Genomic DNA, 111,283 nt, shown 5'->3' on the forward strand with positions numbered 1-111,283 from the left:
CCGAACGACTGGCAGGTCGGCCAGACCGGCAAGGTGGTCGCGCCCGACCTCTACATCGCCGTCGGCATTTCCGGCGCCATCCAGCATCTGGCCGGCATGAAGGATTCGAAGGTCATCGTCGCCATCAACAAGGACGAGGAAGCTCCGATTTTCCAGGTTGCCGACTATGGCCTGGTCGGCGATCTCTTCGTCATCCTGCCGGAGCTGCAAAAGGCGCTTTGACGCCGTCCGCTCTGGCATATTAAAATCCGAAGGGTGGGGTGGACGAAGTCGCCCCGCCCTTTTAGTTTGCACTGCACAAAAAGCGGGTCATCAAGGCCTGAAAGCTGTTCCGGCGGTTTTGCATCCGGATGGCGGAAAATAAACAGACAGGAGCAATCTTCCCGCTTCAAGGAAGCGGAAACGCTCCAGACGGGATCGGGGTAATGAGCAAGATCGAGACGATCGGCATTGTCGGCGCGGGTCAAATGGGTGGCGGTATCGCCCATGTCTCGGCGCTGGGCGGCTACAAGGTCCTGATCCATGATGTGTCGCCCGACCGGATCGAGAAGGGCATCGCCACCATCAGCGGCAACATGGCCCGCCAGGTCGGCTCCGGCAAGCTCGAGGAAAAGGCGCGCAACGATGCGATGGCGCGCATCTCCGCCGCCCCGGCCATGGCCGATCTCGCCGCCGCCGACCTGGTGATCGAAGCGGCGACCGAGGACGAGACGGTCAAGCGCAAGATCTATGCGCAGCTTTGCCCGCAGCTCAATCCGGAAGCGATCCTCGCCACCAACACCTCGTCGATCTCGATCACCCGGCTCGCCGCGCAGACCGACCGCCCCGAGCGCTTCATCGGCATACATTTCATGAACCCGGTGCCGGTGATGAAGCTGGTCGAGCTGGTGCGCGGCATCGCCACCGAGGACCAGACCTTCGAGGCCGCCAAGAATTATGTGAAGCACCTCGACAAGACGATCACCGTCTCGGAGGATTTCCCGGCCTTCATCGTCAACCGCATCCTTTTGCCGATGATCAACGAGGCCATTTACACGCTCTATGAGGGCGTCGGCACGGTCGATGCCATCGACACCGCCATGCGGCTCGGCGCCAACCATCCGATGGGGCCGCTACAGCTCGCCGACTTCATCGGCCTCGACACCTGCCTGTCGATCATGCAGGTGTTGCATGAGGGCCTGTCGGACTCGAAATACCGCCCCTGCCCGCTGCTGGTGAAATATGTCGAGGCCGGTTGGCTCGGCCGCAAGACCGGGCGCGGCTTCTACGACTATCGCGGCGACCATCCGGTGCCGACGCGCTGAGCCAGGATTGAAGGCTTTGTATCTCGGCTGACCGCTCACGATGCCGCGGCAAACGGCGTCGGCCCTGTCTCGTCCCTGACATCTTCATCCGGCGCGGCGGAAACGCAGCCGCGGCCCGCCGCCTTGGCGGCGTAGCACGCGGCGTCGGCGCGGGCGATGATCTCGTCCACCTCGCCGCAACCGGCGCGGATCGGCGCAAGCCCGATGCTGGCGCCGATCGAATGCGGGCGCCCGTCCCAGCTGAAGTTGAGGTTGCGGATAGCATCGATGATCGAGCGCGCCGCGACCGGTCCGCGCGCCGCGGCGCCCGATTTGAGGATGACGGCGAACTCGTCGCCGCCGAGCCGCGCGACGATGTCTTCAGGACCCAGCACATTGCGCAGGGTGTCGGCCACGCGTTTGAGCAACGCGTCGCCAGCGGCATGGCCGCCGGTGTCGTTGACAGCCTTGAAGTGATCGAGGTCGACAAACATGAACTGGTGCTCGCCGCCATTGAGGCGGCATTGGTCGACCAGTTCCTCCATGGTGCGGATGAAGCTCGAGCGATTGGCGAGACCGGTCAGCGCGTCATGGGCGGCGGCGTAGGCCAGCTGGCGCTGCAGGGCGCGCGCGTCGGTGAAATCCTGGAAGACGATGACCAGGCCGCAGAACTCGTCGCGATCGTTCATGATCGGCGACACCACCTGGCGGATGCTGCAGCGCGTATCGTCGCGCCGCACCAGCACCGCGCGCGTGTTCTGGTCGCAGGAAGGCCGCTCGCTCGCCGAAGGGCGCGTCAGGCCGATCCGCTGCCCGCTTTCCTCGTCGACCGCCCAGTAGACATGGCCGAGAACCTTTCCCAGAGCCTCACCGACCGCAATGCCGGTCAGCTTTTCGGCGACCGGGTTCATGAAGGTGATGCGGTTGGCGGCATCGGTGCAGATCACCGCGTCGCCGATCGACTGCAGCGTTACCCTGAGACGCTCCTTCTCGTCGGCCAGCATCGCCGCCGAAACCATCAGCCGCGCCTCGGCCTCCTTGCGCTCGGTGATATCGGTCAGGCTGCCGATGGCCCGGACCAGCCGGCCCTCGGCGTCGCGCTCGATCGTCTTGCCGCGGTCGAGGATCCAGACCCAGTGGCCGTCCTTGTGCCGCATCCGGAACTCGGCTTCGAAAAAGGGCGTCTCGCCGGCAAGATGCGCGCGATCCGCCTCGGCGACGCGACCCCGATCGTCGGGATGGATCATGGTCAGCCAGCGGTCGGGGTCGCCGTCGAGCTCGCCGTCGGCATAGCCCAGCATCTTCACCCAGGTTTCGGAATAGGTGGTGCCGCCCTTGCGCATATCGAGGCTCCAGACACCTTGTCCGGTGCTGGTGAGCGCGAAATTCCAGCGGGTCTCTGCCTCGGCGATGCGCGCCTCCGCTTGCTTGCGCGCGTCGATGTCCTCGATCTGCGATACCAGATAGAGCGGCTTGCCGGTGTTCTCGTCGCAGATGACCGACCCGGCGAGCTGCGCCCAGACCGGGGTCCCATCCTTCCTGAGGTAGCGCTTTTCGAAATGGTAGGAACTGATCCTGCCTTCCTTCACGTTCAGCATCGTCTCGCGGCCGATCAGAAGGTCGTCCGGATGCGTGATCTGCGGGAAAGTCAGCGCCTCGATCTCGGCGCGGCTGTAGCCCAGCATGGCGGCAAAGGCGGGGTTGGCCTGCTGGATGCGCCCATCGAGGCCGACAATGGCGACGCCGATCGCCGAATCCTCCATGGCGCGGCGGAAGCGCTGCTCGCTCTCGGCGATCTGCCGGCGGTCATCGACGATGCGGTGAATGAACAGCGCCGACAGGAACAGTGTCGCGGCCGTGATGGCGACGGAAATCTGCAGGCAGAGCTTCAGCGCGTCCGCGCCAAAGTCAAAACGCGGCAACAGGATCGATGCGAGGGTGGCAACGATCCCGACCGCCAGCAGAGCCTGCGCAGCGTGCCTGTCGGCACGAAGCCCTTTCCAGTTCAACCACGACACAATGCGATCCCACCCAATGCGCAACTGCACGTTGCCACAACCCTCGCGGATCGATTTTAAGGAATGGTTGCGTAGGCGGGTGCGATCCGTCCGCTAACCGGCAAACAATTGCCGGCATGATTAAGGGACTGTTTCGAAAATCGCTCCGGCGGCTACCAGCGCACGAAAAGCCGCCCGCCAATGGCCCCGAGCAGGGTCAGAAAGGCGATCGCGATCGTATACCAGGTGGCGACGAAGAGCGGCGAATCGTCGAAGCAGTGCGCGGCATAGAAGGTTGCCGAAAGCCCGCCCGCGAGCAGGCCGGCGACCGCGCCGGCGAGCACCGGCCGCGTCGGCGCGCCATAGCGCAGCATGCCGAGGAAGACCGCCAGCGGGCCGATGCCGATCAGCGGGATGAAGCTCATGCAGATCATCATGTTCGAGCCGACGAGCCGCTTGCCCCAATCGGCCTGGGGCACGGCGAAAAGCTCCAGAACCACCGCCAGCACCACCAGCGCGGGCGCGGTGATCATCCAGGCCATCGCCCGCCTTGTCGAAGCACCCGGTATCGAAAGCGCGCGGATCAGCGCGAAGGCGCTGGCCACGAGCGCCAGCGTGAACACGAATTTCGACATGAAGCGCATCGTGTGCATGGCCGGCATGATGTCGGGGCGCGGACCGATGGTAACAAAGAAGACCGCCGCCGCGATCGCCACGGCCATGCCGACGGCCAGCCACCAGGCCTTGCCGAGCGGCATCGCCTTGTCGCGGGCATCGGCGTCGAGCGCCTTGATGAGATCCTCGGTCCTCATGTCACTGTCGTCCGAATCTTTTGGCGATCGCGGCGAGGCCGCGATGCAACGACACGCGCACCGCCGTCTCGCTGACACCGAGCTTGGCGGCCGTCTCGCCGATCGAATGGCCGTCGACCGAGATCGACGAGACCACAGAGCGCTGCGTCGGCGGCAGCCCCTCGAGCGCCCGGTTGATGTCGCGCTCGCTGACCGTTTCCGCCGCCGGCTCGGCGAAGGTTTCGGCGATCTCGTCGATTTCGACCTCGATGCGGCGCCCGCGCCGGCGAAACGCGTCGATCAGCTTGAAGCGGGCGATCGCATAGACCCAGGGCAACACCGGCGCATCCGGCCGCCAGGTATGACGTTTGACGTGAATGGCCAGCAAGGTTTCCTGCACGACATCCTCGGGGTCGACCCCGCCCTGAACGATCTTGCGCCGGGCAAAACCGCGGACGAGGGCGGCGACCCGGTGCAGAAAGTCGGCATAAGCCCTTTCGTCTCCCGCGATCGCGGCCCTGAGCAGCCCGGAGAGCTCTGCCTCGTCCTTGCCGGTCACAAGAGTTTACCCCCGAAGTTCGCGTCTCGGCCTTGGTTTGTTACGTGGCCGGCGAAATAATGTCCAAGCCAAACTACCGCAAAATCACGAAAGTTTGCGGCCCGGCGACCGATTGAAGCAGGGTCACAATGTTGACTACAATAATCAGGTATTGATAGGTGCAGCCGTGCCCGAAACCCTGTCTCCAGATTTGAGGACAATGCCTATGAAATCCGCCCTTTCCACGTTCGCCGGCGCCGCTTTGGCGCTCGGCCTGATTGCCGGCCCGGCCATGGCCGAGGATCAAGGCATCGTCGTCTACAATGCCCAGCATGAGAGCCTCGCCAAGGAATGGGCGAAAGGCTTCACCAAGGAAACCGGCATCAAGGTCACGTTGCGCAACGGCGGTGACAGCGACTTCTCCAACCAGATCGTCGCCGAGGGCGCGGCCTCGCCCGCCGACGTCTTCCTGACCGAGAATTCGCCAGCCATGGCGCTGGTCGAGGCGGCCGGCCTTTTCGCGCCGGTCGATGCCGACACGCAGGCCCAGGTGCCGCAGGAATACCAGCCGTCGAGCGGCAAGTGGGTCGGCGTCGCCGCCCGCAGCACCGTGTTTGCCTACAACAAGGACAAGCTCAAGGAAGACCAGCTGCCGAAGTCGCTGCTCGATCTCGCCGATCCGAGCTGGAAGGGCCGCTGGGCCGCCTCGCCGTCCGGCGCCGACTTCCAGGCCATCGTCAGCGCAATGCTTCAGTTGAAGGGCGAAGCCGCCACCGCCGACTGGCTGAAGGCGATGAAGGCGAATTTCACCGCCTACAAGGGTAACTCAACCGTGATGAAGGCGGTCAATGCCGGCGAGATCGAAGGCGGCGTGATCTACCACTATTACTGGTTCGGCGATCAGGCCAAGACCGGCGAAAACAGCAAGAACGTTGCGCTCCACTATTTCAAGAACCAGGATCCGGGCGCCTTCGTTTCGGTCTCCGGCGGCGGCGTGCTGGCTTCCAGCAAGCATCCGAAGGAAGCCCAGGCATTCCTGAAGTGGGTGACCGGCAAGGGCGGCCAGGAGGTGCTGAAGACCGGAACCTCCTATGAATACGCGATCGGCAAGGATGCCCAGTCCAACCCGAAGCTGGTGCCGCTGGCCGACCTGCAGGCGCCGAAAGTCGACCCGGCGACGCTGAACTCCAAGAAGGTCATCGACCTGATGACGCAAGCCGGCTTGCTTTAGTTCGCGTTCGTCCTAAAAGGGCGAACGACCGTGCTCCCGCGGCAATTCGCCTTCCGCGGGAGCGTTTTATTTGGAGATCGCCTCGTCGATGACGATCGACTGCGCATCGAGCCGTTCCCCCGGCCTATCAGATCGCTTCCGCCACGCGGCGTCGGCGACATGGTGGCGCGCCTGATGCAGTCGGCGATCGACATGGCGCCCGCAAGACTGCCGGCAGCCGGGATGAAGAAGCGCCGGCCCACGTCGTGGATCACGCTCGTCGCCGCCCTGATCTCGCTGGTCGCGCTGCTGCCGCTGGCCTTCATCGTCTGGGTCGCGATCCAGACCGGCTGGGATACCGTGGTGGCGCTGATCTTCCGCCCGCGCGTCGGCGAATTGCTGGTCAACACCGTGCTCCTCGTCATTGTCGCCGTGCCGATCGCCACCCTGCTCTCGGTGGCGCTGGCCTGGCTGACCGAGCGCAGCGACCTGCCGGGCAATCGGCTGTGGTCGTGGCTGTCGGTCGCGCCGCTCGCCATCCCCGCTTTCGTGCACTCCTATGCCTGGATCAGCATCATGCCGGGCCTGCACGGGCTGTGGGCCGGCGTGCTGGTCTCCGTCATCGCCTATTTCCCGTTCCTCTATCTGCCGATCGCCGCCGCGCTGCGCCGGCTCGATCCGGCGCTGGAGGATGCCGCCGCGGCGCTTGGCCTCGGGCCCTGGCGAGTTTTCGCGCGCGTCGTGCTGCCGCAGCTCAGGCTCGCCATCTGCGGCGGCTCGCTGCTGGTCGGCCTGCATCTGCTCTCCGAATACGGCCTCTATGTCTTCATCCGTTTCGATACCTTCACCACCGCGATCGTCGACCAGTTCCAGTCGACCTTCAACGGACCGGCCGCCAACATGCTGGCCGCGGTGCTTGTGGCCTGCTGCCTCTTCCTGCTCGCGCTCGAGGTGATCGTCCGCGGCGAGGAACGCTATGCCCGCGTCGGTTCCGGCGCCGCGCGCAAGCAGCAACGCGCCCGCCTCGGCCGCGCTACCTTGCCTTGCCTGCTGTTGCCGGCGGGCGTCGCGCTGCTGTCGCTGGGCGTCCCCTTCGTCACGGTCAGCCGCTGGCTGCTCGCCGGCGGCGCCGATGTCTGGCGTTGGGACGAGATCGGCCTGGCGCTCGGCCAGACGCTCCTCCTCGCCATCGCCGGAGCGGTGCTTGCAACGATTGCCGCAATGCCGATGGCCTGGATCTCGATCCGCGCGCCGGGTCGGCTGCAACGTCTGCTCGAGAGCTGCAACTATATCGTCGGCGCATTGCCGGGCGTCGTCATCGCGCTGGCGCTGGTGACGATCACCGTGCGTGTCGCGCTGCCGCTCTACCAGACGCTGTTCACCATCCTGTTCGGCTATGCGCTGATGTTTTTGCCGCGCGCGCTGGTCAGCCTGCGCGCCTCGATCGCGCAGGCCCCGGTGGAGCTGGAACGCGCCGCTTCCAGCCTTGGCCGGGCGCCGGTCAAGGCGCTGTGGTCGACGACCATCCGCCTGTCGGCGCCGGGCGCCGCGGCCGGCATGGCGATGGTCGCGCTCGGCATCACCAACGAGCTCACCGCCACCCAGATGCTGGCGCCCAACGGCACCCGCACGCTGGCCATGGCCTTCTGGTCCTACAGCGGCGAGATCGACTACGCCTCGGCCGCGCCTTACGCGCTGATCATGGTGGCGATGTCGTTGCCGATGACGTGGTGGCTTTACGTCCAGTCGAAGCGGATGGCCGGACGATGAGCTTTCTCGAACTCAGCGGCGTGGCGAAGAACTACGGCCCGGTGGCGGCGCTCGCGGGCGTCGATCTGCAGGTGGAAAGCGGCAGCCGCACCGCGATCGTCGGGCCATCCGGCTGCGGCAAGACCACCTTGCTCAGGCTGATCGCCGGCTTCGAGGCGCCGGACCGCGGCCGCATCGCGCTCGACGGCAAGGTGCTCGCCAATGGCGGCGCCGCCGTGCCGGCGCATCGCCGCGGCATCGGCGTGGTGGCGCAGGACGGCGCCCTGTTTCCGCATCTCAGCATCGCCGACAATATCGGCTTCGGCATCGCGCGGAACGCCGACAGACGAGCCGAACATATCGTCGAGCTCGCCTATATCGTCGGACTGGACAAGGCGATCCTGAAACGCCGGCCGCACGAGCTCTCCGGCGGCCAGCAGCAGCGCGTGGCGCTTGCCCGCGCCATGGCGATGAAGCCGAGGCTGATGCTGCTCGACGAGCCTTTCTCGGCGCTCGACACTGGGCTTCGCGCCTCGATGCGCAAGGCCGTTGCCGAGCTTCTGGAAGAGGCGGGCATCACCACCATCCTGGTCACGCATGACCAGGCCGAGGCACTGTCCTTCGCCAGCCAGGTGGCGGTGATGCGCGACGGCTTGTTCTCGCAGGTCGGCACGCCGCGCGAGCTCTATTTCCAGCCCAGGGACAGGATGGTCGCCGAATTCCTCGGCGATGCCATCATCGTGCCGGCCAGGATCGCCGAGGGCTTTGCCGTATCGCGGCTCGGCCGCATCGCCGTCGACACCAAGGAACGGCGCGACGTGGCGCGCATCATGCTGCGGCCCGAGCAGGTCGTGCTCAAGCGGACCTCGCGCGAAGGCATGTCGGGCACGCCGGACATGCTGTTTGGCGAAGTCACGGACTGCGAGTTCGCCGGCTCGATCTGCACCGTCGCGGTGCGGCTGTTGAACAGTCCGGATCCGCCCGATGCGGCCGCGATCGGCAACACGCCGCTCATCCTGCGCAGGACCGGCATGGACGCGCCGGCCGTAGGCGAGATCGTGCGCCTCACCGTCACCGGCAAGGCGCATGTCTTTGCTTAAGGGCTTCGTGCTTAGAGCCTTTCATGCTTTGCGAGAATCGCTGACGGCAGGTGCAATCAATCTCCGCCCTTGAAAATAATGCAGTTCTGCATTATTTTTGGACGCTCGGAGGCCACGCCATGACGACATTGACAGTTACAGCACGGGGCCAGGTCACGTTCCGGAAGGACGTGCTCAAGCACCTCGGCATCCAGCCCGGCGACAGGATCAGGCTTGATCTTCTACCTGGTGGGCGGGCGGAGCTGAAAGCCGACCAGGGCAAGGGCTCCTGGCAAGAGCTAAGCGGGATGCTCAAGGGCAAAACGAACGGCGCACGGCTTTCGATCGAGGAAATCAACGATGCGATCGCCGACGCCGGCGCTTCGAGCGGGATGCGCGGAATCGGGCGCAAGTGAAGATCAGCCTCGACACCAACGTGCTGTTGCGCCTTGTCGTCGGGGACGACGAAGCGCAGCAAAGGACAGCAACTGAGACCCTGGAAGGGGCCGAGTTGGTCGCGATCAGCGTTCAAGCGCTCTGCGAGTTTGTTTGGGTGCTGGATAGAAGTTACCGGGTTGCGCGGCCTGATATATCCGCCTCGATCCGCCGCATCCTCGACATGCGCAACGTCGTCGCCAACCGACCGACGATCGAAGCGGGACTGGCCGTGCTCGACGCCGGTGGCGATTTCGCGGATGGAGTGATCGCGTTCGACGGTCAGTGGCTCGGAGGCGAAACCTTCGTGTCCTTCGACAGGAAAGCGGCAAAGCTGGTCGAAGCGCAGGGAACGCCCACACTGTTGCTCGGGTGATCTATTTAGTCTACCGCACGCGCTCGCCCGTCGCCGGCGACCAGAGCGGCCATTGCTCGAGGAAGTCGCAGCTGTGGACGACGACGCGCTGGCCGTCGATCAGGATGATCGAATAGGCGGGCGGCGCCTGCTCGACCACCTCGTCGCCGACAAGGTCGAGCATGAAGCGGGCATGCAGGCCGCGCTGCACCGAGAACGGAATGCCGGCGACCGTGCCGGCGATGTCGCGGTGGACATGGCCGAAGAAGATGTAGCGGACATTGCCGTGACGGGTCAGCACATCGATAAGCCGCTGCGGCTGTTCGAGGCCGAGCGGGTCGAGCAGCGTGAGCCCGAGTTCGACCGGCGGGTGGTGCAGGAAGACATAGGCCGCCTTGCCTGCCTCGGCGAGCCGCGCATCGAGCCAGGCGAGCCGGTCGTCGCACAGCTCGCCGGTGACGCGGCCTTCCGCCAGGCTGTCGAGGAAAACCAGGCGCCCTTCCGGCGTGTCGAAAACCGACTGCACGAAGCCGTTGCCGTCCGTCCCGTTTTCCGGGAAGGCGGCGATGAGATTGGCGCGCCGGTCGTGGTTTCCGGGCAGCAGCCGGTAAGGCACGGTCAGGCGGATCAGAGCCGCCTTCAGGTCGGCATAGCTCTCGGCCTCGCCGTCATCGGCCAGGTCGCCGGTGAAGATGCAAAGCGTGGCATCGCCATGGCGGGCATTGATATGGTCGATGCAGCGATCGAACCGCTCATTCAGGTTCGCGCCATAGCGGATTGTGCGCCGCCGATCGAGATGGACATCGGTGACCTGGACGATCTTCATTGCATGAGCCTCAAATTCACAAAGTCGCCGGCGCCGGTTCCGGCACCGAAGCCTTGAACACGTCGAGCCTGGCGCCGGTTTCCGAGGAGAAGAAATGCAGGTCCGATTCGGCGAATTGCAGTCCGACCGCGCTGCCCGGCTCGGGATGGACAATCTCGGATGTGACCACCGAGAACGGCGCGCCGTCAAGATCGACATAGATGACGCGGCCGGCGCCGAGTTCTTCCACGAGATCGACCGTCGCCGCGAGCGCGCCGGGCGTGCCGGGCGTCGCCATGCGCACCGCCTCCGGCCGGATGCCGACCGCAACTTTCGAACCCACGGCAAGACCGGTGCGCGAAACATTGAGCTTGCGGCTGTCGCCGAGCAGTGAAATGCCGTCCAGCGTGACTTCCCCCTCCAGCATGTTCATCGCCGGCGCGCCGACGAAGGTCGCAACGAAGCGGCTTGCCGGCCGGCTGTAGACTTCCGCCGGCGTGCCGACCTGCTCGACACGGCCGCCATTCATCACCACCAGCCGGTCGGCCAGCGTCATCGCCTCGACCTGGTCATGGGTGACGAAGACCGACGTGGCGCTGAGGCGTCGGTGCAGCTTGCGGATCTCGGAGCGCATCTGCACGCGCAGCTTGGCGTCGAGGTTGGAGAGCGGCTCGTCGAAAAGGAACACCTTCGGCTCGCGGATCATGGCGCGGCCCATGGCGACGCGCTGGCGCTGCCCGCCGGACAGCGCCATCGGCTTGCGGTCGAGCAGGTGCTCCAGTTCCAGGACGCGCGCCACCGCCTGGATGCGCTGGGTGCGCTCGGCCGAGGGAACGCCGGCCACCTTCAGCGAATAGCCGATGTTCTGCGCCACGCTCATATGCGGGTAGAGCGCGTAGTTCTGGAACACCATGGCGCAGCCGCGCTCGCGCGGCTCGAGCTTGTTGACCACCGTGTTGTCGATCGCGATCGTGCCGTCCGAGATCTCCTCCAGCCCGGCGATCATCCTGAGCAGCGTGGACTTGCCGCAGCCCGACGGCCCCAGGATGACGACGAATTCGCCCGAGGCGAAATCGAGGTCGACGCCGTGCACGACCTGCGTCTTGGCGTAGTTCTTCTTGACGCCGCGAATGGTGATGGAGGCCATCTTTGTCTCCCGTTATTTCTCGGTGGCGATCAGGCCGCGTACGAACCAGCGTTGCATCAGCACCACGACGATCAGCGGCGGCAGCATGACGATCAGCGTGCCGGCCATGGCGATATGCCATTCCGGCGCGCCGCCTACATTGGGGATGAGCTGCTTCAGCTCGGTCACCGCGGTCGCATGCGACTGATCCGTGGTGATCAACAACGGCCATAGATACTGGTTCCAGGCCCACAGGAACATGATGGTGCCGAGCGCCGCCATGTTGTTGCGCGACAGCGGCAGCAAAATATCGATGAAAAAGCGCAGTGGCCCGGCGGCGTCCATACGCGCGGCCTCGGTCAATTCGTCCGGAACCGTCAGGAAGAACTGTCGGTAGAGGAAGGTGCCGGTGGCGGTGGCGATCAACGGCAGGATCAGGCCGGGATAGGAATTGAGCATCCCCAGGTTGAGCGCGACATGCACGCCCGAAACCTTCTCGATCAACCAGGAGAGGCCGGTCACATCCATGATCGTCTGGTAGGGTTCGAGAACGTTGGCAACGACCGCATAGGTCGGCACGATGCGCACTTCGAGCGGCAGCATCAATGTGATGAAGATCAGCCAGAAGATCAGCGTGCGGCCGGGATAGCGGAAGTAGACGATCGAGAAGGCGGTGAGCGCCGAGATGATGACTTTGCCGGCGGCGACGCCGGCCGCCATGATGAAGGAATTGAGCAGCTTCGGGCCGAGATCGGCTGTCGTCCACGCCGTCTTGATGTTGACCCAGAAATCGCTGCCCGGCAGCAGCGACATCGGCACATCGTTGACGTCCTTCAGATTGTGCGAGGCCGCGATCGCCACGATCACGAAGGGCGCAACGCAAAATACGAAGCCGGCGAACAGGATTATATGGGTGAAGAAGTTCAGGAACGGGGTGCGCTCTACCATGCCCGCCTCACCTGTAGTGCACGCGCCGCTCGATGAAGCGGAATTGGAAGATGGTCAGCACGATGATCAGCAGCATCAGGATGATGCTCTGCGCGGCAGCACCTGAATAATCGAGCCCTTTGAAGCCGTCGGAATAGATCTTGTAGACCATCAGATTGGTGGCATTGGCCGGGCCGCCCGAGGTCATGATGTCGACGATGCCGAAGGAATCCTGAAAGCTTTCGGTGATGTTGATCACCAGAAGGAAGAAGATCGTCGGTGTGATCAGCGGGAACTGGATGTCCCAGAAGCGCCGGATGACCCCGGAGCCGTCCATCGCCGCCGCCTCGATCTGCGAGCGTGGTATGGCCTGGAATGCGGCGAGGAAGAAGATGAAATTGTAGCCGACATATTTCCAGGAGAAAGCGATGATGATCGAGGCCATCGCATCGGCGCCGTCGAGGCCGGGGTCCCAGAAGCCCGGCCAGAACTGGTTGACGACGGCCATGAAGCCGGCTTCCGGGGCCAGGATGAAGCGGAAGGCCAGCGCAAGTGCCGGTGCGGCGATGCCGTAAGGCCAGATCAGCACCACGCGGTAGAGGCGCGAGCCGGCAAGCTGGCGATCGGTGAGCGCGGCAAGCACCAGCGCTATGAACATCGCGAGCCCTGTGCTGATGCCGGCGAAGATCAGGCTGGCGGTGATCGAGTTCCAATAGTCGGCGTTGGACAGGATCGAGCGGAAATTGTCGAGCCCGACCCAGATGTTGCCGCCGCCCCATGGCTGCTGCAGCGTCAGCGACCAGTAAACCGCCTGTCCGGCCGGCCAGTAGAAGAAGGTGAAGATCAGAAAAAGCTGCGGCACCGCGAACAGGATGCCGATCGTCCATTTGCTGAAAGTGACGCGTTTTTCCATCGATCCGCCTAGAGCGTTTCACCGTTTCACGGAAACGGCGAACCACTCTATCTCTTTGTTTTGACGCAATTCCTGGCGGAAAACCGCCCACACTTTTCCTGGAATTGCTCTAGGCCGGATATGCAACGGCCGCCCGTCGAGTTTCGGCGGGCGGCCTCGGAATGTCCACTGCTTACGGCAGCGTCTTGTTCGGATAGGTCTGCTGGAAGCGGTCGAGGATAGCGTCGCCGTTCTTCACCAGCGTGTCGATGCCGTCCTGGACGCTTTCCTTGTTGGCGAAGATCGCCTGCATCTGCGTGCCGAATTCGGCGCGGATCTGGGTGAAGTTGCCGAGGCGGATGCCGCGGGTGATGTCGGTCGGCTCCGAAGCGGTCAGGCTGGCGATCGCCACTTCACGCCCCTTGTAGGGCGCCTTGTCGTAGAAGCCGCTGGACTTCATGTATTCGAAGCCGGACTTCGTCACCGGAATATAGCCGGTGTTGGTCGACCAGAACAAAGCCGTCTTGGGGTCGTGGATGAAGTTGAGGAAGGCGGCAGCGCCCTTGTATTCGGCGTCGGACTTGCCGGACAGAACCCACAGCGAAGCGCCGCCGACCAGCGAGTTCTTGCGCTCGGTGCCGGCATAGACCGGCAGCTCGGCGACGTCCCAGTTCATGCCTTCCTTCTGCGTTTTGCCGACCGTGCCGTGATCGCCGACCGAGGTCATGATGACCTGGCAGGTGCCGGTGGCGAAGGCCTGCACCATATCCTGGCCGAGGTCCTTCGACTTGATCTTGATCAGGCCGGCGTCATACCACTTCTTCAGGTCGGTGACGTACTGGACGAACTTGGTCTTGTTCATCTCCAGGCGAGCGTCGAGACCATCATAACCGTTGTTCTTGCTGGCGATCGGCTGGTCGTGAATGGCCGAGAACTGCTCCATGATCTGCCAGCTCTCGTTGCCGGAGATGTTGATCGCCATCGGGCAATCGTAGCCGGCGTCCTTGAGCGCCTTGAGGTCGGCGCCGACATCTTCCCAGGTCTTCGGCGCCTCGGTCTTGCCAATCTTGGCGAAGGCGTCCTTGTTCCAGTACATCAGCGCCGTCGACGAATTGAACGGGAAGGACAGCATCTCGCCCTTCGACGTCGCGTAATAGCGGGCGATACCGGGGAAATAGTCGCTGTAGTCGATCTTGTAGCCGTTCTCTTCCATCAGCTTGTCGGCGGGCTTGTAGGCGCCCGACAGCATCATGGTGGCGGTGCCGACGTCATAGACCTGGACGACGGTGGGCTGCTTGCCGGCGCGGAAGGCGGCGATCGTGTTCTGCAGCGTGGCGTCGTAATTGCCCTGACTGGTGCAGACGACCTCGTAGTCCTTCTGCGAGGCGTTGAAATTCTTGCACAGCGTGTCGACGACGCGGGCGAGGTCGCCCGACAGACCGAACCAGAAGTCGAACTTAACCGGCTCCGCAAAAGCAGGAACCGCAAGCGCGGAGCTGAGCGCGCCGGCGGCAAGGGCAGCAAGGCCCCGCTTGATGATGGTCATGGTTTTTCCCTCTTGAGTGGCAGTGTGACAAGGGTTTTGCGCAAGTCCTTGCCCGCTCTCATAGAGAAGGTATGTGACAGTTCTGTTGTGGGCTCGAAGGCCCTGTGGACAGCCAGTGTCTCCTCCCCCGGCAGCGGCCACGCCGGCATGAAAACGTCACATCGGCGCTCTAGGAAGCTAGGGCGCCCCGAAGCGCCGAAAAGACCTTCTGTGATTAACCGGCTAATGGATGGCCGACCAACTGGATGGGAAGACATGCTGGTCCCGCATCTGACACACGTGCCTCTCGCTGAACGCAACGCGATGCGCGACGGCCCGCGTGACAGCGCGACCCATCTGCGCCACGCGGCCGCGGTTCCCGCTCTGGGCGAGATCGAGATCGGCGGCAAGGCGTCGCGAGAGAGCGCCGGCGAGAGCCTGACCGTCATGGCCTGGAACGTCGAGCGGCTGCGTCATGTCGATGCCATCGCCGAGACGATCGCCTGCCAGGCGCCGGGCGTCGTGTTGCTGTCCGAGGTCGACAAGGGCATGGCGCGCTCCGGCAACGGACATCTGTTGAGCCGGCTTGCCGATCGCCTGGGCCACTCCTTCGCCTATGGCGTCGAATTCCTGGAGCTCGGCACCGGCAACGAGACGGAGCAGGCGGCGAATGGCGGCGCCGAGAACATGGAGGGCTTCCACGGCAATGCCATAACCAGCGCCGTCCCGCTGCTGCGGCCCTTTCTCATCCGCTTCGACGCCGCCGGTGCCTGGTTCCTGCCGGAGCACGGCCAGCCGCGCATCGGCGGCCGCATGGCGCTCGGCGGCCAGGTGATGGTCGGCGACCGCCGAATAACCGTCGTCTCGGTGCATCTCGAAAACCGCACCGCTCCCGCCGGCCGTGCCGACCAGACACGCCACCTGCTCGACGCCATCGACAGATATGACGCGGAAGCGCCGGTGCTGATCGGCGGCGACTTCAACACGCTGACCGCCACCTATCCGGAACGCAATGACGACCCTGCCGCCTGGCGGGCGCGCATTGCCGCCGACCCGGACCGCCTGATGCATCCGGAGCATCATGAGCCCTTGTTCGCGGTGTTTGCCGAGCGTGGCTACGACTGGAAGGCGGCCAACGCGTTCGACAAGCCCACCCAGCGGCGCGCGGCCGGCGACTTGACGCCCGCTGGCCATATCGACTGGTTCTTCACCCGCGGCCTTGCGGCAAGCGCGCCGGCGACGCTGCCGGCGGTCTTGCCGGACGGCAGCCCGAGCGCCGACCACGAGGCGCTGGTGGTAACGGTGCGGGTGAAGTGACGGCCTTCCGGATCGACACAGCTCAAGCCGATCCTGAAATCCGTTCCGGCGCATAACGCTTTCAGAAAATACAACCTGGAAGGCACGCAGCGGTTGCGGACGGCATAATCGATTCTTCAGTCGTCCAGCCCTAATCAATCACGTTGGCTTGATTGATGCGGGTAGATCAGGTGAAGCAAGATGCTGACCGTCTATAATTGTATCGTGAACCAGCACGATCTGAGACTGGTTGCGCTGGCCGCGCTCATTTGCGGAATCTCCTGTTTCTCCGCCGTCAACCTGCTTCGCCATGTCGTGCAATCGACCAGTCGAAACCGTTATGCCTGGCTGCTGATTGCAGCCGCATCGACCGGATTCGGCATCTGGGCGACGCATTTCATCGCCATGATCGCCTTCACGCCGGGAATACCGAACGCCTACAACGCCGAGCTTTCGGTGGCTTCGCTGGCGATGTCCGTCATTTTGACCGCGGCCGGGATGTGGATCGCGACCGTGCGCGGCGGCATCGACCACTATCTCGTCGGCGGCGCCGTGCTCGGCATCGGCATTGCGGCGATGCATTATACCGGCATGGCGGCTTTCGAAGTCGAAGGCCGGATCGTCTGGAACCAGTTGCTGGTCGCCGCCTCGTTGGCCTCGGGCATCATTCTTGCCGCGCTCTCCTTGCTTGTCGTGCTGCGCCGGCCATCGACCCTGGCAACGGTCGGCGGCGCTGTCCTGCTGACGCTGGCGATCTGCACGCTGCATTTCATCGCCATGGCCGCGGTCTCGATCTACCCGGATTCCTCGATAGGGATTTCGAAATTCACGATCGCGCCGATGTCGCAGGCCTTTGCCGCCGCCACGGCAAGCCTGATCATCCTGGTGCTGGCCGCCACGGCGCTGTGGATCGATCTGCGCTTCCGCCGTCACAGGGCCGAGGCGGAGCGCATGCACGGCCTGGCCAATGCCGCCGTCGAAGGACTCATCGTCTGCGACGGCAATCGCGTCGTCAGCGCCAATGACAGCATCGCGGCGCTGAGCGGCATCGCCGCGACCACGCTGAATACGATGACGCTGAGCCAACTGTTCGGCGAGCGGATCGCCTCCGCCGTCGCCGCCGGCAACGGACAGGCCCAGGAAGCCGATCTGCGCGGCCAGGGCGACAGCCCGATCCCGGTCGAGCTCATCGCCAGGAGCATCGACTATTGCGGCAAACCGCATCTGGTCGTTGCCGTACGCGATATTCGCGAGCGCAGGAAGGCCGAGCAGGAGATCATGCGGCTTGCGCATTACGACCCGCTCACCGGGCTCGCCAACCGCCGCAGCTTCGCCAGCCGGCTGGAAGCCGAGATCGCCGCGTCCGCCCCGGACGGCAAAGGCGGCGGCAAGGGCAGCCAGTTGGCGCTCATGCTTCTCGACCTCGACCGGTTCAAGGAGGTGAACGACCTCTTCGGCCACGCCGCCGGCGACGCCGTCTTGCAAAAGGTGGCCCACTGCGCCTCCGGCGTGCTGCGCCACGGCCAGATGCTGGCCCGGCTCGGCGGTGACGAATTCGCCATCATCGCCCCCAACCTTCCGGACCCGCAGGCGGCCGGCCGCATCGCCGAAGCGGTGCTGTCCGCGCTGCGTCAGGAAAACCGGCTGTCGCCCGGCGGCATGGTGTCGGCCAGCATCGGCATCGCGCTTTATCCGCTCGACGCCGACGAGCAGGCGGCATTGATCAGCCATGCCGACACCGCGCTTTATCGCGCCAAGGCCGAAGGCAAGGACACCTTCCGCTATTTCGAGGCCTCGATGGGCGCCGAGGCGCGCGATCGGCGCATCATGGAGCAGGACCTGCGCCAGGCTGTAACGCGCGACGAGTTCCGTCTCGTCTACCAGCCGCAGAAAGAGATCAGCAGCGGCAGCATGGTCGGCTTCGAGGCGTTGATCCGTTGGCACCATCCCGAACGCGGCGACATTGCGCCTTCGGTGTTCATCCCGGTGGCCGAGGATTGTGGCGCCATCGCCCAGATCGGCGAATGGGTGCTGGCGACGGCCTGCAAGGAGGCCGCGAGTTGGAAGAACCCGCTGACGGTCGCCGTCAACGTCTCGGCGGTGCAGCTCCACAATCCCGATTTCAGCCGCAAGGTGCATGAGGTGCTGCTGCGCACGGGCCTGGCGGCAGGCAGGCTCGAGCTCGAGATCACCGAGACGGCGCTGATCAAGGACATGCCGCGGGCGCTGGCCACCTTACGCCAGATCAAGGCGCTCGGCGTGCGCGTGGCGATGGACGATTTCGGCACCGGCTACTCGTCGCTGTCCAATTTGCGCGCCTTCCCCTTCGACAAGATCAAGATCGACGGATCCTTCATCAAATCGGTCGACAGGAACGATCAGGTCGCGACCATCGTGCGCGCCGTGCTTGGCCTGGGGCGCGGCCTCGGCCTGCCGGTTCTGGCCGAAGGCGTCGAGACGCTGGACGAGCTGCGCTTCCTCGATGCCGAGGATTGCGACATCGGCCAGGGATACTATCTGGGCAGGCCCGGCCCGATTGAGGCGTTCAGCGAACTGACGGGCGTTGCGGCGGCCGATGACGGCGTCAAGGAAGACGATGCGGTCGGGGCAACCGCCAAGGTCGAAAGAGCCCGGGGCGGCAGCATCCTGATGCTGCAGCCAGCCGCGGCCGCGCACTCAGTCTGAGATCATCACGGCGCTAGCGCCGCTTCCACCAGCCGCTTGGCGTCGGGGCTCGACCATTCGGCCGGGCCGTTCATATGCGCGATCAGGCAGCCTTCGGCGTCGATCAGCATGGTCACCGGAAGCCCTAGCGCCAGCCCGCGCGTCTTCGCCTCATTGAACAGGGCGATCGTCGGATCCCGGTAGAAGCCGAGCGTCTCGACGCCGATCTCCTTGAGAAACTTCTTCGGCTTCGTGTCGTCGCCGGTGTCGACATTGACCGCCACGACCTCGAAGGCGTTGCTGCCCTTCTCCTTCTGCAGCGCATCGAGCGCCGGCATCTCGGCCCGGCACGGCGCACACCATGTCGCCCACAGATTGAGCAGCACGGTCTTGCCGGCGTGGTCGGCAATCGTCATCGGCTTGCCGTCGGGCCTGTTGAACGCCAGGCTTTTCAGTGATTGCGGCGGGTCCGCCGGCTGCAGCGCCGCCACCTGGCCGACGGCTTTCGCCGCGACAGCCTTGGCGCGCGCGGATTTCGCCGCGCAGGCGGCATCATCCTTGCTGGCGACGGCAGCGGCCTTCTCGGGAGCATTGTTGCCAGAACCGCTCTCGCTGACATATACCGCGACCGCGCCGGCCAGCACGCCCGCCACCAAAGCGACGAGGATGAGGCGCGTAGCCGGGAACAAAAATCTACTGCCGTCTGACATTTTCAAAACTGCTCCGGAGCACGGGTTATAGCGATGAGCGACAAGAAGGCCAGCAACCAGATGTGGGGCGGACGTTTTGCCTCGGGTCCGGCCGCGATCATGGAAGCGATCAACGCGTCGATCGGCTTCGACCGCAAGCTCTATGCGCAGGACATAAGCGGATCGATCGCCCATAGCGAGATGCTGGCCGAAACGGGCATTATTTCGGCGGCCGATCAGGAAAAGATCGCTCACGGGCTGAACACGATCCTGAAAGAGATCGAGGCCGGCAAGTTTGAATTCTCGACCAGGCTGGAAGATATCCACATGAATGTCGAGGCGCGGCTTGCCGACCTGATCGGCGCGGCGGCGGGACGCCTGCACACCGCCCGCTCACGCAACGACCAGGTGGCCGTCGACCTGAGACTCTGGGTCAAGCAGGAATGCCAGCGCGTCGCCGAGGCGCTGAAGGACCTGATTGCCGCTTTCCTCGAACGCGCCGAGGAGCATGCGGCAACCGTCATGCCCGGCTTCACCCATCTGCAGGCGGCGCAGCCGGTGACCTTCGGCCATCATCTGATGGCCTATGTCGAGATGTTCGGCCGCGACCTGTCGCGCGTGCGCGACGCCATCGAGCGCATGGATGAGAGCCCGCTCGGCGCGGCGGCCCTTGCCGGCACCAGCTTCGGCATCGACCGCCACATGACGGCGAAAGCGCTCGGCTTCCGCGAGCCGACGCGCAATTCCCTCGACAGCGTTTCGGACCGCGACTTCGCGCTCGAATTCCTGAGCCTTGCCGCGATCTGCGGCACGCATCTGTCCAGGCTTGCCGAAGAGATCGTCATCTGGTCGACGCCGCAATTCGGCTTCATCCGGCTGTCGGATTCCTTCTCCACCGGCTCCTCGATCATGCCGCAGAAGAAGAACCCGGACGCCGCCGAGCTGGTGCGCGGCAAGGCCGGCCGCGTCAATGGCCACCTGGTTGGTCTGCTGACGGTGATGAAGGGCATGCCGCTGAGCTACGGCAAAGACATGCAGGAGGACAAGGAGGCGGTCTTCGACGCCGCCGAGACGCTCGACCTGATGCTGGCCGCGACCGCCGGCATGGTGCGCGACATGACCGTCAACGCCGCCGCCATGAAGAAGGCCGCCGGCGCTGGCCACGCCACGGCAACCGACCTTGCCGACTGGCTGGTGCGCAATCTCGGCCTGCCCTTCCGCGAAGCCCATCACGTCACCGGCCGCGCCGTGGCGCTGGCCGAGGAGAAGAAGGTCGGGCTGGAGAAGCTGTCGCTGGAGGACCTGCGTTCCATCCATTCCGGCATCACCGAGGATATCTTCTCGGTGCTTGCCGTGCAGAACTCGGTGAAGAGCCGCACAAGCTTCGGCGGCACCGCGCCGTCGGAAGTGCGAAAGCAGATCCGCTACTGGAAAAAGCGCCTCGCCAGGGCTTAATGCATGTCGCCCAGGAGTGGGCAGCGGTTCTGGGACAACGACGTGCATCAAAACAATTGCCGGGATGCAAAGCGCCGAAAACTCGGCTAAAAGCGGCGGCACAGAAACAGTTTCAAACGGATGGATCGATGACCCGTAGCAGGATTTTGGTGACGCTCGCGCTGCTGGCGGCGGTTGTCACCGTCACGGCCTGCGGCAGGAAGACCGGGCTCGACACGCCCTATGAGGCGGCGGAGCAGGCGCGCAAGGATGCCGAACGCGCCAAGCAGCCGGTGCCGCCAGAACCGGAAAAACCGGTCAAGGACAAGAAGTTCATTCTCGACCCCTTGCTCTAGAGCCGATGAGCACCTGATCTCATCGGGCTCCAACTTTTCGGAACCAACTCTCGTGAACCATTTCGATTACCGCGACGGCGTGCTCCATGCCGAAGACGTCGCGATCCCCGATATCGCGGCCGAGGTCGGCACGCCCTTCTACTGCTATTCGACGGCGACGCTGACCCGGCATTTTCGTGTCTTCAAGGAGGCCTTCGCCGGCCTCGACGCGCTGGTCTGCTACGCCATGAAGGCGAACTCCAACCAGGCCGTGCTGAAGACGCTGGCCAGGCAGGGCGCCGGCGCCGACGTGGTCTCGGAAGGCGAACTCCGCCGCGCCCTGGCCGCTGGCATTCCGGCCGACAAGATCCTGTTTTCCGGCGTCGGCAAGACCGCGCGCGAAATGGACTTCGCGCTAACCGCCGGCATTCTCTGCTTCAACGTCGAATCTGAGCCTGAGCTCGAACTGCTGTCGGCGCGCGCCGTCGCACTCGGCAAGGTGGCGCCCGTCTCGCTGCGCATCAACCCGGATGTCGATGCCAGGACACACAAGAAGATCTCGACCGGCAAGGCCGAGAACAAGTTCGGCATTCCGTGGCAACGCGCCCGGCAGGTCTATGCCCGCGCGGCTGAATTGCCTGGGATCAAGGTGACCGGCATCGACACCCATATCGGCAGCCAGATCACCGAGTTGCAGCCGTTCGACGATGCCTTCGCGCTGCTGGTCGAACTGGTAGGCACGCTGCGCGCCGACGGCCATTCGATCGAGCATGTCGATCTCGGCGGCGGCCTCGGCATTCCTTACCGCGTCGACAACAGCCCGCCGCCGCTGCCCGACGCCTATGCCGAGATCGTCAGGAAGCACGTCACCAGGCTCGGTCTCAAGGTGATGTTCGAGCCCGGCCGCCTGATCGTCGGCAATGCCGGCATCCTGGTGTCGCAGGTCATCTACGTGAAGGAAGGCGACGCCAAGAACTTCCTCGTCGTCGACGCCGCCATGAACGACCTGATCCGGCCGACGCTCTATGACGCCTTCCACGACATCAGGCCGGTGGTGCAGCCGCCCGCCTCGACGCCGCGCATGAAGGTCGACGTCGTCGGCCCGGTCTGCGAGACCGGCGACTTCATCGGCCTCGACCGCGACCTGCCGAGGCTGAAGGCGGGCGACCTGATCGCCGTGTCCACCGCCGGCGCCTATGGCGCGGTGCAGGCCGGCACCTACAACACCAGGCTTCTGGTGCCTGAGGTTCTGGTCGACGGCGACCGTTTCCATGTCGTGCGGCCGCGCCAGACCTATGAGGAACTGATCGGATTGGATTCGATCCCCGACTGGCTGAAGTAGCGCGCCTGGCGAAGCGCTAGATCTTTTCTTGGATCAGCGCCTTGGCTTCGGCAATTCGGCCCTCGTCGCGGCGATAGAAGATCCACTGTTTGATGCGCTTGGTCGAGAGCAGGCCGGCCTGGGTCAGCACGCGCATATGCTCGCTCAGCGTCGCCTGGGTGATGCCGAGCTTTTCGGCGATCAGCAGTGCGCAGACGCCGTCCTCGACCAGATCGCCATCGGCCTGGCGCGGAAAATGCGCGCGCGGATCCTTGAGCCAATCGAGAATCTGCAGCCTGCGCTCATTGGCGACCGCCTTGAAGATGTCGACCTCTTGCATTTAGTCATTTTGCTAAGTTACTAATTGAAGTCAATCCCAAGGAGCAGGTTATGTCGAGCACCAAAACGATCACGCGCGAACGCATCGCCGCTGTCGAACCGCGCATCCGGCCCTATGTGCGCCACACGCCGGTCATGCGCGTCGACATGGCGGATTTCGGCCGTCCCGCCTTTCCGGTCGATCTCAAGCTCGAATGCCTGCAGCATTCCGGCTCCTTCAAGGCGCGCGGCGCCTTCACCAATCTGCTGACGCGGCCGGTGCCCGAAGCCGGCGTCGTCGCGGCGTCGGGCGGCAATCACGGTGCCGCTGTCGCCTACGCCGCCATGAAGCTCGGCCACAAGGCCACCATCTTCGTGCCCGAGGTCAGCCCGCCGGCCAAGCTCGCGCGCATCCGCGGCTACGGCGCCGAGCTGGTGGTCGGCGGTGCCCGCTATGCCGAGGCGCTTGCCGCCAGCGAGGACTTTGCCGGAAAGACCGGAGCCCTGCAGATCCATGCCTTCAACCAGGAGGAAACGCTGCTCGGCCAGGGCACGCTGGGCCTGGAGATCGAGGCCGATCTGCCCGAAATCGACACGCTGCTGGTTGCCGTCGGCGGCGGCGGCTTGATCGGCGGCATCGCCGCCTGGTTCTCGGGGCGCATCCGCATCATCGCCATCGAGCCCGAAGGCGCGCCGACGCTCTACCGCGCCCTGGAGGCCGGCCAGCCGGTCGACGCGCCAGCCGAAGGCATCGCGGCCGATTCGCTGGCGCCGAAGCGCGTCGGCGAGATGATGTTTCCGATCGCCGAGGCCTATGTCGAACGCTCGATCCTGGTCAGCGACGACGACATCGTCGCGGCGCAGCAGGCGCTGTGGGACCGCGTGCGAATCATCGCCGAGCCAGGCGGCGCCGCGGCCTTCGCCGCAGTGCTTTCCGGGCGTTATGTGCCGGCGGAGGGCGAGCGCGTGGCGGTCCTGGTCTGCGGTTCCAACACGAATCCCGGCAATTTCTGATCATAACCCGGCCAAACCGCTTCACGTTTTTGGAACCCGCCTCGCCTTTGCCGTGTTTGCTGGTATCCTTCTGACGATGACGTCCGGCCGGTTGTGGCCGGGCAGGAAGGGCCGATGACGGAACGACCCACTTCCAGCGGCGAGCGCAGCCTGGCCGGACGCCTGGCGCTCAGCCGGTTGGCGACGCGGGCCTCGATGGTCTCCGAGCGTGGCTGGCCGCTCGTGCTGCCGCTGCTGATCGTGGCCAGCCTGTTCCTCAGCCTTTCATGGTTCGGCCTGTTCCCGCGCCTGCCGGACGCCGCGCGCATCGGCCTCCTGGCCCTGTTCGCGCTGGCGGCGCTGGCGGCGCTCTATCCGCTGCGCTTCTTCCGCATGCCGACGGCTGTCGAGGTTGACCGGCGCATCGAGGCGGCGAACGAATTGCTGCACAGCCCGGTGCAGGTGCAGACCGACCGGCCGAGCGGCGCTGATAGCATCTTCTCGCAGGCGCTGTGGCGCGAGCACCAGAAACGCATGGCCGAGCGGCTTTCGAGCCTCGGCGCCGACCGGCCGCGCAGCAGCGTGCCGGACTACGACCGCTGGGGCCTGCGCGCCGTCGCTGGGCTGCTGTTCGTCACCGCCCTTGCCTTCTCCTTTGGCCCTTTTGGCGGTAGGGTGAGCGACGGCTTTGTCGCCCGCGCCGCGCGCGATACCGTGCCGCCGCGCATCGACGCCTGGGTGACGCCGCCCGCCTATACCGGCAAGGCACCGCTGTTCCTCACCGCCGATGCCAATCAGGCGGTCCAGACCTTCTCCGTGCCGCAAGGCAGCGACGTCTCATTGCGCGTCACCGGCGGCTCGGGCGAAGAAACGCTGAGCTACGCCGATACCGGCGGCAATGCCCGCGCCATCGAGCCGGCGGCACCCAAGGGGGCCACGCCCGCCGCCGGCCAGGCGGCACCCAAACTGCGCCAGTTCACCGGCAAGCTGAACACCGACGGCACGCTGACGCTGAAATCCGGTGACGATGATCTCGGCCACTGGGCCTTTGCCGTGATCCCCGACAAGCCGCCGACGATCCGCTTCGTCGGCGAGCCGAAGCGCGCGGTCAACGGCTCCATCGAGCTCAATTACGAGATCGCCGACGACTATGGCGCCGCCTCCGCCAAGGCCGTTTTTGAGCTGTCGGCCCCGCCGGCCGCCAATGCGCATGCGCTCTATGGCCCGCCCGATATGCCGTTGACCCTGCCGCGCCGTGGCGGCAAGACGAATGTGGCCAAGACGACCAAGGACCTGACAGAGCATGTTTGGGCCGGTTCCGGCATCAAGCTGACGCTGAGCGTCACCGACGACGCCGGCCACACCGCGACCAGCGACACCAGGACGCTTGTCATGCCGGAGCGGCCCTTCGCCAACCCGCTGGCCCGCGCGGTGGTCGAGCAGCGACGGCTGCTGGCGCTCGACACCAATGCCAAGCCGCGCGTTCTCGACCTTATCGACGCGATCACGCTGCGTCCCGAGGACACGTTCGACAACATGTCGAACTATCTCGCCATCATGAGCGCGAGGAGCCGGCTGAAAATCTCCGAGAGCGACGACCAGTTGCGCAACGTCGTGTCCTATCTGTGGGAGATCGCGCTCGGCATCGAGGAAGGCAATCTGTCGGCCGCCGAGCGGCGGCTGCGCCAGGCGCAGCAGGCCTTGCAGGATGCCATCAAGAACGGCGCCAGCGATCAGGAGATCGAAAAGGCGATGAAGGAACTGCGCGAGGCGATGAACCAGTTCCTGCAGGAATTCGCCCAGCGCGCGCAGCAGAACCCGAACGCGCCGCAGATGCAGCAGAACGGCCGCGAGCTGCGCCAGAGCGACATCGACCGCATGATGGACCAGATCGAGAACCTGGCCAAATCGGGCGACCGCGACAAGGCCCAGCAGCTGCTGTCCGAATTGCAGGACATGATGAACAACCTGCAGGCCGGCCGCCAGCAGCCGGGCGGCGAGCAGGACAGCGAGATGCGCCAGCAGATGGACAAGCTCGGCGACATCATGCGCCGCCAGCAGGAGATGATGAACGACACCTTCCGCCTGGACCAGATGCAGCGCGGCCAGCGTGGCCAGGACGGCGATCAGCAGATGGGCGAGGATGGCGAGTTGCAGCAGGGCCAGGACGAGCAGCGGCCCGGCCCCGGCGAGGACCGCGATCCGCTGGGACGGCCGAAAATGTCGCCCAAGGACCTGGCCGATGCGCTGAAGCAGCTGCAGGAAGGCCAGGGCCAGCTGCAGAGCGAGCTCGACCAGTTGAAGAAAGGCCTCGAAGGCATGGGCATGGAGCCCAATGAGGGTTTCGGCGAGGCCGGCAAATCCATGGGCAATGCTGAAAAGTCGCTCGGCGAAGGCAACGGCGACCAGGCCGTCGGCCATCAGGGTCGCGCGCTCGAGGCGCTGCGCCGGGGCGCCAAGGACATGATGAAGCAGATGCAGGCCATGCAGGGCGACCAGGGCGGCAGCGAGCAGGGCGGCCGCGAGCAGAATGCCGACCGCGATCCGCTCGGACGGCCGCGCGCCACCAACGGCCCCGATGACGGCACCTCGGTCAAGGTTCCCGACGAGATCGACGTGCAGCGCGCCCGCCAGATCCTCGACGCGATCCGCAAGCGGCTCGGCAACGCGCTGAGCCCGGATATCGAGCGCAGCTATCTCGAACGGCTGCTCGAACTGAAGTAAGCTCGCCCACCCCTTTCGGATCGCTGTCGCCTATGCCGAAGCTTGGAACCGTCACCCCGATCCTGCGCATGTTCGACATCGCCAAGGCGCGCGAATTCTATCTCGACTTCCTCGGCTTCGAGGTCCGCTTCGAACATCGCTTCGACGACAACGCGCCGCTCTACATGGCCATCGCCCGCGACGGCTGCGAATTGCATCTGAGCGAGCACCACGGTGACGGCTCGCCCGGCGCCCATGTCCGCATCGAGGTGGTCGACATCGCCGACCTGCATCGCGAGCTGACGGCCAGGAAATACCGCTTCAACAGGCCGGGCCTTGAGACGACGCCGTGGCAGACGAAGGAGGTCACGGTCATCGATCCCTTCGGCAACCACCTCACCTTCTTCGAGAAGGGTTGAGCTTATTCAAAGACCGGCTGTCGCGCCCGCCTGCCTGGTCAGCATGAACGCCTCGCGGATGGCGTTCTCCATGCCGTCGATCGCTTCGCCGGTCGCCAGCGGATTGCGATGCAGCACGACATTTGAGGAATCGATGTCGCCGAAACCGTCGGCGCTCGTCAGTTCGCGGCAATCGGGCGGGATGTTGCTGCGCGAGATCGGCGCGATCGCCAGGCCGGACGTGACCGCGAGCGTCAGCCCGCCATTGGTGTCACTGGTGTAGGCGACGCGGTAGTCGAGGCCGCGCTGCTGCAGCGACTTGATGGCGAAGTCGCGGCACCAGCCGTTGCGGCTGTAAAGCGCGATCGGCACCGGCCGCTCCTCATGCATGTGATGCAGCGTCGAGGTCACCCACACCGTCGGGTCGTGCATCAGCACCTCGCCGCCGGAAGAACCTTCCCATTCGAACACCACGGCAAGATCGAGCTCGCCGGCCGCGAGCGCCCTCACCTGCGAATCCGAATGCGCGTAGCGCACCGTGACTTCGACGCGCGGATGCCGCTTGGCGAATTCGCCCAGCGCCCGCGACAGGATCGAACGACCATATTCGGCCGGAATGCCGATGCGCACCAGCCCCCCGAGCGGCGGCGCCACCAGCGAGGCCGCGGTCTCGTCCAGCAGCGAGACGATCCGGCGAGCGTTGGCGATCAGTTCTCCGCCGCGACGTGTCAGCGCCACGCCGCGCGAGCCGCGCTCGAACAGATTGTCGCCGACCATGTCTTCCAGCTTCTTCATCTGCATCGACACGGCCGATTGGGTGCGCCCGGCTTTCTCCGCCGCGCGGGTGAAATTACCGGTTTCGGCCACCGCTACGAAGGTACGCAACAGGTCGCTGTCGAGGACTGGTCTCATCGGAATCGCCATAAGAAAATCTGATTGCTGGCATCATTCCAATTCGTTTGCAACATGTCAAACAGCGCAGGATAGTCGTGACACCCATTGGATATGCGGTCGCGAAATCGGCCGCGGACCAATTCGAAGAGTCCTCACTCGTGCCCGCTGCCCGAAACGGTAGCGGGCTCTTTTTCGCTGGAACGACGATGCAGAACCGGATGGTGCTTGGTATTCTGAGCCTCTGCCTCGGCGTGCTGGTTTTTTCACTGCAGGATCCGCTGGTGAAGGCGGTGTCGGGCGGCTATCCGGTGACCGAGGTGATGGCGATCCGCGCCATCGTCGCGCTGCCGATCCTGATCGTCATCGTCCAGGCCGATGTCGGCCTGAAGGCGGTGCTGTCGAAGCGATTCGGCATGCTGACGCTGCGCGCCTTCATCCAGTTCTCTTCCTACACGGTCTACTATCTGGCGATCGCCGCTTTGCCGCTGGCCGACGCCGTGGCGCTCTATTTCATGGCGCCGCTGTTCATCATGGCGATGGCCGGCCCCTATCTCGGCGAGCGCGTCTCATGGAAGACGCTGGCGACGGTGCTGATCGGGCTGGTCGGCGTGGTGGTGATGGTGCGTCCGGGCGCCGGCGTGTTCGACTGGGCGGCGCTGCTGTCGCTGGGCTCGGCCTTCCTCTACGGCTTCTCGCAATTGATGGCGCGCCGGATCGGCGACACCGAATCATCGACGGTAATGGCCTTCTACCAGAACGGCGCCTATCTCAGCGGCGCCATCGCGGTCGCAACCGTCTTCCATCTTGCCGGCATCACCCATGCGGCGCATCCGAGCGTGGATTTCCTGGTGCGGCCATGGGTGTGGCCGACAATGCCGGATCTCCTGAAAATGGCCGCCTGCGGCGTCGTCGCTTCCGCCGGCATGATCCTGTTGTCGCAGGCCTACCGCATGGCGCCGGCCAACCGCGTCGCCACGTTCGAATATACCGGCATCCTATGGTCGCCGCTGTGGGGTTTCCTGTTCTTCGCAGAGGTGCCGCGCGAGACGACGGTGCTCGGCGCGGCGCTGATCATCGGCGCCGGCCTGCTTGCGCTCAACGGTGAGCGGCGGCGAAGCGCCACGCCGGCGGCCGGCGCGGTCTCAAGCGAAGCAGCTTAATACCTTGCCGACGCGGGTGCGTATCTCGGCGAGCGTGAACGGCTTCTGCACCACGTCGAGGATGATGCCGTTCAGTTCCTCGGCGCGCTCGCGCTGGTCGGCATAGCCGGTCATCAGCATGATCTTCATCGTCGGGAACTCCTTGGCCGCCGCCGTCGCCATCTCGATGCCGTCCATCTCCGGCATGCGGATGTCGGACACCACCAGATCGTAGCCGCCGGCCTGCCTGATCATGTCCAGCCCATGCGCGCCGTCGGCGGCGATGGTGACATTATGGCCGTCGCGCTCCAGCGCGCGGGCGGCGAGGGTGCGGACGGACTCATCGTCCTCGACGATCAGAAGCTTTGCCATGCCGAGATAGATGCCGCCGAAACGTTGACGTTTTCTGAAAATTCTAACGATCGGCGGCTTTTCGGGAATCTGAAAGATCGCGACGCGCTTTAGCCGCCGCTTCAGGCGTCGCCCTTCACCACCCCGACAAAAGGCAGCTCGCGGAATGCGTGGGCGACGTCCATGCCATAGCCGACGACGAAATAATCCGGACAGTCGAAGCCGACATAGTCGGCGTTGAGCGAAGTCTGGCGGCGCATGCGCTTGTCGAGCAGCACCGCGATGGCGCAGCTCTTGGCGCCGCGCGAAAGCATCAGATCGCGGGTAAAGGAAAGCGTCTTGCCGGATTCCAGTATGTCGTCGATCAACAGCACGTCGCGGCCGGCGACCTCATTGTCGATGTCGCGCAGCACCCTGACTTCGCCACTGGTGGTGCCGGCGCCGTAGCTGGAGATGAAGATGAACTCGACCTCCGGCGACAGGCCGACATCGTGCATGGCACGGATGAGATCGGCGGCGAAGACGAACGAGCCCTTGAGGATCGAGATCACCAGCAGGTCGTGGTAGTCGCGCCCGGCGATTTCCTTGGCGAGCTCGAGATTGCGGCGCGCGATCGCCGACGCCGAAAACAGGACCTCGATGTCCTTGCCGCGCACAACTGGCATTTTTTACCCTTCAAAATCAGCTGCAACGCCGGAAGGTTGAGGTGTGTTGAGATTCAGGTCAGGCCGAGTCGAGAACGATCGTTTCCGAGAACCGGAGCGGAGCGTACTTTAAGTACGTGAGCACCGAAGCGCAGGAAGCAGTCGTTCGCAGGCCGGCCTCACCTGAATATCGACACACCTAGCCGGCGAAGATTACGGAGACGGTCCTGACGCCGTTTCTAGGCACATCGAGGCGGCTCGAAAAGCCGAATCTTTCGCCGGGCGCCAGCGAGCGGTTGGATGTCCCCAGCCTGTAGCGGATGACGTTGCTGTCATTGTCGGTGACGCGGATTTCGAGCGGCGGCAGCGCCTGCGACCTCATCCCGTCATTGGCTGCCTCGCCGTCGACGAACAGAACCGGCTTCAGGCCTGACGTGTCGATGCGCGACGTCACGCCGGAAATGGTGAGTGCGCTCGCAGGCTCAGCGTTCACCCGGAACGGGCCCTGCCCGACCAGCGCATGACCTCCCGACACCCAGAAGGAGGCCAGCGCTATGCCGACGCCGGCGATCCAGAACATCGGGCCGCCCCGCGAGGGCCGCGACGGGGCTGCCTCCGGTTTGCGCAGCATGCCCATGCCTTCGATCGATGGAGTCGATGGCGTCGAAGGCATCTGCGGCGGGGGCGTCGTCGGCTCCGGATGCGCGGCAAAACGCGGCAGCACCACATAGTCGGCATCGACGATGTCGGCCGCATCGAACACGACACGCTCCGGCGCGGCATTCGTTGCCGTGCCGGTCATGATTTCGCCGGAAACAGGGCGCGCGGTTCTCTCGTCAGCCATTACGGCACCAGTGGAGTCTTCGTTTCTTTTGCGTAAACGCAATTGGTTAACGCTTCCCCACCGGAATGGCCCTGACGAGCGCTGATCGTTGAAAAATTAACTGCCGGTTAACCATGCCGGCCGATGGTCTGTTAGTGTAGATTGTGGCGCGTCGCCGCCGAAAGTTTCAGGTCGCCGAACGTGATCCGCTTCGAAAATGTCGGCCTCCGCTATGGCATGGGTCCGGAAATCCTCCGCGACATCTCCCTGCACATTCCGGAGCGCTCCTTTCAATTCCTGAGCGGCCCCTCGGGCGCCGGCAAGACGACCTTGCTGCGCCTGTTGTTCATGTCGCTGAAACCGACGCGCGGCCTGATCACCATCTTCGGCAAGGACCGCTCGCGCATTTCGCGCGGCGAATTGCCGCTCATGCGCCGCCGCATCGGCGTGGTGTTCCAGGATTTCCGCCTGCTCGACCACATGACGACCTACGAGAATGTCGCGCTGCCCTTGCGCGTGCGCGGGCGCGAGGAGGCAAGCTACCGGACCGATGTCACCGAGCTTCTGAAATGGGTCGGCCTCGGCGACCGCATGCATGTGCTGCCGCCGGTGCTGTCGGGCGGCGAAAAGCAGCGCGCCGCGATCGCGCGTGCCTTGATCGAACAGCCGGAGATTCTTTTGGCCGACGAGCCGACCGGCAATGTCGATCCGCCGCTGGCGCGGCGGCTGCTCAGATTGTTCATCGAGCTCAACCGGCTGGGCACCGCCGTGGTGATCGCCACCCACGACCTTGGCCTGATGGAGCAGGTCGACGCGCGTCGCATGATTCTGGCCGGCGGAAGGTTGGACGTCTATGACTGACCTTCCGGCCGATCACCTCCAGGAGGAAGCCGACGCCGAGGCGCCGGTGACGGTCCGGCGTGTCCAGCGCAAAACGGCGCCGATCGTGCCGGCGCAGAACATCGCCGGCCGGGCGCTGGTGCTGGTCATTGCCATCATGACCTTCCTGTCCTGCCTCACCTTCGGCGCGGTCACGCTGGTGCGCGATACCGCCTCGGTCTGGGAAAACCAGATCTCGCGCGAGGCGACGATCCAGATCAAGCCGGCCGACGGCCTCGACATGGAGGCGGCGCTTGCGCAGGCCTCGCAGATCGCCAGCGGGTTCCCTGGTGTGAAGGGCACCAAGATCATCGATCGCGATGCGACCGCGCGGCTTCTGGAACCATGGCTGGGCAGCGGCCTCAACATCGACGAGCTGCCGGTGCCGCGCCTCATCATCGTCACCATCGACGAGGCCAGCCCGCCCGACTTTGCCGCCATACGCGCCGCGATCACGCCCAAGATTCCGACCGCCGCGCTCGACGATCACCGCACCTGGGTCGACCGCCTGGTCGCCATGGCGCACACGACGGTGACGATCGGCATCGCCGTTCTGGTGCTGATGCTGTCGGCAACCGTGCTGACCGTGGTCTTCGCCACGCGCGGCGCCATGGCCGGCAACGGCCATATCATCGAGGTGCTGCATTTCGTCGGTGCCGAGGCACGCTTCATCGCGCGCGAATTCCGCTGGCATTTCCTGGTCACCGGCATGAAGGGCGCCGCCGCCGGCGGCGCGCTTGCGATCGCCGTCTTCATCATCTTTTCCTGGTGGTCGTCGCGCAACATGGCCACACCCGAGGCCGACCAGGCGACCGCGTTGTTCGGCAATTTCGCCATCGGTTCCGCCGGCTATCTCGGCGTCGGCCTGATGGTGCTGGTGATCGGCGCGCTGACCGCCGCGACCTCGCATGTGACCGTCGTTACCTATCTCAGCGACATCGACGTTCGCCAGCCGGATGCGGGCTGACCCATGAGCTCCAACCGAAACGCGGCGCAAGGCGTTATATACAAACCGGACAACGATCACGGGTCGGGCAAATGCCGTAACGCAAAGTGCGCCCGTCTTACCTATCAAAGGCCGCATTTCGGAGTTAACCATGGGATGTTTTCAGGATTAACCTGGGGATGATGGACGTGCGGGAGCAGACCGGGACGGCTGGGCGGATGCCAGTGGCGCTTGCGCACGCCGCTTCGCCCGCCAGGCCTGGTCGCCTGAGGCTGGCGCTTCGCGTCTGCGGTTTCGTCGTTCTTGCCGTCCTGGTGCTCTTTGCCGGCGGCTTCGGCTGGTTCGCCGACAAGGTCAGCCATATGACGACCCCAACCAATCCGGCCAAGGCCGATGCCATCATCGTGCTCACCGGCGGGCAGTCGCGGCTCGACGCGGCGATGGACTTGCTTGCCTCAGGCAAAGGCGAACGGCTGCTGATCAGCGGCGTCCATCCCTCGGCCACCAAACGCCAGTTGCAGGCGGCAATGGGCGGCGACAAGCAGCTTTTCTCCTGCTGCGTCGACATCGACCGCGCCGCGCTCGACACCATCGGCAATGCCGAGGAAAGCGCCAAATGGGTGGAGAACCACGCCTATGGCAGCATCATCATCGTGACCAACAATTACCACATGCCGCGCAGCCTGCTCGAGATGGGCCGGCTGCTGCATGGCGCGCACCTCGAGCCCTATCCGGTGGTCAACACCAATCTCGGCAATGGCAACTGGCTGACCAAGCCGGAGGCGCTGCGCGTGCTGCTGACCGAATACAGCAAATATGTGCTGTCGCTGGCGCGCGGCTTCCTGCCGCTTCGCACGACGCCCGAGGGCATGACGCTGGCACAAGCCTCTTCGGTATCTAAAAACTAGAGCAATTCCAGGAAAAGTGTGAGCGGTTTTCCGTCCGGAATTGCGTCAAAACAAAGAGATAGAGCGGTTCGCCGTTTCCCTGAAACGGCGAAACGCTCTAAGCTTCGCTCGGCGCGCTGTTGCGCAGGCGCGCGATCTCCTGCTCCAGACCGGCGATGCGCCGGTCGCGCTCGGCAAGGGCCGCGGCGACATCCGCCGCCTCGAAACGCTGCGGAATATGCTGCGGACAATTGGCATCCCAGGCCGAGACCGTGAACAGGATTACCTGTTCCGGTCGCGCCTTGTAATCCGCCGGCATCAGCTTCGCCGTCAGCTCGGAATCGTCCTCGACGACACGCGCTTTGCCCCAGATCTTGATGCGCTGCCGCAGCATGTAATCGATCAGGAACAGGAAGGCCTGGTCGTTGTCCTCGAGATTGCCCTGGGTGATGAACTGCCGGTTGCCGGAGAAATCGGCAAAGCCGATCGTGTGCTCATCGAGCACCTTGAGGAAGCCGGCAGGCCCGCCGCGATGCTGGATATAGGGTTGGCCTTCGGCATTGGCCGTCGCCAGGAACACGCTGGTCTGCGCCTCGATGAAGGCGGCGAGGTCCTGCGTGATCGTTGCCCGCCAGCCGCCGCGCTGCTCGACACGCGCATAGGAGTCGCGCGATCCCTTGCGGGATTGGATGGCCTTGACGGTCGGCGTGAAGGCAACGTCGCTGGTGAAGGCATTCATGGCAATGTTCTCCAACCGAGGTCCGAAACCTGACGACGTCAGGCGGCCTGACGGGATTGCACGACCGGGAAGTCGACCTCCGTATCGGCAACCTTGTTGATGTAGTTTGTCCAGACGTTGAGAGCGACATGCTGGACGATCTCTACGATCTGCGCGTCGTCGTAGCCGGCTTGCCTCACCGCTTCGAGGTCGGCGTCACCCACATTGCCACGCTCCCGTGCGATCTTGGCTGCAAAGCGGACAGCAGCCGCGGCCTTGCTGTCGCCGGAACTCCCTTCCCGGTTGGCAACCATCTCCGCGTCGTCCAAATGGGCTAGGTTCTTACCGAGATAAGTGTGGGCCGAAAGGCAGTAGCTGCATTCATTGATCTCTGCGACAGCCAGTGCGATGCGCTCTCGCGTTGGCGCCGGCAGCCGGCCTTTGGACAGCGCCGCTGACATACCAAGATAACCTTCCAATGCCGACGGACTATTGGAGACCATCCTAAACAGATTTGGCACGACACCGAGCTGTTTCTCGACCGCCTTGAGCATAGGCTGCGAGGCGTCGGGCGCGGTAAGGATGGTCTCGGGCGTACGGATACGAGGCATGTCAACTCCTGTCAGATCGGTGATGGCAGTCAAAATGCATTCTTCCAAATTGAGCCGGTAGATGGCAGATTGGCAAGGGATCTTTCCAAAAGGTGGAAGAGTGGACCGCCTCGACGCCATGTCCCTATTCGTCGCCACGGTGGAGGCCGGCAGCCTTTCCGCTGCCGCGCGGCGCGTAGGCGTGCCGCTGGCGACCGTCAGCCGCAAGCTCTCCGAACTGGAGAAGCATTTGAAGACGCGCCTGCTCAACCGCTCGACGCGCCGCCTGACGCTGACCGATGCCGGCCAGTCCTATCTGGCCGCCTGCCGCCGCATCCTCGACGAGGTGGGCGAAGCCGAGCGCACCGCGGCCGGCGAATATTCGAGCCCGACCGGCGAGCTGGTCATCGCGGCGCCGGTTGTCTTCGGCCGGCTGCATGTGCTGCCCGTGATCACCGACTTTCTCGCCGTCTATCCGCAGGTGGATATCCGCCTGACCTTGTCGGACCGGATCACCCAACTGATCGAGGAGCATATCGATCTTGCCCTGCGCATCGGCGAGTTGCCGGATTCGGCCATGGTCGCGATCCGCGTCGGCTCGATCCGCCGGATCGTCTGCGCCAGCCCCGCTTATCTTGCAAAACACGGCACGCCGGAGAAACCGCCGGAGCTTGCCGGCCACAGCTGCATCACCTTCGAAGGTCTCGCCGCGCCCGCGACATGGAGTTTCGGAACGGGTAAGGCAGAGGCGGTTGTGCCGGTCCGCTCGCGCCTCCAGGTCAACACCGCCGAGGCGGCGATCGATGCCGCGATCGCCGGGCTCGGCCTGACGAAAGTGCTTTCGTACCAGGCCGATGCCGCCGTGCGCGCCGGTGCGCTACGGGTGGTGCTGGAGCCGTTCGAACCGCCGCCCTGGCCGGTCAGCCTCGTTCATGCCGGCCAGGGCCGGCTGCCGGTAAAACTGCGCGCCTTCCTCGATTTCGCCGCGCCGCGCCTCAAGGAGCGGCTGGCGCGGTCGTTGTAAGCAATTCCAGGAAAAGTGCATCGCGGTTAGGTTCGGCGACTTCGCCGTAACTCTCCGTCCGGAACTGCGGCCAAACAAGAGTGGTCAGAGCGTTCGACCGCGGCGCCGTTTCCTTTTTGCCGCCGCTTGGTGTAACCAACGCACTCTTCCTTATCGGGCCCCTTGCATGCTCATCATCCGCTCGCTGGCGTTCAACCTCGTCTTCTATCTCAGCCTGATCGTCCAGATGATTTTCTGGACGCCCTTCTATTTCCTGTCGCCGCGCCACCGCGCCTGGTTCGTGCCGAAATTCTGGTCGCGCACCTCGATGTGGCTCTATGACAAGATCGCCTCGACGAAGAGCGAGATCACCGGTGTCGAGAACCTGCCGGAAGGGTCCTTCATCCTGGCGCCGAAGCATCAATCCTTCTGGGATGCGATCGCCTTCTTCCCCTATCTCGACGATGCGCTCTACATCCTGAAGCGCGAGCTGACCTGGATCCCCTTCTTCGGCTGGTACATCATGAAAATGCGCATGATCCCAGTCGACCGCGGCAGCCGCTCCAAGGCGCTGAAGGCGGTGGTCACCGCGACCAGGCAGGAGATGGACCGCAATCCGCGCCAGCTCATCATCTATCCCGAAGGCACGCGCCGCGCGCCGGGCGCCGAGCCGTCCTACAAATACGGCATCGTCGAGATCTATTCGCAACTGGGCGTGCCCGTGGTGCCGGTCGCCCATGTCGCCGGGCTCTACTGGCCGCGCCGCAAATTCCTGCGCTATCCCGGCACCATCAAGGCCCGCTTCCTACCGCCGATCCCGCCCGGTCTCGGCAAGGACGAATTCATGCAGCGCCTGATCGGCGACACCGAAGCCGCCTGCGACCAGATGCTCATCGAAGCAGCGCAGGCGCCGAACCCGCCGCCCATGCCGCCGACGGCGGTGAAGCGGCTGGCCGACCTCGGCGTTACGGCAAAGAGTTGATTTTGTTTTTACGCAATTCCGGACGGAAAACCGCTACACACTTTTCCTGGAATTGCTTTAGGGCAGCGCCGCCCAGGCGGTCGTCAGCACCAGCGTCACGGCAAACACCAGGTTGATGATCCGCGACGCCAGCGGATGGCGCAGGAAGCGCGCGAAAGCCGTTCCGGCGAGCAACCAGACGACATGGATGGCGACGATCATCGCGGCAAGCACCAAGAGTTTGGTGAAAGCGCCCAGTGCATCGGCTTGCGACGCGGCACCCGCGAAGACCGCGGCGATCGCCACATAGGCTTTCGGATTGGCGACCGCGAGCATGAAGCCGCCGAGAAAATTGGGCTTCGTCGCCATGCTTGCGCCCTCGGCCAATGGCGGCGCGGTTGCAATCTTGAAAGCCAGATAAAGGATGTAGGCGGCCGAAAGGACCGCCAGCACCATGGCCAACCCGGGTATCGAAGCGAGCATGCCGGTAATCCCGGCGGCTACGACCAGGAGCACGGCGATCGTTCCAAGCACAAGCCCTGACGCGTAACCCAGCGAGGAACGCAGGCCGAACGCCGCTCCGACGGCGGTGACACTGACGGTCGATGGCCCCGGGCTGCCCATGACGACGGTTGCCGCCAGAACCAGCGCCAGCAATTGCTGCCAGGGCTGCGTTTCAACCGCAACGCTTGCCATGCAAAATCCTCCTACCCTGACGCGGGAAGATTTATGCTGGATTTGGCCGGCTGGTCTTGAACGATCGTGCACGCCTACTGCGTTAAGGCGTGTTGAGATTCGGGTCAGGCCGAGTCGAAAATTGTGGCTTCCGAGAACCGGAGCGGAGCGTACTTGAGTACGTGAGCACCGGAAGCGCAGGAAGCCGGCATTTGCAGACCGGCCTCACCCGAAGATCAATACGCCTTAGGCGCTGGCGCGGTCGAGCGCCCCGATATCATCGGCCGAAAGCTTCAGCGACGCTGCGCGGATCAGGCTGTCCATCTGGGCCGGCGTCGTGGCGCTGGCGATCGGTGCGGTGACGCCCGGCCGCGCGATGATCCAGGCCAGCGCCACTTCCGCCTGCTTGGCCGAATGGCGCTCGGCCAGTGCGTCGAGCGCGGACAGGATGCGCATGCCGCGCTCGTTGAGATACTCGGCCACGTCCTCGCCGCGCTCGCTTTGGCCGAGATCGGCTTTGCTGCGATACTTGCCGCTCAGAAAACCCTTGGCGAGGCTGAAATAGGTGATGACGCCGAGATCTTCTGCCTTGCAGAGGTCGAGCAGCGGTCCGTCGAGCGAGGAACGATCGTACAAATTGTATTCAGGCTGCAGAACCTCGTAACGCGGCAGGCTGCGCAGGCTGGCGACGTCGAGCGCGGCGCGTAACTGGCCGGCATCGAGATTGGAGCAGCCCGGATAGCGGATCTTGCCCTTTTCGAGCAGGCGCTGATAGGCGCCGAGCGTTTCCTCGTAAGGCGTGGCCGGATCCGGCCAATGCGACAGATAGAGGTCGATGACGTCGACCTGCAGCCGCTTCAGTGAAGCGTCGACCGCCTTTTCGATATAGGCGGCGGAGAGGTCCTTCTTGCCCTGGCCCATGTCGGAACCGACCTTGGTGATGATCACGACCTTGTCGCGATTGCCGCGGCTCTTCATCCAGTTGCCGATGATGGTTTCCGATTCCCCGCCCTTGTTGCCGGGCACCCAGCGCGAATAGGCGTCGGCTGTATCGATGGCGTTCAGGCCTGCCCCGACGAACCGGTCGAGCAGATCGAAGGAGGTTTTCTCGTCGGCGGTCCAGCCGAAGACGTTGCCGCCCAGAACCAGAGGCGCGATGGAAAGGTCGGTGCGACCGAGACGGCGTTTCTGCAAGACTGATCTCCGTGATGCTGGAACGGGCCTGATGCCCTAGGAAGGGTTGCCGCTAAGCTAGGTCGAGCCCGGCTGAGGTCAAAGGCATGGTTTTGCTTTTTGATCGGACCAGAGCAATTCCAGCAAAAGTGCGTCGCGGTTTTGCGTCCGGAATTGCGTAAACAAAAAGCCCCTCACGAAGGCGAGACCCGGCGGCCCACCTCCTCCAGCCAGTGATCGCGGATGCCGAGCGCCTCGAGATGCTCGAGCGTGCTCAGCACGTAATCCTCGTTCCGGCCTGACTGGCCGACGGCGCCGCGAACGATCTTTGCGGCATGATCGGCATTGAGCCCGCCGGCATATTGCTCATGCTGCCGGTCGACGATGTAGGCGACCGCCTCGACCGGGTCGCCGCGATCCAGCCGGATATCGAGCATGCGCTCGAGATAGACGCTGGTCACCAGCTCGCGCTCGCGCAGGTAGGAAAGCACCTCGTCGCGCAAATTGCCCGGGACACGATACGCCAGGCCGATGCAGGAGCCGCCCCGGTCGAGGCCGAGCACGAGGCCAGGCCGTTCGCGCGTGCCGCGATGCACGAAGGAATAGACGCAAAGCGAGCGCCTGTATCCGTAAAGCCGGGCGCGGCGCGTCTCGACATGGGCAAATCCGGGTCGCCAGATCAGCGACCCATAGCCAAAAACCCAAAAATCGCCCATATCGCCAAGCCTGATCGCATTCGAGTGAACGACACCGCACCGCCAAGGTGCTTCCCCCGCTTGTTTGCGTGAGAGTGAATGCCTGCACGCCGGGGTTAACGAGAGCCGCAGCATGACGTCAAGTGACGAGCGACCGCCCAGACTTCGCCGCCGGCTGTTGTGGCTTGCCGCATTTCTTATCGTGCTGTTCGCCGTCTACAGCGGCGGCTGGTTCTATCTCGCCGACAGGCTCAAGACCGAGGCCGACCAGGCGGTGGCGCGACTGGGCAGCAAGGGCATCGCCGCCGGCTGCGCCAACCTCACCGTCAGCGGCTATCCGACGAGCTTCACGGTCTCCTGCGACAACATCGCCTATGAGGACGACGTCCGCAAAGTCGCCGCCTCCACCGGCAGCTTGAATGCCGTCGCCGGGATCACCGCGCCTCTGTCGCCTGTCGCCGACCTGCGCGGGCCGCTGAGGACGATGGCGCCCGGCATGCCGCCGCTCTGGATCGACTGGGACCAGTTGCAGGCGAAGGTCAAAGTGTCCTGGCCGCTGCCGAGGAGCGTTTCGCTGCAGGCCGAAGGGCTCAACGGTCAGACCGATCCGCAGGATGACACCGATCCGATGCAGTTGTTCAGCGCCGGCAAGGCGGCCGGCCAGTTGCAGCCGGTCGGCCAGGACATCAACTATGTCGGCAGCTTCGGCGATCTGGAGATCAACGCGGACGCAATCGACGGACGCGTGCTGCCGGCGCTGGACGGCAGCGGCGACGTGACGCTGAAAAACGGCGTGGCGCTGGTCGCCGCACCCCCGAAGAGCCTGCGCGGTCAGTCGATCGACATCGCCAAGCTCGACCTGTCGTCCGGCACGGCGCGCATTACCGTGTCCGGACCGGTGTCGGTCGACGCGGAAGGGCTGGTCGACGGGGATCTGATGATCAAGCTCAAGGATCCGAAAGCGGTGGCTTCTATCCTTGCCGGCGCGGTTCCGGAGCATAAAAGCGAAATCGAGCAGGGCTTTGCCGCCCTGTCGATGCTTGGAAAGGAACCGTCGATGCCGCTGAAGATCGTCAAGGGCAAGGCCTCGCTGGGTTTCATCCCGCTCGGCAAGATCAAGCCGTTGGAATAACGCGGCGATGGCGAAGCCGGTCAGACTGCTCAGCGTCGGCGCCTTCACCCTCGACACCATCCTTCGCGTCGAGACGCTGCCCACGCACCAAGGCAAGTTCATCGCCAGCGACGGCGTCCAGATCGCCTCCGGCATGGCAACGAGCGCCGCCTGCGCCGCGCATCGCCTCGGCGCCGAAGTCTCGCTGTGGGCAAGCGCCGGCGACGATGTCGTCGGCGACCAGCTCATCGCCGACATCGAGGCCGAAGGCATCGACTGCAGCCTGATCCGCCGCGTCGCCGGTGCGCGATCGGCCTTGGCCGCCATCCTGATCGACGCGCATGGCGAGCGCGTCATCGTGCCGTTCTACGACAAGAAGGCGCAGGCCGATCCCGAGGCGCTGCCGCTCGCCGATCTTTCCGGCTTTGATGCCGTGCTGGTGGACGTTCGCTGGCCAGGCGCCGCGGCGCTCGCTTTGAGCGCGGCGAGGTCGATCGGCCGTCCGGCGATCCTGGATGCCGACACAGCACCCGTCGAGGTGCTGGAGCGGCTGCTGCCCTTGGCCTCGCACATCATTGCGTCGGAGCCAGCGGCGCGCATCGTCTGCGGCCACGCGCTCGATCCGGAAAGCGCCTGCGCCGACCTCGCCTCGCGCACCGATGCCTTTGTCGCGGTGACCGGCGGCGCGGCCGGCACGTGGTGGCACGACCGGGCAACGGGGCGCGTGCGCCATGTCGAGGCGCCGAAGGTCAAGGCTGTCGATACGCTCGCCGCCGGCGACGTCTTCCACGGCGCCTTCGCCGTCGGCTTGGCCGAGGCCGTGCCGATGGAAGAGGCCCTGCGCTTTGCCAGCGCCGCCGCCGCGCTCAAATGCATGCGCTTCGGCGGCCGCCTCGGCGCGCCGGACCGGGCCGAAACGCTGGCCATGATGGCGGCGCACTGGCCGCCATCGGAACAAGGCTAGCGCGCAAGATTACCTCGCTTGTTTCCGCGAAATCGCCACAAAAGCTGGGGATTGGCCGAAGCCGCTCAGCCTCGTCATTCCAGGGCGGAGCAGCCGCGAAGCGGCGTCGCGGAGACCCTGGAATCCATTCCGTGACCTGAGCCGTGGAATGCGGCGGAGCAGAATTCTGCACCGCGGCATTGCTCGGAAGTCACGGAATGGATCCTCGGGTCTGCGCGCGTCGCTTCGCTCCTTGCTCCGCCCGTGGATGACGATCGCGATGGGTGTTTCGGCCAATCTCCAGCAGACTAGGGCTTGGCCGGGTGTTCGACCGCCTGCCGGCCAAAATCCGGCACGTCGATGTCCTGGCCGGCCTCGATGATCGAGCGGCGGATGGCGCGGGTGCGGGTGAAGAGGTCGAACAGCTTCTCGCCATCGCCCCAGCGGATCGCGCGCTGCAGCGAGGCGAGATCCTCAGAGAACCGCGCCAGCATCTCCAGGATCGCGTCCTTGTTATGCAGGCACACGTCCCGCCACATGGTCGGGTCGGAGGCGGCGAGACGCGTGAAGTCGCGGAAGCCGGAAGCGGAATATTTGATGACTTCGCTCTTGGTCACCGCTTCCAGATCGTCCGCCGTGCCGACGATGTTGTAGGCGATGATATGCGGCAGATGCGAAACGATCGCGAGCGTCATGTCGTGATGCTGCGGGTCCATCGTGTCGATGTTGGAGCCGCAGCGCCGCCAGAATTCCGAAAGCGTCTCGAGTGCGGCGGCATCGGTGCCCGGCAGCGGCGTGAAGATGCACCAGCGGTTCTCGAAGAGATCGGCAAAGCCCGCGTCAGGGCCGGACTTTTCCGTGCCCGCCAGCGGATGTCCGGGGATGAAGTGGACGCCTGCCGGCACATACGGCTCAATCTGCGCGATGACGGAGGCCTTGGTCGAGCCGACATCGGTGAGGATGGCGCCCTTCTTCAGCGCCGGCGCGATCTCGGCGGCGACCTCGCCGGACGAGCCGACCGGCACCGAGACGATGACGAGACCCGCATCGCGCACGGCTTCGCTGGCATCCGTCGTGTAGGAATCGCCGAGGCCCAGCTCCTCGGCGCGCTTGAGTGTGGAGGCGCTGCGCGTCGCGATGGCGATATGGCGCGCCAAACCTTCGCGGCGGATGACGCGGGCAAGCGACGAGCCGATCAGGCCGATGCCGACCAGCGCTATTTTCTCGAACATCGGTGATGTCATAGTGTTCTAGCTTTTCAGGAAGGTCTTCAGCGCATCGACGACGCCGCGATTGGCCTCTTCGGTGCCGATGCTCATGCGCAGCGCATTGGGGAAGCCGTAGCCGGTGACGCGGCGCAGGATATAGCCGCGCTGGCTGAGGAAATCGTCCGCGGCCGCCGCCGAGTGCTTCTTGTCGTCTGGGAAATGGATCAAAAGGAAATTGCCGACGCTGGGCGTCACGCGCAGCCCGAGCCCGATCATCTGCTCGCTGAGCCAGCCCAGCCATTTCTCGTTGTGCTGCACGCTGCGCTCGACATGGGCACGGTCGCGGATCGAGGCGATACCGGCCTCGATCGCCGTGGCATTGACGTTGAACGGACCGCGTACCCTGTTGATGGCATCGACGATATGGGCCGGCCCGTACATCCAGCCGACGCGGGCACCGCCAAGGCCGAGCTTGGAGAAGGTGCGGGTCATCACCACGTTCTCGGCGCTGCCGGCAAGCTCGATGCCGGCTTCATAGTCGTTGCGCCGCACATATTCGGCGTAAGCCGCATCGAGCACCAGAAGCACGTTCTTCGGCAGGCCGGCATGCAGGCGGCGCACCTCGCTGAACGGCAGGTAGGTGCCGGTCGGATTGTTGGGGTTGGCGAGGAAGACGATGCGTGTCGCCGGCGTCACGGCCGCCAGCATCGCGTCGACATCGGCGCGTTCGTCGGTTTCCTTGACCGCAACCGGCTTGGCGCCGGCCGCCTGGACGTAGATCTTGTAGACCATGAAGGCGTGCTCGGTGAACACCGCCTCGTCGCCCGGCGCGAGATAGGTCTGCGCCAGCAGCCCCAGTATCTCGTCGGAACCGTTGGAGCAGATGATGTTGGCCGGGTTCAGCCCATGCACCTCGGCGATCGCCTCGCGCAGCCGACGGGCGGTCCCGTCAGGGTAGACGTCGAGCTTTCCCGCCACTTCGCGCGCGGCTTCGATCGCCTTCGGCGAGGGCCCGAGCGGATTTTCGTTCGACGACAGTTTGTAGACCTTCGTCACGCCGGCGGGCGCGGTGCTTTTTCCCGGCACATAGGCCTCGATGTCCATGATGCCCGCGCGGGGCGTCGGACGGGGCTGATCCTGCTTCATGTCACAAATCCGTCGAGAAAGCCTTCAAGGCCGCAGCGGAAATACAAGCCGCGGGCTGGAATGTCGAGTGCCGGCGCCTGGCATCCTGCGTCCGGCCGCAAGGAGGCTACCCGTTGACGAACGGTGGCGGTGGTCCTAGAAGAACTGCCAGACTTCCGTGGTGATTTGGCCGGTCGGCTTGCAGCCACGTTAAACAACTCGCTAAAGGGCCGTTTGCAACCTGTAACCGGCTTTGCGACGGCAAGCCGGTTTTTTGTTGTCCGCAGCCGGCCGGACACCGCATCGGGACGAGACCGATGCGGGACAGGATGAGGACGGACATGGCCGCTCAGCGCGCTGCAAGAACCAAGGACGAGGTCGACCATCCGTCGAGCCCGGTGCTGCAGTTCGGCCCCGACAAGCCGCTGAAGCTCGACGCCGGCTCACTGCTCTCGCCGTTCCAGATCGCCTACCAGACCTACGGCACGCTCAACGACGCGCGCTCCAACGCCATTCTCGTCTGCCACGCGCTGACCGGAGACCAGCATGTCGCCAATACCAATCCGGTGACCGGCAAGCCCGGCTGGTGGGAAGTGCTGATCGGCCCCGGCAAGATCATCGACACCAACCGCTTTTTCGTCATCTGCTCCAACGTCGTCGGCGGCTGCCTCGGCTCGACCGGCCCGGCCTCGACCAATCCGGCGACTGGCAGGCCGTACGGGCTCGACCTGCCGATCATCACCATCCGCGACATGGTGCGCGCGCAGGCGATGCTGATCGACCATTTGGGCATCGAAAAGCTGTTTTGCGTGCTTGGCGGCTCGATGGGCGGCATGCAGGTGCTGGAATGGGCGGCCAGCCATTCGGAGCGCGTCTTCTGCGCCCTGCCGATCGCCACCGGCGCCCGCCATTCCTCGCAGAACATCGCCTTCCACGAGGTCGGGCGGCAGGCCGTCATGGCCGATCCGGAATGGCATGGCGGCAAATATCTCGACTTCGGCAAACGCCCGGAAAAAGGGCTCGCCGTCGCGCGCATGGCCGCCCACATCACCTATCTTTCGGAAGCGGCGCTCCATCGCAAGTTCGGCCGCAATCTGCAGGACCGCGAGGCGCTGACCTTCGGCTTCGATGCCGATTTCCAGATCGAAAGCTATCTGCGCCACCAGGGCATGACCTTCGTCGACCGCTTCGACGCCAATTCCTACCTCTATCTGACCCGCGCGATGGACTATTTCGACCTGGCCGCCGATCACGGCGGACGCCTCGCCGACGCCTTCGCCGGCACCAGGACGCGCTTCTGCCTGGTTTCCTTCACCAGCGACTGGCTGTTCCCGACCGGGGAGAGCCGCTCGATCGTGCATGCCTTGAACGCGGCCGGCGCTTCCGTCTCCTTCGTCGAGATCGAGACCGATCGCGGCCACGACGCCTTCCTGCTCGATGAGCCGGAATTGTTCGCGGCGATCAACGGCTTCATCGCTTCCGCCGCCCGCGCCAGGGGGCTCGGCCTATGAGCGTCAATCGCGCCCAGCGTGTCGACCTCGACGTCGTCACCGATCTTATCCCGGCGAATTCGCGCGTCCTCGATGTCGGCTCGGGCGACGGCGTGCTCCTGGAACTTTTGCAGGAGACCAAGCAGGTCGACGGCCGCGGGCTGGAACTGTCGCAGCGCGGCGTCAACGAATGCGTGGCGCGTGGTCTTTCGGTCATCCAGGGCGATGCCGACACGGATCTGAAATTCTACGCCGACAAGGGCTTCGACTTCGTCGTGCTGTCGCAGACGCTGCAGGCGACACGCAACCCGAAGGTCGTGCTCGACGAGCTGCTTCGGATCGGTAACCGCGCCATCGTCTCCTTCCCCAATTTCGGCCATTGGCGGGTGCGCTTTTCGCTGCTGATCAAGGGCAGGATGCCGGTCACCAAGGACCTGCCCTATTCCTGGTACGACACGCCCAACATCCACTTCTGCACCATCCGCGACTTCGTCAACCTATGCGAGGAACTCGGCGCGACGGTGGAGAAGGCGACCGCGCTCGACGCCAACGGCCAGAAGATCGGCCTGTCGATGCCCTGGTGGTTCTGGAACTTTTTCGGCCAGCAGGCGGTGTTTTTGTTGAAACGGGCCTGAACCCAACGGAGCATACTCGACCAGCGTGTGGTTCTCGCCCTTGGCCCTGGCCAGCGGACCGCTCGGCAAAAGCAAAGCCGATTGTGTTGCCATCAAACCGCAATGTTGCGGAAAAGCCGCCAGCCCGGTCATTTCTCGGTGAGCGCGGCGTGACAGAAACGTGGCTTTTTTGTAGCGTCGTCCGCAAATCATAGGCGGGATACGACCATAGCCATCAGCCCCATCAGACAAACGCCAGAACCGACCGGTAGCGGCAGCCCGGTGTCGCGCGAAGACGCACCGCTGATCACGGTGATCACGCCGACGCACAACCGGCGCAGCCAGGTCGTGCGCGCGGTGGAAAGCGTTCTGGCGCAGACTCTTACCCGCTTCGAGCACATCGTGGTCGACGACGGCTCGACGGACGGGACGGCCGCCGCGCTTGCCGAAATCCGCGACCCAAGGTTGATCTATGTCGGCGCCAAATGGCGCGGCGCCAATGCCGCGCGCAATGCGGGTATAGAGCGCGCGCGGGCGCCGGTGGTGACTTTCCTCGATTCGGACGATGTCTATCTGCCCGACCGGCTGGAGCGGACGCTGGCGCGCTTCGACCAAAATCCCTCGCTCGAAGTCCTCATCAGCTCCTTCCTGTCGCTGAAGGGCAGCCGCAGCACCAAATGCATCAACCGCGAGGCCTTTCTCGACAAAAGCACGCTGCAGCGCGCTTTGGTCTCGCAGACAATCTTCATTGCCGGTTCGGCGATCACCGCACGGCACGAGTCGCTGCTTGCGATCGGCGGCTATGACAGCGACATCACGCGCATGCAGGATCGCGAGCTTCTGCTGCGCTTCGCCCGCCGCGGCGGCGCCCAGCTATCCGAAGACATCGACTGGAAGAAGTACAATTCGGAGAATTCGATCTCCGGCCGCCGCGACGGTTATGTCGCGGCCTATGCCAATCTGATCGACAAGCACCCCTATATCGCCGACCGTTATCCCGACGTTCCGCCCTATATGATCGCTCGCCAGATCATCGCCGATACCTTGAAGGGCCGGCTTCAGCAGGCTTTTTCCGGCTATCTCGCCAACCGCTCATCCAAGGCGCTCGGTTATTCGCTGCCGCAGCTGCTGCGCGGCTATGTCGTCGGCCGGCGCTGGCGCCGCGACTGCTATGACGAGTTCCGCGCCAAATACGGCGCCCGCGCGGTCTGAGACGGACTGCTACCTGTCGAGCTCCGGAAAATAAGGATCGGAAAACCGCTGCCGAAGGCGTTCGCCCAGCAGACAATCAACAGGCGCCGCATCCTGGACGAGGACGGATCCGGCGTCGGTGAGGCCGCTCACCTCCTGGATCAGCTTGCGGCGGATGGCGATCGAGAATTCGGACGCTGCGTAGATCGGCAGCACGAAGGAGCCGGGTCCTCCGGTCACGCAGTCGGCATAGTAGCGGTCGAGACGGCTGACGCTCGGCGACGGGCTGATGAGAATCGGCAGGCCGTTGATGACGATACCCTTGGCGACGGCGGCATCGCGGATTGCGGCGACCGGCGGCCCGATATTGTTCGGTCCGTCGCCCGATATGTCGATGACGCGGCGCGGCGACGAAAAGCCGGTTCTCTCCAGGAGCCGGGCGCCGAAGCCGAGGGCGCCCGAAATCGAGGTGCCGCGGAAGCTCCGGAACGGCCGCGCTTCTATTCTGTCGGCGAAAGCGTTGGCGCTATCCTCGCCGTCGATGATCTGCCAGGCGATGACGCCGTCGTCGCGCACGACGCCCGCCCATTCGAAATAGGCGAGCGCAATGCGGCCGTTTCGACCCGAGCGCACGGCGTCGATGAAGTCGGGATGGCGCAGTGCTTCGACATAGCCGGCGCGCTGCAGGGCGAACTCGTTCTCGTCCATCGACTGCGAGATGTCGACGGCAAGCACGAGTTCGACATCCACCGGCACGCTGTCGGACGGTGTGGGCAACGGCGCCGCCTCGGCGCAGGCAAGGCAGGCAAACAGGCCGAACATCGCAAGCATGGCAGCCTCGAACGGACTTGCGAATCTTCCCGGCGATCGCGGCGAAAATAAAGCTATTTCTTCTTTCGACGGGCTGTGACGGGTGGCGGCTCGATCGCCCCGGCGCGGAGACGGGCGGGCTTCAACGCCGGCGCTCCGGTATCCTTCACGATACTCAGCGCGCGCGGGAAGAACTGGGTGTTGTGCAGGCCGCGTCCGATGTTGAGGATGGCGGTTCCCGGCAGGCGCTTTTCCATCATCGCCAGCACCCGCCGCAGCGACGGGCCGTCGAACGCATCCAGGGCTTCGTCGATGATCACCCATTTCGGCTTGCGCAAGGCGAGCCTGGCAAAGGCCAGCGCCCGCTGTTCGTCATCGCTGAGCTCGCGTTCCCACCGCCCGGGATGGTCGACAGCGGCTGACAGCCGCTCGAGGCCAACCTCGGCCAGCGCCGCCGCGATTTCGGCGTCGCTGGCCGGAGCCTCCCCGTTCGGATGATCGAGAACCTCGCGCAGCGTGCCGGCCGGGAAATACGGCACACGGGGCACGAAGATCGGGGCCTCGCCGGCCGGCAGGCCGATCCGGCCGCTCCCCCATGGCCACAGGCCGGCAATGGCGCGGAAGAACAATGTCTTGCCGGCGCCCGGCTCGCCGGTGATCATGACACGCTCGCCGGCATGGATTTCGACCTCCGCCTCGGCAAGCTTGGTGCAGCCTTCCGGGGAGGACACCTGAAGCTTGTCGAAGGTCAGGCGGCCATTGGCGTTTTCGCCGAACTGAATGCGTTTTTCGGTTCCATGCAGCGCGTCGGTTTCGGTAAGCGCGATGCGGAAGTCCGCCACGCGCATCAGCGTGGCGCGCCAGTCGGCGATGCTGCCGATGTTGTTGATGAACCAGCGCAGCGACGAATGGACCTGGTTGAAGGCGCCCACCGCCATCATCAGCCCGCCGAAGCTGATGTCGCCGGAAAAGTAGACCGGCGAAGCCACCAGGATGGGCGCCACGACCGTTATCCAGCCATAGGTGTCGGTCACCCAGGACAGGTTGATCTGCGCGGTAAAGATGCGCCGCATGGCGACCAGCACCGTGCCGAGGTCAAGCTCGAGCCGGCGCCGGGCGTCGGGCTCGCCGTGGTAGAGCGCGATCGCGTCGACATTCTCGTTGACCCGCACCATCGAGGAGCGCAGCTCGGCCTCGCGGGTGTAGCGTTCGCTGTTGAGGTTGATCAACGGGCGCCCGACCAGCCAGCTCAGCCACGAGGCTATGCCGGCATAGAGGAACGCGGCCCAGACCATGTAGCCCGGTATCGCCAGCGAATAGCCGCCGATGTGGAACACGAAGCCCGAGGACAATTCCCACAGCACGCCGATGAAGGAGACCAGCAGGATGAAGGACTGCAGCAGGCCGACGCCGAGATCCGTCGACAGGTCCGACAAATGGGCGGCATCCTGCTGCATGCGCTGGTCGGGATTGACCCCGATGGCGCCGGCATTGGCCAGCCGAAAGGCGCGCGCCGGACGCATCCATTGATCGATCAGGTCCAGCGTCAGCGCCTCGCGCAACCGCAAACGGATCATCTGGTTGAGCCAGGTCTGGCCGATATTGAGCACCAGAAGCCCACCGGCGATCATCGCAAAGACGACAAGCTGGTGCAGGAAGTCCGCCATGTCGCGCCGCGCCAGCGCATCGTAGAAAGGCTGGTTCCAGCGGTTGAGCAGAACCTGTCCGATCGAGGTGCCGACGATGACCGCGACGATCCCGATCGAGACCCAGGCAAGCTGCCGGCGCACCGGCGAGGACTTCAGCCCTTGCCTGATGGTCGCCACCTGGTCGGCGAGGCTGCTTGCCTCGACCGTGACCGCGGCCTTTTGCGGGGCCGGCTTCTTATCGATCTCGTCGTCCATAAAGGATATTCCTGATTTCCGCGGCGGTCACGAGTGCCGCGCTGAGCGGGCACGCCTCAGATAGGGTGACGATCGCCGCGCGATGCAAGGCGCGGCCACGATCACGAACGCGTCACTTGGCCGGGCGCGGCGTCGACCGCCGGCCAAGCCGTGTCGCGCCCTGCGGCGAGAAGACCGGCACGAAGACGCGGCGCGAGGCGCGCTGCGCGACGGGCACGCCCTGGTAGAGCCTTTTTTGCGCCTCGACGACGATGACGCCGGAAAAGATCGGCCAGAACCGCCGGCCGGCCCGCTCCAGCACATTATGGAACCGCATCATGAAACGTCGCGGCGACGGCGGGAAGAACAGCGCATCGCCCCATGTCGCCGGGGTGAAATTCGCCTCGCGCAGCAATTCGGTCAACTGGCCGCGCGAGAACGGCCGGCCGCTGCCGAAAGGCGTGTGCTCGAAGCGCGCCCAGACGCCGCGCCGGTTGGGCACGACGATCACGACGCGACCGGCCGGCGACAGCACGCGCCAGATCTCGTTCAGCGTCTCGCGCGGGTTTTCGGCATGTTCGAGCGAATGCACCAGGAGCATGCGGTCGATGCAGGAATCGACCAGCGGCAATTCCTCGTCGAAGACCAGCGCCGTCGCCGTCGGTCCCGACGCCGGCCACACGACAGCGCCTTGCGTTGCCGGCATGAAGGCGAAGACGCGCTCGGCATCGGCGCCGAAGCGTTCCAGCCAAGGCAGAGTGTAGCCGAGACCGATCAGCCGCTCGTTTGGCACGGCTGCCCAAATCGACGACAGCGCCATGGTGATCGAACGCTCTGCCAGACGTCCGAGCGTGGTCGAGTAGAAGGAGCGCAGGTCGACGATATCCGAATGCATGCGCGGGACGGTAGCTGCGAAGGGGCCCAAGTTCAACAAAGGCCGATGACATCGGCGCTCAAGCGCCCTATGTCTGCGGCGACTCCTGCATCGGCCCGAAATCGGTTTCGATTTCGGAAAGCACGATGCAGCAGATAAAAGGTTTTAGAGCGTCCTTTGTGCGTCCGACTGGACGCACGGCGCTCTGATGGAGAGATGCCGATGCCGGTCGAAATCGAGCAGTTCATGTGCCGCACCGACAATTTCGGCGTGCTGGTTCACGACCCCAAAAGCGGTGAGACGGCGATCATCGACGCGCCGGAAGAGGCGCCGATCCTGGCGGCGATCAAGCGCACCGGCTGGACGCCGACGCTGATCCTCACCACGCACCATCACGCCGATCATGTCGAAGCCAATCTGGCGCTGAAGGAACGCTTCAAGCTGCGCATCGTCGGCCCGGAGGCCGAGAAGGCCAAGATACCCGGCATCGACGAAACGGTGAAACAGGGCTCTGTCGTGCGCCTTGGCGAGGAACGGATCGAGGTCATCGAGACGCCCGGCCATACCGCCGGCCATGTCTCCTACCATCTGCCGGCCTCGAAGGTGGCCTTCACAGCCGACACGCTTTTTGCGCTGGGTTGTGGCCGCCTGTTCGAAGGCAAGCCGCCGGTGATGTATGAATCGCTGAAGAAGCTGGCGGCGCTGCCGGCCGAAACCGTCATCTATTGCGGTCACGAATACACTTTGGCCAATGCGCGCTTCGCGGTGACGGTGGACCCGAGCAATCCGGCCCTGAAGCAGCGCGCGGCAAGGATCGAGGCGCTGCGCGCCGACAACAAGCCGACGCTGCCGACGACCCTCGGCGAGGAATTGTCGACCAACCCGTTCCTGCGCTGGCACGACCCGGCGATCCGCAAGCATCTCGGCATGGAGAAAGCCTCGGACGCCGAGGTGTTCGCCGAGATCCGCAAGCGCAAGGATAATTTCTAACTCCCCGCATTTACGACATGCATCGGGCCAAAGACCGCCAATGACCAGCGCCGCCGAGATCATCGCAACGCTAGGCCTTGGGCCGCATCCCGAGGGCGGCTGGTACGCCGAGACGTTTCGCGACGCCGCGGGCGGCCCGCGCGGTCATTCGACCGCGATCTACTTCCTGCTGGAGCAGGGCCAACTGTCGGCCTGGCACCGGGTGAAGGACGCGGCCGAGGTCTGGCACTTCCATGCCGGCGCGCCGCTGGCGCTGTCGATGCATGAGGAAGGCTCGGGGAGCGTCATCGAGCAGGTGCTGGGCACGGCCCTTGCCGCGGGCGAACGGCCGCAGGTCGTCGTGCCGGCCGGCTGGTGGCAGTCGGCGCGCAGCCTCGGGGAATGGACGCTGGTCGGCTGCACAGTTGCGCCGGGCTTCGACTTTGCCGCCTTCGAGCTGGCCGCGCCGGGCTGGCAGCCTGCGATCGCTTAATTGAGCAGAAAACCCAGCGTGATCGCCAGTTGGGCGGCGTAGTAAAGCACCCAGACGGCATAGCGCATCCACACGCGATGCGGCGAGATCGCCGCGAGCAGGAAGCGCTCGGCCGCCAGCAGCCCGTCCGAGGCGATGAACAGCACCGCGCCGGCAATCACCAGGGGAGCGTTGGTCGTAAGGGCTGAAATGCCCATGGCGAGGATCGCCGCGACATAGACGGCGATCGGGATGCGCAGCTGCGGGCCGACGCGGCGCCAGAGCGCGGCAAGCATGACGATGCTGAAGGCGGCCATGGCCAAGGCAATGGCGCCCCGCCAGGCATCCGCGCTCAGCAGGCCGAGCCCGCCGCCTGCCTGCACGAACAGCGCGACATAGACGATGTGGGCGGCGAGAAAGCTCGCCAGTCCGCCGAGGAAGGCCTTTTCGCCGTCGCGCGACAGAAAGGCGTCGCCGAGCGCGCTTAAGCCCAGCGCCGCGACGAGCAGCAGCGGCCCGCCTTGCATGGCGGCAAGCACGGCCAGGAATGCGACGGCAGCCGTCTTTGCCGCGCTGCGCGTCCACTTCGGCGGCATGTCGAGCGCAAAGGCGTAGATCACCGCCGCGACAAACGAGAACAAAAGCATCGCGTTGGCGTTGGCCTCGATGCCGCCGGGGAACGGCATCATGCGTTCACCGCTTTGGCTGCCGGCTTGCGCATCAGCAGCGACTTCGCCGCCAGCGCCGCGCCGCCGGTTATGAGCACGCAGGCGGCGAGGATGCGCATCGACGGCTCGGCGACGCCGGCGGCGATCAGCACAAGCGTCGACAAAAGCGGCGCGGCGTAGCTTGCGGATCCCAGCACCTGGATGTTGCCGCGCTTGACGCCGATGTCCCAGGCATAGAAGGCCGCGCCCACCGGCATCAGCCCGAGCCCGATGACCGCCAGCCACTGCCCGGGGCCATCCGGCAGCACGGTTTTCTCAAGCAGCAGGTGGCAGGCCAGCGAAAGCACCGACGTCGCCGCGCAGAACCAGGTCACGATCGAGGTCGGTACCGACGGGAAGCGCCGCGACAGCAGTGAATAGGCCGACCACAAAAGCGCGCAGACCGCGGCCATCGCGTAGCCGAAGGCGTAGCGCGCATCGAAGGCCAGCCCGCCGCCCTTGGTGACGATCAGGAAGGTGCCGGCAAGGCCGAGCAGCGCGCCGACGACATGGTTCCAGGCCAGCCGCTCACCCGGCATCAGTGCCGAGCCGAGCACGATCAGCAGCGGCCACAGATAGGCGATCAGGCTTGCCTCGACCGCCGGCGCGTTGCGCAGCGCCGTGAAGTAGAAGAAGTGGTAGCCGAACAGCCCGGCTATGCCGATCACCCAGACCTGGGGCGGGATCTTCTGGCTCCTGTCGGGCGCCGGCATCACCAGCCGCGCCGCCAGGCCGATACAGGTGCCGATGGCGAAAGTGATGGCAGACAGCAGGAACGGCGGCACCTGGCCCGAGGCGTCGGTCATGAGCGCCAGCAGCGCCCACATGGCGACCGCCGAAAACCCGATCAGTGTTGCGCGCCCCATCCATTCCCCCGGCGGCGCGCCGTGGCGCCCAAACTAATCGACTGCTTCGAACTTTCTCGCGCTTATCGTCAGCGGGCCGATCTGGGTCCCGACCGTGGCGCGGATCGGCGCATATACGCCGGATTGGCCGACCGGTGCAAACGTCACCAGCATGCGGCTCCTGTTCTGGAGGAAGTTCAGCGCCTTGCGGCCCTTGCGGTAGCCCGCCACCGGCTCGAAGCCCATCTTGCAGGTCACCGTGTCGCCCTTATAGCCCGGCACCGAGATCGAACCCTTGGAGGCATAGGTCAAGCTCAGATCGGCGCGCATTTCGCCGTCATAGAACTTGACCGTGCGTCCGCAGACCTTGTCCAGGCTGTCGGCATGGATGACGGTCGCTGCCATCGGATCGAGCACCGATTTCAGGTCGCCGTCGCCGATCGGCACCCAGCTCTTCGGATCGCGCTTGCCTGGCGCGGGAACGACTTGCGTGGAGGTGACCGCGCCATTGGTGAAGCGGATATCGACCATCGAGGCCTTCTTGCCGGACGTGTAGTCGGCCCTGAACACCTGCGGCGTCATCTTGGTGTCGGAAATGGTGCCTTTCGACGAAATCGTCCCTTTCGTGTCGTCGAACAGCCTGCCGAGCCCGGCGGCCGAGACGGTGCCGTTGATGGCGTAGGTGTCGCCCTCGTAACGGCTGGAGAAAGTCGCCCTGGCGATCGAAAGCCCGAGATACGAGACCGTGTATTCGCCCTTGAACGACCGGGGCGAGGCCGCGGCGAAGCTTGTTGCCGGCACGGCAAGGGCAAGCAGGCTGGCAAGTGCATGAGATGGACGGAGCATGACGGCTGGCGAATCCCTGGCAGTTGGCCGGAACGCTAGGGCTCCAGCCTGGCATATCCCTTCGCCAAGGGCTTATAGTGCGAAATCCGGCCTTTATATGAAACATGCGTGACAACTGGCGGCGTGCCGGAGCTTGACGCAGTGGTGAAATGCCACTATGGAACGCCAACTTTTCCAAAGGCCGCCTGACCGAGACCGCGCGCCGCCCGGCGCGGGCAGAATGGTTTGGCAGGCTTAGAACTGAGGTTATACAAAATGTCCCGCACCTGCGAGCTCACTGCCAAGGCAGTCCAGACCGGCAACAATGTGAGCCATGCCAACAACAAGACCAAGCGTCGCTTCCTGCCGAACCTGGTCAATGTGACGCTGATTTCCGAAGCGCTGAACCAGAACGTTCGCCTGCGCATTTCGGCCAACGCGCTGCGTTCGGTCGAGCATCGCGGTGGCCTCGACGCCTTCCTGGCCAAGGCCGATGCCAAGGAACTGTCGCAGCGCGCGCGTCTGCTCAAGAAGCAGATCGCCAAGAAGCTTGCCGAGCAACCGGCCGCTTAAGCAGCTGTCAGGCGGGGGACGACCGCCTTGAGCATCGGCCAAAACCGGTGCTTGCAATGAGAGCGAGCGTCGGCATGACGCTCGGCTGGTTCCATTACCCAGGATAAAAAAATGAACTTCCTGATGCGATATTTGCCCTTCGTGGCCGCCATGGCGCTTGTCGTCGTGGCCTCCAACATCCTCGTGCAGTTCCCGATGCAGGGCCAGGTCGGCGGCCTGGCGCTGGCGGACGTGCTCACCTGGGGCGCCTTCACCTATCCCTTCTCCTTCCTGGTCACCGACCTCGCCAATCGCCGCTATGGCCCGGCCGTGGCCCGCAAGGTTGTGTTCGTCGGCTTCATGACGGCGGTGATCTGCTCGATCCTGGTCCCGCCCTTCCTGTTTCGCCATGGCCTGATCGAATTCGAGACCGCCGCCGATCGGCTGGTGCGCATCGCCGCCGCTTCCGGCGCCGCCTTCCTCACCGCGCAATTGCTCGACGTCACCGTCTTCAACCGACTGCGCCGGCAGAGTTGGTGGCGCGCGCCGATCGTCGGCACGCTGGTCGGCTCGGTGTTCGACACCGTCGTCTTCTTCGGTGTCGCCTTCTCCGCCGCCTTTGCCTTTGCCGGCCCCAATGACAGCTTCGCGCTGGAGACAGCGCCGCTGATGGGCGTGCTGCCGGTCGAGACGATGCGCTGGGTGTCCTGGGCGCTTGGCGATCTCTCGGTCAAGCTGATCATCGCCGTGGTGGCGTTGATTCCCTACCGGCTGATCGCCACCCGCTGGAGCCAGCCGGCAATAGCGGCTGGAGCATGATCCCAAAAAGTGAGATCCGGTTTTGGAAAAGATCATGCTCCAAACAGAAAGAGAGGGCATGATCCCAAAAAGTGGGACCCGGTTTTTGGAAAAGATCATGCTCAAACCAAAAGAGACACCGTGATCCCCTGGGTCCAGCTTGATTCAGCTCGCACGCCCGATGGCGGTCAGGAACTTCGCCTGAAGCAGCGCGGCACCGAATTCTCGATCATGCTGGGCACCAATGAGCTGATGAACAGCCGCCTCAGCGGCTCCGAGGAGGCGCTGGCCAGGCTCTCCTGCGAGCGGATCGCCGGCCGCAAGCAAGCAAGGATCCTCATCGGCGGGCTCGGCATGGGTTTCACCTTGCGCGCCGCTCTCGCGGCACTTGGCGGCGACGCCGCGGTCACCGTTGCAGAACTCGTCCCCGCGGTCGTCGCCTGGGCGCGCGGCCCGATGGCAGAAATCTTCGACGGCTGCCTCGACGATCCCCGCGTCACCATCCGTGAGGCCGATGTCGGTCAGCTGATAAGGGCGGAGAGCACCGCCTGGGATGCCATCCTGGTCGATGTCGACAATGGTCCCGAAGGCATTGTCTACAAGGGCAATGACGCCATCTACAGTGCGGCCGGCCTGGCGGCCGCGCGTGCCGCATTGACGCCCGGCGGCGTGCTGGCGGTCTGGTCGCAGGGACCGGACAGCGGTTTCGCCCGGCGGCTGAAGCAGGCCGGCTTTACGGTCGAGGAGATCAGCGCGCGGGCTCACGGCAAGCGCGGCGCCCGCCACGTGATCTGGATTGCCACTGTCGCAGGTAGATTTTAGGCCGCCAAGGCCCCGGTGTTAGCCTTTCAAGGACAGTAGAAACGACTCTGTCGCTGCGTTGGCTTCCCCGGCATAGCGGGCGTCATAGCCCAGCCAGCCGTCGCCGTCGGATGGAAGGTTGGGATTGGTGAAGGCATGCTTGGCGCCGGCATAGAGGGTCAAGGCGCAGTCGCAATCCTTGGCCTCGAGCCAGGTCACAATCTTCGTAACCCGCGCCACATCAGCCACCACGTCACGCGTTCCATGGTGAAACCTGATGGGCGTCTCGATGGCGGCATAGTCGCCGTCCGGCTGGCCGAGCGCCCCGGATAGGATGACGGCCCCATGAACCAGCGGTGCGTCCCTAAGCATCTCCAGGACGCAGAAACCACCGAGCGAAAAGCCGACGGCGGCAAGGAAAGGCGCCTCCGGGACGACGTCGCGAAACGCCCGGACCCCGGCCTGCATGCGGCGCGACGCGGTGCGCGGATTGTCCCGCAGGAATTGGCTGGCTTGCGTCGCCTGGGCGTCGGAAGTGATGCGCACGCCGGCACCATAGACATCCGCTACCATCACGGCGAAGCCCAGGCTTGCGAACCGTCGCGCCTCGGCCAGCGGATAGTCATAGATGCCATACCAGTCGGGAACATAGATAAGGCCGCCGCGCACCGTGCCGTCGGGCATGACCATTCGGCCAGAAAAATCGATTCCACCCTCGCGATAGACTAGGGGCTGACCGGAGGTTGCCAACTGACCGGTCGCGGTCTCGGACATCAGAATGTCTCCAGAGGCCGCCGGCGCGGTCGCAGGCACGGTAGGGTGATTCAGCATGGTGACGACACTCCGATTGACAGATTGGCCCGCACCATATTTTGTTTCCAGAGAGCGAAGAAGCGAGGCAAAATGAACAACACTGTTGCCAAAAAGGAAACAATTTCGTTAGCAGACCTGGCCCTGTTCCTTGAGGTCGCACGCGAATGCTCGCTGACCAGAGCTGCCTTGCAAGCGGGTACGACAAAGAGCGCCGTGTCGAAGGCTATCCGGCGGCTCGAACTGCAGTTGGGACGCGTCTTGCTCGAGCGCACCACCCGCCGTCTTATCGTCACGCCTGCCGGTGAACTGCTACGCCAGCGCGGACAGGCCCTGCTGGGCGACGTCGATGACCTGACCCGAGCCCTGGAGGCTCAGGCCGACGGACTCGCAGGCCCCTTGTGTATCTGCGCGCCACCCGAACTCGGCGCCTGGCTTTTGCAGATGTGTTTTGCGCCGTTCCTGGAGTTGCATCCCCGTATCCGCCTGATTCTTCGTCTCGACTATGCCTATCAGGATCTGTTCGATCCCCACCTCGATCTTGCTTTCCGAGTCGGGGCAGTCGTCGACGACGCCATGGTTGCGCGCCGCATCGGCCAATTCCGGCGGGTGCTGGTCGCGAACCGGGCCATCGCCGATAGCCTGGCCGGCAAGAACCTGACAAGCGTGGCAAGGACTTTGCCCATGCTGGCCTTCGGCGATGGCGAAAGCGAGCTTGCCTTGTCGCGCGAAGCCGAAATCGCCACAGTCACGGTTCGCTCGGACCGCTTCAGCGCCAACACCTATCCAGCCTTGCTCGAAGCAGCCGCGCAGGGCCTGGGTATCGCCGTCCTGCCCGATTTCTTCGTCCGCCGGCATGTCGAATCCGGCTACGTCGTCCGGCTTTTTGCCGATTGGCAGTCCACGGACATACCAATCTATGTCATCCATCGCCGCGCCAGCCGTCGATCGCGCCGAGCCGAAGCGCTGCTATCCTTCATTGGACCGGAACTGGTGGGTCTATCGCAATTGGCCGTTCCACTGAAGTGACTCCGAATTGACCAAGTGAGCCTTGCCATTCTTCACCCGTTCGTGGGGACGGGGAATGGCACGCAAAGACGTTCACGACGGAGCAGGTCTTTGACGTCCTGCGCTAGGCCGAAACGCAGGTGCCCCACCCGCCGCCAACGGCTCACGTCCTTGATCGGAAGCCGGGCAGCGAAACCGCCGCAGGCGGTTTTTACTTCGACTTCTGAAGCTCAGCGGCCAAAGCGTCCAACAACCCGCGGGTCCCCTCTTCGCGCCCTTGCGCCGAATCGACGCCGTCGAAGAAGGCCCCTTGCTCGGTGTAGGTCAGACGCGTGCCCTCGCCCGAGGGTGTGAGTTCGACCGTGGTGAGCGACGCCGACATTGGCTGCGGCCCAATCGCCATCCGATAGGAGAACACGATGCGCCGATCGGGAACGATGTCCTGGAACTGTGCGTCCAGCCGGATTTCCGGGCCGCCCTGATAGCTGAACCGCGATACCTCGCCGCCGCCGACGCGAAAGTCGAAGCTGAATTCCGCAATGGTAAAACCATCACCGTCGACCCGCCAGCGCCTGACCGTCGCCTTGTCGGCAAAGGCGTGGAAGACGCGCTGTGGCGATTGCGGATAGGTCCGCTCGATGGTGAAGGTGGAATGGATGACGGTCTGTCCGTCCTTCGCGGGGGCTAGCTGGTTCATTTCGCTTGGTCCTTTTGCTTGTCCTGAATTTGATCTGCCTCGGCGAGAATCTCGCCGAGACGGTCGAGTTGGCGCTCCGCGGGTATGCGGCGCTCGGCAATCCAGTCGGCGAGCGGGGCAAGCCCGCCCGGCTCGATGCGGCAGGTGCGCACCCGCCCGATTTTTTCACTGCGGATCAGCCCGCAGGCTTCCAGCGTCTGCAGATGCTGCAACACCGCGGCGAATGTCATGCCGAACGGCTCCGCCAGCTGGCTGACGGTCGCAGGCCCCTGGCTCAATCTTTCCAGGATCGATCGGCGGGTCGGCTCCACCAGAGCCCTGAGAATGCTGTCGATCTCCGAATGGTTAAGCATGGACTTGAGTATTGCGCCAAGCCATCAAACAGTCAAGCCATGACTTAAGTATTTTTGATCAGGCGGCTCCGCCGGCCTGGACGCGCCGCTTTACGCTTTGTTACGCCCGATGATGCAGGATTGCGAAAGTTCCCCAGGGCATCGCGACCAGCATGACCGTGCCAGGCACCGGTTGGAAAAATGATCTCCTGCTTGCGTTGTGCGCCACGCTGGTGGTGCTGACGATCAACGCGGTTTCCGGTTTCCCGACGCTCCGCGATTACGGCGCCGACAATGACAGCATGCTGCGGCTGGTCGAGGTGCGCGACCTGCTCGGCGGCCAGGGCTGGTTCGATCTTCATCAATACAGGATGGGCACCGCGGGTGGCTTCGTCATGCACTGGTCGCGGCTGGTGGATACGCCGCTCGCGCTGATCATCATGGCCTTCGACGCGCTGGGCGCCGGCACCGCCACCGCCGAGCGGGCCGCGCAGGTTATCTGGCCGACCTTGCTTTACGGACTGACCATCTTCCTGCTCATACGCGCCTCGCAGCGCTTCGCCGGCGCGGATGTGGCGATGCCTGCGGTCATCCTGTCGACGGCGGCGCTTTTCTTTCTGGTGATCTACAGCCCGGGCGTGATCGATCACCATAATGTCCAGCTGCTGCTTACAGCGGCCAGCCTCTGGCTTCTGATGGAAGCGCCCGCCTGGCGGCCCGCTGCCTTTCTGTCGGGCATTTGCGCCGGCCTTACGATCGGTGTCGGCATGGAAACCGCTCCTTATGTAGCGGTGCTCGGCATCTGTGCCGCCGTCCTGTTCATCCTCGACGACAAGGAGCGCTTGACCGCACGCGGCTTCGGCCTCGGATTTGCCGGCGTCGCCTTCCTGGTCTTTGCGGCGACCATCCGGCCTGTCGACTGGGGCGTCGCCCAGTGCGACGCTTTCTCGTCCTTCCAGTTCGCGATTGCCGCACTTTCCGGCCTCGGCCTCGCGCTCGCCAGCATGCTGACCGCGCCGACGGCGCGGGCGCGGCTCGTTTCAATGCTGGCGCTGGCGGTGGTGGTCGCGGCTGTCGCGATCGTGGTCTTCCCGCAATGTCTGGCATCGCCGTATGCGGGCATGGACGAGCGTGTCCGCACCTATTGGCTGAACGACGTGGTCGAGGCCCAGCCCTTCTGGAGCGTCGCCGTCCACCAACCGAAGCTGATGGCGGCGCGCTATGTGACGCCTTTCATCGCCATCCTGCTGATCGGCCTGCAACTGCGAAGCCGTCGCCTGCGCCGCGAGGAAATGCTCGCCGCCATCCTGCTCGTCGTCGCCTTCGGCGTCAGCCTCTGGCAGGTGCGCGGCTCGACCTTCTCCGTCGCTTTCGCCGTGCTGCCGCTCTCAGCCTGGATTGCAAAAATCCGCCTGCGGGCGAGCGCCGCGCCCTCATGGCGCGTCTCCACCGGCATCGTCATGGCGTGGCTGGTCTCGCTCAACGCGACCTGGGCCGGGGTCGCGGTGGCGGCGCAGTCCGTGGTCCAGAAGGCGCCGCAGCGGATCAATTCCGATCCCGACCATGCCGTAACCTGCGGCAAGCCGGCCGACTTCCACGATCTTGCCGCCATGCCGGCGACGACGGTGCTTGCCTCGTCCAATCTCGGCTCGGGAATATTGATGTTCACCGGCCACAGGGCGCTGGCCGGGCCCTATCACCGCAATGTCGGCGGCAACCTCGCCATGCTCGATGCATTCATGGGAACGCCGGACGCCGCCCGCGCCGTCATCGGGCGCGAGCATGTGGGACTGATCGCGATCTGCCGCGGCAACACGGAAGAGATATCGCTGGGGTTGGACGCACCCAAGGGCCTTGCCGCCGAGCTGCTGCGAGGCAATGTGCCGGAATGGCTCGAGCTCGATCCCTCGACCGCGGGAAAGCCGATCGAGATCTACAAGGTTCGTTGAATATCGGCCTGCGGCATCGGCAATAGCGCCCTTTGCAAGGCACTCGCCTGGAAGTGCCGCGACGCATACCCGCTTTGTGAAGCAGAAGACCCCGCGTGGAACCAGACGGATGGATTGTTGCAATCCAGCCTGTGCTTTGCTTAGCATTCCGTCCGGACAGCGATATATGGTTCCAAGAAATTTTGGATTCGGGATTTTTGGTTGGGGGAAGGATGTTCATGTCGACCATAGACGGCGCGGCGGCGCCAGCATCAGTCACGCAAACGCTGCAGCATGTCGTATCCCACATGGTGGAAGCGGTGAACCGCGCCGCCTTCGTGGAATTGCCCTTCTGGCATCTGGAAATGACGGATGTTTTCCCGGCCGACCTTTATCTGCGCATGCGCGCCGCCATGCCCGAGGCGCGCGAATATCGCGCGCTCAAAGGCCGCAACAATGTGAACATCAAGGCCGACGGCACCGCAACGCGGATCAAGATCGACCTCTACCCTGAATACATCCGCCACCTGCCGGCCGAGAAACGCGCCGTCTGGGCTTTGGTCGGCAAGGCGTTGCACGCGCCGGAGCTGAAAGACGCATTCATGCGCCGCCTTGCTCCCGGCCTGGAGCGCCGGTTCGGCTCGGACTTCATGAAAGTCGGCATGTATCCGGTGCCGATGCTGACGCGCGACGTGGCTGGCTACAAGATCGGTTTCCACACCGACACCAAATGGAAGGGCATCACGGTCCAGTTCTATTTGCCGGAGGACGACTCGATCAACCACATCGGCACGCGCTTCGCCCAGCGCAAGCCTGATGGGCATTTTGAGAATTCGCACCGTATGTCTTTTTCCCCGAACACGGGCTACGCTTTTGCGGTCGGGAGCGATACCTGGCACGCGGTCGATACCGTCGGACCGGAGGTGCGCACCCGCGACAGCATCCTTCACACCTATTTCGTCGACAACACCGCGTCGCTCAAGATCCGCAACCGGAGCAAGCGCGCGGCCAATTTCGTGATGAACGAGGTCCGGCACGTCGGGCGGTGACCTTCCCCTGCCGGCGCTTACCGCCGGCAGTTCCGACGAAGGTCAATCCTGGTGCAGGATGAACTCCAGATAGAGGTTGCGCTGCAGGATCGAATGGTTGTCGTCGGAGATCAGCGACACCATCAGCGCGCCGTCGTCGCGGGTCCAGACGTCGAGCCCTTCCATATTGTCGATCTGATAGCCCATGTCGGCTTCCATCAGCACCGGCCCGTCGGCGACTGTGCCCTTCTCGACGCTTTCGCCATAGATGCGCCGCAGCCGCATCTTCACCCCGCGCGCGATCGAAAAACTGCGCTCGAGGAGCAGCAGGTCGCCGTCCGGCAGGAAAGCGCCGTCGGTGATGTCGAAATCGCCGTTTCGCTTGACGGTGAAGACGCCCCTATGCGGCCCTTCGATGATGGCGGCATAGACGTTGCCTGATTCATCGAGGCTCCTTTCCGAGACCACGACCAGCCCGCCCTCGTGCTGCCCGTAAGGGTTGGCATGGGTGACGGTCTCGAAGCCGCGGTTCTGGCGCAGCTCCCTGGCGGGAACCAGATAGTCGAGCTGCCGGATCGGCGCTTTCATGCTATCGGGATCGATCTTGAACTGGGCGACGCGCTGGTCGCGCTCGAAGCCGACGGTGGCGATGCCGTCCTTGACCGCCAGCCCTTCCGCATCGACCTCCCACTTCTTGTCGATCGGCTGGCCCGAGGCGTCGACCATCTGCTGCATGCGGAAATTCGACACGCCCGACGGGCGTTTGTCGGCGTCATGCGTGATCCTGCCGAAGAACCAGAAGCCGGTGTCGGCGACACCGATGAAGTCACTGCCCGGCTTCAGGAAGCGCAGCGCCGACAGCGCGCCGAAATCGCGCGTCGGCGAGGTCATCTCCAGCCCACCGACGAATTCGAGCGGCCCGAACCGCGTCTCGTCATGGCCTGTATGGAACTGGCTGATCGGCCGCGCCGAAACCTCGACCGTCTCGACTGGAGCTCCCGGACCGGCAATGGCCGGCGAAACGCAGGCTAGCATGCAGGCGAAAAGCGTCCGCCGCGCACGCCGCCCCGAAAAGATCATCCGGCGCGCCTGAAGCCGCCGCGCCGCGTATCGCGCGCGCTTTCCTCGCCGAACAGCGAGGCAAGCTGCTCGGTCATGGCGCCGGCCAGTTCCTCGGCATCGACGATGGTGACGGCGCGGCGATAATAGCGTGTGACGTCGTGACCGATGCCGATCGCCAGCAACTCGACCGGCGAGCGCGTCTCGATCAGCTCGATGACGGCGCGCAGATGGCGCTCCAGATAGTTGCCCGGATTGACCGAGAGCGTCGAATCGTCGACCGGCGCGCCGTCCGAGATCATCATCAGGATCTTGCGCTGCTCCGGCCGGCCAATCAGCCGGTTATGCGCCCAAAGCAGCGCCTCGCCGTCGATGTTTTCCTTGAGCAGGCCCTCGCGCATCATCAGCCCGAGATTGCGGCGCGCGCGGCGCCAAGGATGGTCGGCGGACTTGTAGATGATGTGGCGCAGGTCGTTGAGTCGTCCGGGATTCGGCGGCTTGCCGTCCTTCAGCCATTTCTCGCGCGCCTGCCCGCCTTTCCAGGCCCGGGTGGTGAAGCCGAGTATCTCTACCGAAACGCCGCAGCGCTCCAGCGTGCGCGCCAATATGTCGGCGCAAGTCGCGGCGACGGTGATCGGCCGCCCGCGCATCGAGCCCGAATTGTCGAGCACGAGCGACACCACCGTGTCGCGGAACTTGGTGTCGCGCTCCTGCTTGAAGGACAGCGGCTGCATCGGATCGATGACGACGCGCACCAGGCGCGCCGGATCGAGATAGCCTTCCTCGAGATCGAAATCCCAGGAGCGGTTCTGCTGCGCCATCAGCCGGCGCTGCAGCCGGTTGGCGAGCCGCCCAACGACGCCGGAGAGATTGGCGAGCTGCTTGTCGAGGAAGGCGCGCAGCCGGTCGAGCTCCTCTTCCTCGCACAAATCCTCGGCGCCCACCGTCTCGTCGAAGGCGGTGGTGAAGACCTTGTAGTCGATCTCCTTTGGCAGGTTGAGGAACGGATTGTCGTTGCGCTTGGCCTCGCCCGGCGTCTCGGCATCGGAATCGTCCTCGTCCGAGAGGTCGTCGGAAGTGGCATCGGTCGCTTCCGTCTCGGCCGATTCTTCCTCGTCGGCGGAGGCTTCGGCATCCTCCGACTGCGACTGCTCGGAGCCGGAATCGTCCTCGCCGCCTTCCTCGCTCTGTTCCTCGCCCTGCTGTTCGTTCTCTTCGTTTTCCTCGGAGTCGTCGGTTTCCTGGTCGTCGCCGAGCTCCTCGGCCATTTCCATGGAAACCAGCATGTCGCGCACGACGCGGGCAAAGGCCTGCTGGTCCTCGAGCTTGGCCGACAGGCCGTCGAGGTCGCCGCTGGCCTTCTCCTCGACCCAGGGGCGCCATAGGTCGACCAGCCGCTCGCCGCTCTTCGGCACGGGCCGTCCGGTGAGCTTTTCACGCACCATCAGCGCGATCGCTTCCTCGAGCGGCGCGTCGGCCTTGTCCCTGACGTCGACCAGGTTCGCCTTGGCGTATTTGTCCTCGAGCATCGAGCCGATATTGTCGGCCACGCCCTGCATGGCGCGGCTGCCGATCGCCTCGACGCGCGCCTGCTCGACGGCATCGAAAATGGACCGCGCGAGCTTGCCTTCCGGCGCCAGCTTGTTGTGGATGCGCTGATCGTGGCAGGCGCGCTTCAGCGCCATGGAATCGCCCAGGCCGCGCGTGATCGCGATGTCGTTGCGGGACGCTTTCTTCGGCAGTTCGGGCAGGCGGGCGCGGTTGCCGGCCAGCGCCGGCCGGTCCTTGGCGAAGCCGACCTCAAGGTCCTTGTCGCCGGCGACGGCGCGCATGCACACGGTCACGGCGCGCTTGAAGCTGTCGGCTTCAGACCCGTTCTTCGGCTTGTTGCGCGTGTTGTCGCCCGGACCCGCCATTCATCATTCCCTGCGCGATTGATGCTGAAAGGCTGGAGGCCTTTTCAGCTGCGCGCCTAGCCCAGCACCACGTTGGCGGCGCTCTCCGGCAGATCCTCGCCAAAGGCGCGCTGGTAGAACTCGGCCACCACCGAACGCTCCAGCTCGTCGCACTTGTTGAGGAAGGTCAGCCGGAACGCCATGCCGATATCGCCGAAAATCTCGGCGTTTTCGGCCCAGGTGATGACGGTGCGCGGGCTCATCACGGTCGACAGGTCGCCATTGATGAAGGCCGAGCGCGTCATATCGGCGACGCGAACCATCTTGTTGACGATGTCCTTGCCCTTGCTGTCGCGATAGTGCTTGGCCTTGGCCAGCACGATGTTCACTTCATTGTCGTGCGGCAGGTAGTTCAGCGTGGTGACGATCGACCAGCGGTCCATCTGCGCTTGGTTGATCTGCTGCGTGCCGTGATAGAGGCCGGTGGTGTCGCCCAAGCCCACCGTGTTGGCGGTGGCGAACAGCCGGAACGCCGGATGCGGGCGGATGACGCGGCTCTGGTCGAGCAGCGTCAGGCGGCCGGAGGATTCCAGCACGCGCTGGATGACGAACATCACGTCCGGACGGCCGGCATCGTATTCGTCGAAGCAGAGCGCGACATTGTGCTGGTAGGCCCAGGGCAGGATGCCGTCGCGGAATTCGGTGACCTGCAGGCCTTCCTTGACGACGATGGCGTCCTTGCCGACGAGATCGATACGGCTGACATGGCTGTCGAGGTTGACGCGCACGCAAGGCCAGTTGAGGCGCGCCGCGACCTGCTCGATATGCGTCGATTTGCCGGTGCCGTGATAGCCCGAGACCATGACGCGGCGGTTGTAGGCAAAGCCGGCAAGGATCGCGAGCGTCGTCGCGCGGTCGAAGAGGTAGTCGGGGTCGATGTCCGGCACATGCTCGGTCGCCGCCGAATAGGCGGGGACGACCATCTTGGAGTCGAAACCGAATTTCTCCTTCACCGACACCGTCGTGTCGGGCAGGTTGGCGATGTCGCGATCGACCTTGTTCATCTCTATCAACGTCTCCACGGGCGAAACGCCGCGTTTCGCCGGCAATCGATTTTGTCCGGGGGCGGTCTTAGAGCCTTTTCCAACCTTATGAAAGTTGGAAAACGACACGGACCGTAGGGCCGCTCAGCACAATCCTGCCTGCTTGAGCACGCGATAAGCCTGCAGCACATCGCGGAACCGGTCTTCCGAACCTCTGTCGCCGCCATTCGCATCCGGATGGTGGCGCTTTACGAGTTCCTTATAACGCGCCTTGATGTCCTGACCAGTCGCCTTTGTATCAAGGCCAAGCGTTTCCAGCGCCTTGGCCTCAAGCGGCTTTGCCTTGCGTTCGCGCGGTTCGCGCGCCCCACCGGTGAACAGGTTGAAGGGGTCGCGCATGCGGTTGTAGTAGCCGGCACGTCCCGAACGCTGCTGCGCGAAATCCGGCGCCGAGCGCGTGCTGCCGCCATTGGCGCCCATCCGCCAAGTCGGCCTGTGCCCGGTCAGCGCCTCTTTCTGGAAGCGCGCGATCTCGCTGTCGGACACGCCGGAGAAGTAGTTGAAGCCCTTGTTGTATTCGCGCACATGCTCGAAGCAGAAGCGGAAATACTCCCCTTCCTTAAGGCGTCCGACCGGCGCGCGATGCGTGCCGGCCTCGTTGCAGCCATCCCACTGGCAGACCGGGGCGCGCGACTTCAGTTCGGCGTCCTTCTCCGGCCGGATTCGAATTTTCTCGAAATATTTGGGATACGCTTTCATCTCACCCATTTATGGGCTGTTCGCACGTGCGAAACAAGAATTGACATTTCGCCGATGATCGCCCTAACCGCTGAATCGCGGCTTAAAAGCGGTCGAAAACATAGATTTTGCGGCTGTGCCGCAGATGTGGGTAAGGGAAAGCCGGATGTCCATACAGTCGACGATGGAAAACAAGCTGAAAGCGGCATTTTCGCCGGAGCGGCTGATCATCATCAACGAAAGCCACCTGCACGCCGGGCATCATCACCACGGCTCCGACCACCACGGCGCCTATGACGGCACCGACGAGACGCATTTTCGCGTCCGCATCGTCTCCCCGAATTTCGCCGGCATGAGCCGCATCGACCGCCACCGCGCCGTCAACAAACTGCTCGCCGACGAATTGAAAGCCGGCGTGCACGCGCTGGCGATCGAGCCGGCCGCACCGGGCGAAAAGACGCGCTGGTAGTCAGGCGATACTCGCCTTGAGGAAGGCCAGCACCGCCGCCGTCAGGGCATCGCCGTCCTTGCCGAAATCGCCATTGATCGACATGTGCGTATAGGCGCTGCCGTCGAACAGCGTGACCTTTGTGCCCGCGGCGCGCAGGCGCTCGGCGAAGGCTGTCGACTCCTCGCCTCGGCCCGAGGCCCGCGAATAGGCAATGAAGGTCGGCGGATGTTTTTTGCCGTCGACATAAGTCGCCGGCGAAAGTGCCGCCCATTGCGTCGGGTCGGAGAAGACACGCGCATAGGCGCGCACCATGCCGCCATTGCGGGACAATGCCGCAAGATCGTAGGCCCTGGTGTCGTCGAGGATCAGCGCGGCGACGCCGGGCAGCCCGCCGCGCATGCCGGTCAGCGCGATCAGATGGCAGCCGGCCGAATGGCCCATGCCGACAATGCGGTTCGGATCGCCGCCATATCTGGCGATATTGGCGCGCACATAGGCATAGGCCTTTTCGACATCGCTGGCCTGGGTGGCAACATCGGCTTCCGGCAGCATGCGGTAGTCGATCGAGACGAAGACGAAGCCGTTGGCCAGCAGGAAGTCCGGTTTGGCTCCGACCTGGCCGCGCTTGCCGAACCGCCAGGCGCCGCCATGGACGAAAAACACCACCGGCAGGTTTTTCGCGCCGGCTGCCGCGTAGATATCGAGCTTGGCCGGACCGTAATCGAGGGTTTGCGGTTCCGGCTGGCCCGGACGCCCTGCGGCTGGCGCGCCTGCCGGCAACAGCGCCGCCAGGGCTGCCGCGATGAAGCTGCGTCGATCGATCATCGCCATCTCCGGCCAAGCTGCGGCGACAGCGCGCGGACGCTCGCCACGCACCTTACTACAGACCGATAATGACAACTTTCGGTGCGAAAACAAATCCGCTCCTTGACGGTCAGCCGGCAATCACCACGTATCTTATTAGGCGAGCATTTTCGGCCGAATCGGGGTGTCCCCGACGGCCAATGCCGGAGTGCATTGTGCTACCCGTCGCGTGAAGGGAACCACAATGCTTTCCGGGGGTTGAAGAAGCGATGAGCCGATTGGCAGCCTGTCGGCTCCGAGGCAAGGCACCATGCGCGAAAATCAATCAGACGTCTTCGATCTGTTCTCGGAGATCTATTCCAACGCGGCCCAGGAAGAGATCAGCCTCCAGCAATATTTGCTAGCCTGCCGCGAGGACAAATCCATGTATGCCTCGGCGCCGGAGCGCATGGTCGAGGCGATCGGCGAGCCGAACCTGGTCGATACCAGCAAGGACGAGCGGCTGGGCCGCATTTTCTCCAACCGCACCATCAAGATCTACCCCTCCTTCTCCGACTTCTACGGAATGGAGGATACGATCGAACGCATCGCCGGATATTTCCGCTATGCCTCGCAGGGGTTGGAGGAACGCAAACAGATCCTCTATCTGCTTGGCCCGGTCGGTGGCGGCAAATCCTCGCTCGCGGAACGGCTGAAGAAGCTGATGGAGCAGCGGCCCATCTACACGCTCAAGGTCGGCAACCAGATCAGCCCGGTCTTCGAATCCCCGCTCGGCCTTTTCAACCCCGACCGCATGGGCGATCTGCTGGAAGACAAATACGGCATAGCCCGCCGCCGCCTGAACGGACTTATTTCGCCCTGGGCGGCCAAGCGCCTCGACGAATTGTCCGGCGACATCTCCAAATTCAGTGTCGTCAAGCTGTCGCCGTCGCGGCTGCGCCAGATCTCCATCGCCAAGACCGAGCCCGGCGACGAGAACAATCAGGACGTCTCGGCGCTGGTCGGCAAGGTCGACATCAGGCAATTGGAAAACTTCAGCCAGTCCGACCCGGACGCCTATTCCTACAGCGGCGGCTTGAACCGGACCACGCAAGGGTTGCTTGAATTCGTCGAGATGTTCAAGGCGCCCATCAAGGTCCTGCATCCGTTGCTGACGGCAACCCAGGAAGGAAGCTACAACGGCACCGAGAATTTCGGCGCCTTCCCTTACCAGGGCATCGTCGTGGCCCATTCCAATGAATCGGAATGGCAGCAGTTCAAGAACAACAAGAACAATGAAGCCTTCCTCGACCGCATTCTCGTGGTCAAGGTTCCCTATTGCCTGCGCATCACCGAGGAAAGGCAGATCTACGAAAAGCTGGTGCGCGAAAGCGAGCTGGCAAACAGCCCCTGCGCGCCCGAGGTATTGGATATCCTCAGCCGCTTCACCGTTTCGACCCGCCTGGCCGAGCATGAGAACTCACCGCTCTACACCAAGATGCGCGCCTATGACGGCGAGAACCTCAAGGAAGTCGATCCGAAAGCCAAGTCGGTCCAGGAATATCGCGACGCCGCCGGCGTCGACGAAGGCATGACCGGGGTCAGCACGCGATTCGCGTTCAAAATCCTGTCGCAGACGTTCAACTACGACACCAAGGAGGTGGCCGCCGATCCCGTGCATCTGATGTACATCCTCGAGGAGGCGATCAAGCGCGAGCAATTTCCGAAGGAAACGGAAGCCGCCTATCTCGAATTCATCAAGTCGGAACTAGCAGCCCGCTATGCGGAGTTCATCGGCCATGAGATTCAGAAGGCCTATCTGGAATCCTACAGCGAGTACGGCCAGAATCTCTTCGACCGCTACATCGCCTACGCCGATGCATGGATTGAGGATCAGGATTACAAGGACCCCGATACGGGGCAGATCCTCAACCGCGAGGTCCTGGAGAAGGAATTGTCGCAGGTCGAAAAGCCGGCCGGCATCGCCAATCCCAAGGACTTCCGCAACGAAGTGGTCAAATTCACCTTGCGAGCCCGGGCTCGCAATCACGGCCGCAACCCGTCCTGGACGAGCTATGAAAAACTGCGCGAGGTCATCGAGAAGCGCATGTTCGGCCAGGTCGAAGACCTGTTGCCGGTGATCAGCTTCGGCTCCAAGCAAGACAGCGTCACCGAAAAACGGCATAATGAATTCGTGCAGCGCATGGTGGAGCGCGGCTACACCGAACGGCAGGTGCGCCGGCTGGTCGACTGGTACATGCGCGTGAACAAGGCGGGTTGAACAAAGCCTGGACGGTTCCATGCCGATCTTCATCGACCGCCGCCTGAACCCGAAGGACAAGAGCCTTGGCAATCGCCAACGCTTTCTGAGGCGCGCGCGCGAAGAGCTCAAGCGCAGCATCCGCGACCGGGTGCGTGCCGGCAGCATTGCGGAGCTGGATCGCGAGCATGCCGTGCCGATCCCGCGCAAAGGCACCAGCGAGCCGACCTTCAGCGACGCCAAGGATAGCGGACGGCGCCAGCATATCCTGCCCGGCAACAAGACGTTCAATGCCGGTGACCTGGTCCCCAAACCAAACGGCGGAGGAGGCGCAGGTGCTTCGGCTCCCGGAACCACGGAATCCGAAGACGATTTCCGCTTCGTGCTGTCGCGCGAGGAGGTGCTGGACCTGTTCTTCGAAGACCTCGAGCTGCCCGATCTGGTCAAGCTCAGCCTGAAGCAGATCCTCAGCTTCAAGCCGAAGCGGGCGGGTTTCGCGGCCAGCGGCGCGCCGACCAACATCAATGTCGGCCGTACGATGCGAAACAGCCATGGCCGGCGCATCGCGCTGAGGCGCCCGAAACGGGCGGAGGTGGAGGCTCTCGCCGCCCAGATCGCCGAACTGGAGTCGAAACCGCCGGATGCAAGGACGCATGAGCGCATCGTGGCCTTGCGCGCGGAACTCGATCGGCTGGAGCGCCGGCGCCGGCGGATCGCCTATGTCGACCCGGTCGACATTCGCTTCAATCGCTTCGATCCTCAGCCGAGGCCGAATGCCAGTGCCGTCATGTTCTGCCTGATGGATGTGTCCGGATCGATGGGCGAGCGGGAGAAGGATCTGGCCAAGCGCTTCTTCGTGCTGCTGCATCTGTTCCTGACGCGGCGCTACGAACGCACCGAAATCGTCTTCATCCGCCATACCCATGAGGCCAAGGAGGTGGACGAGCACACGTTTTTCTACCACACGCAAAGCGGCGGCACCGTCGTTTCCACGGCGCTCGAGGAGATGCACCGCATCATCGAAGAGCGCTACCCGGCCTCTGAGTGGAACATCTATGCAGCCCAGGCTTCCGACGGCGACAACTTCGCCACCGATTCCGAGCGCTGCATCGAGCTTCTCGACCGCAGGCTCATGCGGCTTTGCCAGTACTTCGCCTATGTGGAGATCATCGACGAGCGGGAAAGCCATATTTTCGGCTCGACCGAGAATGGGACATCGCTCTGGCGTGCCTACAACGCCGTCGATCAGAAATGGCCGAACTTCCAGATGAGGCGCATCGCCGCCCCGGCCGATATCTATCCGGTTTTCCGCGAACTATTCGCCAGGCAACCCGATCTGCGCAAGAGCGCTTGAGGACATCCCAGATGGCCAGCCAGGCGCGCAAATCCGCACTGCTGTTTTCCGGATCGGACTGGGATTTCGCGAAATTGTCGCGAGTCTATGACGAGATCGAAGCGATCGGCGTCGAAGAGCTCCACCTCGATATCTATCCGGTGCAGATGGAGGTCATTTCCTCCGAACAGATGCTCGACGCCTATTCATCGGTCGGCATGCCGCTGATGTATCGCCATTGGTCGTTCGGCAAGCATTTCATCTATGACGAACTTCTCTACCGTAAGGGCGCGCGCGGCCTGGCCTATGAGCTGGTCATCAACTCCAATCCCTGCATCGTCTATCTCATGGAAGAAAACACCATGGCGCTGCAGGCCCTGGTGACCGCCCATGCAGCACTTGGGCACAATCACTTCTTCAAGAACAATCATCTCTTCCGCCAATGGACGGATGCCGGCGGCATCCTGAACTATCTCGATTTCGCCAAGAGCTACATTGCCCGATGCGAGGAGCGGCATGGGCTGGCCGCGGTGGAGGCAATCCTCGATGCCGCCCATTCGCTGATGGAGCAAGGCGTGTTCCGCTACCATCGCCCCCCGAAACTGTCCTCGGAGCAGCAGCGCGAAGGACTGCGCGAGCGGCTCGAATATGAGGAACGCTCCTTCAACGATCTCTGGCGCACGCTGCCGTCGTCGCAGGGAAAGAACAAGCCAGAGGCAAGGGACGAAGTCCTTGCGGAGCGCAAGAAGTCGCTCAACCTGCCGGAGGAGAACTTGCTCTATTTCCTCGAGAAGAACAGCTTGGTGCTCGAGCCCTGGCAGCGCGAGATCGTCAGGATCGTGCGCGTCGTCGCGCAGTATTTCTACCCGCAGCGGCAGACCCAGGTGATGAACGAAGGCTGCGCCACCTTCGTGCACTACACGCTGATGAACACGCTCTTCGAGCGTGGCCGCATCAGTGAGGGCGCCATGCTCGAAATCCTGCGCAACCACTCGAACGTGGTCTTCCAGCCGGCCTATGACGACCCGCGCTACTCCGGCATCAACCCCTATGCCTTGGGGCTCGATATGATGCAGGATATCCAGCGCATCTCGACCGCGCCGACCGCCGAGGACCGCGACTGGTTCCCGGACATCGCCGGCCGTGGCGACTGGCGCGACACCCTACTCGATGCCTGGGCCAACCATCGCGACGAATCCTTCATCCACCAGTATCTCAGCCCGGCGCTGATCCGAAAATGGCGGCTCTTCGTGCTGGCCGACGGTGCCGACGAACCGCATTACCAGGTCGCCTCGATCCACAATGAGCGCGGCTATCGCAAGATACGGTCGGCACTGGCTCACAGTTATGAGATTGGCGCGAAGCGGCCCGACATCGAGGTGGTGGACGTCGACCTGCTGGGCGATCGGTGCCTGCGGCTGCAGCACAATGTCAAGAATGGCATCCTGCTCGATGGCGAAAGCCGCGACGCGACGCTCCGCCATATCAGGCGCCTCTGGGGTTACGACGTCAGCCTTGCGGCAGTCGATGCCGAGACCGGCGCGATGCTCAGCGAGCGCTCGACAAAGGACCTTTGAGCGGTTTCAATCCCGCTCCAGAGCAATTCCAGAAAAAGTGTGAGCGGTTTTCCGTCCGGAATTGCGTAAAAACAAGAAGATAGGGCATTTCGCCGTTTCCGTGAAACGGTGAAATGCCCTAGTTCTCGCCGGCGGGTCTGATCCTGAGCCTGGCTATCCGGTTCTTGTCGCGCTTCATCACCACGAAGCGCTTGCCGTGGAACGTGAAAGCCTGCTTCTCCTCGGGGATCGACTGCGTTTCGTGGATGACGAGGCCGGCGATCGTCGTCGCCTCCTCGTCGGGCAGGTCCCAGTCGAGCGCGCGGTTCAGGTCGCGGATCGGCACAGTACCCTCGACGACCACCGAGCCGTCCGCCTCCTTCTTCACGCCCTGCATGTCGACATCATGCTCGTCGGCGATCTCGCCGACGATCTCCTCGATGATGTCTTCCAGCGTCACCAGCCCTTCGACCTCGCCATACTCGTCGACGACGATGGCGAAGTGCGCCTTGCGCCGCAGGAAGGCGTTGAGCTGTTCCTGCAAGGTGGTGGTGTCCGGCACGAACCATGGCTTGGCCGCGATCTTCATCACGTCGATCCGCGCAAAATCGTTGCCGACCTCGTTGAGGGCTCTCAGCAGATCTTTCGCGTGCAGGACGCCAACGATGTTGTCGAGCGAGCCCTTCCACAGCGGCATGCGGGTATGCGGACTCGTGAGGATCTCGCGCACCACCGCTTCCGGCGCGTTGTCGGCATTGACCGAGCGCATATTGGTGCGGTGGACCATGATGTCCGAGACTTCGAGCTCTTCGAGGTCGAAGAGGCCCTCGAGCCGGTTGCGCTCCTCACCGGCAGCCGCGCCATCGCGGCGGGGCTCGTCGCTGTCTTCGTCCTTGCCGTTGCGCTCGGACCGCTGCGGCGACTCTATCGGCCGCAGCGCGTAGCCGAAAGCAGCAAGCAGCCGGGCGCGGAACAGAAGCGCCAGGAGCATGATGGCGGCAAGGACGGCGGCGACGATCCAGCCGGCGTCGATCATCCCGAATGGCTCGTCTTTAGGAAGGACAGCACTTCCGACCGCGGCACGTCCTTGGCGATGAAAGCCTGGCCGATGCCGCGCGTCAGGATGAAGGTCAGCGCGCCGCGCGAGACCTTCTTGTCCTGGGTGATGAAACCGAGCAGCGCCTCGGCGTCCGGCAATTCGCCGGGGATATCCGCCATCCGCCATGGCAGGCCGACGGCGCGAAGATGCGCCTCGACACGGGTCGCATCGTCGGGGCTCGCCAGGTTGAGGCGGGCCGAAAAACGATGCGCCAGCGCCATGCCGATGGCGACACCCTCGCCATGCACGAGGCGCGCGCCGTCATATTGGGTCGCTGCTTCCAGCGCATGGCCGAATGTGTGGCCGAGATTGAGCAGGGCGCGGTCGCCGGTCTCGAACTCGTCGCGGGCCACGACATCGGCCTTGGCGCGGCAGGCCTCGGCGATCGCTTCGACCCGCGCCGGGCCGCCGGCGAAGACTTGCCCCCAGTTCTGCTCGAGCCAGGCGAAGAACGCCGGACGGTCGATCAGCCCGTATTTGGCAAGCTCGGCATAGCCGGCGCGGAACTCGCGGATCGGCAGCGTGTCGAGCACGCCGGTATCGGCAAGCACCAGCTTGGGCTGATGGAAGACGCCGACGAGGTTCTTGCCACGCGCGCTGTTGATGCCGGTCTTGCCGCCGACGGAAGAATCGACCTGCGCCAGCAGCGAGGTCGGCACCTGCACGAGATTCATGCCGCGCCGCACGATGCCCGACGCAAAGCCGGCAAGGTCGCCGATGACGCCGCCGCCGAGCGCGATCACCACGTCGCGGCGTTCGAGCTTTGCCGCGAGCACGCCGTCGACCACCTCTTCGAGATGGGCAAAGCTCTTGGTCTTCTCGCCGGCAGGCAGCGTGATGGCGGCGGACTGGATGCCGCCTTTCTCCAATCCTGCCTCCAGTTCTTCGAGATGCGCGGCGGCGACGTTCTCGTCGGTGACGATGGCCGCCCGGGTGCCGGGAAGGCGGCGCGCGATCTCCTCGCCGCAGCGCGCGAGCAATCCGGAGCCGATCAGGATGTCATAGGCACGGTCGCCGAGCCCGACCTCGACCTTCACCGGTTCGGCAATATTCACGACTGCACCTCGTCGGTTGTGGCGCTGGTAGCGCCCGCCGCGATCGTCTCGACGCCGAGATGGGCGCAAAGCGCGGCGACGACTTCGCCCGCGATGATCTCCTTGCGATCGTCGCGCGTCGGCACCGTCAGGTCGGCCGTTGCATAGACCGGATAGCGCTCGCTCATCAGCCGCTCCAGCACGGCGCGCGGATCGGGATTTTTCAACAGCGGCCGGTTCTGTTTCTTCGAGACCCGCTCCATCAACAGGTCGAGGTCGGCTTTCAGCCACACCGACACGCCATGAGCCGCGATCGCCTCGCGCGTCTGCGCGTTCATGAAGGCGCCGCCGCCGGTCGACAGCACTTGCGGCCCGTGCTCCAGCAGGCGCAGGATCACGCGCTGCTCCAGCGCGCGGAATTCCGGCTCGCCATAGCGCTCGAACAGTTCCGGCACGCTCATGCGTGAGACGCTTTCGATCTCCTGGTCGCTGTCCATGAAGGACAGCGAAAGCATCGTCGCCACCTTGCGGCCGATCGCCGTCTTGCCGGCCCCCATCAGCCCGACGAAGACGACCGAACGGCTCCCCAGCGCTTCGATCAGCGCGGCATGGCCTTCGTCCGTCGGATTTGCGGGCAGAGCGTTCATCGGGGCCTCTTTGCGCCGTATCGACATCAAAAGCCTGTTTGCGTCAAGCACGGGCGGACATACGCCCAGGAAGCTTTTCCGGCAAAACCGCTGTCGGCGAGAATCCTTCGTCCTTGAATTGGCCGGATAGGCGTCCCATAAGGGCACAGGGCTTTGGAATCGCAGAACAAGAAGACGGGCAAAAATTTGAATGCCGACTTTGTTTCGGTTTGTCGTGACGCTGGCGGTTCTTGCAGCCATCGCCTATGGGGCGATGTTCGCGCTGGCGATGTTCGTGGAGCCTAAAAAGGCGGAAATGAGCATCCGTATCCCGGCCGAAAAGCTGAACCCGAAGAAAAACTGACGAAGCACTGATCCTGGCCCGATGAACAGCGCCGCCCGCATCGAAGCCTTCCTCGAAATGATGAGCGCCGAGCGGGGCGCGGCCGAAAACACGCTTTCCTCCTACCGCCGCGACCTGGAAGACGCTTCAGAGGCTATCGGCGGCGGACTGGCGGGCGCGGCATCGGCCGACATCCGAGCCTATCTCGACGACATTGCCGCGCGCGGCTTCGCGCCGACCTCGCAGGCGCGCAAACTGTCGGCGATCCGCCAGTTCTTTAAATTCCTCTATGCCGAAGGCCTGCGCGGCGACGATCCGACCGGCACGCTGGATAGCCCGCGCAAGGGTAGGCCGCTGCCCAAGACGATGAGCGAGGCCGAGACCGGCCGCTTGCTCGACCGCGCGGCCCAGGAAGCCGGCGAGCCCGGACCGGACGGCGACGGGTTGGCAGCGTTGCGCCTGCATGCGCTGGTCGAGGTGCTCTACGCCACCGGCCTGCGCGTTTCCGAACTGGTCGGCCTGCCGGTCACGGTGGCGCTGCGCGACGACCGCTTCTTCATGGTGCGCGGCAAGGGCAACAAGGAACGCATGGTGCCGCTATCGGCCAAGGCCCGCGCCGCCATGCGCGCCTGGCTTGCCGCGAGGGCCGGGCGGCCGGCCTTTGCCGAAAGCCCGTTCCTGTTTCCGGCCTCCTCCGACAGCGGCCACCTCTCGCGGCAGGTTTTCGCCCGCGATCTCAAGGGCTTGGCTGCGCGGTCCGGGATCGCGTCGGCGAAAATCTCGCCGCATGTGCTTCGCCATGCTTTTGCCAGCCATCTCCTGCAGAACGGCGCCGATCTCAGAGCCGTTCAGCAACTCCTTGGCCATGCCGACATCTCGACCACGCAGATCTACACCCATGTGCTGGAGGAGCGGCTGGTGCGGCTGGTCAACGATCATCATCCGCTTGCCGACTAGGCCTCATATCGCTATGTGAGGGCGACGTTCCACCGCCCGGAGCCGGCATTTCAGCGGTTCCGCCAGCCATTTCGCCTTCCGACGGATCGGTCCGCCCAAGCATGTACAACTACCTCGACTTCGAAAAGCCGGTGCAGGATCTGGAACTCAAGATCCTCGAGCTGAAGAAGCTTGCCGAGAACGGCGAGGCGGTCGATGTCGCCGAAGAGATCAGCCGACTGGAAAAGCGCTCGCGCGACGCGTTGCGCGACCTCTACAAGGCGCTCACGCCGTGGCAGAAAGTGCAGGTCGCGCGCCATCCCGACCGTCCGCACTGCGTCGACTACATCAAGGCGCTGTTCACCGATTTCACGCCTTTGGCCGGCGACCGCAATTTCGGCGACGACCAGGCGATCGTCGGCGGCTTCGCCCGCTTCCGCGGCGAGCCGGTGGCGGTGATCGGCCAGGAAAAGGGTTCGGACACGGCAAGCCGCATCAAGCACAATTTCGGTTCGGTGCGGCCCGAGGGCTACCGCAAGGCGGTGCGCCTGATGGAACTGGCCGACCGTTTCAAGATCCCGCTTTTGACGCTGGTCGACACCGCCGGCGCCTATCCCGGCGTCGGCGCCGAGGAGCGCGGCCAGGCCGAAGCGATCGCGCGTTCGACCTCGGCCTGTCTTTCGCTGAAAGTGCCGTCGATTTCGGTGGTCATCGGCGAAGGCGGCTCGGGCGGCGCCATCGCGATCGCCACCGCCAACCGCGTCTACATGCTGGAGCACGCCATCTATTCGGTGATCTCGCCGGAGGGCGCCGCCTCGATCCTGTGGCGCGACACGACCCGTTCGAAGGACGCCGCGACCAACATGAAGATCACCGCGCAGGATCTTCTCGAGATGAAGATCATCGACGCCATCATCCCCGAGCCGATGGGCGGCGCCCAGCGCGCGCCGGAAACGGTGATCGCCTCGACCGGAGACCTCATCGCCCGGACGATGAAGGATTTTGCTGGCGCCAACACCGATTTCCGCGAGCAACGCCGCGAGAAGTACCTGGCGATGGGCCGTAGCCTATAAGCCATCCCGAAGTCTGGCGGTGGGTTGCCCTGGACACCCGGCCTTAGTGGCTGCTAATTAAGCTTCTCGCTTTAGGGGGATTTGAGATGAAGAAATACGAGAAACCCACGCTGGTCAAAGCGGCCCGCCTGCAAGCGCTGACGGCTCAACAGGTGAGTTCCAAGCCGGTGTGAGAACGGCAATAGCGACGGCTCGGTTGCCAGCGCCAACTGGCCCCCGCCAATCCGAATCCGTCAACGTCTGATCGCCCTGGAATTGCCCCGGGCACCGCACGGCAAAGTGGCAGGGCACGATTCCGCCACAAAAATGCCGCCGCATTGGGCTCAATGAAAATGCCGCGAGGGGTTGGCCAAAGCTTGCGGTAAGGAATTTTCAAGGTTAACGGGCTTACGGTCCGTCAATGTTCAGCGTGCGGGCTCGGCGCTGCCGAAGCCTTTGGCCCGAGAGAAAAGCATAGCCGTACCCATGTTTGCCAAGCTTGCCCGCACCGGAGTCCTGATTGCCGCCATCGGCGTCGCCGGCTGCAACGATTCGTCGATGAAGGATTTCGCGCCGGAGGCCAACAAGCCGCTGCCGGACAAAATCCTCGCCGATATGCAGGCCAAGGGCATGGTGCGCACCTCCTCGGTGATGGCGCGCATCTTCAAGGAAGAAGGCAAGCTCGAGATCTGGAAGGCCAAGACCAACGGCCGCTACGATCTCGTCGCCAGCTACGACATCTGCAAATGGTCGGGCAAGCTCGGTCCCAAATACACCGAGGGCGACCGCCAGGCGCCGGAAGGCTTCTACACGGTGCGGCCGTCGCAGATGAACCCGCGCTCGAGCTACCATCTGTCCTTCAACATCGGTTTCCCCAACGCCTATGACCGCGCCAATGGCCGTACCGGCCAGAACCTGATGGTGCACGGTGCCTGCTCGTCGTCGGGCTGCTATTCGATGACTGACGCGCAGATCGAGCAGATCTACGCCTTCGGCCGCGACGCCTTCCAGGGCGGCCAGACCGAGTTCCAGATCCAGGCCTTTCCGTTCCGCATGACCGCCGCCAACATGGCGCGCTACCGCAACGACCCGAACTACGACTTCTGGAAGATGCTGAAGGTCGGCTACGACAATTTCGAGATCACCAAGGTGCCGCCGAAGGTCGATGTCTGCGAGAAACGCTACGTCTTCAACCAGGTCGCGCCTGAAGGCACGACCTTCGACCCGACCGGCCCCTGCCCCGCGACGACGCAGCCGGACTCGCTGAAGACCGCCTTCGCCAACTACGAGAAGAGCTACGACGCGGCCTTCAACTCGGCCGTGAATTCGAGCAGCGTGGCGCCGAAGCCGACCATTGCCGGCATCAAGGAGGCCAGCATCGTTTCCGATTGGTCGAAGCGCCGCGCCCGCGGCGAACGCGTGCCGATCGAGCCGCCGTCGATGAATGCGGACGGCTCGGTGACGGAAACGACCCGCATGGGCCGCATCGATTCCCCGGCCGGCCGCAAGATGGCCGCGCTCGACGCCGAGAAGGAAGCCAAGCGCAAGGCCGAGGAGCAGCGCCTGGCGGCGATCGAGGCTGCCAAGGCCGCCAAGGAACAGGCGAAGGCGCAGGCCTTGGCCGAAAAGGAAGCCGCCAAGCAGGCGGCGCAGCAGCAGGTCGTCACCGCGGGCGTCGAGGCCGCGCCCGCCCAGGAACCGCAGCAAGCGGCGGATGCCGATCAAGGCACGGTGTCGAAGCTGAAGAAGAAGCTGCTCGGCATGTTCGGCGGCTGAGAACTCGGCTTGGCCAAGTCTGCCGCCATCTACGATCTCAAGGGACTGAATTGCCCGCTGCCGGTGCTGAAAGCCCGCAAGCGGCTGGCCGCGATGCGGCCGGGCGCCAGGCTTTGGCTGGAGACCACCGATCCGCTGGCGGTGATCGACATCCCGGCCTTCTGCGCCGATGCCGGCCACCAGTTGATCGAGACGGCGGCGGTCACCGGCGGTCATCGCTTCCTGGTCGAGCGCGGCAGCGCGGCCTGAGCCTATAATCCGGCGATCGCCAGCGGATTGGACTCGAGCGCGGCCCTGTCCGGCGTATCGATCGACGGCCTGTTGGTGAAGGCGGCAAACAGGCGGTGGACATAGTCGTCCGGCATGTCGAGCGTGATCAGCACCAGCCTGGTGCCGCGCTGGCCATCGGGCCAGGCCGGCAGCCGTGCCGGCGGATGCAGGATCTTCTGCACGCCATGGATGACCAGCGGCCGCGACGGGTCCTCCATCAGCTCGATGACGCCCTTCATGCGTAAGAGCTTCTCGCCATGCGCCGAGCGCAGAAGATCGAGGAACATCTCGATCGCCGAGAACGGTACCGGGCCATCGTGGACAAGCGCGTGCGAGCGCACGCGCGCGTCATGGCGATGCTCATGATGATGGTGGCCATGTTCATGGTCATCGCCATGGTGGTGATGATCCTGATCATGGTGATGATCCTGATCATGCGCCGCCTCTTCGCCGAGCCAGCGCCGCACATCGGCGGACTTGGTCTGAGGATTATAGAGCCCGCAATTGAACAGCGCCGCGGCGCCCGTGCCCGCATCGTTGACGTCGAGCACGATGGCGCCCGGATTGATCTGCTTGAGCCTTGCCCGCAACGCCTCGACCTCGGCCGCCTCGGCAAGGTCGGTCTTGGTCAGCACGATGCGGTCGGCCACCGCCGCCTGCTTGACCGCCTCGACATGGCTGTCGAGCGTTACCTCGCCATTGACGGCGTCGACCAGCGTGATGACGCCGTCGAGCCGGAAGGCTTGCACCAACGCCGGATGCGCCATGATCGACTGCAGCACCGGCGCCGGATCGGCCAGACCCGTCGTCTCCACGACGACACGGGCCAGTTTGGCGATGCGTCCCGTCTGCAACCTGTCGACGAGGTCGGCCAGTGTGTCGACCAGGTCGCCGCGCACCGTGCAGCAGAGGCAGCCGTCGGAAAGCTGGATGATGCCGTCGGAGGCCTGCTCGACCAGCAGATGATCGATCGCCACCTCGCCGAACTCGTTGATGATCACCGCCGTATCGGCAAGCCCCGGATCCTTGAGCAGGCGGTTGAGCAGCGTCGTCTTGCCGGCGCCGAGAAAGCCGGTGAGCACCGAAACGGGAATGGGGAAGCCCGCCACGGCCTAGTTCGCAGCCTTGGCCGGTTGATCGCCCTGCACCGCGGCGGCTGCCGTCCCGGTGGCCAGCGGCTCGGCGCCCTTCGGCGCCGGCATATCTGGCCGCCAGTTCGGCAGCGGCACATCGGCATAGTTCTGGTCGGCCTGGTCGACGAAGGCCTTCGGCGCCGGCCCGGAGGCGCCGCCGAGGCCGACCGCAACCAGCGTAGGATGGTCGAGCTTCACCTGATAGGGCGACTTCGGCGCGTCCTTGGCGGCGACTTCGGGGGCTGCCTCGGATTGCTCCTCTTTCGGCTTCTTCTTGCAGATCTCGTCATGCATGTCGTTGGGCGACAGCGTATCGCCATAAGGCTTCAGCGCCGCGAGCGTGGTGGAACCCGCCGCCGGCGCATCAAAACCCTGGTCGAGCAGCTTCGCCGCCGCCTCGGCGCGGCTGACGGCGGATTTCTCGCCGAGCACCACGGCCACCAGCGTGCGGCCGTTGCGCGTCGCCGAGCCGATCATGTTGAATCCGGAAGAGCAGACGAAGCCCGTCTTCATGCCGTCGGCGCCGGGATAGCGGCCGATGAGCAGATTGTAGTTCGGGAGCGCCTTCTTGCCGACGGCAAGTCCCTCGATCGAGAACCACGGCGCATATTGCGGAAAATCGTTGCGGATCGCGCTCACCAGCACGGCGAGGTCGCGCGCGGTTGTGTACTGATCCGGCGAATAAAGCCCGTTCGGGTTGACGAAATGCGTGCCGACCATGCCGAGTCGGGCCGCCTCGGCGTTCATGCGGTCGGCGAAGGCGGCTTGCGACCCGCCGATATTCTCGCCGACGGCCATGGCGATGTCGTTGGCCGACTTGACCAACATCATCTTCAGCGCATTGTCGAGCCGCATCACTGAGCCGGGCTTGAAACCCATCTTGCTTGGCGGCTCGCCGGCCGAATGTTTCGTGACCTTGATCGGCGAATCGAGCGCCACTTCGCCCGCCTGGATGGCGCGAAAAGTGACATAGGCCGTCATCAGCTTGCTGAGCGAGGCCGGATACCAGCGCTTGAACGCGTCCTGATGCTCCAGAATGGAGCCGCTCTTCAGGTCGAAAAGGACGACCGGATTGGCATGCGCCGCGCCGGCAAACACCGGAAGCGCCAGCGCGCCAGCCAGCAATAGGTTGAGGAAATGCCTCTGCCGCATGATCAAATCCGAAATCGCCTCTTGCCGTAATCGCTGCTGGGTCCGTAAGATTTGGTTACCCATCGCCAGCATAAATGCGGTCCGACCCCTCGACCCGGATCGCATTCTTGCGGTGCTATTTACCCTATGTGACGTCAAAATGGCAAAGTGCCAGACGTTCACAATTGACAATCACGATTGCTGAGCGGCGGTTCCCAACCGACTGCCGCCAATAAAACAAGAAATGGACCGATCATGCCGATTCTGAACCGCGCCGCGGAAATGCAGGAAGAAGTTGCCGGCTGGCGACGACATTTGCACCAGACGCCGGAGCTGAATTTCGACGTTTTCCAGACCGCCGGCTTCGTCACCGAGAAGCTCAAGGCCTTCGGCTGCGACGAGGTGGTGACAGGGCTGGGCAAGACCGGCGTCGTCGGCATCATCCGCGGCCGCAAGGGCGATGGCGCCACCATTGGGCTGCGCGCCGACATGGACGCGCTGCCGATCGAGGAGATCACCGGCAAGCCATGGGCCTCGACGGTTTCCGGCAAGATGCATGCCTGCGGCCATGACGGACACACGGCAATGCTTCTGGGTGCGGCCAAATATCTCGCCGAGACGCGCAATTTCGCCGGCAGTGTCGCGGTGATCTTCCAGCCGGCTGAGGAAGGCGGCGGCGGCGGCAATGAAATGGTCAAGGACGGCATGATGGAGCGCTTCGGCATCGAAAAGGTCTTCGGCATGCACAACATGCCGGGCCTGCCGGTCGGCCAGTTCGCCATCAAGCCCGGCCCGATCATGGCGGCGACCGCCGAATTCACCATCACCGTCAAGGGCCGCGGCGGCCATGCCGCGATGCCGCACGGCACGATCGACCCGATCGTCATCACCAGCCAGTTGGTCGTAGCGCTCCAGACCATCGCGTCCCGCACCACCGACCCGGTCGAGGCCGTGGTGGTGTCGGTGACGAAGTTCCACGCCGGCGACGCCTATAACGTCATCCCCGAAAGCGCCGAGATCGCCGGAACCGTGCGCACGCTGAAGAAGGAAGTGGCCAAGAAATCGGAAGAGCGCATCCGTGCCATCTGCGCCGGCATAGCAACCGCCTTCGGCGCCACGATCGAGGTCGATTACGACGCCAACTACCCGGTCACCTTCAACCATGCCGAGGAAACCGTGTTTGCCGGCGATATCGCCGCCAACGTCGCCGGCGACAACCAGGTCCACCGCGCCATCCAGCCGGTGATGGGCGGCGAGGATTTCTCCTATATGCTGGAAGCCCGCCCTGGCGCCTTCATCTTCATCGGCAACGGCGACACCGCCGGCCTGCACCACCCGGCCTACGACTTCAACGATGAGGTCATCCCGCACGGCATGAGCTATTGGGTGAAGCTGGCCGAGACGGCGCTGGCAGCCTGAGCGGCGCAGGCTTAGCTGGCCACGCCGTCGCGAGTTGGTGGGTCCGGCAGCAAAAGAAACCGAGGCGGCTGTCCATCGCAAGGCTGCCGCCCGGTTGCGTTTCAGACTCCCCTTGGCGAACCGGCCCGAAGCGTCTATGTGTCGGGCCGCGTGGTCCCGTAGCTCAGTAGGATAGAGCGGCAGATTCCTAATCTGTAGGTCACAGGTTCGATTCCTGTCGGGATCACCATGCTAAAATCCCTGCGCTGCAAGGGTTTGCGTGGTTTCAGCCCTTCAAAAATCTGACGCTTCATGTTGCTCGGCAAGCAAAAACAACAGCTTGCAGGAACCGGCAAGCTGCTACGCGCAACTGCCGTAAGCCGACGACGAGCGCTCAGCCCGGGCTGCCGGCAGCCGGATTGGCGATGATCGCTGCCCGGAAGCGGGCGACGAAATCGTCCAGCGCCGGGCGTTCGGCATCCGAGATCGCCCAGTAGGAGAAGGCGTCGTCGGTCCAGTGGACCAAGAGGAAGCCGCCGGCCGAGAGGTCGTCGGCCACCGGCACCGATTTGGCCTCGTTCTGCCGGGGTGCCGCCACCAGCGTGATCAGATGCTCGTGGTGGCGGTAGACCAGCGCCGGCATCGGCCTGTCGCCGATCACCTCGACGCGCCCGCCAAGCAGCGCGTAGCCGTCCTTGGCCATGTCCGGCGCCGCCGGCGAGACGCCGATACGGCCGTCGAGCCACGGCTTCACCGTATGGCGATCGGACGAGACGATGTCGACCGGGGTCGCCGCGAGCAGGCTGCGGCGATGGCCGTTGGCGACGGCGACCGCAAAGCTGTCGGAGCCGTTATCCGCCGTCGTCAGCCATTGCGTCGCGCCGCTGGCGAGGAATGCCGTAAGCACGATCGAGGCCGCCATCTGGCGCCAGTCGAACGAGTTGAACCAGCGAGACGCGCGCGGCCGCATTGCGACGACGTTGCCTTGCTGCTGTTGCGGCTGCGGCTCCACCTTCGCGGCTGCGGGTTGGACAGCCTCAGCCTCCCCGGCGCCTTTGACCTCGGCGATGGCCGCGATGCGCGCCAGGAAATCGTCGCTGACGGTCGGGCGCGGCACGCTGGCGACAGCGCCGCGCAGCGCCACGAGCCGCGCATGCTCGGCGGCAAGTTCCGGATCGGCGGCCATGCGGCGTTCGACCGCCAAAGCGGCCGCGGCATCGAGCTCGCCATCGACAAGGGCGTGGATCATCAGCTTCATATCCTGCGGGTCTTGCGGCAATCCATCCTCACGCGGGCGATTTTCATGCGGGCTCATGGCGCCCTCCAAGTTCGTTCATCAGCAGGCCGCGGGCCCGTGCCAGCCGCGACATCACCGTGCCTTGCGGCACGCCGAGCATGGCGGCGATCTCGCGGTAGCTGAGACCGTTTATGTCGCGCAGCACAAGCGTTTCGCGGAACGCTTGCGGCAGTCTTGCGATCGCTGCTTCCACCGCCGCCGAATTCGCCTTGGCGATCAGCGCCGCCTCAGGGCTGTCCGCGTCATTGTCCGGTGGCGGCGAGACGTCGTCGAGATCGGCGAGATCGCCGACGGCGACCACGCTGCGCGGACGGTTCTTCGCCATCCACGTATAGGAGGCGTTGCGCACGATGGTGAGCAGCCAGGCGCGGGCATTGCCGCCGGCAAAGCCGGCAATGCCGGCATGCGCCTTGAGGCAGGCCTCCTGCACCACATCCTCGGCGTCGGCTTGATTGCCGGTCAGCCAGCGGGCAAGCGACAGGGCGTCGCCGAGATGCGGCAGCACCACTTCGGCAAAACGCGCGGCCAATATCTTTTCGCTCAACACCGTTCCACCGTCAGGCGCTCCCGCCAGGGGCTTGCGGCCACCCTCGGCAGGCGGCGCGGACCTGTCCCTGCTCGTGCGGGTGAAGATCGCGACTGCAGGCGCCGGCGCCTGCTTCGGGGGAGGAGAAGGCATTGGTGTCACCGGAGTCAAGGGTCTCGGAGGAGCGGCGCGCCTCGGGAGGGAACGGCGCATCGCTGGCTGCAATGAGGTGCTCGCCGTCATGGTCGTGGATCTCGATGGTTGCGATCGGCACGGATCAGGGTCGGCGGCGGGGCGGTATCGGCCAGAACAGATGCGCCCAGCTCCAGCGCTCCAGGGGACGACGGCGGCTGGTGCCTTCGCCTTCTTCGGCCCTCGCGCCTCTATCTTCATGCCGCTTCATGGGTGGTCTCCTGCTGTTGCGCACGTGGCGCATGCCCAGAAGACCGGCGGACGCAGTCGTTTATTCCCGGCGGCCGGCTTTTTTGTTCAAGCCCGGCATGATCGGTTTGTCGGTCGGCCTCACAGCGCCTGCAGCGCAAGCCCCGCCAGCGCCGATCCGGCCAGTGTCGGCAGCATGCCGAGCTTCAGCTTGAACATGGCGACCATCGCCGCCGCCGATAGCAGCGCGGCGCGCCAGTCGAGCGAGGACAACACCGGCACCTCCACGCCCCAGCCGACGCTTGCGACCTTGCCGAAGACGACATGCAGCGCGAACCACAGCGCAAGGTTCATGATGACGCCGACCACCGCCGCGGTGATCGCGCCGAGCGCCGCCGCCAGGGCCTTGTTCTGGCGCAATTGCTCGATGTAGGGCGCGCCTAAGAATATCCAGAAGAAGCAGGGCACGAAGGTCACCCAGAGCGTCAGCAGCGACCCGAGCGATCCGGCCAAGAGCGGGCTGGCGAAACCGGCATGACGATAGGCGGCGGCGAAGCCGACGAACTGCAGCACCAGGATGAGCGGCCCGGGCGTCGTCTCGGCAAGCCCGAGCCCGTCGACCATCTCTCCCGGCGACAGCCAGCCGAAGGAGGTGACCGCCGCCTGTGCGACATAGGCCAGAACCGCATAGGCGCCGCCGAAGGTGACGACGGCCATCAGGCTGAAGAAGCCGCCAAGCTGCGCCCACACGCTTGCCCGCCCGGCAAGCAGCGCGATCACCGCCACCGGGCCGAGCCAGACCGGCAGCCAGATGGCGATGGTGCGAAGCGCGTGCCATCTGCTCGGCAAGGTATGGCCGAGCTCGCCGCGTTCGAACATCTGGTCGACCACGCCGCCGCGGTCGGCGCCGGCGCTGCCTTTGCCGTGCGCCGAGCCGGAAAACAGCCCCGGCGCGAGACGGCTGCCGATCCAGCCGATGAGGCCTGCCGCAAGCACGATCAGCGGGAATGGCAGCTTGAGGACATAGATGGCGAGGAAGGCAGCCACCGCGATCGTAATCATGGCGCGGTTCTTCAGCGCCCGCTTGCCGATGCGGATCACCGCCTCGACGACGACGGCGAGCACCGCCGCCTTGACGCCGAAGAACAGCGCCTCGACTACAGGCGCGTCGTTGTAGAGCATGTAGAAGCTGCTCAGGCAGAGCATCACCAGGGCACCGGGCAGCACGAACAACGTCCCGGCAACCAGTCCCCCTCTAGTCCTGTGCAGCAGCCAGCCGATATAGACGGCAAGCTGTTGCGCCTCGGGCCCAGGCAGAAGCATGCAGTAGTTGAGCGCGTGGAGAAAACGCTCCTCGCCGATCCAACGGCGCTCCTCCACCAGTTCCTTGTGCATCAGCGCGATCTGTCCCGCCGGTCCGCCGAAGGAGAGCAGGCCGATCTTCGCCCACAGCCGCGTCGCCTCGCGAAAACTCGGCATGGCCGGGATCCCGACCTGCGGCGCGGTGCCGTGCTTGGCAAGCGCGGTCATGGCGCCTTGCCTCCGACCGGCCAATTGTGCGTCTCGTCGGTGGCGTCGCGGCACCAGCGAAAGAAGGCGTCGTAGAAGAGCATGCCGGCTTCGAGCTGCTCGAGATCGTCACGGAACATGCGCGACAGGCCGAGCGAGGCGGCGAGGAACCCGGCCGCCTGCGGAACGACGTCGAGGCGCGCCGTGTCGGCCCCGCGCACGATCAGCGCCAGACGGTCGAGCGCCTCCGCACGCAGGCCGAATTCCTCGATCATGGTATCGAAGGTGCAGCGATCGCCACGATGGCTCCAGAACACGCCTTCGATGTCGAAGGGAACCGCGGCGAAGCGATCCGCCACCAGAGGCACCTCGGCTGGATCGACGAACAGGAACACCGCCTTAGGATCGACGAAGCGCCGGATCAGCCACGGACAGGCGATGCGGTCGACCTTCGGCCGGGAACGGGTGACCCACACGGTGCGCCCCTTCTCGTCGCGCGACGGGATTGCGCTGGCGGTGACCAAAGGCGCCTTGGCGGCGGCCCAGGCCTCGAAGCCACCTTCCAGTGACTCTGCCTGAATGCCTTCGTGGCGCAGCCATGCCGCCACGCCTTGCGAGAGTTTTTGGCCTCTCTGGCAGATGACGGCGACTTTCGCCCCGGAGAACTCGGTCGCCCAGGTCGAGACGGTTCTGAAATCGCGCCGGCGGGAAGCCGGCAAAAGGCGCGGGTCGGCTTGGTAATCGTCATCGACGCGCACGTCGATGAGAACAGGCGCATCCGGCAGTCCGACGAGGCGGGAAAGCTGCGGAACGGTGATTGCGGTAGTTGACGGCATGGCGTCCACCTCCAGAATGAAGAGAGTTTGGACGCGATCGTTGGGCTGACGCCTCACGGGGTCGTCGCGGTGAACCCCTTGGCCACGATGCTGGATCGCTCCTCGGCGATTGTCAAGAATCCAATTGTCGAGAAAGGCGGGAACTTTCGCCCCGCCTCGCCCTGCGAAAATGCCGTTGCGCTTACTGCGCCGTCCAGCCGCCATCCATCGGCAGGGTCGTGCCGGTGATCTGCTTGGCCGCGTCGGTGCACAGGAACAGCGTGAAGGCCGCGAGTTCCTCGACGGTGACGAATTCCTTGGTCGGCTGCGCCGCCAGCAGCACGTCGTGCTTGACCTGTTCCTCGGTCATGCCGCGCGCCTTCATCGTGTCGGGGATCTGCTTCTCGACCAGCGGCGTCCAGACATAGCCGGGCGCGATCGCATTCACCGTGATGCCTTCTTGAGCCACTTCCAGCGCCACCGTCTTGGTCAGGCCGGCAATGCCGTGCTTGGCCGAGACATAGGCCGATTTGAACGGCGAAGCGACTAGCGCATGCGCGGAAGCCGTGTTGATGATGCGGCCCCATTTGCGGCTCTTCATGCCGGGCACCGCCGCCTTGATGGCGTAGAAGGCGGCCAGAAGATTGATGCGGATGATGGCCTCCCACTTGTCGTCGGGAAACTCCTCGATCGGCGCGACATGCTGGATGCCGGCATTGTTGACCAGGATATCGAGGCTGCCGAACGCTTCCTCGGCCTCGTGGATCATGGCGGTGACGGCGGCACCGTCCATCATGTTGGCGTCCGAGTAACGGCACTTGACGCCGAAATCCTTTTCGATGCCGGCCCGCTCCTGCTCGATCGCCGCGGCATCGCCCAGGCCGTTGATGGTGACGTTGGCGCCTTCTGCGGCAAAGGCGCGGGCGATTGCCAGGCCGATGCCGCTGGTCGAGCCGGTGACGAGCGCATTCTTCGAAGACAGGGAACCCATGGGAGATCTCGCGACAGGAGGGAGGACTATGAAGACTGGAAGGCACATAGTTTGTGCGCCGCAACATCACAATGCCACAGCCATATGTCGGCGCTGTTACAGCGTGGCAAAGGTTTTGCCGGCTTCGGGCGAACCCTGTCTTTGCGCTGACACGGCACTGTCATGCTGCCATGCAACATATTTGCCAGCGCATTCGCGCGGGGTCATTTCAAACAGTCGGGGCACCACCATGGAAATCGCCGATGTCGTGAAGCGCGCCTATGCGATGCCGCTCACCAACCCGTCCTTCCCGCCCGGCCCGTATCGGTTCTTCGACCGCGAATACATCATCATCACCTACCGCACCACGCGCGAGGCGCTGGAAGCAGTCGTGCCGGCGCCGCTCGAGATCGACGAGCCGCTGGTCAAGTATGAATTCATCCGCATGCCGGATTCGACCGGCTTCGGCGACTACACCGAGACCGGCCAGGTCATTCCGGTGCGCTACAAGGGACAGCATGGCGGCTTCGTCCACTCCATGTATCTCGACGACGACGCGCCGATCGCCGGCGGCCGCGAGCTCTGGGGTTTCCCGAAGAAGCTCGCCAATCCCAAGATCGTGCATGAAGGCGAAGTGGTGGTCGGCACGCTGCACTATGGCAGCGTGCTGTGCGCCACCGGCACCATGGGATACAAGCACCGCGAAGCCGATCACGACCAGGTGCTCGCCTCGCTCGCCGCGCCCAATTTCCTGATCAAGATCATCCCGCATGTAGACGGCAGCCCGCGCATTTGCGAGCTGGTCCGCTACTACCTCACCGACATCACGCTGAAGGAAGCCTGGACAGCGCCCGCCGCGCTCGACCTTCGCCCGCATGTGATGGCCGATGTCGCGAAGCTGCCGGTGCTCGACATCGTCTCGGCCGTTCACTTCACCGCCGATCTGACGCTCGGCCTCGGCGAAGTCGTGCATGATTACCTCGCCGACCGCGGCCATTCCGCTGCCGGCGCGAACGAGCTGGAGAAAGTCAGTGCTTGAGCGTACCCGCAACAAGACGGCCGCCGCAACGATCCAGGAAATCACCGCGCAATATGACCGCGTCGCCCTGGTCTTCCAGGGCGGCGGCGCGCTCGGCGCCTATCAGGCCGGCGTCTACCAGGCGCTTGCCGATGCCGGCTGCGAGCCGAGCTGGCTTTCCGGCGTCTCGATCGGCGCCATCAACGCCTCGATCATCGCCGGCAACGAGCCGAGCCGCCGCCTGCAGCGACTGGAGCAATTCTGGCAGACGATCTCGGGGCGCAAGATCTGGGCCTATACGCCCGAAGGCGACATCTATCGCGATATCCGCAACCAGACCTCGTCGTTGATGACCATGACCATGGGCCAGCCCGGCTTCTTCAAGCCGCGCAGCCCCAACCCCTGGTTCCAGCTCTCGGGCGCGGAAGGCGCCACCAGCTTCTACGACACCGCCGAGCTCAAGGACACGCTGGAAAGCCTGATCGACTTCGACGTGCTCAACGACGGCAAGAAGCGGCTGAGCGTCGGCGCGGTCAATGTCCGGACCGGCAACTTCGTCTATTTCGACACCGACAAAGTGCGCATCGGACCGGAGCACATCATGGCGAGCGGCGCGCTGCCGCCGGCCTTCCCCTCGATCCGCATCGAGGGCGAGTATTATTGGGATGGCGGCATCGTCTCCAACACGCCGCTGCAATATCTGCTCGACCAGGAAGAGGACCGCTCCTCGCTGGTGTTCCAGGTCGACCTGTTCAGCGCCCGCGGCGTGCTGCCGCGCGGCATGGCCGACGTGCTGTCGCGCCACAAGGACATCATGTATTCGAGCCGCACGCGCCAGAACACCGACAATTTCGAGCGCATCCATGCTTTGAAGATGAAGCTGCTCGACGCGCTGAAGCGCGTGCCGCCGGAACAGCTCAGGGACGGCGAGAAGGAGCTGATCGCCGACTATTCCAACGCCGGCGTCGTCAACATCGTCCACCTGATCTACCAGCACAAAGGCTATGAGGGCCACGCCAAGGACTATGAGTTCTCGGGCACGTCGATGCGCGAGCATTGGGAAATGGGCCTTGAGGACACCGAGCGCACGCTGCGCCACAAGAAGTGGCTGATGCTGCCCACCAATGTCGAGGGTGTCGCCATCCACGACCTGCACCGCGAAGACCCGACCTGATCCCTGCGTCCAGCGCAGGCGGAGCAAGAAAGGCGCCGAGAATTGCGGTGCGGCGCGCTTAGAGCAATTTCAGGAAAAGTGTGAGCGGTTTTCCACCTGGAAATTGCGACAAAACAAAAGGATAGAGCGGTTCGCCGTTTCCATGAAACGGTGAAGCGCTCTAGCAACGCTCGCCTGACTGTGAAGCTGTTCTTCATAGCCTATCAACATTGTCGCGAATAGCCGCTCGCGTAGAGCAGGCGTACATCCAGACGATGGCGCACATGCGCTAACCTCAATGGAGTACCGCCGGTGACCACCGAAGCTGTTTCCCCCGCTATCGTTCCGTCGGGAGGCGCGTGGCGCGGCCTGCTTTGGCTTGCGCTGCTCACCGCGCTCTGGCTACTGCTGATCTTCGCCTTGCCGGCGATCCAGGCCAGCGGCGTTCCGACCACGGCCCACCAGCTCGCGGCCCACGGGCTTATCGCGCTGGGATTGTGGCTCGGTCTCGAACGGACAAGTCTGACGCCAGATCAACGCCGCGTGACCTGGCTGGCGGTCATGATCCCGGATACGCTCTGGCTAGCCATCGCCTGGAGCGCCGCGATCAATGGTGCCTTCCACACGGACACCTCGTCTCTACCGGTGTTGCCATTGGCGATCTTCCTGCCGGTGATCATAGGCGCGCCGCCGTTGCTGTTCTCGAAGCGGATCGGGCAGGTGCTCGATGCGATGCCGGCAAGCTGGCTCGTCGCGCTTCAGCTCTACCGCATATTCGGCGGCTGGGCTCTCGCGGCCTGGCTGCATAGTGCCCTGCCCGGCGCGTTCGCGGTGCCCGCGGGCATGGGCGATGTGCTGACCGGGCTGTTCGCGTTGCCCGCGGCGTTGGCAGTGGCGACCGGCACGGTCGAGGGCCGAAGAGCGGCAACGCTCTGGAACGTCCTCGGCCTTGCCGATTTCGCGGTCGCTATTACCATGGGCATGATCACTTCGCCCGGCCCGTTGCAACTGATCGTTCCGGATGTGCAGAGCATCGGCGCCGGCGCCTATCCGGGTGTGCTGACCCCTGCTTTCGTAGTGCCAAGCTCGATCCTGTTGCACATGTTGTCGCTGCGCCAGTTGCGTCGCCGCCGCAGGGCGGAGCTTGCGCGGCGATAGAGCAAATCCAGGAAAAGTGTGACACGGTTTCCCGTCAGGAATTGCGTCAAAACAAAGAGATAGAGCGGTTCGCCATTTTCGTGAAATGGTGAAGCGCTCTAGAATTTGAGATTGGCGCCGGCCCGCAGCAGCAGCCAGTAGAACAGCCCGGTCGCGCCGCCCGCAAGCAGCATCGCCAGCAGGAAGCCGCCATGCGTATGCGTGAGCGGCAGCCCCTCTGTATTCATGCCGAAAATGCCGACGATCAGCGTGCCCGGCAAAAGCAGCGCGCTCATCACCGCCAGCGCCTTCAGGCTGCGGTTGGATTCGTCCGCCAGCTCCGCCGCGACCTCCTCCTGCAGCAGCCTCGCCCGGTCGTTGACCATGACGACTTCGCGGTCGAGCCTCTTGAGACGCGCCGACAATTTGCCCAATATCTCATGCGCGCCAGCCGACAGCTCCCAGCCAGCGCGGCTCTCATCCTGGAACAACGCCGCCTGCGCCGAGATCGGCCGATGCAGCGAGACGGTGAGCCGGCGCACATCCTTGATCCGCCGCCGCTCGTCGGCCAGGCGCTCCGTGACCAGATGGTCCTCGACATCGTCGAGCTGCTTCGTCGCCAGCGCCAGCCGCCCGCTTGCGCTCTTGCAGAAGCCGAGCACGATCGCCCCGAACAGCTCGAAGGCCGTGGCCAGTTGGAACCCGGCCGAAAGCGCCCTGTTCACCTCTTCCACAGCTGCCAGCGCGTGGCGCCGGCCGGTCACCAGCAACCGGTCCGTCACGGCGAAATGCAGCCTGCCGATCATGGTCGAGCGGCGCCCGATCTCGCCATGCAGATCGGCGGCGATGCCGTGCACGACGCCCTTTTCATGCGCCAGCGCCATGCTGTCCTCATGGCCTTCGAGGATCGCATGCGCCGATTGCGGCAGCGCGCAGGCGTGGCTGATCCAGGAATGCGCGCGCTGGTCGATCAGGTCGACATGCAGCCAGACCCAGCCGTCCTGCGAGGCGATGGCGGCCTCGACGTCCTTGGGGGCGATCGGCTGCGGCTCCTGGCCGGCAGCGCCGCGATAGGCCCAGATCAGGCCGGGAGCATGGTGCCGGCTGTCGTCCCAGGCAAGCAGCGTCAGGTGTGATGCGTCATTCATGGCCGCGACCCGTGCTGAAAGCAAAACGGCGCCGAAACCGGCGCCGTCGATGTTGCCGATCAGGCATGAACCGCCGCTCAGAATACCTGGCGGAAGATCACGAACAGCACGAAGGCCAGCGCGACCGAGCAGGGCAGCGTGAGCACCCAAGCCAGCAGAAGGTTGCGCACGGTCGACCACTGCAGACCGGAACCATTGGCCGCCATAGTGCCGGCGACGCCGGACGACAGCACATGGGTGGTCGAAACCGGCAAACCGAAACGGTCGGCCATGCCAATCGTGATCATGGCGACCAGCTCGGCTGCGGCGCCCTGGCCATAGGTCAGGTGGCTCTTGCCGATCTTCTCGCCGACCGTGACGACGATGCGCTTCCAGCCGACCATGGTGCCGAGACCCAACGCCAGCGCCACGGCAACCTTCACCCACAGCGGGATGAACTTCGTCGCATTGTCGACCGCCTTGTGATAGTCGGTGACGGCCTTCAGGTCGGCGTCCTGCATCGGCAGCAGTTTCTTTTTGTCGATCAGCTTCAGCGCCTCGCCGATCAGATAGATGTCGTTGCGCGCGTTGCTGACCAGGTCGGTCGGCACCTTCTCGACCGTCGCGTAGGGATTGAGCTCGGCCGTGGTGTTGTGGATATAAGTCTGCAACGCAACGGTCGTCTGATCGGTCCATGACTTGCTGCGCACGGCTTCCTGCACGGCCGCCTTTGCGGCATTGGCGTCCGCGACGGTGACGCCGGGCTTGGCGTATTTGGACAAAGCCGTCTCTACGCCGACCGAAGCCGCCTTGTAGGCGTCGAGATAGTTGATGTCGGGCGTACGGTTGAGCGCATAGGCGGTCGGCACGACGCCGATCAGGATCAGCATGATCAGACCCATGCCCTTCTGACCGTCGTTGGAGCCGTGCGCGAAGCTGACGCCGGTGCAGGTGAAGATCAGCAGCGCGCGGATCCACCATGGCGGCGGCGTGTTGCCCTTCGGCGCCTCGTAGAGAGCCTTATTGCGAACCAAGAGCTTCATCGCATAGAGCAGGATGAAGGCGGCGAAGAAGCCGACGATCGGCGACACCAGAAGCGTGATGCCGACATTGGTCGCCTGCCCCCATTCGACGCCGCTGGTGGCACTTCCGGCCGGCGCCATGAACTGGTTGGCGAGGCCGACGCCGATGATCGATCCGACCATCGTGTGCGAGCTCGAAGCCGGCAGGCCGAGGAACCAGGTGCCGAGGTTCCACAGGATGGCGGCGACCAGGAGCGCGAACACCATGGCGAAACCCGAGGACGAGCCGACCTGCAGGATGAGCTCGACCGGCAGCAGCGACAGGATGCCGAAGGCCACGGCGCCGCTCGACGTCAGCACGCCGAGGAAGTTGAAGACGCCCGACCACATGACGGCGAACTCGGCCGGCAGCGAACGCGTGTAGATGACGGTGGCGACCGCGTTGGCGGTGTCGTGGAAGCCGTTGACGAACTCGAAGCCCAGCGCGATCAGAAGCGCGATGCCGAGCAGGATCCACGGAACCGTCTTGGCGATGGCCAGGTCCTGGCTGAGCGCATAGCCGACATAGATGATGCCGACGAGCACCAGCACGCCGAAAGCCGGCAGGAACCATTTGGCGCCGCCCGATTGTTCCAGGGGATGATCCGGTCTCGGGATCCCCGCCTCACTTGATACCACGTCCACCATTGTCCCACTCCATTTGCATTGCAGCAAAGAACCGGAAAGGACGCTATGTCCCTAGGATGAAGCTGGTGTGACGTTCTTAACCGGTTGGTCGCCACCAAACCGTTTGATCACTACCTATCCGGCTATCTTCAGGAGCGAGGCGACCAGCAACGCGCGCTCCTCCTCGGACAGCACGTCGGAATCGAAGAGATTCATGCTGCGCATGCCCTCGATGGCGAGAAAGCAAACCAGCAGCGAGCCGAGGTCGTCCGTCTCCTCCTTCAGCCGCTGGAACAGCTGCCGTTTGAACGCCTTTATCGGGGTCAGGAAATCGGGATCCTCCGCGATCGCCGAGAACATCCAGGAGGCCGAGGGTTTGGGCTGCTCGCAATCGTCGGCCGACAGCTTGATATAGGCCGAAAGCACGCTTTCATGGCCGGCCTCGGCGGCGCGTGCTTCCAACGCCTTCTGGAAGTCGCTGAGATAGCTCTCGACAAGCCCTTGCATCAGCTTGGCCTTGGTCGGAAAATTGTAGAGCAGCCCGCCTTTCGACACGCCGGCGCGGCTGGCGACCGCCTCGAGCGACAGGCTTCCCGGGCCTGCCTCGCGCGCCACGTCGGCAGCGGCGGCAAGGATCTTTTCGCGCGAGTTTGCCCTGCGTGGTCTCATCCCGGCTCCCCTACATTAGCCTAGGCGGAATTGACAAGACCGTCCAGCCGGTACAGTAAGGCGCGCCATTTGAAATCGGGACCTGTCGTCGATATGTGTCCCGGCATCGATTGTTTTGCCGGTTGCCGGTCGAGGGGGACTCTTCGTGAAGCGCTTTATCATCATCACCGTGTTCCTGATCCTGCTCGCTTTGGTGTGCGTCGGCATAGTCGGCTTCAATTTCATGCGCGATGCCGGCATCAAGCAATTCTTTGCCACCATGAAGCCGCCTGCCGCGACGGTCTCGACCGTGACGGTCAAGCCGGCGGAATGGACCCCCGGCATCGAGGCGATCGGCACCGTCAATGCGGTGCGCGGCGTCGACCTCACCGTCGAGACCAGCGGCATCGTCAAGGAGATCCTCTTCCACGCCAACCAGAAGGTTGGCGCCGAGGCCGTGCTCCTGCAACTGGACGACGCGGTCGAGAAAGCCGATCTGGTCGCCCAGAAGGCGCAGGCCGCGTCCGATCAGGCGGCGCTGACCCGCGCCATCGAATTGCAGCGGCGCGGCGTCGGCACCGACGCCACGCTCGACGCAGCGCGCGCCGCCGCGGACGCCTCGGCCGCGCAGGTGAACAAGATGCAGGCGGTGCTCGATCAGAAGCAATTGTCCGCGCCCTTCGGCGGCACGGTCGGTATTCCGAAGATCGACGTCGGCCAGTACCTGACCCCCGGCAACTCGGTGGTGACGATCCAGGATCTGGACACGATGCGGGTCGACTTCACGGTTCCCGAACAGCAGCTGCCGCTGCTCAAGATCGGCCAGACCATGAAGCTTGGCAGCAATTCGACCGACATGTCCTTTGCCGGCTCCATTCGCGGCATCGACCCCAAGATCGATCCGGCAAGCCGGCTGGTTTCGATTCGCGGCGAGGTCGCCAATCCGGAAGGCAAGCTGACCCCCGGCCAGTTCGTGCAGATCCGTGTCGAGCTGCCGCAGGAAAACAATGTCATCTCGGTGCCGCAGACGGCGGTGACGACGAGCCTCTATGGCGATTATGTTTTCGTCGTCGAGCCGGCAAAGCCAGCCGACGCTGGCGCTGCCGCGCCGGCAAAGCCGGACGAGCAGAAGGCCGGCGCCGACAAAGCGGCCGGCGACGCCGCCAAGCCGCAGGCCGATGCTTCCAAGCCCGCCAGCGACGCGACCAAGCCCGCTGACAATGCGATGAAGCCCGCCGACGGCGCCAAGCCGGCCGCCGACGGCGCCAAGCCGGCCGCCGACGGCGCCAAGCCGGCCGCCGACGGCGCCAAGCCGGCCGACGCAGCGCAGCAGCCCGCGCTCACCATCTCGCAGGTGTTCGTGAAGCTCGGCCGCCGCAACAACGGCATAGTCGAGATCGCCGAGGGCCTCAAGGATGGTGACCAGGTCGTCACGGCCGGCCAGAACCGGCTCTTCAACGGCATGTCGGTTGCCGTCGACAACACCATCGATCCCAGCAAATCGGCGAACAAGCAGGTCCAGCAATGAGCTTCTCCGACCTCTTCATTCGCCGGCCGGTGCTCTCGACGGTGCTGGCCTGCATGATCCTGCTTCTGGGATTCCAGGGCATCTTCAACCTGTCGATCCGCCAGTATCCCAAGGTTGACGAGACCGCGATCACCGTCACCACGGCCTATCCGGGCGCCAGCGCCGATCTGATCCAGGGCTTCATATCGGCGCCGATCGCGCGCGCCGTCGCCTCGACCGAGAACATCGACTACGTGACCTCGTCCAGCCGTCCGTCGTCGAGCACGGTAACGGTGCAGATGAAGCTCGGCTCCAACCCGGACGTCGCGCTCGCCGAGGTGCTGTCCAAGGTCCAGGGCGTGCGCGGCACCTTGCCGGATGCCTCCAAGGACCCGGTGATCGTCAAGGGCACCGGCCAGCAGTTCGCGATGATGTATATCTCGATGCAGAATCCGAACATGACGAAGGAGCAGCTCACCGAATATATCGAGCGCGTCATTCGTCCGCGCATCTCGACCGTGGAAGGCGTCGCCGACGTTCAGGTCTTCGGCGCCCAGGAATATTCGATGCGCGTCTGGATCGACCCGATCCGGCTCGCTGCCCGCGGCGCCACGGCCGTGGATGTGCTGACCGCGATCAACAACTCGAACTTCCTGTCGGCGCCCGGCAACACCCAGAACGAGTATGTGGTCTCCTCGATCGCCGTGCATTCGACCTTGCAGACGCCCGAGGCCTTCGCTCAGCTGCCGATCCGCTCGACGGACGGCCAGGTGGTGCGCCTGCGCGATGTCGCGCGCGTCGAACTAGGCGCCGCAAGCACCGACACCAGGGTAAGCTTCAACGGCAAGCCGGGCACCTTCCTCGCCATCTTTCCGACGCCGGCGGCCAACCCGCTGACGACGGCGGCGGCGGTTACCAAGCTCGTGCCGCAGATCCAGGAAACGCTGCCGAAGGGCATGACGATCGAGGTCGTCTACGACGCGACCGGGCAGATCAGCGCCTCGATCGAGGAAGTGTTCAAGACCATCGGCGAGGCGGTCGCCATCGTCATCGTGGTCATCCTCCTGTTCCTCGGTTCGTTCCGCTCGGTCATGATGCCGATCGTGACCATCCCGCTGTCGCTGATCGGCGTCTGTTTCATCCTGTTCGCGGTCGGCTACTCGATCAACCTTCTGTCGCTGCTCGCCATGGTGCTGGCGATCGGCCTCGTCGTCGACGACGCCATCGTGGTGGTGGAAAACATCCACCGCCACATGGAAGAAGACCACATGTCGCCGATGCAGGCGGCCTTCAACGGCATGCGCGAGATCTTCTCGGCCATCGTCGCCATGACCATCACTCTGGCCGCGGTGTTCGCGCCGCTTGCTTTCACCGGCGGCCTGACGGGCGCCCTGTTCCGCGAATTCGCGGTCACGCTGGCCGGTTCCGTGGTGCTGTCCGGCCTGATCGCGGTGACCATCACGCCGATGATGTCGGCGCGCCTCCTCAAGGCCGGCGCGCATGGCCGCTTCCAGCGCATCGTCGATGGCATCTTCAGCCGCGTCGAACATGTCTATGAGCGCGCGGTCACCGCTTCGCTGAGAAACCGGCCGGTAACGCTGATCATCGTCGTGGCGCTTGTTGCGCTTACCGGCTTCATGTTCACCAAGACCTCGACCGAGCTGGCGCCGGAAGAAGATCAGGGCTTCCTGCTCTCGATCGTGACCGCGCCGCGCTACGCGACATCGGACTACACCGAAACCTACGTCAACCAGATGCTCGGCCTGGTAAGGGATATCCCGGAGACCAGGGCGCAGTTCTCGGCCGTCGCCTTCGGCGGCGCGACCAACGGCGCCTTCGTCGGCTTCGCCTTCAAGGACTGGGCCGAGCGCAAGCGCAGTTCGAAGGAGCTTCAGGCCGACATCCAGGGCCGCCTCGCCAAGGTGGCGGGCGTCGAGGCCTTCGTCTTTGCCCCGCCGACGCTGCCCGGTTCCGGGGGCGGCCTGCCGATTTCCATGGTCGTGCGCTCGACCGGCGATCCCTCCGAGGTTTTCGACCAAGCTGAGAAAATCAAGAACAAGGCGCAGGCTTCCGGCCGCTTCATCGTCGTGCAGAACTCGATGGCCTACGATGCCCCGCAGGTGACGGTGACGATCGACCGTGAGCGGGCGGCGGCGCTGAACCTGCCGATCGCCGACATCGGCCGCACATTGACACTGCTCGTCGGCGGCGCCGAGGTGGCGCAGTTCGACCGTGATTCCAACAGCTACGACATCATCCCGCAGGTGCCGCAGGAGTTCCGCGACAATCCCGAGAAGCTCGGCGAGTATTTCGTGCGCAGCGTCGACGGCAAGATGGTACCGCTCTCGGCGGTGGTGAAGATTTCGACCAACGCCTCGCCGGCGGCCATCGAGCAGTTCAACCAGCTGAACTCCTCGACGATCTCGGCCCTGCCGCTGCCCGGCGTGACAACCGGCGACGGCTTGCAGGTGCTGGAGAACCTTGCCAAGGAGACCCTGCCCGACACCTTCTTCATCGACTATTCCGGTCAGTCGCGGCAGGAGAAGGAGCAGGGCAACACCATCCTGATCGCCTTCGCGGCCGCTGTGGTCGTGATCTATCTGGTGCTGGCGGCCCAGTTCGAGAGCTTCCGCGACCCGCTGATCATCATGATGGCCGTGCCGCTGTCGATCTTCGGCGCGATCGTGCCGCTCAACATCGGCCTCGGAACGCTCAACATCTACACTCAGGTCGGCCTGATCACGCTGATCGGCCTCATCACCAAGCACGGCATTCTGCTGGTCGAGTTCGCCAACCAGCAACGCGAGATGCACGGCATGCGCCGGCGCGACGCCATCATCGCTTCGGCCAAGGTGCGCCTGCGGCCGATCCTGATGACGACGGCGGCCATGGCGCTCGGCGTGGTGCCGCTGATCGTCTCCAGCGGCGCCGGCGCCGCCGCGCGCTATTCGATGGGCCTGGTCATCTTCACCGGCATCCTGGTCGGCACCATGTTCACGCTCTTCGTCGTGCCGATGTTCTACACCTTCATCGCCAGCAAGGATCTGCCGCACCTGGCCGAGAAGCCCGATCCGACGCTGATGCCGGCGCTGCCAAGCTGATCGGCATCGCGAGCTGAAAAAACAAAAGAGGCCGGAATTTCCGGCCTCTTTTTTTGGCGGCTGCCTCACGGCTTCGGCGCTGAGCAATTCCAGGAAAAGTTTATAACGGTTTTCCGTCAGGAATTGCGCCCAACAAACTGCGCTGAAGGCGGCAACCTGCCTGCTACTTGATCCGGTTCGTTAACCCAACCCGTTACTTGACGATGACGATGCTGGTGTTGCCGGGGCCGAAGGCCTCGACCAGCTGGTAGAAATCGGCTGCGGCATCGGGGTGCAGCCGCACGCAGCCATGCGAGGCCGGATGGCCGAGGCGGTTGACGGCGTAAGTGGCATGCACCGCGTAACCGCCGCTGAAGAACACCGAATGCGGCATCGGCGCGTTGTCGTATTTCTTCGAATACCACATCTCATGCATGCGGGTCGGCTTGAACGAGCCGGTCGGCGTGATGTGCGCCCTGTCGCCGGTCGACACCTTCCAGGTGTAGGTCGGACGGCCGTCGACCGTCACTTCCATGACCTGCTGCGACAGCGAAACCGTGGCGACGAGCTGATTGGCGTGGGCGGCGTTGCCGGCGCCGAAGAGCAGCGCCGCACCGGTGAGAGCGGCAGCGGTGATGTGGATGAGCTTGGCGGAAATGGCGGTGTGCATGACGATCCCTCTCTCTGTTTTTTGCCGTTGTGTCCGGCTTCAATTTCGATGGGGCACTTATCGGGCTCGTCCGTTTCAGACCTATTTCGCTTGATGCTCGTTTCTGTTTCGAATTCGTTTCCAAAAGTTAACAGCATGCCACCGTGAGCTATTGCGGACCCCTTTCCCGGCGGGAGCGGCCAGCGGTCGCACAATGAGCCAGGAGCGGAAACGAAAGTTCACTTCTGGCATATATGAAAGGCTTGCAACCGTTTTCGAAACCAATCTGCAACAAAGCGAGGCCACGGCGGCATGATGCTGATACAGGCCGACGTCAGATTTGACGCAACGGGAACAGACACCAGCAAACGAAAATGGGCAGGAAATCGAAACTCCGCTCCTGGCTTCTCAGGATCAGTGTCGCGGCGATCGTGATCGGCGGCGCCGGCTCAGTGGCCGGCAACCCGGTGACGAGGTTGGCGGCGATGACGTCCGGCGAGGTTTCGACGCTGCACATGGCTCTGTTCATCGCCACGGTCTGGATCGTTTCCAGCCTGCGCGTCCACCGGCTGAAGGCCCTCTGGCGGGTCGGCCTTCGGCTGATGAGGACACGCGGCCCCTCCGGCTACTTGCTGCCGAGAGGACCGAAGGCCCGCGCCGCAGCGGGGGGCTCCGTCAGCGGCGCGGGCGCTTCGGGAGTTTCCTGAAGCACCACAATTTCGAGCTAGGGATTATCGAGATGAACACGAAATTTGCTGCCTCCGTGCTTTCCGCGCTGCTTTACGCGCAGGGCTTACTCGGCTTTGCCGCGCTGGCCACGGTGCTGCTCAAGGAGCGCGCCCAGACCGAGATAACCGCGAGCGCCGACATCCCTTCCGGCCCATCGGTGATCGTGGTGCGCTGAGCGCCAGGCGTCGGACCCGGATCTGCATCGTTTTGGGGGATCCGATGCGCAATAGCCCTTTTCTCTCCAACTCATTCGTTGCGCGGCGACGGCGGATCGAAACGGTAGCCAGCGCCCCTGATGGTGGTGATGGTCTCCGTGTCGAGCTTGCGGCGCAGCCGCACGATGCGCGAATCGATCGAACGGTCGAAGGCATCGGCATTTTCGGCCGGCGCCGCGGCAATGATGTCGTCGCGCGTCAGCACCTTGCGCGGGCTCGCCAGGAACAATTTGAGCAGCGCGACCTGCCCCGGGGAAAGCTGATCTTCCGTGCCCGAGCGATGCATGACCATGGCCGACCGCAAATCGACGGTGGCGTTCTCCAGCACGATCAGTTCCCCGGCGGCCCTGCCGCGCCTCATCAGCAGGCCGCCGATGCGCGCGGCAAGCTCGCGCACGTTGAGCGGGCTTTCGATCACATCGGCAGCACCCAGCTCGAGCGCCAGCACCTTGTCGACGAGGTCGCGCGGCCGGCAGATCAGGATGAAGTCGGGACCGCCCTCGCCGCCGCCGCCTTGACCGCTGAAGCGCTTGAGCAGTTCGCGGCCCTCGGCCTGGCTGACGTCGTCGCCGACGACCACGACATCGATGCCGCCGGCCGAAAGCAGCGTTTCCGCCTCCCAGGGCTGGCGCGCCTGGCGCACGTCGTGCCCGCGCCGTTCCAGATGGTCGGCGAGATCGCCCGCCACCACTTCGGCGACGGACACAAGCGCAATGACGGATCGTGCGGCCATTTTCTTCACCCCGCCACAGACAACTCGAGATGAGTGCTGGACATCATGTTTATACCCAATCTACTTTCCACTGAAAGCGGGAGCGAGCGCGTCGTGAAGGCACGCATTATCGTCGTCGAGGACGAACCGGATCTGAGGGAGGCCGTGGCCGAGTATCTTGGCGCCAGCGGCTATGACGTCGTCACGGCCGAGAGCGCCGCGGCGGCGCGCGCGCTGTTCGAGGCGCAGTCCTTCCACATTGCCATCCTCGACATCGCCATGCCCGGCGAGGACGGGCTGTCGCTCGGCCGCTGGCTGCGCTCGAAAACACAGATCGGCATCATCTATGCCACCGCCGCCGGCACAGCGCTCGACCGCATCGTCGGGCTGGAACTCGGCGCCGACGATTACATCGTCAAGCCGTACGAATTGCGCGAGGTGCTGGCGCGGGTGCGCAGCGTGCTGCGCCGCGTGCCGCAGCCGGCCGAGCCGCAAGCGGCGAAGGCCGAGACCGGCAACCGCCGCTTCATGAATTTTGGCGGCTTCCAGGCCGATTTTGACGGCCGCCTGGTCACCGGCGCCAATGGCGCGGTCATCGAGATGGCCAAGAGCGAGTTCGACGTGCTCGAGGTTTTCCTCACCCGCGTCAACCGGCTTCTGACGCGGGCGGCTATTTCCGAAGCGATCGGCTTCGTCGAGGATCCGGAATCGTCGCGCGCAGTCGACATCCGCATCATGCGCTTGCGCAAGAAGATCGAGGCCGATCCCGCCAATCCGAAATTCCTGCGCACGGTGCGCGGCGAAGGCTATATCTTCTCGCTGCCGAGCGGCGACAGCAATTGAACCCGCACGCGCGGGCCCAAGAGATGGCCGACCATGACTGCTGATGCAGCACGCACCGATATGCACGGCTCGCGTCCGGGCGGCGCCGCGATGGCGGCCGTCCATGTCGTGCGCCGCCTGCGCGAGGCGGGCGACTGGCAGCGCGAAATGGACGGCATACTGGAGACGATGTGCCGACGCATGGATTGCCAGCGCGGCATCCTCTTCCGCCTGCGCGAACTGCCGGGCGAAGGCTTCGCCCAGTCCGTCGCCGCTTATTGGATCGACCCGGATTTCGGCGGCGAGTTGGCCTCGCCCACGGTGATCATGCAGTCGATCATCAATTCGGACTCGCTCTTGGAGAGGCTGCAGGAAGACGAGCGGCAGGGCAAGATCTTCTCCGGACACACGCGCGACCTCGACGGGTTCCTGCGGACCGATTTCGAGAAGCAGAACATCAAGTCGTTCCTGTCGGTTTCTGTCTTCGCGCATGGCCACCTCTGGGGCACGCTGGCCGTCAACGACTGCGTCGGCGAGCGCGCATGGACGGACGAGGAAGAAGCGACGCTGCACATCATCGCCCTGGCGATCGGCGACGCCATCGAGCGCTCGCCCTCCGAGGCGCATGCCAGCGAGGTGATCCGCCGCACCATGCTGCAGGCTTCACTCGACGCCATCATCGTCATCGACGAGGCGGGCTCGATCATCGAGTTCAATCCGGCGGCCGAGAAGATGTTCGGTTTTCCGCGCAGCGCCATCCTCGGCAAGGACCTGCTCAACACCATCGTCCCGATCTACTACCGCAAGGGCTATGCCTCGGGCGCCGAATACATGGCCGGCCGCGGCGCGCCGATGGTCGGCCAGCGGCTGGAGACGGTCACGCAGAACGCCGCCGGCGAGATCTTTCCGATCGAATTGACGGCAACGGAGATGCGCGTCGCCGACCGCCGCCTGATCTTCGGCTCGATCCGCGACCTGCGCGAAAAACTGCACGCCGAGGAAGAGATCAACCGCCAGCGCGAGAAACTGCACCAGAACGAAAAGATGGCGGCGATGGGCTCGCTGCTCGCCGGCGTCTCGCATGAGCTCAACAACCCGCTGGCGGTGGTGGTGGCGCAGTCGACGCTTCTGCATGAATTCGCCGGCGACCCGCAAACAAAAGTGCGCGCCGAGAAGGTGCGCGCCGCCGCCGAGCGCTGCGGCCGTATCGTCAAGAGCTTCCTGTCGATGGTGCGGCTGCACCCGACCGAGCAGGCCGAGACCGATCTCAACCAGGTGATGCGCTCGGCGCTCGAAGTCACCGCCTATGGCGCGCGCTCCAGCGGCATCATCATCGACACCGATTTCGCCACCGGGCCGCTGCTTGCCATGGCCGACGCCGACCACATCACCCAGGTGGCGGCGAACTTCCTCATCAACAGCCAGCATGCGCTGGTCGGCGTCACCGGCGAGCGCACCATCAAGGTGCGAACCTTCCGCAACGAGCGCGGCAATCCGGGCTTCTCCGTCGAGGACAATGGCCCGGGCATTCCCGAGGCGATCCGCTCGCGCATCTTCGAATCCTATTTCACCACCAAGCCGGTCGGGGTCGGCACCGGCATCGGCCTGTCGATCTCGAAATCGATCGTCGAGCGCCACCACGGCAATATCTGGTTCGAGGAGGTGCAGCCGCATGGCGCCCGCTTCGTCGTGCAATTGCCGGCGATTGCCGGCGGTGCCGCAAGCGCGGGTGAAGGGCCGGCGCGCTCGAGCGGATTGCGCCATGCATTGATTATCGACGACGAGCCCGACGTCGCGGGTTCGCTTTCGGATATACTGGAGCTGATGGGGCTGAAGTCGCGCGTGGTGGCAAGCTGGACATCCGCCGCCGATGTGCTCACCGGCCATATGCCGCCGGACATCGTCTTTTCCGACCTGCGGATGCCGGGCATCAGCGGCATAGCGATCTACCGTGAGCTGCTCGCGCAGCAGCCCGCTCTGGCCAAGCGCTTCGTGCTGGTGACCGGCGACCTTATCGGCGCCAAGGCTGAGATCGAGGCGCTGCCGCCGCAACAGCGGCCGCAGATCCTGGAGAAGCCGTTTTCGACACTCGACGTCCGCGGTATCCTCTCGACCATCGCCGACGCGGCCGCGGCTGCGGCCGACAACGGCGCGCATATCTGAGCCCATATCTCAAAAGAGGCGTAGCCTCGCCTTCATGTCGCGCCGCCCCAGGCTCTGTCGAGATTCAGGTCAGGCTGAGTCGAAAATGGTGGGTTCCGAGAACCGGAGCGGAGCGTGCTTGAAGCACGTGAGCACCGGAAGCGGAGGAACGCGCCATTTGCAGACCAGCCTCACCTGAATATCGACCGAGCCGAAAAAAAGAGGCTCCCGACCGATTTTCGCGGCGGGAGCCTGACTGGAGCGCAGGAGGGCGCGCTCAGGGGAGGACTTAAAAAACGTTCGGCGTGTTGGTGAGCGGCGCGGCGTTGGCGATCATGCGTATCGCGCGCTCCCGGTGCTGGCCGGACTGCTCGGCGATGGCGCGCAGGCAGTCGACGCTCTCGGCGCCCCAATTCTGGCCCTTGCAGGCAAAGTCGATCGAGCGCTCCGGCAGGCGGGCGGTCTTGAGCGTGGTCTGCGCGCCCTCGACGACATTGGCCGGCGGATCGATCGAGGCGAAAGCCGGTCCGGAGGCTGGAGCAACCAGCATGCCGACGAAGGCGCAGGCGCCGATCAGCATGAACATCGCCATCGGATGGTCGCTGGCGCGCTGACGCAGCGCCAGCTTCGGCCGGCGGTCATTACGCTCCGGGCCATTCAACCGTCGGCTGGCATCGGCAATGCGGACTTTCGCGAACATCGGTTTGTTCCCTTCATTATCTTTCTTTTTGGCTATGAAACGAACTTAATCGCACCAGGTAACAGCCGAATGATTGCGACAAGTGCCTGTGTAACAGGATTGAAACAGGCGCTGGCTTCTCCGCCCTGCCGCAACCATGCTGTCGAAGCTGGTCGCGGGACTTGTGCGCCCGTCGCGCCCGGCCGACTGTAAACGGTCTCACACAGCACGCTGAACCGAGGATCTCCGCTCGCCTGGGCGACGTCGAAACAGGCCTTCCGCGACGTGGCGATCCGCGGTCGGAATCGCAGTTTCGCTTCCTCGATTAAGGCCCGGATTTTCCGGGATTTTTCCGGCTCAGGCGAACTTGAAATCGCCGCCATGGAATTTCCATATTCACACAAGCCATTGCATTTCAATAAGAAATATGCTTATATTGAATGAGTATTCAACAAAAAGAAGAGCATATCCATGAACCCGCACCTCCGTGACGTGGCGATCCCCAACGATTGGGACCGGCGGGGTTTGCCGGGGTGGAGTTACCATTCCAACGCCCTCCTCGAGCTTGAGAAGGAATACGTCTTTCGCAATCACTGGCAGATCGCCGGCCATGTCTCCGACGTGCCCAATCCGGGCGATTATCTGACCATGGACGTCATTGGCGAGCGCGCGCTGATCGTGCGCGGCAAGGACGGCGTCGTGCGCGCCTTCAACAACATGTGCCGCCATCGCGGCAGCCGTGTCGTTGCCGACAGCCAGGGCAGTTGCAAGAACGCGCTGGTCTGCCCATTCCATGGCTGGGTCTACAATCTCGATGGCACGCTGCGCGGTGCGGCCCGTCCGCGCTCCTTCCCCGAGCTCGACAAGACCGAGTTCGGCCTGATGCCGCTCGACCTCGAAATCTGGATGGGCTTCATCTTCATCCGCTTCCGCAAGGGCGGCCCGCAGCCTTCGGTGGCAGAGCTGCTGAAGCCGATCGAAGCCGAAATGGCGCATTACAATATCGCCGACATGGTTCCGTCCTGGGGTATCTGGACGCAGAAATCGCCGGTCAACTGGAAGTCGGTGCGCGACGTCGACAACGAAGGCTACCACGTCGCCATGGCGCATCCGGCGCTGCAGGACCTCTATGGCGCGACCTATTTCGACGAGCCGTTCATCAACGGCGTGTCGCGCTCCTTCGCCACGTACAATCCGCATGCCGGACGGCGCTGGAGCGTGCGAGAATATATCAAGCTGGCGCCCGACGCTTCGCACCTGCCGGAGCATCTGCGCAAGGCCTGGATCTATTACGGCATCTTCCCCAACAACGCGCTGTCGATCATGCCGGAGTCCGTGCAGTTCTATCAGGAGTTTCCGCTGTCCACCGGCGAGACGCTGCTGCGCGGCGCGATCTACCGCTACAAGGACGAGACGCGCGAACAGGCCGCGGCGCGCTACCTCGCCTACCGCATCGATCGCGACACCATGAACGAGGACGTCCAGCTTTCGGTCTGGTCGAACGAATCCATGCTGTCGGAAGCTTTTGAAGGCTTCTACCTGTCGGATTTGGAGTACGGCGTGCGCACCCACCACGACCATCTGCGCCGGCAGGTCCCGGTGCTGAACCTGGAGACGGCGCCGGAGGAGAAGGACATGTGGGGCCTGAACGACGCGCTGAGGTCGAGGGGGTAGCCCCTCTTCCTTCTCCCCGTTCCACGGCGGAAGGTGCCCGAAGAGCGAATGAGGGCAGCGCCAACGTCTTGCGATTGGGTAGTGCATCAGTTGCGGCTCGCTATGGCTGGGTAGCGCCATCTGGACACCAGGCCCTAGGAGTCGCATCCTCTTCTTGGAAGAAGGGGAAGACTTGCAATGACTAGCGAAATCAGGGCTAACCCAGTTTACGCAGCCAAAGACTATCCCCTTATACGCAAGCTTTCAGATGATGACATGCCGGCGACTTGGGAAGAGTGGCGATCCGCTTTTGAAAAGTTGGAAGCGGAAAATAGGCAACAGCATTCAATTGCCTGCAGAGTCCGCGTTCACGCCGGAAAATTCAAAGCATGGCTGGAAGCCAACTCACTTTCGGGTTCGGAACGTACGCGACAGCGCTATGCTCAAGAGCGGCTAGACATGAAGCGGGCGCGACAGGCGGAGCGCCGCGCGATGGAGCGAATGCCAATCGTCTTTCCGGAAATGCCAAGACGTGTGGAGAGCGACCAAACCAATACTCGCTCGTTCGGCTTGATCCATGCGGTTATAGCCGGCTTGGTCCTCGCATGGCTGGCACATCATTGGCTTGGTTGAACATAGTCCTGCGTGCGATCCATGAGGGCCGGACAGTCGCACTACCTGCGATTGGCTAACCTAACCTTAGAAGCCTTGCGACTGAAATCGCGTAAGCCGGCGTTGCACCCACTAGTGGCGTATCACCTCAGGCGCATAATTCCTTCACGCACGGTCGACCGCCAAAGTCGGCGCCGCCCCTCATCCGCCCGTTGGGCACCTTCTCCCCGTAAACGGGGAGAAGGAAAGAGGCTAATCACCCCCGCCACACCCCCTCATTCCTCAGGTCATCCATCGTCCGCGAAATGCCCTCGCGCAGGATCGCCACCATATCGTCGACCTGTTCATGCGAAATGATCAGCGGCGGCGACATCACGCACATGTTGATCAGCGGCCGCACCAGAAGGCCGAGCTCGTGGCAATGCGCGTCGATGCGTTTTCCGACATTCTTGTCGAGCTGCAGCGGGTCCTTGCTCTCACGGTCGGCGACGCATTCGACGCAAGCCATCAGGCCGAGGCCGCGCACCTCGCCGACCAGCGGCAGCTCTTCCAGCGTCTTCAGTTGCGCCTGGAAATAGGGCGCGATGTCGCGGGTGTGCTGAAGCACGCCCTCATCCAGCAGGTCGAGGTTCTTCAACGCCACAGCGCAGCCGATCGGATGGCTGGTGTAGGTGAGGCCATGGCCGAACAGCGCGTCCGGGTGGTTGGAGCGGCGCAGTTCTTCCAGCAGCCGTTCCGAGATGATGACGCCGCCGAGCGGGAAATAGCCCGATGTCACGCCCTTGGCGAAGGTGATCATGTCCGGATCGATGCCGAACACGTCGCCCGAGGCAAAGACGTGGCCGAGCCGTCCGAAGCCGGTCACCACCTCGTCCGAGACATAGAGGATGTCGTTGTCGCGGCAGATCGCGCGGATGCGCTTGAGATACCCGTCCGGCGGCACGATGACGCCGCCCGAGGCCTGCACCGGCTCGCCGACGAAGGCGCCGATGCGGTCGGCGCCGACGCGCGCGATCGTGTCGCGGAACTGGTCGACCAGGAAATCGGTGAAGGCAGCGATGCTCATGCCCTTCGGCCGGCGGAACGGGTCGGGCGAGGACAGCTTGATCACCAGATCGCTTGCACCGTCCATCCAGTCGTGATCGCGCGGACGGCCGTTGAGCGAGGCCGACAGATAGGTCGAGCCATGATAGGCGCCGCCGCGGCTCAGGATCAGCTTCTTCTCCGGCCGTCCCCGCACATTGTTGTAGAACTGCATGAAGCGCAGCGCCGTCTCCACCGCCGACGAGCCGCCGGTGGTGAAGAAGGTGTGGCTGAGGTCGCCCGGAGCGGCATCGGCGATGCGACTCGCAAGCTCGGCCGACGGCGCATTCATCGTGTACCAGGGCGTGTTGTAGGAGAGCGCCATCGCCTGGTCATACATGACCTTGGCCAGCTCCTCGCGGCGATGCCCGACATTGATGCACCACATGCCGGCCGGGCCGTCGATCAGCCGCTTGCCGGAGGCGTCGGTGATGTAGATGCCGTCGCCCTCGCCGATCAGCGTGCGCGCCTCGGCGCCGACCGAGCCGGCATAGGGCCAGGGCTGGACGAGATGGCGCTTGGCGAGCTCGACCGCATCGTCATCGCCAGGCTCGATGAGTTCGTTTGCCTTGACCTTGCTTTGAGCCGCCATCTTCGCCTCACATCATCGGGTTGCAGAAAAATTGTCGCACATCAGACAGCGCGGAAAACCAAGGAAATTCGGCTTTTCATCACTTCATTTTGAATGTCCGTTCAATCAATATTGCAGAAATAGCGCTTGATTTCAATCGGCGGATACGCTCATGATGAAAGAAAGCCGGCAAGCCACGGAGCCATCGCGCTCCAAGCATAAATCGGGAACAGGCGGCCGGCGCCACGAATGGGAAGGCCGCATGGCGGGACAGTCCGAGCCAGCTACCGAAATCACGCCCGGAGCGCTGCAATGACGGCCGCCGCGGAAGGGTCGCGCCCGTTGCGCATGGCGGGCGCCAGACGAAGTCCCCTTCTGCAAT

The 111,283-nt window shown here is 64.3% G+C and carries 108 protein-coding genes, 1 tRNA gene and 1 riboswitch (2 of these 110 cut by a window edge); of the genes, 57 read left to right on the forward strand and 52 right to left on the reverse strand.

Annotated elements, in window-relative coordinates:
• A protein-coding gene (locus KVT37_RS11175; RefSeq protein ID WP_217572713.1) for an electron transfer flavoprotein subunit alpha/FixB family protein crosses the window boundary here: on the forward strand, positions 1–222 show its end. It extends 708 nt beyond the left edge of the window; the window shows 222 of its 930 coding nt (coding positions 709–930); its start codon lies beyond the left edge, outside the window; its stop codon occupies positions 220–222.
• A 203-nt stretch (positions 223–425) separates the two neighbouring features.
• Complete coding sequence (locus KVT37_RS11180) at positions 426–1,304, forward strand: 3-hydroxybutyryl-CoA dehydrogenase (protein ID WP_217572715.1); 879 nt, start codon at positions 426–428, stop codon at positions 1,302–1,304.
• 35 nt (positions 1,305–1,339) lie between these two features.
• On the opposite strand, the gene KVT37_RS11185 is transcribed toward KVT37_RS11180, so the two are convergent.
• From KVT37_RS11185 to KVT37_RS11195, 3 genes are all read right to left on the reverse strand, one after another.
• Positions 1,340–3,301, reverse strand: coding sequence for a PAS domain S-box protein (locus KVT37_RS11185; RefSeq protein ID WP_308642608.1), 1,962 nt, complete (start codon positions 3,299–3,301; stop codon positions 1,340–1,342).
• A 152-nt stretch (positions 3,302–3,453) separates the two neighbouring features.
• Positions 3,454–4,092, reverse strand: coding sequence for an NrsF family protein (locus KVT37_RS11190; protein ID WP_217572716.1), 639 nt, complete (start codon positions 4,090–4,092; stop codon positions 3,454–3,456).
• 1 nt (position 4,093) lies between these two features.
• Positions 4,094–4,630: a sigma-70 family RNA polymerase sigma factor gene (locus KVT37_RS11195; RefSeq protein WP_217572718.1), complete on the reverse strand. Its 537-nt coding sequence runs from the start codon at positions 4,628–4,630 to the stop codon at positions 4,094–4,096.
• 205 nt (positions 4,631–4,835) lie between these two features.
• On the opposite strand from KVT37_RS11195, the gene KVT37_RS11200 reads away from it, so the two are divergent.
• From KVT37_RS11200 to KVT37_RS11220, 5 genes are all read left to right on the forward strand, one after another.
• Positions 4,836–5,840, forward strand: coding sequence for an iron ABC transporter substrate-binding protein (locus tag KVT37_RS11200; protein WP_217572720.1), 1,005 nt, complete (start codon positions 4,836–4,838; stop codon positions 5,838–5,840).
• Positions 5,841–6,014: 174 nt separating this feature from the next.
• Positions 6,015–7,589, forward strand: a complete 1,575-nt coding sequence (locus KVT37_RS11205) for an iron ABC transporter permease (RefSeq protein ID WP_217573272.1) — start codon at positions 6,015–6,017, stop codon at positions 7,587–7,589.
• Positions 7,586–8,668 (forward strand): ABC transporter ATP-binding protein, encoded by a 1,083-nt coding sequence (locus tag KVT37_RS11210; protein WP_217572722.1) that lies wholly within the window; start codon positions 7,586–7,588, stop codon positions 8,666–8,668. The genes KVT37_RS11205 and KVT37_RS11210 overlap by 4 nt, the downstream gene beginning before the upstream one ends.
• A 119-nt stretch (positions 8,669–8,787) precedes the next feature.
• Positions 8,788–9,063: an AbrB/MazE/SpoVT family DNA-binding domain-containing protein gene (locus KVT37_RS11215; protein ID WP_217572724.1), complete on the forward strand. Its 276-nt coding sequence runs from the start codon at positions 8,788–8,790 to the stop codon at positions 9,061–9,063.
• Positions 9,060–9,458 (forward strand): type II toxin-antitoxin system VapC family toxin, encoded by a 399-nt coding sequence (locus KVT37_RS11220; RefSeq protein ID WP_217572726.1) that lies wholly within the window; start codon positions 9,060–9,062, stop codon positions 9,456–9,458. The genes KVT37_RS11215 and KVT37_RS11220 overlap by 4 nt, the downstream gene beginning before the upstream one ends.
• Before the next feature lie 10 nt (positions 9,459–9,468).
• Here KVT37_RS11220 and KVT37_RS11225 read toward each other — a convergent pair whose 3' ends face one another.
• The 5 genes from KVT37_RS11225 to KVT37_RS11245 all read right to left on the reverse strand — a co-directional run bounded on the left by KVT37_RS11225 (position 9,469) and on the right by KVT37_RS11245 (position 14,733).
• Positions 9,469–10,263, reverse strand: coding sequence for a phosphodiesterase (locus tag KVT37_RS11225; protein WP_217572727.1), 795 nt, complete (start codon positions 10,261–10,263; stop codon positions 9,469–9,471).
• A gap of 16 nt (positions 10,264–10,279) precedes the next feature.
• Positions 10,280–11,389 (reverse strand): sn-glycerol-3-phosphate ABC transporter ATP-binding protein UgpC, encoded by a 1,110-nt coding sequence (gene ugpC, locus KVT37_RS11230; RefSeq protein WP_217572729.1) that lies wholly within the window; start codon positions 11,387–11,389, stop codon positions 10,280–10,282.
• Positions 11,390–11,401: 12 nt separating this feature from the next.
• Positions 11,402–12,316: an ABC transporter permease subunit gene (locus KVT37_RS11235; RefSeq protein ID WP_217572730.1), complete on the reverse strand. Its 915-nt coding sequence runs from the start codon at positions 12,314–12,316 to the stop codon at positions 11,402–11,404.
• 7 nt (positions 12,317–12,323) lie between these two features.
• Entirely contained in the window at positions 12,324–13,208 is an 885-nt protein-coding gene (locus tag KVT37_RS11240; protein WP_217572732.1) for a carbohydrate ABC transporter permease, read from the reverse strand.
• A 172-nt stretch (positions 13,209–13,380) separates the two neighbouring features.
• Positions 13,381–14,733: an extracellular solute-binding protein gene (locus KVT37_RS11245; RefSeq protein ID WP_217572734.1), complete on the reverse strand. Its 1,353-nt coding sequence runs from the start codon at positions 14,731–14,733 to the stop codon at positions 13,381–13,383.
• Between the two features lie 255 nt (positions 14,734–14,988).
• On the opposite strand from KVT37_RS11245, the gene KVT37_RS11250 reads away from it, so the two are divergent.
• Positions 14,989–16,029 (forward strand): endonuclease/exonuclease/phosphatase family protein, encoded by a 1,041-nt coding sequence (locus tag KVT37_RS11250; RefSeq protein WP_217572736.1) that lies wholly within the window; start codon positions 14,989–14,991, stop codon positions 16,027–16,029.
• Between the two features lie 180 nt (positions 16,030–16,209).
• The gene (locus KVT37_RS11255) at positions 16,210–18,693 is read left to right on the forward strand and encodes an EAL domain-containing protein (RefSeq protein ID WP_217572738.1); all 2,484 of its coding nucleotides are present in this window, start codon (positions 16,210–16,212) and stop codon (positions 18,691–18,693) included.
• Between the two features lie 5 nt (positions 18,694–18,698).
• Here KVT37_RS11255 and KVT37_RS11260 read toward each other — a convergent pair whose 3' ends face one another.
• Complete coding sequence (locus tag KVT37_RS11260) at positions 18,699–19,382, reverse strand: TlpA disulfide reductase family protein (protein ID WP_217572740.1); 684 nt, start codon at positions 19,380–19,382, stop codon at positions 18,699–18,701.
• A gap of 33 nt (positions 19,383–19,415) precedes the next feature.
• Between KVT37_RS11260 and argH the strand changes: the two genes are divergently transcribed.
• The 3 genes from argH to lysA all read left to right on the forward strand — a co-directional run bounded on the left by argH (position 19,416) and on the right by lysA (position 22,472).
• Positions 19,416–20,816, forward strand: a complete 1,401-nt coding sequence (gene argH, locus KVT37_RS11265; RefSeq protein WP_217572742.1) for an argininosuccinate lyase — start codon at positions 19,416–19,418, stop codon at positions 20,814–20,816.
• Positions 20,817–20,944: 128 nt separating this feature from the next.
• Positions 20,945–21,151 (forward strand): lipoprotein, encoded by a 207-nt coding sequence (locus KVT37_RS11270; protein ID WP_112100590.1) that lies wholly within the window; start codon positions 20,945–20,947, stop codon positions 21,149–21,151.
• 52 nt (positions 21,152–21,203) lie between these two features.
• Positions 21,204–22,472 carry a diaminopimelate decarboxylase gene (lysA, locus tag KVT37_RS11275; RefSeq protein ID WP_217572744.1) on the forward strand — a complete coding sequence of 423 codons (1,269 nt, stop codon included), beginning with the start codon at positions 21,204–21,206 and terminating at the stop codon, positions 22,470–22,472.
• Between the two features lie 16 nt (positions 22,473–22,488).
• Here lysA and KVT37_RS11280 read toward each other — a convergent pair whose 3' ends face one another.
• Positions 22,489–22,791, reverse strand: coding sequence for a helix-turn-helix transcriptional regulator (locus KVT37_RS11280; RefSeq protein WP_217572746.1), 303 nt, complete (start codon positions 22,789–22,791; stop codon positions 22,489–22,491).
• Between the two features lie 50 nt (positions 22,792–22,841).
• On the opposite strand from KVT37_RS11280, the gene KVT37_RS11285 reads away from it, so the two are divergent.
• The 3 genes from KVT37_RS11285 (at position 22,842) to KVT37_RS11295 (ending at position 26,884) form a co-directional block, all read left to right on the forward strand.
• Positions 22,842–23,783, forward strand: coding sequence for a threonine/serine dehydratase (locus KVT37_RS11285; protein ID WP_217572748.1), 942 nt, complete (start codon positions 22,842–22,844; stop codon positions 23,781–23,783).
• A gap of 114 nt (positions 23,784–23,897) precedes the next feature.
• Positions 23,898–26,486 carry a TIGR02302 family protein gene (locus KVT37_RS11290; RefSeq protein ID WP_217572750.1) on the forward strand — a complete coding sequence of 863 codons (2,589 nt, stop codon included), beginning with the start codon at positions 23,898–23,900 and terminating at the stop codon, positions 26,484–26,486.
• A gap of 32 nt (positions 26,487–26,518) precedes the next feature.
• Positions 26,519–26,884 carry a glyoxalase superfamily protein gene (locus tag KVT37_RS11295; RefSeq protein WP_217572752.1) on the forward strand — a complete coding sequence of 122 codons (366 nt, stop codon included), beginning with the start codon at positions 26,519–26,521 and terminating at the stop codon, positions 26,882–26,884.
• Positions 26,885–26,890: 6 nt separating this feature from the next.
• On the opposite strand, the gene KVT37_RS11300 is transcribed toward KVT37_RS11295, so the two are convergent.
• Positions 26,891–27,775 carry a LysR family transcriptional regulator gene (locus KVT37_RS11300; RefSeq protein WP_217572755.1) on the reverse strand — a complete coding sequence of 295 codons (885 nt, stop codon included), beginning with the start codon at positions 27,773–27,775 and terminating at the stop codon, positions 26,891–26,893.
• Positions 27,776–27,963: 188 nt separating this feature from the next.
• On the opposite strand from KVT37_RS11300, the gene KVT37_RS11305 reads away from it, so the two are divergent.
• Positions 27,964–28,917: a DMT family transporter gene (locus KVT37_RS11305; protein WP_217572757.1), complete on the forward strand. Its 954-nt coding sequence runs from the start codon at positions 27,964–27,966 to the stop codon at positions 28,915–28,917.
• On the opposite strand, the gene KVT37_RS11310 is transcribed toward KVT37_RS11305, so the two are convergent.
• The 3 genes from KVT37_RS11310 to KVT37_RS11320 all read right to left on the reverse strand — a co-directional run bounded on the left by KVT37_RS11310 (position 28,900) and on the right by KVT37_RS11320 (position 30,735).
• Positions 28,900–29,268: a response regulator gene (locus tag KVT37_RS11310; RefSeq protein ID WP_217572759.1), complete on the reverse strand. Its 369-nt coding sequence runs from the start codon at positions 29,266–29,268 to the stop codon at positions 28,900–28,902. The two genes, KVT37_RS11305 and KVT37_RS11310, sit on opposite strands and share 18 nt — an antisense overlap.
• Before the next feature lie 101 nt (positions 29,269–29,369).
• Positions 29,370–29,912 (reverse strand): hypoxanthine phosphoribosyltransferase, encoded by a 543-nt coding sequence (hpt, locus tag KVT37_RS11315; RefSeq protein WP_027167478.1) that lies wholly within the window; start codon positions 29,910–29,912, stop codon positions 29,370–29,372.
• A 178-nt stretch (positions 29,913–30,090) separates the two neighbouring features.
• On the reverse strand, positions 30,091–30,735 hold the full coding sequence (locus KVT37_RS11320; RefSeq protein WP_217572761.1) for a hypothetical protein: 645 nt from the start codon (positions 30,733–30,735) through the stop codon (positions 30,091–30,093).
• A gap of 180 nt (positions 30,736–30,915) precedes the next feature.
• On the opposite strand from KVT37_RS11320, the gene ftsE reads away from it, so the two are divergent.
• The 3 genes from ftsE to KVT37_RS11335 all read left to right on the forward strand — a co-directional run bounded on the left by ftsE (position 30,916) and on the right by KVT37_RS11335 (position 33,447).
• Positions 30,916–31,575 (forward strand): cell division ATP-binding protein FtsE, encoded by a 660-nt coding sequence (gene ftsE / locus KVT37_RS11325; RefSeq protein WP_217572763.1) that lies wholly within the window; start codon positions 30,916–30,918, stop codon positions 31,573–31,575.
• Entirely contained in the window at positions 31,568–32,560 is a 993-nt protein-coding gene (locus KVT37_RS11330) for an ABC transporter permease (RefSeq protein WP_217572765.1), read from the forward strand. Before ftsE ends, KVT37_RS11330 begins: the two co-directional genes overlap by 8 nt.
• Before the next feature lie 158 nt (positions 32,561–32,718).
• Positions 32,719–33,447: a YdcF family protein gene (locus KVT37_RS11335; RefSeq protein WP_217572767.1), complete on the forward strand. Its 729-nt coding sequence runs from the start codon at positions 32,719–32,721 to the stop codon at positions 33,445–33,447.
• A 97-nt stretch (positions 33,448–33,544) separates the two neighbouring features.
• On the opposite strand, the gene KVT37_RS11340 is transcribed toward KVT37_RS11335, so the two are convergent.
• Both KVT37_RS11340 and KVT37_RS11345 read right to left on the reverse strand, forming a co-directional pair.
• Complete coding sequence (locus KVT37_RS11340; protein WP_217573274.1) at positions 33,545–34,171, reverse strand: pyridoxamine 5'-phosphate oxidase family protein; 627 nt, start codon at positions 34,169–34,171, stop codon at positions 33,545–33,547.
• A 32-nt stretch (positions 34,172–34,203) separates the two neighbouring features.
• Positions 34,204–34,755 carry a carboxymuconolactone decarboxylase family protein gene (locus KVT37_RS11345; RefSeq protein WP_217573276.1) on the reverse strand — a complete coding sequence of 184 codons (552 nt, stop codon included), beginning with the start codon at positions 34,753–34,755 and terminating at the stop codon, positions 34,204–34,206.
• 100 nt (positions 34,756–34,855) lie between these two features.
• Between KVT37_RS11345 and KVT37_RS11350 the strand changes: the two genes are divergently transcribed.
• Positions 34,856–35,758 carry a LysR family transcriptional regulator gene (locus KVT37_RS11350; protein WP_217572769.1) on the forward strand — a complete coding sequence of 301 codons (903 nt, stop codon included), beginning with the start codon at positions 34,856–34,858 and terminating at the stop codon, positions 35,756–35,758.
• 166 nt (positions 35,759–35,924) lie between these two features.
• On the forward strand, positions 35,925–36,719 hold the full coding sequence (locus KVT37_RS11355; protein WP_217572771.1) for a 1-acyl-sn-glycerol-3-phosphate acyltransferase: 795 nt from the start codon (positions 35,925–35,927) through the stop codon (positions 36,717–36,719).
• A gap of 57 nt (positions 36,720–36,776) precedes the next feature.
• On the opposite strand, the gene KVT37_RS11360 is transcribed toward KVT37_RS11355, so the two are convergent.
• From KVT37_RS11360 to KVT37_RS11370, 3 genes are all read right to left on the reverse strand, one after another.
• Positions 36,777–37,394, reverse strand: coding sequence for a LysE family translocator (locus KVT37_RS11360; protein ID WP_217572773.1), 618 nt, complete (start codon positions 37,392–37,394; stop codon positions 36,777–36,779).
• 225 nt (positions 37,395–37,619) lie between these two features.
• A complete protein-coding gene (locus KVT37_RS11365) occupies positions 37,620–38,567 on the reverse strand; it encodes an aldo/keto reductase (RefSeq protein WP_217572775.1) in 948 nt (315 codons plus the stop codon).
• 173 nt (positions 38,568–38,740) lie between these two features.
• On the reverse strand, positions 38,741–39,262 hold the full coding sequence (locus tag KVT37_RS11370) for a gamma-glutamylcyclotransferase (protein WP_217572778.1): 522 nt from the start codon (positions 39,260–39,262) through the stop codon (positions 38,741–38,743).
• 112 nt (positions 39,263–39,374) lie between these two features.
• Here KVT37_RS11370 and KVT37_RS11375 point away from each other — a divergent pair, with 112 nt between their 5' ends.
• Both KVT37_RS11375 and KVT37_RS11380 read left to right on the forward strand, forming a co-directional pair.
• A complete protein-coding gene (locus KVT37_RS11375) occupies positions 39,375–40,373 on the forward strand; it encodes a DUF2125 domain-containing protein (protein ID WP_217572781.1) in 999 nt (332 codons plus the stop codon).
• A gap of 7 nt (positions 40,374–40,380) precedes the next feature.
• Positions 40,381–41,316 (forward strand): sugar kinase, encoded by a 936-nt coding sequence (locus KVT37_RS11380; RefSeq protein WP_217572783.1) that lies wholly within the window; start codon positions 40,381–40,383, stop codon positions 41,314–41,316.
• Between the two features lie 287 nt (positions 41,317–41,603).
• On the opposite strand, the gene KVT37_RS11385 is transcribed toward KVT37_RS11380, so the two are convergent.
• Together KVT37_RS11385 and hisC are read right to left on the reverse strand one after the other, a co-directional pair.
• The gene (locus KVT37_RS11385; RefSeq protein ID WP_217572785.1) at positions 41,604–42,539 is read right to left on the reverse strand and encodes a prephenate/arogenate dehydrogenase family protein; all 936 of its coding nucleotides are present in this window, start codon (positions 42,537–42,539) and stop codon (positions 41,604–41,606) included.
• 6 nt (positions 42,540–42,545) lie between these two features.
• A complete protein-coding gene (gene hisC, locus KVT37_RS11390; RefSeq protein ID WP_217572787.1) occupies positions 42,546–43,649 on the reverse strand; it encodes a histidinol-phosphate transaminase in 1,104 nt (367 codons plus the stop codon).
• 147 nt (positions 43,650–43,796) lie between these two features.
• A riboswitch (SAM riboswitch) is annotated at positions 43,797–43,874 on the forward strand.
• A gap of 95 nt (positions 43,875–43,969) precedes the next feature.
• On the opposite strand from hisC, the gene KVT37_RS11395 reads away from it, so the two are divergent.
• From KVT37_RS11395 to KVT37_RS11405, 3 genes are all read left to right on the forward strand, one after another.
• On the forward strand, positions 43,970–45,139 hold the full coding sequence (locus KVT37_RS11395) for a homoserine O-acetyltransferase (RefSeq protein ID WP_217572789.1): 1,170 nt from the start codon (positions 43,970–43,972) through the stop codon (positions 45,137–45,139).
• Positions 45,136–45,753: a methionine biosynthesis protein MetW gene (gene metW / locus KVT37_RS11400; RefSeq protein ID WP_135871003.1), complete on the forward strand. Its 618-nt coding sequence runs from the start codon at positions 45,136–45,138 to the stop codon at positions 45,751–45,753. The genes KVT37_RS11395 and metW overlap by 4 nt, the downstream gene beginning before the upstream one ends.
• A gap of 261 nt (positions 45,754–46,014) precedes the next feature.
• Positions 46,015–46,944 (forward strand): glycosyltransferase family 2 protein, encoded by a 930-nt coding sequence (locus KVT37_RS11405; protein WP_217572790.1) that lies wholly within the window; start codon positions 46,015–46,017, stop codon positions 46,942–46,944.
• Between the two features lie 9 nt (positions 46,945–46,953).
• Here the strand turns inward: KVT37_RS11405 and KVT37_RS11410 are convergent, their stop codons facing one another.
• The 3 genes from KVT37_RS11410 to KVT37_RS11420 form a co-directional block, all read right to left on the reverse strand.
• Positions 46,954–47,754 (reverse strand): DUF1194 domain-containing protein, encoded by an 801-nt coding sequence (locus tag KVT37_RS11410; RefSeq protein WP_217572792.1) that lies wholly within the window; start codon positions 47,752–47,754, stop codon positions 46,954–46,956.
• 53 nt (positions 47,755–47,807) lie between these two features.
• The gene (locus KVT37_RS11415; RefSeq protein ID WP_217572794.1) at positions 47,808–49,637 is read right to left on the reverse strand and encodes an ABC transporter ATP-binding protein/permease; all 1,830 of its coding nucleotides are present in this window, start codon (positions 49,635–49,637) and stop codon (positions 47,808–47,810) included.
• A 112-nt stretch (positions 49,638–49,749) separates the two neighbouring features.
• A complete protein-coding gene (locus KVT37_RS11420) occupies positions 49,750–50,511 on the reverse strand; it encodes a class I SAM-dependent methyltransferase (protein ID WP_217572796.1) in 762 nt (253 codons plus the stop codon).
• Positions 50,512–50,712: 201 nt separating this feature from the next.
• On the opposite strand from KVT37_RS11420, the gene gloB reads away from it, so the two are divergent.
• The gene (gene gloB / locus KVT37_RS11425; protein ID WP_217572798.1) at positions 50,713–51,480 is read left to right on the forward strand and encodes a hydroxyacylglutathione hydrolase; all 768 of its coding nucleotides are present in this window, start codon (positions 50,713–50,715) and stop codon (positions 51,478–51,480) included.
• 40 nt (positions 51,481–51,520) lie between these two features.
• On the forward strand, positions 51,521–51,952 hold the full coding sequence (locus tag KVT37_RS11430; protein ID WP_217572800.1) for a cupin domain-containing protein: 432 nt from the start codon (positions 51,521–51,523) through the stop codon (positions 51,950–51,952).
• Here the strand turns inward: KVT37_RS11430 and KVT37_RS11435 are convergent.
• From KVT37_RS11435 to KVT37_RS11445, 3 genes are read right to left on the reverse strand one after another with little or no spacing between them, the layout of a single operon-like run.
• On the reverse strand, positions 51,949–52,620 hold the full coding sequence (locus KVT37_RS11435; protein ID WP_217572801.1) for a lysoplasmalogenase family protein: 672 nt from the start codon (positions 52,618–52,620) through the stop codon (positions 51,949–51,951). The genes KVT37_RS11430 and KVT37_RS11435 overlap by 4 nt on opposite strands.
• Entirely contained in the window at positions 52,617–53,504 is an 888-nt protein-coding gene (locus KVT37_RS11440; RefSeq protein WP_217572803.1) for a DMT family transporter, read from the reverse strand. The genes KVT37_RS11435 and KVT37_RS11440 overlap by 4 nt, the downstream gene beginning before the upstream one ends.
• Before the next feature lie 33 nt (positions 53,505–53,537).
• On the reverse strand, positions 53,538–54,329 hold the full coding sequence (locus KVT37_RS11445) for a DUF3108 domain-containing protein (protein WP_217572805.1): 792 nt from the start codon (positions 54,327–54,329) through the stop codon (positions 53,538–53,540).
• 255 nt (positions 54,330–54,584) lie between these two features.
• On the opposite strand from KVT37_RS11445, the gene rpmB reads away from it, so the two are divergent.
• The 3 genes from rpmB to KVT37_RS11460 all read left to right on the forward strand — a co-directional run bounded on the left by rpmB (position 54,585) and on the right by KVT37_RS11460 (position 56,480).
• On the forward strand, positions 54,585–54,881 hold the full coding sequence (rpmB, locus tag KVT37_RS11450) for a 50S ribosomal protein L28 (RefSeq protein ID WP_140784042.1): 297 nt from the start codon (positions 54,585–54,587) through the stop codon (positions 54,879–54,881).
• Positions 54,882–54,992: 111 nt separating this feature from the next.
• On the forward strand, positions 54,993–55,679 hold the full coding sequence (locus KVT37_RS11455) for a queuosine precursor transporter (RefSeq protein WP_217572807.1): 687 nt from the start codon (positions 54,993–54,995) through the stop codon (positions 55,677–55,679).
• Between the two features lie 120 nt (positions 55,680–55,799).
• The gene (locus tag KVT37_RS11460; protein WP_217572808.1) at positions 55,800–56,480 is read left to right on the forward strand and encodes a hypothetical protein; all 681 of its coding nucleotides are present in this window, start codon (positions 55,800–55,802) and stop codon (positions 56,478–56,480) included.
• Positions 56,481–56,498: 18 nt separating this feature from the next.
• On the opposite strand, the gene KVT37_RS11465 is transcribed toward KVT37_RS11460, so the two are convergent.
• Positions 56,499–57,233 (reverse strand): dienelactone hydrolase family protein, encoded by a 735-nt coding sequence (locus tag KVT37_RS11465; protein WP_217572810.1) that lies wholly within the window; start codon positions 57,231–57,233, stop codon positions 56,499–56,501.
• Between the two features lie 129 nt (positions 57,234–57,362).
• Here KVT37_RS11465 and KVT37_RS11470 point away from each other — a divergent pair, with 129 nt between their 5' ends.
• On the forward strand, positions 57,363–58,298 hold the full coding sequence (locus KVT37_RS11470) for a LysR family transcriptional regulator (protein ID WP_217572812.1): 936 nt from the start codon (positions 57,363–57,365) through the stop codon (positions 58,296–58,298).
• A gap of 190 nt (positions 58,299–58,488) precedes the next feature.
• Here KVT37_RS11470 and KVT37_RS11475 read toward each other — a convergent pair whose 3' ends face one another.
• On the reverse strand, positions 58,489–58,974 hold the full coding sequence (locus KVT37_RS11475; protein WP_217572814.1) for an SRPBCC family protein: 486 nt from the start codon (positions 58,972–58,974) through the stop codon (positions 58,489–58,491).
• Positions 58,971–59,327, reverse strand: coding sequence for a helix-turn-helix transcriptional regulator (locus KVT37_RS11480; RefSeq protein WP_217572816.1), 357 nt, complete (start codon positions 59,325–59,327; stop codon positions 58,971–58,973). Before KVT37_RS11480 ends, KVT37_RS11475 begins: the two co-directional genes overlap by 4 nt.
• Positions 59,328–59,479: 152 nt before the next feature.
• Between KVT37_RS11480 and KVT37_RS11485 the strand changes: the two genes are divergently transcribed.
• On the forward strand, positions 59,480–61,255 hold the full coding sequence (locus KVT37_RS11485; protein WP_217572818.1) for a GtrA family protein: 1,776 nt from the start codon (positions 59,480–59,482) through the stop codon (positions 61,253–61,255).
• A 95-nt stretch (positions 61,256–61,350) separates the two neighbouring features.
• Complete coding sequence (locus KVT37_RS11490) at positions 61,351–62,283, forward strand: hypothetical protein (RefSeq protein ID WP_308642609.1); 933 nt, start codon at positions 61,351–61,353, stop codon at positions 62,281–62,283.
• A 42-nt stretch (positions 62,284–62,325) separates the two neighbouring features.
• On the opposite strand, the gene KVT37_RS11495 is transcribed toward KVT37_RS11490, so the two are convergent.
• From KVT37_RS11495 to KVT37_RS11510, 4 genes are all read right to left on the reverse strand, one after another.
• Positions 62,326–63,342 carry an esterase-like activity of phytase family protein gene (locus tag KVT37_RS11495; protein ID WP_217572820.1) on the reverse strand — a complete coding sequence of 339 codons (1,017 nt, stop codon included), beginning with the start codon at positions 63,340–63,342 and terminating at the stop codon, positions 62,326–62,328.
• On the reverse strand, positions 63,339–65,237 hold the full coding sequence (gene cobT, locus KVT37_RS11500; protein ID WP_217572822.1) for a cobaltochelatase subunit CobT: 1,899 nt from the start codon (positions 65,235–65,237) through the stop codon (positions 63,339–63,341). The genes KVT37_RS11495 and cobT overlap by 4 nt, the downstream gene beginning before the upstream one ends.
• Positions 65,238–65,293: 56 nt before the next feature.
• Positions 65,294–66,280 (reverse strand): cobaltochelatase subunit CobS, encoded by a 987-nt coding sequence (cobS, locus tag KVT37_RS11505; protein ID WP_127225227.1) that lies wholly within the window; start codon positions 66,278–66,280, stop codon positions 65,294–65,296.
• 123 nt (positions 66,281–66,403) lie between these two features.
• Positions 66,404–67,027: a J domain-containing protein gene (locus KVT37_RS11510; protein ID WP_217572824.1), complete on the reverse strand. Its 624-nt coding sequence runs from the start codon at positions 67,025–67,027 to the stop codon at positions 66,404–66,406.
• Between the two features lie 136 nt (positions 67,028–67,163).
• On the opposite strand from KVT37_RS11510, the gene KVT37_RS11515 reads away from it, so the two are divergent.
• Positions 67,164–67,466 carry a BolA family transcriptional regulator gene (locus KVT37_RS11515; RefSeq protein WP_217572826.1) on the forward strand — a complete coding sequence of 101 codons (303 nt, stop codon included), beginning with the start codon at positions 67,164–67,166 and terminating at the stop codon, positions 67,464–67,466.
• On the opposite strand, the gene KVT37_RS11520 is transcribed toward KVT37_RS11515, so the two are convergent.
• Positions 67,467–68,273 (reverse strand): alpha/beta hydrolase, encoded by an 807-nt coding sequence (locus tag KVT37_RS11520; RefSeq protein ID WP_217572828.1) that lies wholly within the window; start codon positions 68,271–68,273, stop codon positions 67,467–67,469. It lies immediately after the preceding gene.
• 289 nt (positions 68,274–68,562) lie between these two features.
• Between KVT37_RS11520 and KVT37_RS11525 the strand changes: the two genes are divergently transcribed.
• From KVT37_RS11525 to KVT37_RS11535, 3 genes are read left to right on the forward strand one after another with little or no spacing between them, the layout of a single operon-like run.
• Positions 68,563–70,512 (forward strand): PrkA family serine protein kinase, encoded by a 1,950-nt coding sequence (locus KVT37_RS11525; protein WP_217572830.1) that lies wholly within the window; start codon positions 68,563–68,565, stop codon positions 70,510–70,512.
• A 19-nt stretch (positions 70,513–70,531) separates the two neighbouring features.
• Entirely contained in the window at positions 70,532–71,845 is a 1,314-nt protein-coding gene (locus tag KVT37_RS11530) for a YeaH/YhbH family protein (protein ID WP_217572832.1), read from the forward strand.
• An 11-nt stretch (positions 71,846–71,856) separates the two neighbouring features.
• Positions 71,857–73,401 carry a SpoVR family protein gene (locus KVT37_RS11535; protein ID WP_217572834.1) on the forward strand — a complete coding sequence of 515 codons (1,545 nt, stop codon included), beginning with the start codon at positions 71,857–71,859 and terminating at the stop codon, positions 73,399–73,401.
• Between the two features lie 118 nt (positions 73,402–73,519).
• Here the strand turns inward: KVT37_RS11535 and KVT37_RS11540 are convergent, their stop codons facing one another.
• The 3 genes from KVT37_RS11540 to KVT37_RS11550 are packed head-to-tail and all read right to left on the reverse strand — an operon-like array spanning position 73,520 to position 76,160.
• On the reverse strand, positions 73,520–74,416 hold the full coding sequence (locus tag KVT37_RS11540) for an HlyC/CorC family transporter (protein WP_217572843.1): 897 nt from the start codon (positions 74,414–74,416) through the stop codon (positions 73,520–73,522).
• Positions 74,413–75,534, reverse strand: coding sequence for a 3-dehydroquinate synthase (gene aroB, locus KVT37_RS11545; RefSeq protein ID WP_217572845.1), 1,122 nt, complete (start codon positions 75,532–75,534; stop codon positions 74,413–74,415). The genes KVT37_RS11540 and aroB overlap by 4 nt, the downstream gene beginning before the upstream one ends.
• A complete protein-coding gene (locus tag KVT37_RS11550; protein ID WP_217572847.1) occupies positions 75,531–76,160 on the reverse strand; it encodes a shikimate kinase in 630 nt (209 codons plus the stop codon). Before KVT37_RS11550 ends, aroB begins: the two co-directional genes overlap by 4 nt.
• 190 nt (positions 76,161–76,350) lie before the next feature.
• Here KVT37_RS11550 and KVT37_RS11555 point away from each other — a divergent pair, with 190 nt between their 5' ends.
• From KVT37_RS11555 to KVT37_RS11575, 5 genes are all read left to right on the forward strand, one after another.
• Positions 76,351–76,503 carry a histidine kinase gene (locus tag KVT37_RS11555; RefSeq protein WP_112100541.1) on the forward strand — a complete coding sequence of 51 codons (153 nt, stop codon included), beginning with the start codon at positions 76,351–76,353 and terminating at the stop codon, positions 76,501–76,503.
• Between the two features lie 21 nt (positions 76,504–76,524).
• Positions 76,525–77,439 (forward strand): site-specific tyrosine recombinase XerD, encoded by a 915-nt coding sequence (locus KVT37_RS11560; protein ID WP_217572849.1) that lies wholly within the window; start codon positions 76,525–76,527, stop codon positions 77,437–77,439.
• A gap of 101 nt (positions 77,440–77,540) precedes the next feature.
• Positions 77,541–78,491, forward strand: coding sequence for an acetyl-CoA carboxylase carboxyltransferase subunit alpha (locus KVT37_RS11565; RefSeq protein ID WP_127865730.1), 951 nt, complete (start codon positions 77,541–77,543; stop codon positions 78,489–78,491).
• 465 nt (positions 78,492–78,956) lie between these two features.
• The gene (locus KVT37_RS11570) at positions 78,957–80,246 is read left to right on the forward strand and encodes a murein L,D-transpeptidase family protein (RefSeq protein ID WP_217572851.1); all 1,290 of its coding nucleotides are present in this window, start codon (positions 78,957–78,959) and stop codon (positions 80,244–80,246) included.
• 9 nt (positions 80,247–80,255) lie between these two features.
• Entirely contained in the window at positions 80,256–80,495 is a 240-nt protein-coding gene (locus tag KVT37_RS11575; RefSeq protein ID WP_217572853.1) for a sulfurtransferase TusA family protein, read from the forward strand.
• Between the two features lie 2 nt (positions 80,496–80,497).
• On the opposite strand, the gene KVT37_RS11580 is transcribed toward KVT37_RS11575, so the two are convergent.
• The gene (locus KVT37_RS11580; protein ID WP_217572855.1) at positions 80,498–81,625 is read right to left on the reverse strand and encodes a GTP-binding protein; all 1,128 of its coding nucleotides are present in this window, start codon (positions 81,623–81,625) and stop codon (positions 80,498–80,500) included.
• 3 nt (positions 81,626–81,628) lie between these two features.
• Positions 81,629–82,801 carry a D-alanyl-D-alanine carboxypeptidase family protein gene (locus KVT37_RS11585; protein WP_217572857.1) on the reverse strand — a complete coding sequence of 391 codons (1,173 nt, stop codon included), beginning with the start codon at positions 82,799–82,801 and terminating at the stop codon, positions 81,629–81,631.
• 234 nt (positions 82,802–83,035) lie between these two features.
• On the opposite strand from KVT37_RS11585, the gene KVT37_RS11590 reads away from it, so the two are divergent.
• Positions 83,036–84,199, forward strand: a complete 1,164-nt coding sequence (locus KVT37_RS11590; protein ID WP_217572859.1) for a M20 aminoacylase family protein — start codon at positions 83,036–83,038, stop codon at positions 84,197–84,199.
• Positions 84,200–84,351: 152 nt separating this feature from the next.
• Positions 84,352–84,428, forward strand: a tRNA-Arg gene (locus tag KVT37_RS11595).
• Positions 84,429–84,572: 144 nt separating this feature from the next.
• Here KVT37_RS11595 and KVT37_RS11600 read toward each other — a convergent pair.
• From KVT37_RS11600 to KVT37_RS11620, 5 genes are all read right to left on the reverse strand, one after another.
• Positions 84,573–85,493, reverse strand: a complete 921-nt coding sequence (locus KVT37_RS11600; protein ID WP_217572861.1) for an anti-sigma factor — start codon at positions 85,491–85,493, stop codon at positions 84,573–84,575.
• Positions 85,480–86,019: a sigma-70 family RNA polymerase sigma factor gene (locus tag KVT37_RS11605; protein WP_254633980.1), complete on the reverse strand. Its 540-nt coding sequence runs from the start codon at positions 86,017–86,019 to the stop codon at positions 85,480–85,482. Before KVT37_RS11605 ends, KVT37_RS11600 begins: the two co-directional genes overlap by 14 nt.
• Positions 86,020–86,523: 504 nt before the next feature.
• Positions 86,524–87,912 carry a chromate efflux transporter gene (chrA, locus tag KVT37_RS11610; protein WP_217572865.1) on the reverse strand — a complete coding sequence of 463 codons (1,389 nt, stop codon included), beginning with the start codon at positions 87,910–87,912 and terminating at the stop codon, positions 86,524–86,526.
• Complete coding sequence (locus tag KVT37_RS11615) at positions 87,909–88,727, reverse strand: sulfurtransferase/chromate resistance protein (protein WP_217572867.1); 819 nt, start codon at positions 88,725–88,727, stop codon at positions 87,909–87,911. Before KVT37_RS11615 ends, chrA begins: the two co-directional genes overlap by 4 nt.
• 181 nt (positions 88,728–88,908) lie before the next feature.
• Positions 88,909–89,697: a 3-hydroxybutyrate dehydrogenase gene (locus KVT37_RS11620; protein ID WP_217572869.1), complete on the reverse strand. Its 789-nt coding sequence runs from the start codon at positions 89,695–89,697 to the stop codon at positions 88,909–88,911.
• A 229-nt stretch (positions 89,698–89,926) separates the two neighbouring features.
• On the opposite strand from KVT37_RS11620, the gene KVT37_RS11625 reads away from it, so the two are divergent.
• The 3 genes from KVT37_RS11625 (at position 89,927) to KVT37_RS11635 (ending at position 93,005) form a co-directional block, all read left to right on the forward strand.
• The gene (locus KVT37_RS11625) at positions 89,927–90,715 is read left to right on the forward strand and encodes an acetoacetate decarboxylase (RefSeq protein WP_217572871.1); all 789 of its coding nucleotides are present in this window, start codon (positions 89,927–89,929) and stop codon (positions 90,713–90,715) included.
• Positions 90,708–91,868: a patatin-like phospholipase family protein gene (locus tag KVT37_RS11630; protein WP_217572873.1), complete on the forward strand. Its 1,161-nt coding sequence runs from the start codon at positions 90,708–90,710 to the stop codon at positions 91,866–91,868. Before KVT37_RS11625 ends, KVT37_RS11630 begins: the two co-directional genes overlap by 8 nt.
• A gap of 291 nt (positions 91,869–92,159) precedes the next feature.
• Positions 92,160–93,005 carry an MFS transporter gene (locus tag KVT37_RS11635; protein ID WP_217572875.1) on the forward strand — a complete coding sequence of 282 codons (846 nt, stop codon included), beginning with the start codon at positions 92,160–92,162 and terminating at the stop codon, positions 93,003–93,005.
• Positions 93,006–93,103: 98 nt separating this feature from the next.
• Here the strand turns inward: KVT37_RS11635 and KVT37_RS11640 are convergent, their stop codons facing one another.
• From KVT37_RS11640 to KVT37_RS11650, 3 genes are all read right to left on the reverse strand, one after another.
• Positions 93,104–94,132, reverse strand: a complete 1,029-nt coding sequence (locus KVT37_RS11640; protein WP_217572877.1) for a CorA family divalent cation transporter — start codon at positions 94,130–94,132, stop codon at positions 93,104–93,106.
• A gap of 77 nt (positions 94,133–94,209) precedes the next feature.
• Positions 94,210–95,820 (reverse strand): inorganic phosphate transporter, encoded by a 1,611-nt coding sequence (locus tag KVT37_RS11645; RefSeq protein ID WP_217572879.1) that lies wholly within the window; start codon positions 95,818–95,820, stop codon positions 94,210–94,212.
• Positions 95,821–95,934: 114 nt separating this feature from the next.
• Positions 95,935–96,468, reverse strand: coding sequence for a TetR/AcrR family transcriptional regulator (locus KVT37_RS11650; RefSeq protein WP_217572881.1), 534 nt, complete (start codon positions 96,466–96,468; stop codon positions 95,935–95,937).
• 145 nt (positions 96,469–96,613) lie between these two features.
• Here KVT37_RS11650 and KVT37_RS11655 point away from each other — a divergent pair, with 145 nt between their 5' ends.
• Entirely contained in the window at positions 96,614–97,975 is a 1,362-nt protein-coding gene (locus tag KVT37_RS11655) for an efflux RND transporter periplasmic adaptor subunit (RefSeq protein WP_308642610.1), read from the forward strand.
• On the forward strand, positions 97,972–101,055 hold the full coding sequence (locus tag KVT37_RS11660) for an efflux RND transporter permease subunit (protein WP_217572883.1): 3,084 nt from the start codon (positions 97,972–97,974) through the stop codon (positions 101,053–101,055). The genes KVT37_RS11655 and KVT37_RS11660 overlap by 4 nt, the downstream gene beginning before the upstream one ends.
• Positions 101,056–101,248: 193 nt before the next feature.
• Here the strand turns inward: KVT37_RS11660 and KVT37_RS11665 are convergent, their stop codons facing one another.
• Positions 101,249–101,704: a L,D-transpeptidase gene (locus KVT37_RS11665; RefSeq protein ID WP_217572885.1), complete on the reverse strand. Its 456-nt coding sequence runs from the start codon at positions 101,702–101,704 to the stop codon at positions 101,249–101,251.
• Positions 101,705–102,057: 353 nt separating this feature from the next.
• Here KVT37_RS11665 and KVT37_RS11670 point away from each other — a divergent pair, with 353 nt between their 5' ends.
• On the forward strand, positions 102,058–102,390 hold the full coding sequence (locus KVT37_RS11670; RefSeq protein WP_217572894.1) for a hypothetical protein: 333 nt from the start codon (positions 102,058–102,060) through the stop codon (positions 102,388–102,390).
• Between the two features lie 32 nt (positions 102,391–102,422).
• Positions 102,423–102,587, forward strand: coding sequence for a hypothetical protein (locus tag KVT37_RS11675; protein WP_217572896.1), 165 nt, complete (start codon positions 102,423–102,425; stop codon positions 102,585–102,587).
• Positions 102,588–102,658: 71 nt separating this feature from the next.
• Here the strand turns inward: KVT37_RS11675 and KVT37_RS11680 are convergent, their stop codons facing one another.
• Entirely contained in the window at positions 102,659–103,360 is a 702-nt protein-coding gene (locus KVT37_RS11680; RefSeq protein WP_217572898.1) for a response regulator transcription factor, read from the reverse strand.
• Positions 103,361–103,453: 93 nt separating this feature from the next.
• Between KVT37_RS11680 and KVT37_RS11685 the strand changes: the two genes are divergently transcribed.
• Positions 103,454–104,182: a response regulator transcription factor gene (locus KVT37_RS11685; RefSeq protein ID WP_308642611.1), complete on the forward strand. Its 729-nt coding sequence runs from the start codon at positions 103,454–103,456 to the stop codon at positions 104,180–104,182.
• Between the two features lie 33 nt (positions 104,183–104,215).
• Positions 104,216–106,324 carry an ATP-binding protein gene (locus tag KVT37_RS11690; protein WP_217572902.1) on the forward strand — a complete coding sequence of 703 codons (2,109 nt, stop codon included), beginning with the start codon at positions 104,216–104,218 and terminating at the stop codon, positions 106,322–106,324.
• A 268-nt stretch (positions 106,325–106,592) separates the two neighbouring features.
• Here KVT37_RS11690 and KVT37_RS11695 read toward each other — a convergent pair whose 3' ends face one another.
• A complete protein-coding gene (locus KVT37_RS11695) occupies positions 106,593–107,003 on the reverse strand; it encodes a hypothetical protein (protein ID WP_217572904.1) in 411 nt (136 codons plus the stop codon).
• Positions 107,004–107,453: 450 nt separating this feature from the next.
• Here KVT37_RS11695 and KVT37_RS11700 point away from each other — a divergent pair, with 450 nt between their 5' ends.
• Both KVT37_RS11700 and KVT37_RS11705 read left to right on the forward strand, forming a co-directional pair.
• Positions 107,454–108,656: an SRPBCC family protein gene (locus KVT37_RS11700; protein WP_217572906.1), complete on the forward strand. Its 1,203-nt coding sequence runs from the start codon at positions 107,454–107,456 to the stop codon at positions 108,654–108,656.
• A 177-nt stretch (positions 108,657–108,833) separates the two neighbouring features.
• Complete coding sequence (locus KVT37_RS11705) at positions 108,834–109,268, forward strand: hypothetical protein (protein WP_217572908.1); 435 nt, start codon at positions 108,834–108,836, stop codon at positions 109,266–109,268.
• A gap of 235 nt (positions 109,269–109,503) precedes the next feature.
• Here KVT37_RS11705 and KVT37_RS11710 read toward each other — a convergent pair whose 3' ends face one another.
• Positions 109,504–110,922: an aminotransferase gene (locus tag KVT37_RS11710; RefSeq protein WP_217572910.1), complete on the reverse strand. Its 1,419-nt coding sequence runs from the start codon at positions 110,920–110,922 to the stop codon at positions 109,504–109,506.
• A 291-nt stretch (positions 110,923–111,213) separates the two neighbouring features.
• Here KVT37_RS11710 and KVT37_RS11715 point away from each other — a divergent pair, with 291 nt between their 5' ends.
• Positions 111,214–111,283, forward strand: partial view of an ABC transporter permease gene (locus KVT37_RS11715; protein WP_217572911.1) — the beginning only. It continues 848 nt past the right edge of the window; 70 of the gene's 918 nt are visible here — the first part of the coding sequence; its start codon is at positions 111,214–111,216; its stop codon lies beyond the right edge, outside the window.

The organism is Mesorhizobium sp. GbtcB19 (assembly GCF_019091085.1).
Lineage (GTDB): Bacteria > Pseudomonadota > Alphaproteobacteria > Rhizobiales > Rhizobiaceae > Mesorhizobium.

What these genes read in the sequence shown, in the direction of transcription:
- KVT37_RS11180 (WP_217572715.1), top strand. Translation starts at nt 426, where the DNA reads ATGAGCAAGATCGAGACGATCGGCATTGTCGGCGCGGGTCAAATGGGT.
- KVT37_RS11190 (WP_217572716.1), bottom strand. Translation starts at nt 4,092, where the DNA reads ATGAGGACCGAGGATCTCATCAAGGCGCTCGACGCCGATGCCCGCGAC.
- KVT37_RS11200 (WP_217572720.1), top strand. Translation starts at nt 4,836, where the DNA reads ATGAAATCCGCCCTTTCCACGTTCGCCGGCGCCGCTTTGGCGCTCGGC.
- KVT37_RS11205 (WP_217573272.1), top strand. Translation starts at nt 6,015, where the DNA reads ATGCAGTCGGCGATCGACATGGCGCCCGCAAGACTGCCGGCAGCCGGG.
- KVT37_RS11210 (WP_217572722.1), top strand. Translation starts at nt 7,586, where the DNA reads ATGAGCTTTCTCGAACTCAGCGGCGTGGCGAAGAACTACGGCCCGGTG.
- KVT37_RS11215 (WP_217572724.1), top strand. Translation starts at nt 8,788, where the DNA reads ATGACGACATTGACAGTTACAGCACGGGGCCAGGTCACGTTCCGGAAG.
- KVT37_RS11225 (WP_217572727.1), bottom strand. Translation starts at nt 10,263, where the DNA reads ATGAAGATCGTCCAGGTCACCGATGTCCATCTCGATCGGCGGCGCACA.
- ugpC (WP_217572729.1), bottom strand. Translation starts at nt 11,389, where the DNA reads ATGGCCTCCATCACCATTCGCGGCGTCAAGAAGAACTACGCCAAGACG.
- KVT37_RS11235 (WP_217572730.1), bottom strand. Translation starts at nt 12,316, where the DNA reads ATGGTAGAGCGCACCCCGTTCCTGAACTTCTTCACCCATATAATCCTG.
- KVT37_RS11240 (WP_217572732.1), bottom strand. Translation starts at nt 13,208, where the DNA reads ATGGAAAAACGCGTCACTTTCAGCAAATGGACGATCGGCATCCTGTTC.
- KVT37_RS11245 (WP_217572734.1), bottom strand. Translation starts at nt 14,733, where the DNA reads ATGACCATCATCAAGCGGGGCCTTGCTGCCCTTGCCGCCGGCGCGCTC.
- KVT37_RS11250 (WP_217572736.1), top strand. Translation starts at nt 14,989, where the DNA reads ATGCTGGTCCCGCATCTGACACACGTGCCTCTCGCTGAACGCAACGCG.
- KVT37_RS11255 (WP_217572738.1), top strand. Translation starts at nt 16,210, where the DNA reads ATGCTGACCGTCTATAATTGTATCGTGAACCAGCACGATCTGAGACTG.
- KVT37_RS11260 (WP_217572740.1), bottom strand. Translation starts at nt 19,382, where the DNA reads ATGTCAGACGGCAGTAGATTTTTGTTCCCGGCTACGCGCCTCATCCTC.
- argH (WP_217572742.1), top strand. Translation starts at nt 19,416, where the DNA reads ATGAGCGACAAGAAGGCCAGCAACCAGATGTGGGGCGGACGTTTTGCC.
- KVT37_RS11270 (WP_112100590.1), top strand. Translation starts at nt 20,945, where the DNA reads ATGACCCGTAGCAGGATTTTGGTGACGCTCGCGCTGCTGGCGGCGGTT.
- KVT37_RS11280 (WP_217572746.1), bottom strand. Translation starts at nt 22,791, where the DNA reads ATGCAAGAGGTCGACATCTTCAAGGCGGTCGCCAATGAGCGCAGGCTG.
- KVT37_RS11285 (WP_217572748.1), top strand. Translation starts at nt 22,842, where the DNA reads ATGTCGAGCACCAAAACGATCACGCGCGAACGCATCGCCGCTGTCGAA.
- KVT37_RS11290 (WP_217572750.1), top strand. Translation starts at nt 23,898, where the DNA reads ATGACGGAACGACCCACTTCCAGCGGCGAGCGCAGCCTGGCCGGACGC.
- KVT37_RS11295 (WP_217572752.1), top strand. Translation starts at nt 26,519, where the DNA reads ATGCCGAAGCTTGGAACCGTCACCCCGATCCTGCGCATGTTCGACATC.
- KVT37_RS11300 (WP_217572755.1), bottom strand. Translation starts at nt 27,775, where the DNA reads ATGAGACCAGTCCTCGACAGCGACCTGTTGCGTACCTTCGTAGCGGTG.
- KVT37_RS11305 (WP_217572757.1), top strand. Translation starts at nt 27,964, where the DNA reads ATGCAGAACCGGATGGTGCTTGGTATTCTGAGCCTCTGCCTCGGCGTG.
- KVT37_RS11310 (WP_217572759.1), bottom strand. Translation starts at nt 29,268, where the DNA reads ATGGCAAAGCTTCTGATCGTCGAGGACGATGAGTCCGTCCGCACCCTC.
- hpt (WP_027167478.1), bottom strand. Translation starts at nt 29,912, where the DNA reads ATGCCAGTTGTGCGCGGCAAGGACATCGAGGTCCTGTTTTCGGCGTCG.
- KVT37_RS11320 (WP_217572761.1), bottom strand. Translation starts at nt 30,735, where the DNA reads ATGGCTGACGAGAGAACCGCGCGCCCTGTTTCCGGCGAAATCATGACC.
- KVT37_RS11330 (WP_217572765.1), top strand. Translation starts at nt 31,568, where the DNA reads ATGACTGACCTTCCGGCCGATCACCTCCAGGAGGAAGCCGACGCCGAG.
- KVT37_RS11335 (WP_217572767.1), top strand. Translation starts at nt 32,719, where the DNA reads ATGATGGACGTGCGGGAGCAGACCGGGACGGCTGGGCGGATGCCAGTG.
- KVT37_RS11345 (WP_217573276.1), bottom strand. Translation starts at nt 34,755, where the DNA reads ATGCCTCGTATCCGTACGCCCGAGACCATCCTTACCGCGCCCGACGCC.
- KVT37_RS11355 (WP_217572771.1), top strand. Translation starts at nt 35,925, where the DNA reads ATGCTCATCATCCGCTCGCTGGCGTTCAACCTCGTCTTCTATCTCAGC.
- KVT37_RS11360 (WP_217572773.1), bottom strand. Translation starts at nt 37,394, where the DNA reads ATGGCAAGCGTTGCGGTTGAAACGCAGCCCTGGCAGCAATTGCTGGCG.
- KVT37_RS11370 (WP_217572778.1), bottom strand. Translation starts at nt 39,262, where the DNA reads ATGGGCGATTTTTGGGTTTTTGGCTATGGGTCGCTGATCTGGCGACCC.
- KVT37_RS11375 (WP_217572781.1), top strand. Translation starts at nt 39,375, where the DNA reads ATGACGTCAAGTGACGAGCGACCGCCCAGACTTCGCCGCCGGCTGTTG.
- KVT37_RS11380 (WP_217572783.1), top strand. Translation starts at nt 40,381, where the DNA reads ATGGCGAAGCCGGTCAGACTGCTCAGCGTCGGCGCCTTCACCCTCGAC.
- KVT37_RS11385 (WP_217572785.1), bottom strand. Translation starts at nt 42,539, where the DNA reads ATGACATCACCGATGTTCGAGAAAATAGCGCTGGTCGGCATCGGCCTG.
- hisC (WP_217572787.1), bottom strand. Translation starts at nt 43,649, where the DNA reads ATGAAGCAGGATCAGCCCCGTCCGACGCCCCGCGCGGGCATCATGGAC.
- KVT37_RS11395 (WP_217572789.1), top strand. Translation starts at nt 43,970, where the DNA reads ATGGCCGCTCAGCGCGCTGCAAGAACCAAGGACGAGGTCGACCATCCG.
- metW (WP_135871003.1), top strand. Translation starts at nt 45,136, where the DNA reads ATGAGCGTCAATCGCGCCCAGCGTGTCGACCTCGACGTCGTCACCGAT.
- KVT37_RS11410 (WP_217572792.1), bottom strand. Translation starts at nt 47,754, where the DNA reads ATGCTTGCGATGTTCGGCCTGTTTGCCTGCCTTGCCTGCGCCGAGGCG.
- KVT37_RS11415 (WP_217572794.1), bottom strand. Translation starts at nt 49,637, where the DNA reads ATGGACGACGAGATCGATAAGAAGCCGGCCCCGCAAAAGGCCGCGGTC.
- KVT37_RS11420 (WP_217572796.1), bottom strand. Translation starts at nt 50,511, where the DNA reads ATGCATTCGGATATCGTCGACCTGCGCTCCTTCTACTCGACCACGCTC.
- gloB (WP_217572798.1), top strand. Translation starts at nt 50,713, where the DNA reads ATGCCGGTCGAAATCGAGCAGTTCATGTGCCGCACCGACAATTTCGGC.
- KVT37_RS11430 (WP_217572800.1), top strand. Translation starts at nt 51,521, where the DNA reads ATGACCAGCGCCGCCGAGATCATCGCAACGCTAGGCCTTGGGCCGCAT.
- KVT37_RS11435 (WP_217572801.1), bottom strand. Translation starts at nt 52,620, where the DNA reads ATGATGCCGTTCCCCGGCGGCATCGAGGCCAACGCCAACGCGATGCTT.
- KVT37_RS11440 (WP_217572803.1), bottom strand. Translation starts at nt 53,504, where the DNA reads ATGGGGCGCGCAACACTGATCGGGTTTTCGGCGGTCGCCATGTGGGCG.
- KVT37_RS11445 (WP_217572805.1), bottom strand. Translation starts at nt 54,329, where the DNA reads ATGCTCCGTCCATCTCATGCACTTGCCAGCCTGCTTGCCCTTGCCGTG.
- rpmB (WP_140784042.1), top strand. Translation starts at nt 54,585, where the DNA reads ATGTCCCGCACCTGCGAGCTCACTGCCAAGGCAGTCCAGACCGGCAAC.
- KVT37_RS11455 (WP_217572807.1), top strand. Translation starts at nt 54,993, where the DNA reads ATGAACTTCCTGATGCGATATTTGCCCTTCGTGGCCGCCATGGCGCTT.
- KVT37_RS11465 (WP_217572810.1), bottom strand. Translation starts at nt 57,233, where the DNA reads ATGTCCGAGACCGCGACCGGTCAGTTGGCAACCTCCGGTCAGCCCCTA.
- KVT37_RS11470 (WP_217572812.1), top strand. Translation starts at nt 57,363, where the DNA reads ATGAACAACACTGTTGCCAAAAAGGAAACAATTTCGTTAGCAGACCTG.
- KVT37_RS11475 (WP_217572814.1), bottom strand. Translation starts at nt 58,974, where the DNA reads ATGAACCAGCTAGCCCCCGCGAAGGACGGACAGACCGTCATCCATTCC.
- KVT37_RS11480 (WP_217572816.1), bottom strand. Translation starts at nt 59,327, where the DNA reads ATGCTTAACCATTCGGAGATCGACAGCATTCTCAGGGCTCTGGTGGAG.
- KVT37_RS11485 (WP_217572818.1), top strand. Translation starts at nt 59,480, where the DNA reads ATGACCGTGCCAGGCACCGGTTGGAAAAATGATCTCCTGCTTGCGTTG.
- KVT37_RS11495 (WP_217572820.1), bottom strand. Translation starts at nt 63,342, where the DNA reads ATGATCTTTTCGGGGCGGCGTGCGCGGCGGACGCTTTTCGCCTGCATG.
- cobT (WP_217572822.1), bottom strand. Translation starts at nt 65,237, where the DNA reads ATGGCGGGTCCGGGCGACAACACGCGCAACAAGCCGAAGAACGGGTCT.
- cobS (WP_127225227.1), bottom strand. Translation starts at nt 66,280, where the DNA reads ATGAACAAGGTCGATCGCGACATCGCCAACCTGCCCGACACGACGGTG.
- KVT37_RS11510 (WP_217572824.1), bottom strand. Translation starts at nt 67,027, where the DNA reads ATGGGTGAGATGAAAGCGTATCCCAAATATTTCGAGAAAATTCGAATC.
- KVT37_RS11515 (WP_217572826.1), top strand. Translation starts at nt 67,164, where the DNA reads ATGTCCATACAGTCGACGATGGAAAACAAGCTGAAAGCGGCATTTTCG.
- KVT37_RS11520 (WP_217572828.1), bottom strand. Translation starts at nt 68,273, where the DNA reads ATGATCGATCGACGCAGCTTCATCGCGGCAGCCCTGGCGGCGCTGTTG.
- KVT37_RS11525 (WP_217572830.1), top strand. Translation starts at nt 68,563, where the DNA reads ATGCGCGAAAATCAATCAGACGTCTTCGATCTGTTCTCGGAGATCTAT.
- KVT37_RS11530 (WP_217572832.1), top strand. Translation starts at nt 70,532, where the DNA reads ATGCCGATCTTCATCGACCGCCGCCTGAACCCGAAGGACAAGAGCCTT.
- KVT37_RS11535 (WP_217572834.1), top strand. Translation starts at nt 71,857, where the DNA reads ATGGCCAGCCAGGCGCGCAAATCCGCACTGCTGTTTTCCGGATCGGAC.
- KVT37_RS11540 (WP_217572843.1), bottom strand. Translation starts at nt 74,416, where the DNA reads ATGATCGACGCCGGCTGGATCGTCGCCGCCGTCCTTGCCGCCATCATG.
- KVT37_RS11550 (WP_217572847.1), bottom strand. Translation starts at nt 76,160, where the DNA reads ATGAACGCTCTGCCCGCAAATCCGACGGACGAAGGCCATGCCGCGCTG.
- KVT37_RS11555 (WP_112100541.1), top strand. Translation starts at nt 76,351, where the DNA reads ATGCCGACTTTGTTTCGGTTTGTCGTGACGCTGGCGGTTCTTGCAGCC.
- KVT37_RS11560 (WP_217572849.1), top strand. Translation starts at nt 76,525, where the DNA reads ATGAACAGCGCCGCCCGCATCGAAGCCTTCCTCGAAATGATGAGCGCC.
- KVT37_RS11565 (WP_127865730.1), top strand. Translation starts at nt 77,541, where the DNA reads ATGTACAACTACCTCGACTTCGAAAAGCCGGTGCAGGATCTGGAACTC.
- KVT37_RS11570 (WP_217572851.1), top strand. Translation starts at nt 78,957, where the DNA reads ATGTTTGCCAAGCTTGCCCGCACCGGAGTCCTGATTGCCGCCATCGGC.
- KVT37_RS11585 (WP_217572857.1), bottom strand. Translation starts at nt 82,801, where the DNA reads ATGCGGCAGAGGCATTTCCTCAACCTATTGCTGGCTGGCGCGCTGGCG.
- KVT37_RS11590 (WP_217572859.1), top strand. Translation starts at nt 83,036, where the DNA reads ATGCCGATTCTGAACCGCGCCGCGGAAATGCAGGAAGAAGTTGCCGGC.
- KVT37_RS11600 (WP_217572861.1), bottom strand. Translation starts at nt 85,493, where the DNA reads ATGAGCCCGCATGAAAATCGCCCGCGTGAGGATGGATTGCCGCAAGAC.
- chrA (WP_217572865.1), bottom strand. Translation starts at nt 87,912, where the DNA reads ATGACCGCGCTTGCCAAGCACGGCACCGCGCCGCAGGTCGGGATCCCG.
- KVT37_RS11615 (WP_217572867.1), bottom strand. Translation starts at nt 88,727, where the DNA reads ATGCCGTCAACTACCGCAATCACCGTTCCGCAGCTTTCCCGCCTCGTC.
- KVT37_RS11620 (WP_217572869.1), bottom strand. Translation starts at nt 89,697, where the DNA reads ATGGGTTCCCTGTCTTCGAAGAATGCGCTCGTCACCGGCTCGACCAGC.
- KVT37_RS11625 (WP_217572871.1), top strand. Translation starts at nt 89,927, where the DNA reads ATGGAAATCGCCGATGTCGTGAAGCGCGCCTATGCGATGCCGCTCACC.
- KVT37_RS11640 (WP_217572877.1), bottom strand. Translation starts at nt 94,132, where the DNA reads ATGAATGACGCATCACACCTGACGCTGCTTGCCTGGGACGACAGCCGG.
- KVT37_RS11645 (WP_217572879.1), bottom strand. Translation starts at nt 95,820, where the DNA reads ATGGTGGACGTGGTATCAAGTGAGGCGGGGATCCCGAGACCGGATCAT.
- KVT37_RS11650 (WP_217572881.1), bottom strand. Translation starts at nt 96,468, where the DNA reads ATGAGACCACGCAGGGCAAACTCGCGCGAAAAGATCCTTGCCGCCGCT.
- KVT37_RS11660 (WP_217572883.1), top strand. Translation starts at nt 97,972, where the DNA reads ATGAGCTTCTCCGACCTCTTCATTCGCCGGCCGGTGCTCTCGACGGTG.
- KVT37_RS11665 (WP_217572885.1), bottom strand. Translation starts at nt 101,704, where the DNA reads ATGCACACCGCCATTTCCGCCAAGCTCATCCACATCACCGCTGCCGCT.
- KVT37_RS11670 (WP_217572894.1), top strand. Translation starts at nt 102,058, where the DNA reads ATGGGCAGGAAATCGAAACTCCGCTCCTGGCTTCTCAGGATCAGTGTC.
- KVT37_RS11675 (WP_217572896.1), top strand. Translation starts at nt 102,423, where the DNA reads ATGAACACGAAATTTGCTGCCTCCGTGCTTTCCGCGCTGCTTTACGCG.
- KVT37_RS11680 (WP_217572898.1), bottom strand. Translation starts at nt 103,360, where the DNA reads ATGGCCGCACGATCCGTCATTGCGCTTGTGTCCGTCGCCGAAGTGGTG.
- KVT37_RS11690 (WP_217572902.1), top strand. Translation starts at nt 104,216, where the DNA reads ATGACTGCTGATGCAGCACGCACCGATATGCACGGCTCGCGTCCGGGC.
- KVT37_RS11695 (WP_217572904.1), bottom strand. Translation starts at nt 107,003, where the DNA reads ATGTTCGCGAAAGTCCGCATTGCCGATGCCAGCCGACGGTTGAATGGC.
- KVT37_RS11700 (WP_217572906.1), top strand. Translation starts at nt 107,454, where the DNA reads ATGAACCCGCACCTCCGTGACGTGGCGATCCCCAACGATTGGGACCGG.
- KVT37_RS11705 (WP_217572908.1), top strand. Translation starts at nt 108,834, where the DNA reads ATGACTAGCGAAATCAGGGCTAACCCAGTTTACGCAGCCAAAGACTAT.
- KVT37_RS11710 (WP_217572910.1), bottom strand. Translation starts at nt 110,922, where the DNA reads ATGGCGGCTCAAAGCAAGGTCAAGGCAAACGAACTCATCGAGCCTGGC.